We start from the raw sequence: 109,551 nt of genomic DNA on the forward strand, positions 1-109,551 counted from the left end.
GCGCGCCCGGTACGTGGTCGTCGCGGCGGGCACCTACGGCACCCAGACCCTGCTGCACACGATGAAGGACCGGGGCGAGCTGCCGGGGATCTCCGACCGGCTCGGCGATCTGACCCGGACCAACTCCGAGGGCCTGGTCGGCGCGCAGACCGACGACCGCCGCTACCGCAAACGGCACGGCGCGGGCCCCGGCACGGCGCAGCGCGCCGACTTCACCCGGGGCGTGGCGATCACCTCGTCGGTGCACCCCAACGCCGACACCCACATCGAGCCCGTGCGCTACGGCAAGGGCTCCAACGCCATGGGGTTCATGACCGTCCTCCAGGTGCCCTTCGCCAAGCACCGGGTCCGCGCCTGGATCGCCCGCACCGCGAGGCACCCGGTGCAGCTGGCCCGCTCGCTCTCCAACCGGCGCTGGTCGGAGCGGACGATCATCGGCCTCGTCATGCAGTCGCTGGACAACTCCCTGACGACCTACCGCAAGCCCGGCGGGATCGGGAAGGGCCTGCTGACCGCCCGCCAGGGCCACGGCGCCCCGAACCCGGTCCAGATCGCGGAGGCCACCCGGGCCGCAACGCTGCTTGCCGAGGAGATCAACGGCTTCCCCGGCAGCAACATCGGCGAACTGATGGGCACCCCGCTGACCGCGCACTTCCTCGGCGGCTGCCCGATCGGCGCCTCGCCCGAGGAGGGCGTGGTGGACCCCTACCACCGGCTCTACGGGCACCCGGGCATCTCGGTGGTGGACGGCTCGGCGGTCTCGGCGAACCTCGGCGTCAACCCGTCGCTGACGATCACGGCGCAGGCCGAGCGGGCGATGTCGTACTGGCCGAACAAGGGCGAGCAGGACCCGCGGCCGGAGCAGGGCGCGGGCTACGTACGCCTCGCGGCGGTGGAACCGGTCCGTCCGGCGGTTCCGAAGGAGGCCTTCGGCGCGCTGCGGCTGCCGTTCCTGGCGGTCCCGGAGATCCCGCCGAAGGTCGTGGACCAGGCCTGACGACCGGGTCGGTACCGCGCTCCCCCTCCGAGCGCGGTACCCACCGCGGTACATGAGTGACAGGTGGTCGCCACGGATGGTTGTACCGGAATCCGCTACCCCGGGCTGTGGTGTCGATCACACAGCGAAGTGTGCAACCGCGATCATGCGTCGCCGGTGGTCAACGGGTGGATGAGAAAGCGCATCTCCCTGCCGGCGGCAGCCGGCCTGGCGGCCGCCGGTGGCGCGGTGTTCCTGGCGTTCCGCCGCGGGGCCACTGGGCGCGCGTAGCGACGCAGGCACCGAAGACAGAAGAACGGCCGGCCCGGGGCGTCCCCCGGGCCGGCCGTCCTTGTGGGGTGACCGGGCTGCTGTCCCCTGCCGTCCGGTCACGCGAGGGAGCGAGGTCCCACGACGCACACCCCACGGGGAGTGCGTCTCATCGCTCCGGCGGAGCCACGCGTGGTGGTGCGGTCCCGCGCCTGGCTGGCGCGGACAACCACACCAACGAAGGGCCCCGGGGGCGGTCACGGTCCGTACGGGTGACGAACAGCCGTCACACGCGCCCCCGGCACAGCTCCAGCAGGGTCATGGCGAGGGCGGTGCCGGGCTTTCCGAGGGCGTCGCTCCAGTGCGAGAGCACCTCCATCTCGCGGGACAGGTGCACCCGCCGGCCGCCGGAGGAGATCCGCGCCTCCTGGATGACCGTCGAGACGGCCATGCGCTCCTGGATCAGGCCGATGATTCGGTCGTCGATGGCGTCGATGCGCTCGCGGGATCCGGCGATGAGCTGCTCGGGGGCGGTGGTGATCGTGGTCATGGTCTTCGTCTCCTGTCGGGTGGGGTCCGCCAGGCCCGCGGAACGCGAGAGCGCCCCGGTCCTGTCGGACCGGGGCGCTCTGGGAAGTTCAGCGGCTCAAGCGAGCATCACGAGGACCCATGGCGACCGGACCGGCCGGTGCCATAGGTAAAGAGGAAGCTCAGCTGCTTGCGCATGGCAGGAATTATTGCCGTCCGTCCCCCTCCGGGCCAAGCCGGTTCGGATGGTGAGACGAAGAGGGGTGCGGGTGCCCCGTTAGAATCGACAAAACAGCCACCTCTTCCGCCGGAAGGCCGTCCCGTGCCAGAAGCACCCTCCGCCGCCCACGACAGCGCCCCGGACACGGTTCTCGTCGTCGACTTCGGCGCCCAGTACGCCCAGCTCATCGCCCGCCGCGTCCGCGAGGCACGGGTCTACAGCGAGATCGTGCCGAGCTCGATGCCCGTCGACGAGATGCTGGCCAAGAACCCCAAGGCGATCATCCTCTCCGGCGGTCCGTCCTCCGTGTACGAGGAGGGCGCCCCGCAGCTCGACCGTTCGCTGTTCGAGGCCGGCGTCCCCGTCTTCGGCATGTGCTACGGCTTCCAGCTGATGGCGACCGCCCTCGGCGGCACGGTCGACAACACCGGGGCCCGCGAGTACGGCCGCACCGGGCTGGCCGTCTCCAAGGCCGGCTCCACCCTCTTCGAGGGCACCCCCGAGCAGCAGTCGGTGTGGATGTCCCACGGCGACGCCTGCTCCGCCGCCCCCGAGGGCTTCAGCGTCACCGCGTCGACCGACGTCGTCCCGGTCGCGGCCTTCGAGAACGACGAGAAGAAGCTGTACGGCGTGCAGTACCACCCCGAGGTGATGCACTCCACGCACGGCCAGCAGGTGCTGGAGCACTTCCTCTACCGGGGTGCGGGCCTGTCCCCGACCTGGACCACCGGCAACATCGTCGAGGAGCAGATCGCGGCCATCCGCGAGCAGGTCGGCGACAAGCGCGCCATCTGCGGCCTCTCCGGCGGCGTGGACTCCGCCGTGGCCGCGGCCCTCGTGCAGAAGGCCATCGGCTCGCAGCTGACCTGCGTGTACGTCGACCACGGTCTGATGCGCAAGGGCGAGACCGAGCAGGTCGAGAAGGACTTCGTCGCCGCCACCGGCGTGCAGCTGAAGGTCGTCGACGCACAGGAGCGCTTCCTGAACGCGCTGGCCGGCGTCTCCGACCCGGAGACCAAGCGCAAGATCATCGGCCGCGAGTTCATCCGCGTGTTCGAGCAGGCGCAGCTGGAGATCCTCCAGGAGGACGGCCCCGCGGTCGCCTTCCTCGTGCAGGGCACCCTGTACCCGGACGTCGTCGAGTCCGGCGGCGGCACCGGCACCGCGAACATCAAGTCCCACCACAACGTGGGCGGGCTCCCCGACGACATCGAGTTCGAGCTCGTCGAGCCGCTGCGCCAGCTGTTCAAGGACGAGGTCCGGATGGTCGGCCAGGAGCTGGGCCTGCCGGACGAGATCGTCCACCGCCAGCCCTTCCCCGGCCCCGGCCTCGGCATCCGCATCGTCGGCGAGGTCACCAAGGACCGCCTGGACCTGCTGCGCGAGGCCGACGCCATCGCCCGCCACGAGCTCACCGCGGCCGGCCTGGACCGCGAGATCTGGCAGTGCCCGGTCGTGCTGCTCGCGGACGTCCGCAGCGTCGGCGTGCAGGGCGACGGCCGTACCTACGGCCACCCGATCGTGCTGCGCCCCGTCTCCTCCGAGGACGCGATGACCGCGGACTGGACGCGCATGCCGTACGAGGTGCTCGCGCGGATCTCCACCCGCATCACCAACGAGGTCCCGGACGTGAACCGCGTGGTCCTGGACTGCACGAGCAAGCCCCCGGGCACCATCGAGTGGGAGTAGTCCCCACCCGCATGCGCGACGAAGCCGCCGCTCCCTCCGGAGCGGCGGCTTCGCCGTTTCTCTGGCCAGTTCGCGGGGGCGCCGGTACCTTGCGCCGCGACCCGAGCCGTCGGAGGAGGCCCCATGCCGGATCAGCCCGTACCCGTACCCGTGGAACGGCTGGGCTTCGAGATGCCCCCCGTGCACCCGGACCCGGCCGACGAGCGGGCGCACCGCAAGGAGCGGCTGGCCGGGGCCCTGCGGCTGCTGGGGAGGCTCGGGTACGAGGACGGGGTGTCCGGGCACGTCAGCGCGCGGGACCCGGAGTTCGAGGACTGCTACTGGGTCAACCCCTTCGGGCGGGCCTTCACCGGGCTGACCCCCGCCGACCTGCTGCTCGTGGACGGCGACGGGCGGGTCCTGCAGGGGGAGCGCCGGGTCAACGAGCTGGCCTTCGCGGTGCACGCCGCCGTGCACCGGGATCGGCCCGGGGTGGTGGCCGTCGTGCGCACGCAGGCCCCGTACGGCAGGGCGCTCGCCAGTCTCGGCGAGCTGCTGGCGCCGATCTCGCAGGAGGCCTGCGCCTTCTACGAGGACCACGCGCTGCTCGACGAGTTCGCCGGAGCCGAGGACGCGAGCCGGATCGGGCGCGCGCTGGGCCCGTACAAGGCGCTGATCCTGCGCAACCGGGGGCTGCTGACGGTCGGGGACTCGGTGGACGCCGCGGTCTGGTGGTTCATCGCGGCGGAGCGGGCCGCGCAGGTGCAGCTGATCGCGCGGGCGGCCGGGAAGCCGGTGCTGATCGACCACCGCAGCGCGCTCGCCACGCGCGAGCGGTTCGGGTCCGATCTGGCCGCCTGGGTGAGCTGTCAGCCCCTGCTCCACAACCGTGACACGCCGGTGGCGTCAACATCATGAACCGTTAATCACCTGCTCTGACATCGTGCGCAATCCGGAACACTGCCGCAGTGGTGCACAATTCGCTGGCATTGCACCGTAGTTCAGAGAGGCGGCACGCACGTGGCTGTCCAAGAGATGTCCCGGGGTACGCACACCGCGGCCTGCGCATGCGACGACTGCGCACGGGAAGGGCACCGCCGCGCCGTGGCGGCCTTCCTGGAGAAGCGCGACGAGTTCGCCGCCGGGCAGGGGCTTCCGGCCGCCGTGGCCCACTCCCTCGGAGCGTCCCGGCAGTGGGTCTCCGACGAGCTGACCCTGTCGGCGCGCACCGTCGCCGACCGGGGCCGGGAGGCCGGCAACTCCTGGCTGTACCTGTTCTCCCGGCGGGCCGTGCTCGCCGTGTGGATCGCCGCCGGGGTGCTGCTCCTCGTCCAGGTCGGCACCGCGCTCGGCACCGGCTGGTCCACGGCCCGCACCGCAGGGCTGCTGGCGGCCCTGGTCCTGGCCGGGCTGCTCACCGTCGGGGCCCGCGCCCAGTCGGTGCGCGGCGGGCTGCTGGCCCCGCTGGTCGGCGAGGACAACCGGCTGTCGACCTCCAAGTCGGTGCCGAGCGCCTGGGTGGTGCTGACGGCCTTCGCCGGGCTGTTGCCCGCGCTGCGGCTGGCGGCCTCGGCTCCCGGCCCGGAGCGCCAGGCCCTGTACGCGGGGCTGGCGCTGGACCGGGCGCTGCCGCTGCTGGCGGTGGTCTCGCTGACCTCGGTGGTGGCCGTGGTGGTGCGCCGCGTGGTCTCCGTACGGATCATGGGCCAGCGGTTGCAGAAGCTGCCCGCCGACCGTCCGCGCGGCGTGGACCTGCTGACGGACGACGCGGGGCGCGGCAGCTTCCCGGACGCGCAGTACGTTCTCGTCTCCACGGTGGTGCTGGGCTACGCGGCGGTGTCGCTGGCCCGCTTCCCGGACCGGCTGCCGCAGCTGCCGTGGGCCCTGGCCCTGCTGGTGGCCCTGTCGGCCGCCGTGTACCTGGCGGCCAAGTACGCGGAGGGCACCCGCCCGCTGGTGCTGTCGGTGGTGCGCAGACGGGAGCCCGGGGATCTGGACGCGGCCGTCCGCCCCGGGGACGACATCGAGATCCGGGGAGTGGGCTTCGTGCCGCCCGGGGCGCAGACGCCGGAGATGCTGGCCCGGCTGGTGGTGCGCATCGGGGCGGTGCACGTGCACGTGCCGCTGGTCCCGGTGCCGGGCGGGTTCACCAATCCCTCCGACACCGTGCTGACCGTGCCGGTGCCGGCCGAGGTGGAACCGGGGCGGATCGACATCCAGGTGGTGACCGCCGCAGGGGTGGAATCCAACCGCTGCATCATCGACGTGGCCGAGTGATCGGGGTAGACATGGGGCGTGACCCGAACTGATGTCTCGACAGACGCGTCCGCAGCCTCCCCGCTGAAGGAACGAGCGGCCGGCTACGCACTGCTGCCCCTGCGGATCTTCCTCGGCGTGACCTTCGTCTACGCGGGCCTGGACAAGCTGACCGACTCGGCGTTCCTGTCCGCCTCCGGCGCCGGCTCCATCGGGGAGCTGATGGCGGGGGTGCGCGACACCTCCGCGATCCCGGCCATGGTGGACGCGGCCCTGGAGGCCCCCGTCGGCTTCGCCGTCGCCCTGGCCATCGGGGAGATCCTCGTCGGCCTCGGGACGCTGGCCGGCCTGCTGACCCGTGTCGCGGCCGTCGGCGGAGCGCTGATCTCGCTCAGCCTGTGGCTCACCGTGTCGTGGGCGGTGAGCCCGTACTACTACGGCAACGACCTGATCTACCTGATGGCCTGGACCCCGTTGATCATCGCCGGGGCGCCCTACTGGTCCCTGGACGCGCTGATCGGGTCGCGGCGGTCGGGCCGGTCGCGCCGGTCGCGCCGCACGGCGTAGGTCACCATCCCGGTCAGCGCGGCGAGCGAGAGCCCGCCCACCGTGAGCGGGATGACCAGGAACCAGGGCACGTCGGCCTCGCCGCTGCTGTCGAGCAGGTACAGCACGCCCGCCACCAGCAGGGCCAGGCCCGCGATCAGCCGTCCCGGCTGGAACTCATGACGCCGCACGGGCCACCTCCACCTGTCCCACACCCGCGTTCAGGTGCAGCTTGATCGTCCCGCCGGCCTCGGTGCCGGCGGGGGGCGACAGGGTCGTCCGCCGGTGCTCGCCGCCGCCGCGGACCCGTACGTCCTCGCCGGTTTCCCCGGGCATCTGGATGTCGCCCAACCGGATGGTCACATCGGCCTCGGCCGTCACCTCCCGGGGCACGATCACCTTGAGCCGCCCCGCGTCCACGGAGGCCCCGACGGCCAGGGTGGTGCCCTTGGGGACGTCCAGGCGGCTCAGGTCCAAGGTGGCGAGCCCGGTCCCCGCCTCGTACACGGGCCGTACGTCGGCCACCGCGGCCGGACGCCAGTCGACCTCCCGCCAGTCCGTGCCGATCTCCCGGGGCAGTACGGCGGCGACCGCGAGCAGCCCCGAGGTCAGCAGGGCCAGCACGATCGTGCCGAAGCCGGTGCGCCCCAGCAGGGAGCTGACCGCGAGGCCCAGGCCGAAGACGGCCAGTGCGGCGGCCAGCCCGGTCTGCAGGGCCTCGCCCAGCGGGTTGCCCTCCCAGTCGGCGCCCGCCGCGGCGAACCCGGCGATCAGCGCCAGGACGAAGACCCGGCCGCCGATGCCGCCGCGCGGCCGGACCGGGGCGGCCGGCGCCTTCGCGGCCGCGGCCGGCGCGGCGCCGGGCTCCGCCGGGGCGGCCGAGTCGGCGGGGCCCCACAGGTACCCCGTGGCGCCGACCGGGCCGGTGGTCCCGTCCTTGACCAGCGGGTCCCGCCACCACGACGGGCCGCCCGGGGCGGGCGGGGCCTTCGTCTCAGGCGGGGCCTTCGTCTCCGCCGGCGCGGGGGCCTCGGCCTCCACCGGCACGGCGGTCCGCCGCCGCTGCGACCAGTACGAGGCCCCGCCCAGCGCCAGGACGACCAGCACGGAGAAGACCGCGAGCACGCCGTTGTCCAGCATCGACAGGAACAGCGCGCAGCCCACCAGCGCGGCGAACACCGCGGCGAGGGTGGCGCCCTCGACGCGGCCGGTCAGCATCTTCTTCGCCTCGCTGTCCTCCTCGCCCTCCTGGGGGAGCAGCAGCCACGCGAAGCCGTAGAAGATCAGGCCGACCCCGCCGGTGACGGCGAGGACGCCCAGCACGATCCGGAACACCACCGGGTCCAGGTCGAAGTACCGGCCCAGGCCGCCGCACACGCCCGCGAGGACCTTGTCGCGCTTGCTGCGGCGCAGGGCGGGCCGGGCGTCGGGAGGCCGGTGCGCCCCGGGCTCCGCGGCCGGGGCATCGTGTACTTCGGTCATGGGTCCATGGTGACGGGCCGCGGCGGCCCGCGGCACCGGGCCCGACCCTGGCACAACCCTGATATCCCCCGGGCTGAAGTGGGGGGCAGCCCTGATGCCCGGCCCTGCCCCCGCGTGTGACCCTTGGTGGCATGCCCGCAGCCGCCGCTCCCCGTACCCCGCTCGCACCCGACATCGACGAAGTGCCGGCGCGCAAGCTCTACCGCAGCGCCGACGGCCGGATGCTCGGCGGCGTCGCGCGGGGTCTCGCCGGGCACCTCGGGCTGCCGGTGATCTGGGTCCGGCTGGCCTTCCTCGGCCTGTTCATGTGGGGCGACGGCCTCGGCGTGCTGCTGTACGCCGCGTTCTGGGTGTTCGTACCGCTGGGCGTCGGCGGCCGCAGCGGGCACCGCTCCTACTTCGAGACCCTGCCCGACGGCACGCGCCGCCTGCGCAAACCCGACAAGGGGCAGATCACCGCGCTGATCGCGCTGTGCATCGGCGCGGGCATCTTCATCTCCCAGGTCCAGGTCGGCGGCGCCTCGGGCCGGTACGTGTGGCCGACGCTGCTGGTCGGCGCCGGTGTGGTCCTCGTATGGCGGCAGGCCGACAACGCCCGCCGGGCGCACTGGACCGAGGCCGCCGGACGGCACGGGCGGCTGCTGCAGGCGGCCCGGGCGCTCGCCGGGGTCGCCCTCGTCGGCGTCGGCCTGACGGTCTTCATCGTCGTACGCGGCTCCGCGGCCCAGCTCGGCAACGTGCTCACCGCCACCCTCGCCGTCCTCGTCGGCGTCGCGCTGCTCGCCGGACCCTGGCTGATCCGGATGACCCAGGACCTCTCCGAGGAGCGCCTGATGCGCATCCGCGCCCAGGAGCGCGCCGAGGTCGCCGCCCACGTGCACGACTCGGTGCTGCACACCCTGACCCTGATCCAGCGCAACGCCGAGGACGTCGGGGAGGTGCGCCGCCTCGCGCGGGCGCAGGAGCGGGAGCTGCGGAACTGGCTGTACAAGCCCGAGGGCACCGGCAAGGACGAGGCGGAGGAACCGGTCACCCTCGCCGAGGCCGTGAAGAAGACCGCCGCCGAGGTGGAGGACCACCACGGCGTCCCCATCGAGGTCGTGGTCGTCGGGGACTGCCCGCTCGACGAGCGCCTGGCGGCGCAGATCCAGGCCGCCCGCGAGGCGATGGTCAACGCCGCCAAGTACGGTGGCGAGGGCGGGGCGGTTCAGGTGTACGCGGAGGTGGAGGGGCAGACGGTGTTCGTGTCCGTACGGGACCGGGGACCGGGCTTCGACATCGACGCGGTACCGGACGACCGGATGGGCGTACGAGAATCGATCATCGGCCGGATGCAGCGCAACGGCGGGACCGCACGGCTGCGGTCGGCGCCCGACGGCGGCACGGAAGTCGAGCTGGAGATGGAGAGGGCGGCGAACGCAGCATGACCGAGGACAACGCGGCGACGCAGACCGGCAGGCGGGTCCGGGTGGTGCTCGTCGACGACCACCGGATGTTCCGCACCGGCGTACAGGCCGAGATCGGCGAGACCGAGCGGACCGGGGTCGAGGTCGTCGGCGAGGCCGCCGACGTGGACCAGGCCGTCACCGTCATCACCGCCACCCGGCCCGAGGTCGTCCTGCTGGACGTGCACCTGCCCGGCGGCGGCGGGGTCGAGGTGCTGCGGCGCTGCGCCCCGCTGATGGCGGCGGCCGAGCACCAGGTGCGGTTCCTGGCCCTGTCGGTGTCGGACGCGGCGGAGGACGTCATCGGGGTCATCCGGGGCGGTGCGCGCGGCTACGTCACCAAGACCATCACCGGCACCGACCTGGTCGACTCGATCTTCCGGGTGCAGGAGGGCGACGCGGTGTTCTCGCCGCGGCTGGCGGGCTTCGTGCTCGACGCCTTCGCCTCCACGGACGCGCCGCCGGTCGACGAGGACCTGGACCGGCTGACCCAGCGCGAGCGCGAGGTGCTGCGGCTCATCGCGCGCGGGTACGCGTACAAGGAGATCGCCAAGCAGCTCTTCATCTCGGTCAAGACGGTGGAGTCGCACGTCTCGGCCGTACTCAGGAAGCTCCAGCTCTCCAACCGGCACGAGCTGACCCGCTGGGCGACGGCCCGGCGGCTGGTCTAGGCCGTCCAGTGCTGTGACCGGATGTGATCCACGCCGCAGCCCGCCCGGGCAACCGGGACGGGCCGCGCCGCCCTCTACGTTGCCGTGATGAGCCTGACGGGGACCCCCCTCTTCGTGACGGTGGTCGCCCTGACCGTGATCGCCGTCGTCCTGCCGCTGGCCGTGTGGAGCAAGGTGCGCGGCCCTGCCGTCGTACGCGCCGCGACCCGCGCCCTGATGGTGGTGTTCGCCCAGGTCACCGCCATCGCGCTGGTGTTCGTCGCGGTCAACCGGGACATGAACTTCTACGCCTCCTGGGGCGACCTGCTCGGCACCGGCACGTACGTCACCGCCGCCCCCGACCTCGGGCCGGACGGGCTCGGCGGGAAGAAGGCCGAGGCCGCGCCGAAGGTGCGCCAGGAGTTCCGGCCCGTCGAAGGCCTCGGCGGCCGCGTCCAGCAGACAGAGCTCGACGGCAAGATCTCCGGGGTCAAGGGCGACGTCATGGTGTGGCTGCCGCCCCAGTACGACGACCCGGCCTACAAGGACAAGAAGTTCCCCGTGGTCGAGCTGATCCCGGGCATACCGGGGACGGGCAAGTCCTGGTTCCAGGGGCTCAAGGCGCACGAGGTCCTCGAACCGCTGATGAAGAGCGGCAAGGTGCAGCCGTTCATCCTGGTCTCGCCGCGCGCCATGCTGCTGGGCAACGCCGACACCGGCTGCGCCAACATCCCCGGCAAGGTCAACGCCGACAGCTGGTTCAGCGTCGACGTCCGCAAGATGGTCACCGACAACTTCCGGGTCTCGCCGGAGGCCCGCACCTGGGGCGTGGCCGGATACTCGGCCGGGGCGTACTGCGCCGCCAAGCTGGCGATCAACCACCCCGACCGCTACAGCGCGGCCGTCTCGCTGTCCGGCTACAACGACCCGGGCCAGGAGCCCTCCTCGCTGGTCGCCCAGGATCCGGAACTGCGCCGCACCCACAACCTGAAGCACGTGCTCCAGACCGCGCCCACCCCGCCGGCCGTCTCGCTGTGGATGTCGGGGGCCGAGCACGACGGCTACCTGTCGGGAACGGACCTCAAGGCGATCGCGAAGAGCCCGACCACCGTGCACGCCGAGAAGGTGACCGGCGGGCACAACCTCGACTCGTGGTCGAAGCAGCTGCCCCAGACATTCGACTGGCTGAGCAAGACGGTCAAGGCGCCGTAGCGCTGCGCGGCTGCGCGGCTACGCAGGGCGGGAGGCGCCCGCCCACGGCATCGAGTCGATCGGGGCCACCCGGACCGTCGACCCCGGACGCGGTGCGTGGATCATCTGGCCGTTGCCGATGTACAGGCCGACGTGGGTGACCCCGGAGTAGAAGAACACCAGGTCGCCGGGGGCCAGCTGGTCGCGGGAGACGCGCCGGCCCGCGTTGATCTGGGTGTAGGTGGTGCGGGGGAGCGAGACCCCGGCCGCGCGCCAGGCCGCCTGGGTCAGGCCCGAGCAGTCGAAGGAGCCCGGGCCCGTCGAGCCCCAGACGTACGGCTTCCCGATCGCCCCGTGCGCGAAGGACACGGCCCGTGCGGCCCGCGACCCGTCCGAGGGAGCGGGCGGCGGGGGCGCGGTCTGCGGGCGGGCCGCGGAGGCCGCGGGGGCCGCGCCGCCCGAGCGGGCCTCGTACGCGGCGCGCTGCTCGGCGGTCAGCTTGGCGAGCAGCTGCTTGGCGGTGGTCAGCTTGCCCTCGATCTCGGCCTTGTGCTCGGCGAGTTCGTCCCGCTGCGCACGGAGGTCGGCGAGCCGCCCGGCGGCCTGCTCCTTCAGCTTGCCGACCTCGTCGAGCCGGCGGCGCACGGTGCTGATGCCGACGGCGTTCCGGTCCCCGGCGCGCGAGATGAAGGAGGCCTGGGAGAGGTACTCCTGCGGGTCGGCCGCCAGGGCGAGCTGTACGGCGGTCCCCAGGGAGCCCCTGCGGTACTGGGTGGCGGCGAGTGAACCGAGCGTGCCCCGGGCGGTATTGAGCTGGTCGGTCTTGCGGGCGGTCTCGTCGCGCAGGCCCGTCAGCGCCCGCTCGGCCTCGTCGGCCTTCTGCCGGGCCCCGTTGTACCGCTCGGTCGCGGCCCCGGCCTCCTCGTAGAGCCGGTCCACCTCGGCCTCGACCTGGGCGGGCGTGGGGCGCGGATCGGCCTGGGAGGTGCCTTCGAAGGCGGTGGCGGTGGCAGCGCCCGCGAGCGCGAGGGTGGCGGCGGTCCGTACGGTGCCGCCGGAAAGCGGGCGCTGCCTGGGCTTTCGATGACTGGCCACGAGGGCCTCACGTCCTTCCTCTCTCGGTGCTTGGAGGAGGACGCTAGACCCGGAGGTAACGGGCAGATGACGGGATGATCGTAAGTGGTCTGATGCGACCGCGGTTGGCCGCCCGGGACCGTTGCGGATCAGCTCCAGAGGACGGCGATGAAGATATTTGCCACGGTCAGACCGCCCACCGCGCCGAACAGGGCCTTCTCCACGCGCTCCTCGTCGCGCTTGACGTAGACGAGGGCGAGGATCACGAAGAGGAGCGCCAGCTTCACGCCGACCTTGACGTTGTTGACGGCCGTGCCGTCCATCTCGTTGAAGCCGACCAGGAGCACGCCGGTGACGAGCATGGTGAGCGCGCCGTGCAGCATCGCGGGCACGAACCGGGCGGTGCCCGCGCTCATCGCCTTCATCTGGGTCAGGAAGCCGCCGAGCAGCGAGGCGATCCCGATGATGTGCAGGCCGACGAAGACATTGATGAGTACGTCCATGGCGTCGAGCGTACGGGCGGGCGGCCGCGGCCCGGAGGGCGGGTGCGCGGGGCTCCCGTACGGCCGGACACCGTCCGTACGGCTTTTGCGTACAGTTGGTCCATGGCCGCCGAAGAACTCCACCACCCCGACGCCTCCCGGATCGAACTCGTCGAGGTCCTGGCGGCCCTCGGCCACCCCGTCCGGCTGGAGATCGTCCGGACCCTCGCCGGCTCCGAGACGGAGGTCTTCTGCGGCGCCGTGGCCACCGGGCTCCCCCGCTCCACCGTCACCCACCACCTGCGCACGCTGCGCGAGGCCGGGGTGATCTGCCAGCGCCCCGAGGGACGCAAACTCTTCCTGACCCTGCGCCGCGAGGACCTGGAGCAGCGCTTCCCGGGACTGCTGACCCTGGCCGTCGGCGATTTTCCGGGCCCGGGACCGGCTGTCGGTCCCGCCCCCTAGACTCGGAATGCGATGAGCAGCCTCTTTGACGACAGTTTCCTGGCGGACCTCACCCCTTCCGACGAGGTCCCGCCGCCGCCCGAGGACCACGCCGCCCCGGAGCCGGGGTCGGACGACCTCTTCGGCGGCAGGTTCGACATGCCCTTCGGCAGTGGAGGGCCCGCGGACGCGTACTACCGGGACGGCGCCCCCAAGCCCGTCATCGACCCGGCGGCGCTCCTGGACGGGCTGAACGAGCAGCAGCGCGCCGCGGTGGTGCACGCGGGCTCGCCGCTGCTCATCGTCGCCGGCGCCGGCTCCGGCAAGACCCGGGTGCTGACCCACCGCATCGGACACCTGCTGTCCGCGCGGAGCGTCCACCCGGGCCAGATCCTGGCGATCACCTTCACCAACAAGGCCGCCGGCGAGATGAAGGAGCGCGTGGAGGGCCTGGTCGGCCCGCGCGCCAACGCCATGTGGGTCTCCACCTTCCACAGCGCGTGCGTCCGCATCCTGCGCCGCGAGTCGAAGCGGCTCGGCTTCACGTCCTCGTTCTCGATCTACGACGCGGCCGACTCGAAGCGCCTGATGGCGCTCGTCTGCCGCGACCTGGACCTGGACCCGAAGAAGTTCCCGCCCAAGGCCTTCAACGCCAAGGTCTCGAACCTGAAGAACGAGCTGATCGACGAGGAAGCCTTCGCCGACCAGGCGGTGGACGGGTTCGAGAAGACGCTGGCCCAGGCGTACGCCATGTACCAGGGGCGGCTGCGCGAGGCCAACGCGCTCGACTTCGACGACATCATCATGACCACGGTCCACCTGCTCCAGGCGTTCCCGGACGTCGCCGAGCACTACCGGCGCCGCTTCCGCCACGTCCTGGTCGACGAGTACCAGGACACCAACCACGCCCAGTACACGCTCGTGCGCGAGCTGGTCGGCACCGGCTATCCGGACCTGCCCCCGGCCGAGCTGTGCGTGGTGGGTGACGCCGACCAGTCGATCTACGCCTTCCGCGGCGCGACCATCCGCAACATCCTCCAGTTCGAGGAGGACTACAAGGACGCGACGACGATCCTGCTCGAGCAGAACTACCGCTCCACGCAGACGATCCTCTCCGCCGCCAACGCGGTCATCGAGCGCAACGAGAACCGCCGCGCCAAGAACCTGTGGACCGAGGCCGGTACGGGCGCGGTCATCACCGGCTACGTCGCGGACACCGAGCACGACGAGGCGCAGTTCGTCGCCGACGAGATCGACCGGCTGACGGACGCGGGCGAGGCGAAGGCCGGCGACGTCGCGATCTTCTACCGGACCAACGCGCAGTCCCGTGTGTTCGAGGAGATCTTCATCCGGGTCGGGCTGCCCTACAAGGTCGTCGGCGGCGTGCGCTTCTACGAGCGCAAGGAGGTCCGCGACGTCCTCGCGTACCTGCGCGTGCTGGCGAACCCCGAGGACAACGTCCCGCTCCGCCGCATCCTGAACGTGCCCAAGCGCGGCATCGGCGACCGCGCCGAGGCGATGATCGACGCGCTCGCGATGCGCGAGAAGATCACTTTCCCGCAGGCGCTGCGGCGCGTGGACGAGGCCTTCGGCATGGCCGCGCGGTCGACGAACGCGGTGAAGCGGTTCAACGTGCTGATGGAAGAGCTCCGCACGATCGTCGACTCGGGCGCGGGCCCCGCGGTGGTGCTGGAGGCGGTGCTGGAGCGTACGGGCTACCTGGCCGAGCTCCAGGCGTCGACCGACCCGCAGGACGAGACGCGGATCGAGAACCTCCAGGAACTGGCGGCGGTCGCCCTGGAGTTCGAGCAGGCCCGGGACGACGACAATCCGGGCACGCTGGCCGAGTTCCTGGAGCAGGTCGCCCTGGTGGCCGACTCCGACCAGATCCCGGACGAGGACACGGAGGGCACGGGCGTCATCACGCTCATGACCCTGCACACCGCCAAGGGCCTGGAGTTCCCGGTGGTCTTCCTGACCGGCATGGAGGACGGGGTCTTCCCGCACATGCGGTCGCTGGGCCAGACCAAGGAGCTGGAGGAGGAGCGGCGCCTCGCGTACGTCGGCATCACGCGTGCCCGCGAGCGGCTCTACCTGACCCGGTCCTCGATGCGCAGCGCCTGGGGAACGCCCTCGTACAACCCGCCCTCGCGGTTCCTCGAGGAGATCCCGGCGGAGTACCTGCAGTGGAAGCGCACGGGCGCGGCCCAGAAGCCCGCCGGCCCGATCCGGGGCTCCGGGGGCGGGAAGGCGTCGTTCGGCACCTCGCCGGAGGCGTTCCTGTCCTCGTCGCGCACGAAGTCGGGCCCGTCCGGGTTCGCGACGCGCCGGGCCGCCGACAAGCCGGTGGTCGCGCTGGTGGTCGGGGACCGGGTGACGCACGACCAGTTCGGACTCGGCACCGTCATGGAGGTCAAGGGAGCGGGCGCGGACGCGCAGGCCACCGTCGACTTCGGAGACGACAAGCCGAAGCGGCTGCTCCTGCGCTACGCGCCGGTGCAGAAGCTGTGATGACGGGCTGAGTCAGGACGGGTCCAGGCCGTGGCTGCGGAGCCACGCCAGGGGATCGACCGCGGAGCCGCCGCCGGGCCGTACCTCGAAGTGGAGGTGCGGTCCGGTGGAGTTGCCGGAGTTGCCCGAGTACGCGATGACATCGCCGGCCTTGACCTTGCCGCCCCGGATCTTGGTGCTGCTGAGGTGGCAGTACCAGGTCTCGGTGCCGTCGGGCGCGGTGACTATGGCCATGTTCCCGTAGGCGCTGTTGTACTGGGTGCGCACGGTGCCGTCGGTGGCGGCCATGACCGGGGTCCCGTAGCCGACCGGGAAGTCGATGCCGGTGTGCACGGACATCCACATGCCGCCGGACTGGCCGAAGTTGGCGCTGAGACCGTTCTGTGCGACGGGGATCGCGAACTTGGGGCGGGCCGCCTCCTTGGCCGCGGCCTCCTCCGCCTTCTTCTTCTTTTCCTCTTCCTGGCGCTGGCGCAGGTCGATGCGCTCCTGCGTACGGCTCGCGCGGTCCGCGAAGTCGCCCGCGTCGGCGCTGAGCGCCGCCAGTTGGGTGTCGAGCTTGGTGTTCGCCGCGACGGGCTTCACCGAGGCCGGGTCGGGCGCGGCCATCGTGGTGGTGTCCTCGGCGGGCTTCTCGGTGCCGGTGAGTCCGCCGACGGAGGCGGCCGCGACGCCCGCGACGCCCATCACGCAGGCGGAGGGCACGGCCACGGTCAGCAGGGCGGAACGCTTCGCCGGGGTGCGGCGACGGCTGCTGCCGCCGGCCTTGGCGTTGCCCTTGGCGTTCCCCTTGGCGGCGGTCCGGCGGGCGGCGCGCGGCACGGAGGGGGAGGTGACGGGCATGGCCTGGGTGGGGAGGTCGTGGACCTCGGGCACCTCGTGCGGCTCGGCCGCCTCCTCGCCGGCGAGCTGCTCGAAGACGGCGGTCTCTTCGTACGTCGCGCCGGCGGTGTCCTGGGCCGGGATGTGGACCTCGTAGGCGTAGTCCGCGACGGTCGTCGCCGCTGCCTCGTACGCGTACTCCTGTGTGTACTCCTGCTGCTGTGCAGGCTGGTACTCGTACGGGTGGGTCTGGGTCTGTGTCTCCGTGACCGTGTTCCAGGCGGTGGCGTCGTACGCCCCGGTCTCGGTGCCGTAGCCCGGCATCGCCCAGTGCCCGGTCTGCTCGGCGGAGGTGTCGTAACCGAAGGAGGAGGCGGCTTGCTGGTAGTCGCCGTAGCCGGAGTGCTCCGCGGCCGGCGTGTTCCAGGCGCTCGCATCCCACTGCCCGGTGGTGTCCGCAGGCATGGCCTGGGACGGGATCGTGGACAGGTAGGCGTCCTGTGAAGTCCACGCGGTGGTGTCGTACGCGCCCGTCTCATAGGAGCCGTATGCCGCGTAGTTGACCCCCTGGCCCTGCGTTTCATAGGAAACGTAGGTCGAGTCACCAGCGAAAGCGGTGGTGGCAAGGCCGTCATACCCGGGATCCGGGTACTGGCCCGGCGAGGGGCGGTCGTTCACCAACTTCTCTTTCGCCTCGGCATCGGGGGCCTGGGTGGCCGGGGAACTCGGGGTTCACCGGAGGAGAGCAGTGGCGTGACTGTACCCGGCGGTTACTCGCAACGACAATCTTCGGAGGGTTTCCATGTCCGGGGAACCGGGCATTCGGCCCTCTTTCGGTCGCGTAAAGACGCAGCCTTGGCCTTGAGTTCGAAATTCGTTCGACTTGGTGCCGGTTGTTGTCTATGCGACGGAGGCGGCTTCCGAGGCCTGTGCCGAGGCCGGTCCGATCCCGTCGAGGACGCGTCGGACGGCCGCGATCACGGTGGGGTGGGCGGGCAGGGCGAGGTGGCCGATCCCCGTGACCTGCACGTTCTCCACGCGTAGATCCGGATGCGCGATCCGGGCCGTCCCGACCGGGGCCATCAGGGCGTCGAACTCGCTCCAGAACGCCACGCATCGGGTGGCGCAGCCGGGCGCGGGCTCGGCCAGCTCGGCCAGCACCTCGGAGCCGGGGCGCATCTGCCGCACCAGCGGGTGCGCGTCCATGAAGGGGGCGACCCGGGTCCCGGAATGCGGGGTACCGAGCGTGACGAGGGTCCGGACGCGGGCGTCGCCGCCCAGTCGCTGGACGTAGTACCGGCCGACCAAGCCGCCCAGGCTGTGCCCGATCAGGTCCACCCGCTCCTGCCCGGTGCGCGCGCACAGCTCCTCGACGCGCCGGGCGAGATGGCGGGCCGTGACGCGCAGGTCGCGGGTGAAGGGCGAGTAGTTGTACGCCTCCACGTGCCGCAGGCCGCCCGCCCCGAGGGCGCGGCGCAGCAGGACGAAGACGGAGCGGTTGTCGGTGAACCCGTGGATGAGGAGGGCGGGCGGGCGTGTCGCCGGCGGGCCGGCGGTGACCTTCTCCTGGCACACTCCGGTGGGATACAGGAGAAGATGTCCGCCGAGCACGACCACCTCGAGCGCGCCGGCCCGCAGCGCGGCGCCGACCGCGGGTATCGACAGCGTGGGAATCGACACGGGTATGGACAGCCCCACTGACGGCCTCCCCTGAGCCTCCTTGGGACTGCGGCCGTGACGCGCCACCGTGCCGTGCGGCTGTCGGCACGGTGGCGCAATGCCGTCCCACGTGTGATTTCCCCCTCCTGGTTGACCGCGAAACGGCGGCGTGCGCGATGCTGTACTTAACGTTCGTTCACTCGGGAGGCAGTGCGATGGGTGTGACCGGTCCGATCCGTGTGGTGGTGGCCAAGCCGGGTCTCGACGGCCACGACCGCGGCGCGAAGGTGATCGCGCGTGCGCTGCGTGACGCGGGCATGGAGGTCATCTACACCGGCCTCCACCAGACCCCCGAGCAGATCGTGGACACCGCCATCCAGGAGGACGCCGACGCGATCGGCCTCTCGATCCTCTCCGGCGCCCACAACACGCTCTTCGTGCGCGTCCTGGAACTCCTCAAGGAGCGCGACGCGGAGGACATCAAGGTCTTCGGCGGCGGCATCATCCCGGAGGACGACATCGCTCCTCTCAAGGAGAAGGGCGTAGCCGCGATCTTCACCCCGGGCGCGACGACGACGTCGATCGTCGACTGGGTCCGAGCGAACGTCCGGCAGTAGCCGTCCGAGGCGAGGCTGCCAGGGGCTCCGCCAGCCGGCCGGCGCACAAGTCGGGCGGCATCAGCCGAAATCCAGCCCCGCCTGGGGGCACCTCCCAGCGGTAGCCGGGGGAGTTGGAGGCGCCGGGTCCCCCCCGGACGGAGTGCCGGGGAGGGCCTGGGGCGGAGTCCCAGGCCTTTGAGGCCCGCCCGAGAGGCGCGGCGGCGGAGCCCCGGGTTCGGGCGGAGCCCGGACGGTCAGGCCGGGGCCAGCTCCGACAGCATCGCCGCGCGCAGGCGAAGGGTGGCCACCAGCCGCTGAAAGGCCTCGGCCCAGTACGCGGCGGCGCCGCCGGACGCAGCGTCCACCGGATCCTCCGCCGCGGCGGTCAGTACCTCCAGCCGCCCGGCCTCCGCGGGATCAAGGCAGCGCTCCGCCAGCCCCATCACCCCGCTGAAGCTCCACGGATAACTGCCCGCCTCCCGCGCGCAATCCAGCGCGTCCACGACCGCCCGCCCCAGCGCCCCCGCCCACGGCACCACGCACACCCCGAGCAGCTGGAACGCCTCCGAGAGCCCGTGGGCCCGTATGAACTGCGCGACCCACTCCGCCCGTTCCCCGTCCGGCAGGGTCTCCAGGAGCTTGGCGCGCTCCGCGAGCGAGGCCGTCCCCGGGCCCGCCGCGGGCGGCGCAGACGGCGCGCCCAGCAAGGCCCGCGACCACCGGGCGTCGCGCTGGCGGACCGCCGCACGGCACCACGCCGCGTGCAGCTCCTCCCGCCAGGCCTCGCCCTCGGCCACCGGCAGCGCCACTATCTCCGCCGGACCGAGCCCGCCGAACCGCTCCGGCCAGCAGGACAGCGGGGCGGCCTCCACCAACTGGCCCAGCCACCAGGCCCGTTCCCCCCGTCCGGCGGGCGGATTCCTGACGACCCCGTCCCGCAGCATCCCCGCATCGCACTCGGCCGGCGGACTCACCCCCTCCGGGCCCACGCAGGCCAGCGCGCGCTCCGCCATCCGTCCTGCCAGTGCCGAGCCCGGCAGCGCCGACAGCAGCTCGGCGGCCGTCGCGCGGACATTGCGGCTGCGGTCGCCCAGGGCCGCCTCCAGGAAAGGCTCGTCGCCCTCCGACAGCCCCACCCGCAGCGAATCGAGGAACATCAGCCGGTCCTCGGCCCGCTCGGTGGCCCAGGTCGTCGCCAGCAGCCGCGGCGCGGACGCCGGGTCGTGTGCCCGTACGGCGCCCAGCAGCGCCACCCGCTCCGCGAACAGCCCCTCCTGCCAGAGCCGCTCCACCCCGGCCCGGTCGGTCACGTCCGGCAGCTCCCCGGCTCCTCCGGCTCCGCCCCGCAGGGCGAACCGCCAGTCCGGATTGAGCCGGGCCAGCCACAGACCCCGCGCCCCGGCCAGGGCGAGCGCCTGCGGCCGCAGGTCCGTACGGGCCCGGGCCGCGTCCAGCAGCGCCGGGACGAGCGCGGCCGGTGCGCGGTAGCCGTGCCGGCCGGCCGCGGCCAGCCACTGCGGCAGCAGCTCCGTCAGATCAGGGGCCGCACCGCGCCGCCCGCCGCTGCCCGCACCGGCCCGGCCGGCCAGCAGCTGCGCGAGCCGCTGCCGGGCCGCGGCCGGTGGTGCCGGGCGCGGGTCCCTGGGCGCCGGCTCCGGGCGCGGGCCCGCCTCGGCCGGCCGCAACCCGGCCCGGCGCCGCACGGTGTGCAGGGCCGCCGCGTCCAGCAGGGCCTGCGGCGAGCCCGCCGGGCCCCTGCCCCGGCGCCGGTCGGTGCCCAGCAGCGCCGCACCGACCAGCTCCTCCCAGTCCCCGTACCCCTCGTCGGCCTTCCCCATCGGACCCCTCCCTCGACCCTCGTTGATCGTCACTGCCTGCGCTCCGGTCCCGCCCCCTCCGCGGGACCGGAGCTGTCGATGCCCCGTTCAACTGCGTTCACTGCGCTCAACTGGCGTGGTTGTCGTTCATGCAAGCCCCCCGGCCTCTCGTCACCACACGCCGGCGCCCCCGCGCCACCGTGTCCTTCCTCTCCGCGCCGCCCCCAGTGCTGTGGCGGCGGCATACGTGTCCCCAGGCCCCTGCTGTTTCTGCTGCGATGTACTGCGTGGTCCGGCCCTGCTCAGGCCAGTGGCACCGCCTCGGGCGAGCCCGGCTGCCAGGCGGTCAGGGGCGTGAAGCCGCGGTGGCCGCACTCCCCGAACACCGTCACCGGGCCCCCGCCCGACAAGGCGGCCAGCTGCCACAGCCCCCCGCGGGAGCGGCTGCCCGCCCCGGTGACGGGCACCGGAAGGGCGGAGTTGCCCTCCGCGTCCGCCAGCTGCCAGCCGAGCTCTCCCGGTATCGGGATCACCGGACCGAGCACCACCGGCCAGGACTCCAGCCACGGGTCCTTCCGCAGCGCCGCCCCGTAGGCCTCCAGGGCCGCCCCCGTGCCCACCCCGGCCGGAACCTCCGCGCACGGCACGGCCGCCGCAGACCTCTCCCCGAGATCCGCCCGCAACCCCGCCGACCCGGGCCGGAAGCGGACTTCCGCCTCCAGCACCAGCCCCACCGGCAGTGCCAGCCCCGGCGGCCGCCCGGGCGGGCCGAAGTCCAGCACCAGGGCCGGCCGCCCGCCCCCCAGCCCGCGCAGCCATATCCGGCGGGTGGTGAGCCGGCCGTCCGGCGACACCGAGTCGTACTGCGCCAGCACCAGCCAGCGGTCCCGTACGGCCTCCCCCTCCCCGGAGGCCGGCAGTCCCACGCGGCTGCGCACCGTCGCGCCCAGCTCTTCGGGCAGTGCCGCCACGCCCAGCCAGGCCCGGTCCAGCAGGTGCAGCAGCGCCGCCTCCTCCAGCATCCGGGCGGGCCAGCCGGGGCCGCAACTGGGTATCGTGCCCAACTCCCTTACCCGCCCCGCCAGTCCGGGCGCCTGGGCGTCGACCATGCGGGCGGCCGTCTCCTCCCACGCGGCGTACCCCGACTGCTCCTGCCCGGCGAGACCGCCGCGCAGCAGGTCGGCCAGCCGCTGCTCCAGCTCGGTGACACCCGCGCCGATCCGCGCCGCCCGCCGCTCGGCCCGCCGCCGGGCCCCCTCCTCGTCCACCGGCCTGCCCGCCGCGGCGGCCGGTCGCGCGGCCTTCGCCGCACGCTCCGCCAGCCACTGCGCGGCCCACTCCGGCGCCTCTCCCGGCTCGCCCACCCCCTCCGCGGACCAGAGCAGCAGCAGGCCCAGCGCGTGCTTGCACGGGAACTTCCGGCTCGGGCAGGAGCACTTGTACGCCGGTCCCGCCAGGTCCACGACCGTGCGGTACGGCGTGCTGCCGCTGCCCTTGCACAACCCCCAAACAGAACCGGAAGCGGAACCTCCGATCTGTGACCACGGCCCCGCCCCGCCGAGTCTGCCCCCCGCCTTGCGTGAGGAATCGTCAGGAGCCAGAGCCAGTACCTGTTCCGCCGTCCAGCGGACCCCCTGCTCAGTCATGTGAACCACCGTACGGACCCCCACTGACAATCGCTCTGACCAGCAACAACGCCTCCAACAAGGGGCGTTGTCAGTGGTGTGGTGCACCGTTGGAAAAGCAGTCGGAAGCGGCTGCCGAGCATTGGAGGGGGACCATGACCACGCCCGAGAACGAACAGCGGAACCAGGCACTGCGACCGCACGCCGAAGACGCCTTCGCACACGAACTGAAAGCCCTGGCGGCCGCCGACGACCGGCCCCGCCCGGCCCGCTGGAAGCTCTCGCCGTGGGCCGTCGCCACCTACCTGCTCGGCGGCACCCTCGACGACGGCACGGTCATCACGCCCAAGTACATCGGGCCGCGCCGCATCGTCGAGGTCGCCGTCACCACCCTGGCCACCGACCGGGCCCTGCTCCTCCTCGGCGTCCCCGGTACCGCGAAGACCTGGGTATCCGAGCACCTCGCAGCAGCCGTCAGCGGAGACTCCACGCTCCTCGTCCAAGGCACCGCCGGAACCCCCGAGGAGGCCATCCGGTACGGCTGGAACTACGCCCGGCTGCTCGCCCACGGCCCCAGCCGCGAGGCCCTCGTCCCCAGCCCCGTCATGCGGGCCATGGCCGACGGCATGACCGCCCGCGTCGAGGAGCTCACCCGCATCCCCGCCGACGTCCAGGACACCCTCATCACCGTCCTGTCCGAGAAGACCCTCCCGATACCGGAACTCGGCGAAGAGGTGCAGGCCGTGGGCGGCTTCAACCTCATCGCCACCGCCAACGACCGCGACCGCGGGGTCAACGAGCTCTCCAGCGCGCTGCGCCGGCGCTTCAACACCGTCGTCCTGCCGCTGCCCGCCACCGCCGACGCCGAGGTCGACATCGTCGCCCGCCGCGTCGACCAGATGGGCCGCGCCCTCGACCTGCCGGCCGTGCCCGAGGGCCTGGAGGAGATCCGCCGGGTCGTCACCGTCTTCCGCGAGCTGCGCGGCGGAGTCACCGACGACGGCCGCACGAAGGTGAAGTCGCCCAGCGGCACCCTGTCCACCGCCGAGGCCATCTCCGTCGTCACCGGCGGCCTGGCCCTGGCCGCCCACTTCGGGGACGGCGTGCTGCGCCCCTCCGACGTGGCCGCCGGGATCCTCGGCGCCGTCGTCCGCGACCCGGCCGCCGACAAGGTCGTCTGGCAGGAGTACCTGGAGGCCGTGGTCCGCGAGCGGGACGGCTGGAAGGACTTCTACCGCGCCTGCAGGGAGGTGACGGTATGAGCCCCGTGCTGCTGGGCGTACGGCACCACGGGCCCGGCTCGGCCCGCGCCGTGCGCGCCGCACTCGACGCGGCCCGCCCGGCGGCCGTGCTGATCGAGGGGCCGCCCGAGGGGGACGCCCTGCTCGGGCTGGCCGCCGATCCCGGGATGCGGCCGCCCGTGGCGCTGCTCGCACACGCCGCGGACGATCCCGGCCGGGCCGCGTTCTGGCCGCTGGCCGGCTTCTCCCCGGAGTGGATCGCGATTCGCTGGGCGCAGGAGGCGGGCGTACCGGTGCGGTTCATGGACCTCCCGGCCGCCCACTCGCTGGCCGGGCAGGGGAAGGGGGAGGGGGAGGGCGAGGGCGAGGGCGAGGGCGAGGAGTCCGACTCCGTACGGGTGGACCCCCTCGCGGTACTGGCCGAGACCGCCGGGTACGACGACCCCGAGGGCTGGTGGGAGGACGTCGTCGAACACCGGGGCACCGGGGCCGTGCGGGACCCGCTGGCCGCGTTCGAGGCGCTCGGGGAGGCCATGGGCGCCCTGCGCGAGGCGTACGGCGACGGAGGCCACGCCCGCGACCTCGTGCGCGAGGCGTACATGCGGCAGCGGATGCGGGCCGCCCGCAGGGAGTTCGGCGACGCGTACGCCGTGGTGTGCGGGGCCTGGCACGTTCCGGCGCTGCGGGCCAAGACCACCGCTGCCGCAGACAAGGCCCTGCTCACCGCCCTGCCGAAGGTCAAGGTCGAGACCACCTGGGTGCCCTGGACCCACCGCAGGCTGGCCCGGGCCGGCGGGTACGGCGCCGGAATCACCTCGCCCGGCTGGTACGCACACCTCTTCGCGTCCCGGGACCGGCCCGTGGAGCGGTGGCTGACCAAGGTCGCCGGGCTGCTCCGCGAGGAGGACCGGCAGGTCTCCTCGGCGCACGTCATCGAGGCGGTCCGGCTCGCCGAGACGCTGGCCGCGATGCGCGGCAGGCCGCTGCCCGGGCTGGGGGAGACCCTGGAGGCGGTCCGGGCGGTGATGTGCGACGGATCCGACGTGCCGCTCGCGCTGATCGAGGACCGGCTCGTCGTCGGGGACGTGCTCGGGGAGGTTCCGGACGCGGCGCCCGTCGTACCGCTCCAGCGCGACCTCACCCGCCGGCAGCGCTCGCTGCGGCTCAAACCCGAGGCGCAGGACCGCGAGCTGGAGCTCGACCTGCGCAAGGAGACCGACGCGGCCAAGTCCCTGCTGCTGCACCGGCTGCGGCTGCTCGGCATCGACTGGGGCATACCGGCCGCCTCCCGGGGCAGCACCGGGACCTTCCGGGAGACCTGGCGGCTGCGCTGGGAGCCGGAGCTGTCGGTGCGGGTCGCGGAGGCCGGGATCTGGGGCACCACCGTCCTCGCGGCGGCCACCGCCAAGGCGGAGGCCGACGCGGCCGGGGCCGAAGAGCTGGGCGAGGTCACCGCGCTGGCCGAGCGCTGCCTGCTGGCCGGGCTGTCCGAGGCGCTGCCCGCCGTGCTGCGGGCGCTCGCGGACCGGGCCGCGCTGGACACCGATGTGGCGCGGCTCGCCAAGGCCCTGCCCGCGCTGGCCCGTTCGCTGCGGTACGGGGACGTACGCGGCACCGACGCGGAGGCCCTCGGCACGGTGGCGGCGGGGCTCGCCGAGCGGATATGCGTGGCGCTGCCGCCCGCCTGCGCCGCCGGGCTGGACGCCGACGCGGCGGCCGAGCTGCGCGGTCACGTGGACGGGGTGCACGGGGCGGTCGGGCTGCTGGCGGACGCGGACGAGGGGCTGCGCGAGCGCTGGTCCGCGGTGCTGAGGACGCTGGCCGGCCGGGACACCGTGCCCGGCCTGATCCGCGGCCGCGCGGCCCGGCTGCTGCTCGACGACGGGCGCCTCCCGGCCGGGGAGACGGCCCGGCTGATGGGGCTCGCGCTGTCTCCGGCGGCCGGCCCGGCCGACGCGGCGGGCTGGATCGAGGGGTTCGCGGGCGGCAGTTCGGGCGGTGGCACCCTGCTCGTCCACGACGACCGGCTGCTGGGCCTGATCGACAGCTGGCTGACGGGGGTCCCGGAGCGTGCGTTCACCGACGTACTGCCCCTGCTGCGGCGCACGTTCGCGACGTACGAGCCGGGCGTGAAGCGGACCCTGGGCGAGCTGGTCCGGCGCGGGCCGGGCGGTTCGGCCGCCCAGTCCCGCCCGGGCTCGGCCGCCGAGGGCTTCGCCCCCGACCTGGACCCGGATCGGGCGGACGCGGTGGTGCCGGTGGTTCGGATGCTGCTCGCCGGTCCGCCGGCCGGCGGGGCCGCCGCGGCCTGAGGGGACGCCCTTCGCCCGGTGCGGCGCCGTTGCCGGGGGCGCCGCCCCCGGCGGGGCTGGATGTCGCCGGGCGGGGCGGGACGGGATGCGGGACGGAAGGGACCGGCGGCGTAAGGCCGGTGTACACGACGAGTGGAGGGGGACGGACGTATGACCAGCAAAGGAAACCCGGCGGGGCAGTGCGCGGCCGCAGGGGATGAGCAGCCGGCCGGCGGCGGCCCGGCGGTGGCCGCGAGCACCGCCGGGGACGAGAGGCTGCGGCGGTGGCGGATGGTGCTCGGCGGAGGAGAGGCCGACGGGACCGGGCGTGCGCTGGCCGGGCGGGACGCGGCGATGGACGCCGCGCTCGGCGCGCTGTACGGCGGTGGCGGCGAGGGAGGCTCGCGCAAGGCTTCGGGCGCGCGGTCCGCCGGGCTCGGCGGGTCGGCGCCGAACGTGGCGCGCTGGCTCGGCGACATCCGTACGTACTTCCCCAGCTCGGTGGTCCAGATCATGCAGCGCGACGCCATCGAGCGGCTCGGCCTGTCCGCCCTGCTGCTGGAGCCGGAGATGCTGGAGGCCGTCGAACCCGACGTGCACCTGGTCGGCACCCTGCTCTCCCTGAACAAGGCGATGCCCGACACCACGAAGGAGACGGCCCGGGCCGTGGTCCGCAAGGTGGTCGAGCAGCTGGAGAAGCGCCTCGCGACCCGCACCCGGGCCACGCTCGCCGGCGCCCTGGACCGCTCCGCCCGGATCAGCCGCCCCCGCCACCACGACATCGACTGGAACCGCACGATCCGGGCCAATCTCAAGAACTACCTGCCCGAGTACCGCACGGTCGTCCCCGAACGGCTGATCGGCTACGGCCGGGCGGCGCAATCGGTGAAGAAGGAGGTGATCCTCTGCATCGACCAGTCGGGTTCGATGGCGGCCTCCGTCGTCTACGCCTCCGTCTTCGGCGCCGTCCTCGCCTCCATGCGCTCCATCGCCACCCGCCTCGTCGTCTTCGACACCGCCGTCGTCGACCTCACCGACCAGCTCGACGACCCGGTCGACGTCCTCTTCGGCACCCAGCTCGGCGGCGGCACCGACATCAACCGCGCGCTCGCCTACTGCCAGTCGAAGATCACCCGGCCCGCCGACACCGTCGTGGTCCTGATCAGCGATCTCTACGAGGGCGGCATACGCCACGAGATGCTCAAGCGGGTCGCCGCGATGAAGGCCTCCGGCGTCGAGTTCGTGACCCTGCTCGCGCTGTCCGACGAGGGCGCCCCGGCCTACGACCGCGAACACGCCGCCGCCCTCGCGGCCCTCGGCGCGCCCGCCTTCGCCTGCACCCCCGACCTGTTCCCGGAGGTGATGGTCGCGGCCCTGGAGAAGCGGCCCCTCCCCGTCCCCTGACGCGCCCGTACCGGCCGCCGTGTGAATCGGCCGATCGCACGAACTTCCAGCTCAACCGTGAGGCGATCTGTGACAGGTATCACCGCTCAGGTGTGATCTGCGATTTAGGGACCCACGGCCCACGGGGATAACCTGCGGGACGGACATGCCGCGTCCACGGTCACCGTGTGCGCCTTCCTTGTGACAGCGCCGTCACGTTGCCCTCCGCGGCACGCCCACGCAGATAGCAGACAACCGCGAATCACTGCGAATCTTTAAAAAAGACAAGGGACGGACGCGCGTGGACCTGTTCGAGTACCAGGCGAGGGACCTCTTCGCCAAGCACGGTGTACCGGTGCTGGCCGGTGAAGTCATCGACACGCCTGAGGCGGCTCGCGAGGCCACCGAGCGGCTGGGCGGCAAGTCGGTCGTCAAGGCGCAGGTGAAGGTCGGCGGCCGCGGCAAGGCCGGCGGCGTGAAGCTGGCCGCCACCCCGGACGAGGCTGTCGCCCGGGCGACGGACATCCTCGGCATGGACATCAAGGGCCACACGGTCCACAAGGTGATGATCGCCGAGACGGCCCCCGAGATCCTCGAGGAGTACTACGTCTCGTACCTCCTCGACCGGACCAACCGCACCTTCCTCGCCATGGCGTCGGTCGCGGGCGGCATGGACATCGAGCAGGTCGCCGAGGAGACCCCGGAGAAGCTCGCCAAGGTCCCGGTGAACGCCAACGAGGGCGTGACCATCGAGAAGGCCCGCGAGATCGTCGCCCTGGCGAAGTTCCCGGCCGAGGTCGCCGAGAAGGTCGCCGAGGTCCTCGTGACCCTGTGGGACACCTTCATCGCCGAGGACGCGCTCCTCGTCGAGGTCAACCCGCTCGCGAAGGTCGCCTCCGGCGACGTCATCGCGCTCGACGGCAAGGTCTCGCTCGACGAGAACGCCGAGTTCCGCCAGCCGGGCCACGAGGAGTTCGTGGACCACGCCGCCGCGAACCCCCTCGAGGCCGCCGCCAAGGCGAAGAACCTCAACTACGTGAAGCTCGACGGTGAGGTCGGCATCATCGGCAACGGCGCGGGTCTCGTCATGAGCACCCTCGACGTCGTCGCGTACGCCGGCGAGAACCACGGCGGCGTCAAGCCCGCCAACTTCCTGGACATCGGCGGTGGCGCCTCCGCCGCCGTCATGGCCAACGGTCTCGAGATCATCCTCGGCGACCCGGACGTCAAGTCCGTCTTCGTCAACGTCTTCGGTGGCATCACCGCGTGTGACGAGGTCGCCAACGGCATCGTCCAGGCGCTGGCCCTGCTGGAGGAGAAGGGCGAGGCGGTCACCAAGCCGCTCGTCGTCCGTCTCGACGGCAACAACGCCGAGCTGGGTCGCAAGATCCTCTCGGACGCCAACCACCCGCTGGTCCAGCGCGTGGACACCATGGACGGCGCGGCCGACAAGGCCGCCGAGCTCGCGGCTGCGAAGTAAGGGCAGAGGTCACAGACTCACATGGCTATCTTCCTCAACAAGGACAGCAAGGTCATCGTCCAGGGCATGACCGGTGCCACGGGCATGAAGCACACCAAGCTGATGCTGGCTGACGGCACCAACATCGTCGGCGGCGTGAACCCGCGCAAGGCCGGCACCACCGTCGACTTCGACGGCACCGAGGTCCCGGTCTTCGGCTCCGTCGCCGAGGCGATGGAGAAGACGGGCGCCAACGTCTCCGTCCTCTTCGTCCCGCCGGCCTTCGCCAAGGCCGCCGTCGTCGAGGCCATCGACGCCGAGATCCCGCTGGCCGTCGTCATCACCGAGGGCATCGCGGTGCACGACTCCGCCGCCTTCTGGTCGTACGCGACCGCCAAGGGCAACAAGACGCGGATCATCGGCCCGAACTGCCCGGGTCTGATCACCCCCGGCCAGTCCAACGCCGGCATCATCCCGGGCGACATCACCAAGCCCGGCCGCATCGGTCTCGTGTCCAAGTCCGGCACGCTGACCTACCAGATGATGTACGAGCTCCGTGACATCGGCTTCTCCTCGGCCGTCGGCATCGGTGGCGACCCGGTCATCGGCACCACGCACATCGACGCCCTCGAGGCGTTCGAGGCCGACCCCGACACCGACCTGATCGTCATGATCGGCGAGATCGGCGGCGACGCCGAGGAGCGTGCGGCGGACTTCATCGCGAAGAACGTCACCAAGCCGGTCGTCGGCTACGTCGCGGGCTTCACCGCCCCCGAGGGCAAGACCATGGGCCACGCGGGCGCCATCGTCTCCGGCTCTTCTGGCACCGCACAGGCCAAGAAGGAGGCCCTCGAGGCCGCCGGCGTGAAGGTCGGCAAGACGCCGACCGAGACCGCGAAGCTGGCGCGCGAGATCCTGAACGCCGCTCAGTAAGCAGCACACGTACGCGTGTACGGGCGCGGCCCGCACCCCCTCGGGGTGCGGGCCGCGCCCTTTCTCATGCCTGACCCGTCACTTCATGTCATTCGCTCTGCGGGGCGATCCGGGCCGGGCCGGCGGCCGGGTCGCCCCGCAGCTTGTCGTGGAGCAGCCTGCTGTGCTCGGTGAGCTGCTGGGGGCCGCTGAGCGGGGGCACGCCGGAGACGCTCTCGCCGGGCGCCCGCGGGGGCTCGTAGTGCGTGGGCGCGGTCGCGGCGGTGTAGGCGGTCGCCGCGGCGATCACCGCGGTCAGGCTGAGGGTCGCGCGCGTCCACATCCGGATGCGGCGCTCGCCGTAGCCCCGTACCGCTGCCGCCGGAGGCGGGTCGAGCTGCACGGCCGGCCGCAGTGCGTCGAACAGGTCGCGCAGCAGCGCGGACTGCTTCTCGGGCGGTACGTCGGCCAGTTCGGGGATCCGGTCGGCGAGGTCCTCGTGCGCGTTCAGGAGGCGGTTGCCGGTCGCGGGGGTGCTGGCCTCGGTCTCGGCGGCGGTGTCGGGGAGGTCCAGGCCGACGCCGTCGTAGAGCAGGACCGTACGGCGGTGGATGGTCGGCAGGGCGAGCATCGCGTCGAGGAGGATCCGGTCGGCGGGTTCGGCCGGGGGCTTGTCCGGGTGGCGGTGGGCGCGCCGGAACCGGTGCCAGGGGGAGAGGGCGTAGTCGTACGCGGCCGCGCGCACCCAGCCCGCCGGGTCCGGGTCGGCGGCCACGTCCGGCCACTGGTCCCAGGCCTGGCGGAACGCCCGCTCCACGGCCTCCAGGGCGAGGCCGCGGCGGCCGGTGAGGAGGTAGGTCTGCCGGGCGAGGTCGGCGGCGGTGCGGGCGTAGAGGGCGTCGAAGGCCTCGGCGGGGCCGCGGGGCGGTGCCGGTTCCTCGGCAGGGGGATCGGCGGGCTCGGGCGGCTCGGCCGGCGCGGCGGCGGCTTCGGGTTCGGGTTCGGGTTCGGGTTCGGCTTCAGTTTCGGCTTCGGGTTCGGCGTCGGGTTCGGCCGTTCGGGCGGATTCGTCCGGGGCGGCCGAACGGCCCGTGTGTCCCGCTGTGGTCGCCTCAGGGGCGGGTTCGGCCGAAGCGTCCGCGGGGGCCGCCCCGTCCGCCGCCGTATCTGACGCCTCCTCGGCTACGGCTACGGCTACGGCTCCGCCTACGGGCACGGGCACGCCTTCGGCGTCGGCCTCCAGGGCGCTCGCCGGGGCCGCGAGGCCGGCCAGGAAATCCGCGTACAGGGCGCGCTTGCGGCCGCGGGGGTGGGTGCGGCCCGATTCCCAGGAGCGGACCGTGGTCGTGGTGACGCCCACCGCCGACGCGACCTGTTCGGGCGTCAGCTGTGCGGCCTCGCGCAGTCTGCGGCGCTCTTTCGGGGCGGGCAGGCCCTCGACGCGTTGTGTCATGCCACGCTCCCCGCGACCTGGCAGCCCTGGGCGAAAAAGTACATAAACGTATATTGGGCGACACCACGGGCATTCGCCTGTTACCCGCTCATAGCGCGTGTCGTTGGCACCATGGCGGGGTGACCCAAGTGACCGAACGCGGGACCCCGTTGTCCGTGGCCCCGCGAGCCGTCGGGCGGCGCCGTTCCCCGGCGGCGGCCGCATGCGTGGTGGGCGGCGCCGTGGCGGCCGGGCTCGGGCTCGGCTTCCTCGCCGTGCTCGTCATCGTGCTGTGGATCAGCTCCCCCTATCCCGACAGCGGCCCCGGCGGGGCCCTGCACCTCGCCGCCGGCCTGTGGCTGCTCGCCCACGGGACGGAGCTCGTCCGGTACGAGACCCTCTCCGGCGTGCCCGCGCCCGTCGGCCTGACGCCCCTGCTGCTGGTCGCGCTGCCCGTGCTGCTCATGCGGCGGGCCGCGCGGCTGGGCAGCGCCTCCGAGGACGGGGAGGAAGTACTGCCGGCCAGCGCCGTCTTCTCGGCCGTGCTCTGCGGCTATCTGGCCGTCGGGGCCCTGGCGACCGTGTACGCGGCGGGCGGTCCGATGCCGGCCGATCCGATCAGCGCGGCCTGGCACGTTCCGCTGGTCGCCGTACTCGCCGCGGCGGGCGGGGTGTGGGCGGTACGGGGCCGTCCGCTCGGGCCGCCGCCGTCCTGGGTGCCGGCGGGCGTACGGAGGGCGGTCACGCGCCCTCGTTACGCGCTGGCGCTCCGGGCCGGTGCGGGCGGGGCCCTCGTCCTCCTGGGCGGTGGCGTGCTGCTCGTCGGCGGCTCGCTCGCGTGGCACGGGACCGAGGTCCAGGAGTCCTTCCTGTCGCTGACCGGGGTGTGGTCGGGCCGCTTCGCGGTGCTGCTGCTCGCGGTCGCGCTGATCCCGAACGCCATGGTCTGGGGCGCGGCCTACGCCCTCGGGCCCGGCTTCGCCCTCGGCGCCGGGGTGACCGCCACGCCGCTCGGGTTCACGGGCTCGCCCGCGCTGCCCCGGTTCCCGCTGCTTGCGGCGCTGCCGCCGGAGGGAGCCGGGACGCCGCTGACCTGGGCGGTCGCGGGGGTGCCGGTGGTGGCCGGGCTGGCGGTGGGCTGGTTCGCGGTGCGGCGGGCGCGGGAGGTGTCGTACGGGGAGACCGCGCTCACGGCTGCGCTGGGCGCGCTGGTGTGCGGGCTGGTCATGGCCGGGCTCGCGGCGGCCTCGGCAGGGCCGCTGGGGTCGCGGGCACTGGCCGACTTCGGGCCGGTGTGGTGGGCCACGGGGGCGGCGGCCTTCGCGTGGACGCTGCTGCTGGCGGTGCCGGTGGCGGTGGCGGTGCATGCGTGGCGGAACCGGCCGGCCGTGGCGATGGACGACGGCTGGCACGACAGCGGGGTACGCGAGATCCGCTGGGCGGCCCTGCGCCGAGCCGCGGGCACCCTGATCCCGGACATCACCCCACCCGTCCCCTTGCCCCAGCCCCCAGCCCCGACCCCGGCTTCGCCCCAAGCCCCGACCCCGGCCAACGTCCCGGCCCCGGCTCAGGCCCCGGCTTCGGCCCCAGACAAGGAGCCGGCTTCGGCCCCGGCTCCGGCTCGGGCCAACGCCCCGGCCCCGGCCCTGGCCCCGGACGAGAAGCCGGCTTCGGTTCCGGCCCGGGCCAACCCCAAGGCCCCAGCTTCGGCCCAGGCCCCCGCTCCGGCCAGCGCCCAGGCCCGGGCTCAGGTCCCGGCCCCGGCTCCGGCCAACGCCCCGGCCCCGGCCCTGGCCCCGGACAAGGAGCCTGCTTCGGTTCCGGCCCCGGCCAAGTCCAAGGCCTCAGCTTCGGCCCAGGCCCCCGCTCCGGCTAGCGCCCAGGCCCGGGCTCAGGTCCCGGCCCCGGCTCCGGCCAACGCCCAGGCCCCGGCTCCGGCCAAGGCCTCGGCCCCGGCTTTGGCTCCGGCCCCGGCCCTGGACAAGGAGCCGGCTTCAGTCCCGGCCAAGGGCCAGGCTCCGGCCGCGGCCAAGGCCAAGGCCCAGGCTCTGGCCAATGCCCAGGCCCTGGCTTCCGCCCAGGCCCAGGCCCAGGCTTCGGCGGCGGCTTCGGCCCACGCCCCGGTCCCGGTCCGGGCTCCGGTCCCGGCGCGGCCGCCCCGTCAGGTGACCGTCGTACCCGTGCTCAACCTGGACCTGCTCCCGGCGAAGCGGCCGCCGGCGCCGCCGGTGGAGGTGGCGGGCGCCCGCATCCTCCGCCGCCGCAAACCCCCGGCCTAGCCGGCCTAGCCGGCCTAGCCCGCACCCCAATCGCCGGCGAGGGTGTGCTTGCCCGGGCGGGCTGGATGTGCCCGGCGCGGCGGGGGGCGCCCCGCACCCCCTGCTCAATCCCCGGCAGGGCCGAAAGGGTGGTTGGTGGGGCTGGATTGTGCCCGGCGAGGTGGAGGTTGCCCGGCGGGTCCCGGCTGGGCCTGGAGGGGACTCCGCCCGGACGCCGGGCCTCACACCGGACAAGCTGAGATCGCCCCGGGGGCTGGATGCGCCCCGGCGGAGCCGAATCGGCCCGGCGGGCTCGGGGCGTGGGCGCCGCCCGGTACCTCCGTCGGCGCTGGGGCTCCGCCCCCTGCCTGCGTCGGGGCGGGACTCGCGCCTCTCGCGGCAGGCGGGCAGTGTGCCGGAGCCCGGTATCTCCGTGGGCGGTGGGGCTCCGGCCTCCTAGCCGCGTCGGCGCGGGGCTCGCGCCTCTGGCGGCAGGCGGGCAGTGCGACGGAGCCCGGTACCTCCGTGGGCGGTGGGGCTCCGGCCTCCTAGCCGCGTCGGCGTGGAGCTCGTGCCCCGCGCGGCAGGCGGGGAGTGTGCCGGAGCCCGGTACTCCCGTGGGCGGTGGGGCTCCGTCCCCCTAGCCGCGTCGGCGCGGGGCTCGCGCCTCTCGCGGCAGGCGGGGAGTGTGCCGGAGCCCGGTATCTCCGTGGGCGGTGGGGTGGGCTCCGCCCCCTGCCCGCGTCGGCGCGGGGCGCGTACCCCTCGCCGCAGGCGAGCAGTGCGACGGGCTCCGCCCCACGGCCCCCGTCGCAGGGGCGGGTGCCGGGCCCCCGGGCCCGCGGACCCCGGGGACTCGGCGGCGGAGAGCGATCGTTACCGGCGGACCTTCAGGACGTCGCCCAACACGTTGTCCGGCAGGAGCGAGTTGCACCGGAGCTCCGCCGCGTTCGTCAGGGCGTCGTCGCGGCAGACGTAGAAGTCCTTGTACGCGAGCTGCACGGCGTACGAGCTCATCGCCAGCAGGATCGCCAGCGAGGCCGTGACCAGGCCGCTCACCGCCGCCGTGCGCTGGGGGCGGGCCGCGTCGCCCAGGGCCGCCAGGCCGCCCGGGGAGCTCGGGCCGCCCTCGCCGGATTCCGCCGCCGGCTTGCCCCGCAGCGCGCTGATGCCCCAGTACAGGGCGAGCGCGCCCAGCAGCAGCCCCACCGACGGGATCCCGAAGATCCCGAAGAAGAAGCCCCACATGCCGGCCAGCAGTGCGTAGCGGGCGCGGCGCTGGATCGGGTCGGTCGGGTCCCAGCGCGTCGGCCCGCGCCCGCCGCCGCTCCCGGGGTCCTGCCGGTCGCCGCCGCCGTCTCCGCCGTCGCCGCCGCCGCGCGGCTGCCACGGCTGGTCGGGCCGGCCTTCCGGGGGAGCCGCGAAGGGGTTGTCGTCGGTGGGGGAGTCGGGCTGGCGGCGGTCCGGCATCGGGTGTGTTTCTTCCCCTGTGTCATGGACGTCAGGGCGACGTCGCGGCGGAGGCCAGGTGGGTGAGGCCTGTGTGCGGCTTGTAGGCCAGACGCTACCGCCCGCCCGTCACCCCGTCCCTCGGGGGCCGTCCGGTGTGCCGGTATCGTTGCAGGCGGTCGGTGGCTTCGTATGGTTCCCCGTATATCGGTACCCCGAAGTTTCGTATGACCACACAAAGACGAACACCGCATTCCCGTGAGAAAGGGCCTCCCATGGCCGCCTCCCGCCTGGTCGTGCTGGTCTCCGGTTCCGGCACCAACCTCCAGGCCCTGCTCGACGCCATCGACGCCCACCCCGGCGGACCCGAGGGCTTCGGCGCCGAAGTCGTCGCCGTGGGGGCCGACCGCGAGAACATCGCCGGTCTGGAGCGGGCCGAGAAGGCCGGGATCCCCACCTTCGTGTGCCCGGTCAAGGCGTACGGCAGCCGTGCGGAGTGGGACGCCGCCCTCACCGAGGCGACCGACGCCCACGCCCCGGACCTCGTCGTGTCCGCCGGTTTCATGAAGATCGTGGGCAAGGAGTTCATCGACCGCTTCGGCGGCCGGTTCATCAACACCCACCCTGCCCTCCTCCCCGCCTTCCCGGGCGCCCACGGCGTACGGGACGCGCTCGCCTACGGGGCGAAGGTCACCGGCTGCACGGTCCACTTCGTGGACTCCGGCGTGGACACCGGTCCGATCATCGCCCAGGGTGTCGTCGAGATCCGGGACGAGGACGACGAAGCCGCTCTCCATGAGCGCATCAAGGAAGTCGAGCGCCAGCTGCTCGTCGACGTCGTGGGGCGCCTGGCCCGGCACGGCTACCGCATTGAGGGACGAAAGGTAACAATCCAGTGACCGCCGTAGAGCGCGTAGAGACCGCAGACAGCAACGAACCGACCACGACCCAGCGGCCGATCCGGCGTGCGCTCGTCAGCGTCTACGACAAGACGGGACTGGAAGAGCTGGCCCGCGGGCTGCACGAGGCGGGCGTCGCGCTCGTCTCCACCGGCTCCACGGCCTCGAAGATCGCCGCGGCCGGGGTGCCCGTCACCAAGGTCGAGGAGCTCACCGGCTTCCCCGAGTGCCTCGACGGCCGCGTCAAGACCCTGCACCCGCGCGTGCACGCCGGCATCCTCGCCGACCTGCGCCTGGAGGACCACCGCAGCCAGCTGGCCGACATGGGTGTCGAGCCCTTCGACCTGGTGGTCGTCAACCTCTACCCCTTCCTCGAGACCGTCCAGTCGGGTGCGACCCCGGACGAGTGCGTGGAGCAGATCGACATCGGCGGCCCGTCGATGGTCCGCGCCGCCGCCAAGAACCACCCGTCGGTCGCCGTAGTCACCAGCCCCGAGCGCTACGCGGACGTACTCGCGGCCGCCCGGGGCGGCGGCTTCGACCTCACCGCGCGCAAGCGGCTGGCGGCCGAGGCCTTCCAGCACACCGCCGCCTACGACGTGGCCGTGGCGTCCTGGTTCACGAACGCGTACGCGCCGGAAGAGGGCGCCGTCCTGCCGGAGTTCCTCGCCGGTGCCTGGGAGCGCAAGTCGACCCTCCGCTACGGCGAGAACCCGCACCAGGCAGCCGCCCTGTACACGGACGGCCGGCCCGGCGGGCTCGCCAATGCCGAGCAGCTGCACGGCAAGGAGATGTCCTTCAACAACTACGTGGACACCGAGGCAGCCCGCCGGGCCGCCTACGACCACGAAGAGCCCTGCGTCGCGATCATCAAGCACGCCAACCCGTGCGGCATCGCGGTCGGTACGGACGTCGCCGCGGCGCACCGCAAGGCGCACGCCTGTGACCCGCTGTCGGCCTTCGGCGGTGTCATCGCCGTCAACCGCCCGGTGACCGTCGAGCTCGCCGAGCAGGTCGCGGAGATCTTCACCGAGGTCATCGCGGCCCCCGGCTACGAGGACGGCGCCGTCGAGGTCCTCGCCAAGAAGAAGAACATCCGGGTGCTCAAGGTGGACGGCACGCCGCACCAGCCGGGCGACCTCAAGCCGATCTCCGGCGGCGCACTGCTCCAGCAGTCGGACACGTTCGAGAAGGGCAGGCAGGCCGAGGGCGACGACCCGGCCCACTGGACCCTCGCCACCGGCGACGCGCTCTCCGCCGAGGAGCTCGCCGAGCTGGCCTTCGCGTGGAAGGCCTGCCGGGCCGTCAAGTCCAACGCCATCCTGCTCGCCAAGGACGGCGCCTCCGTCGGCGTGGGCATGGGCCAGGTCAACCGCGTCGACTCGGCGAAGCTCGCCGTCGAGCGGGCGGGCGCCGAGCGCGCGCAGGGCTCGTACGCCGCCTCCGACGCCTTCTTCCCGTTCCCCGACGGGCTGGAGATCCTCACGGCCGCCGGTATCAAGGCCGTGGTCCAGCCGGGCGGTTCGGTCCGTGACGAGCAGGTCGTCGAGGCCGCGGAGAAGGCCGGCGTGACGATGTACTTCACCGGCACCCGGCACTTCTTCCACTGAGTCCCGGGCACGGCCCCGTCAACGGCGAAGGCCGCGACCCACAGCGTGTGCTGCGGGTCGCGGCCTTCGCCGTATCGGTACGGGAATCAGTAGCGCGGGCGCTTGAACCAGGCGGCACCGGGGGCGGTGACCATCGCGGCGAGGATCAGGCCGCCGATGGCCAGGCTGACGACGCCGGCCGCGGGGCCGCCGCCCTCGGCGGCGCTGTTGGTGAAGTTGGCGAGGCCGCCCAGGATGGACAGCGAGCCGTAGACGATCGTCGTGATGCGCACGCCGTTGCCGCCCTTGGCGAACTTGGCGCCCAGGACGATGGCCAGCACGCCGAGGGCGAGGACGAAGACGCCGAGGGCGATCACGAAGCCGCCGACCACGTCACCGGCGGCGCCGCTCTCCGTGGTGGACAGGGCGGCGCCGCCGAGCAGCGCCAGGAGGCCGACGATGATCTGCAGGCCGCCGACCACGAAGAGCAGGACGCGGGCGGTCTTGACCAGGCCCGGCATCTGCATGGGGGCGCCCGGGTAGCCGCCGGGGCCGCCGGGGTACGCCGGGTATCCCTGGGGCGCCTGCTGCTGCGGGTAGGCGTAGCCGCCCTGCGGCGGAACGCCCTGCGGTGCCTGCTGCGGGTAGCCGTAGCCGGGCTGGCCCTGCGGGGCCTGGGGCTGCTGGCCGTACGGGTTGTTCGGGTCGCCGAAGCTCATCTTGGGGTGTTCCTCCGTGGAAGTGCGGGGACGCACGGCACGCGCGGAGGAAAGCTGTGTTCTACGGTCCGCCCCCCGGCACTGCCCGCGGCACTCTTTTCGGTCATCGTCGTCCGACCGGGCCGGACTTGTCCAGCCGGGCGCTCCGCGGACGGTGACTTGTTGTGCAAGTGCAATGAACCCAGTGAACCCGGTGAACGCCCGTGAACCCTCGAGAACCCCCGAGTACCCCCGAGTACCCCGAGAACTGTGCGGGCCCCGGAGCGCCTTGACTGGAACCGGGGGCACTCCATCCGGGAGGATGGCCACATGACCGCCCAGATTCTCGATGGCAAGGCCACCGCGGCCGCGATCAAGTCCGAACTGACCGCCCGTGTGGCGGCCCTCAAGGCCCGGGGCGTCACGCCCGGCCTCGGCACCCTGCTGGTCGGTGACGACCCGGGCAGCCGCTGGTACGTCAACGGCAAGCACAAGGACTGCGCCGAGGTCGGCATCGCCTCCATCCAGCGCGAACTGCCCGCGACGGCCTCCCAGGAGGACATCGAGGCGGTCGTACGGGAGCTCAACGCCAATCCGGAGTGCACCGGATACATCGTCCAACTCCCGCTCCCCAAGGGCATCGACACCAACCGGGTCCTGGAGCTGATGGATCCGCTGAAGGACGCCGACGGCCTGCACCCCATGTCGCTCGGCCGACTGGTGCTGAACGAGCCGGGCCCGCTGCCCTGCACCCCGTACGGGATCGTCGAACTCCTGCGCCACCACGGCGTCGGGATCAACGGCGCGCACGTCGTCGTCCTCGGACGGGGCATCACCGTCGGCCGCTCGATCGGTCTCCTGCTCACCCGCAAGTCCGAGAACGCCACCGTGACGCTCTGCCACACCGGTACCCGCGACCTCTCCCGGCTGCTGCGCCAGGCGGACATCGTCGTCGCCGCGGCCGGCGTCCCGCACCTGGTCAAGCCGGAGGACGTGAAGCCCGGCGCGGCCGTGCTCGACGTGGGCGTCAGCCGCGACGAGAACGGCAAGATCGTCGGAGACGTGCACCCCGGCGTCGCCGACGTGGCGGGCTGGATCTCCCCGAACCCGGGCGGCGTCGGCCCGATGACCCGGGCCCAGCTCCTGGTCAACGTCGTCGAGGCCGCGGAGCGGAGCACCAGTGCGGGCTGAGCGGGACGACGAGCGCGCGGTACCCGCCGCCGACGCCCGGTCCCGGCGCTTCCCGTCCGTCACCCGCGACACCGCCCGCCCCGAGGGCAGCGGCCGGGCCGTCCCCGGGGCCGTGTCCACGCCCGCCCGCCAGTGGCCGATGCTCAGCGTGCTCACCGCGACCGCGGCCGGGCTGCTGACCACGGCGATGGGGCAGCCGCGGATCGGCTGCCTGGTGATCGGCGTGGCCCTGATCACGGCCTCGGTGCTGCGGCGCGTGCTGCCCTCCGTGGGCATGCTCGCCGTGCGCTCCCGCTTCACGGACATGGTCACGTACGGGCTGCTGGGCGTGGCGATCACCCTGCTCGCGCTGGTGATGGAGCCCAAGCCGGTGCTGGAGATCCCGTTCCTGGAGTCGGCCGTCCGCTTCACCGTCCGCTGACCGCGCCGCTCCGGCGCTGCCGGAGCCGGCGCGGCGTCGCCGGGCCGAATGGGCCCCCGGGGCTCCGGCGGCGCCAGGGTCCGATAGCCTGACCGCGGATGTCTCTTCACGTCAAGATTTACTGGGAAGCGGCGTCCTCCAGCACATGGGGCGGGGACGCCCTACCGCCAGCTGTCTAACGGAGAAGGCCATGACCCGCACTCCCGTGAATGTCACCGTCACCGGCGCCGCCGGCCAGATCGGCTACGCGCTGCTCTTCCGCATCGCCTCCGGCCACCTGCTCGGCGCGGACGTGCCGGTCAAGCTCCGTCTTCTGGAGATCCCCCAGGGCATGAAGGCCGCTGAGGGCACCGCCATGGAGCTCGACGACTGCGCCTTCCCGCTGCTCAAGGGCATCGACATCTTCGACGACCCGAACCAGGGCTTCGAGGGTGCCAACGTCGCGCTGCTCGTCGGCGCCCGCCCGCGCACCAAGGGCATGGAGCGCGGCGACCTGCTCTCCGCCAACGGCGGCATCTTCAAGCCGCAGGGCAAGGCCATCAACGACCACGCCGCGGACGACATCAAGGTCCTGGTCGTGGGCAACCCGGCCAACACCAACGCGCTCATCGCGCAGGCCGCCGCCCCGGACGTACCGGCCGAGCGCTTCACCGCGATGACCCGCCTGGACCACAACCGCGCGATCTCGCAGCTGGCCGCCAGGACCGGCGCCGCCGTCTCCGACATCAAGCGCCTCACCATCTGGGGCAACCACTCGGCGACCCAGTACCCGGACATCTTCCACGCGGAGATCGCCGGCAAGAACGCCGCCGAGGTCGTCAACGACGAGCTGTGGCTCGCCGACACCTTCATCCCGACCGTCGCCAAGCGCGGCGCCGCGATCATCGAGGCCCGTGGCGCGTCCTCGGCCGCCTCGGCCGCCAACGCCGCCATCGACCACGTGCACACCTGGGTCAACGGCACCGCCGCGGGCGACTGGACCTCCATGGGCATCCCGTCGGACGGCTCCTACGGCGTCCCGGAGGGCATCATCTCCTCCTTCCCCGTCACCACCAAGGACGGCACGTACGAGATCGTCCAGGGCCTGGACATCAACGAGTTCTCCCGCGCCCGCATCGACGCCTCCGTGCAGGAGCTCGTCGAGGAGCGCGACGCGGTCCGCGAGCTCGGCCTCATCTGATCGAGGCTCCACTGCTCTGAAAGGCCCCGGCGCCCAGTGCGCCGGGGCTTTTTGGCGTGATCCGCCCTGTGCGGGCTCCGTACGGCCGCGTACGGTTTGCTCCCACACCTGAGGGGGGAACTCGGTGAGCGGTACCACTGCGGACGACGGCAGAGCGCCCGTCCACCCGTCGAAGACGGAGGCCGGACGGCTCCTGTGCGCCGGCGTCTATCTCGACACCGCCTACCGAGACCGGGTGATCGACGAGCTGTACGTCCACGAGGAGCGCTTCACCGCGCCCTCCTACGGATTCGACGCGGCCCGCGTCCTCGCCCACGCCCTGCGCGCCCGGCGCATCGAGATGGCCTGGGCGGTGGCGGTGGTGGCGGTCTGGGTCCTCGGGCTGCTGCTGCTCCAGACGTTCATCGTCTTCCTGATCGTCCCGGCGCTCCTGCTCAGCGGCGCCGGCCGGATCAAGCGGCTCCGCGACCGGACCGGCCGCGGCAGCCGCATCGTCGAGTACGTCCTGCGCGGGTACGCCGTCTGGATGCTCGGCAACGTCCTGTGGGGGGTGGTCGCCGGTTTCGCCGACGACCTGGTGAGACCGATGCGCTTCTCGGAATCCGGCTGGTTCCTCCCGTACCTCGGCGAGGTGATCGCGCGGAACCCGCTCGGCATCTTCCTTGAGTGGCCGCTGATGGGGCGGTTCTACGGGGAGGCCTACTCGTGGGTCGCCGTACTCGTCTTCCTCCTGCTCACGACCGTCGCCGGGCTCCAGCGGGGGTACCTCGCCCGGGTCCTGCGCCTGTCGCTGGACCGGGAGGGCTACGCCGCCGGGGCGGGCGACCTGGTGGTGACGGGCCGGCGCTTCGGGCGGGCCCGCGCGCGGATCCAGCGGATCCAGCACGCGCCCCTGGTCCTGTACGACGTGGGCAATCCGTTCTGCGGCGCCGGACAGGCACACCTGCCGTGGCAGCTGTCCGTCGAACTGCGGCCGCGCGGTGGCGGCGAGGCGCAGGAGCTGGACAACGCGCAGATCGTGGACCGGATCCGGCCACGGCTGGAGGCCCTGCGCGTTCCGTCGCCGCACGGCTCCCCGAAGGCGGAGGCCTCCGTGCTGGACCGGCTGCGCGAACTGGTCATCGACGAGTGCGTGTTCCTGCCGGCCGACGGGCTGCCCGACGTCGACTCCCTGGACCTGTCGGACGAGGCGTTCGCCGAGCACCGCGCCGCCGCCGTCGAGGAGGGCGGCGAGCGCCGCCGGCACTTCCTGCGCGTGCGGATCGGCGGCTGGGACGAGAACCTCGTCGTCACCGTCTTCATCCGGGTGCACACGCAGGGCGGCATGCTGATGCTGGAAGTCGCGCCGCACGTGCTGCTGCCCGTCCGGCCGGACTTCCAGCGGGCCGACGACACCGTCCAGCGGCAGCGGCGCAACACCGCCTTCGCCAAGGTGGTCTGGGCGGTCGTGAACGGTGCGGGCGCCCTCGGCCCGGCGCTGCTGGCCCTGGTGCGCGCGGCCCGCATCCCGTGGCGGATGGCCACCGCGGGGCACGGCGTGGCGATTCCGGCGGGGCCGGCCGTCTCCGTACGCGAACTCGCCTCGCAGACCGACGCCTCGCTGTTCCAGCTGATGGACCTGGACCGGTACCTGAAGACGGTCCAGGAGCGGATCGTCGGCGGGGTGGCCGTGGCCCTGCACGAGGCGGGCTGGCACACCAAGGAGTTCGCGGAGCGGGCCGTCAACGTCGCGGAGGGCGCGGTGTTCATCCAATCGGTGCACAACAGCGCCTTCGGCATCGGCGGAGTGAGCCACAACAGCGCCGTCAGCCACCAGGGCCCGGAGCCGGGCCGGGGCACGGGTGCGGGAGCGGGCAAGGGCATGGAGAAGAGGAGAAGCGGTGGCAGCGAGCGGTGGTAGCGGCGGTGGCGGTGGCGGCGGTGCGGATCAGTCCGCGGTACGGATCGGCGACATCCACGGCAGCAGCTTCAGCATCGGCGGCTCCCACAACACCAACAGCACCGTCCACCACGGTGGCGGTACGGGGGACGGCGCGCAGCCGGGCGCCGAGGAACTGCTGGAGGCCGTACGGGAGCTGCGCGCGGCCCTCGTACGCCTGCCCCGCAGCCCCGAACGGGCGGCGCTCGACGGCGAGCTGGACGAGGTGGCGGGCGAGTTGGAGGCGGGCGGAGAGGTGCAGCCGGGCCTGCCGGCCCGGCTGCGCGGGGCGCTGGAGAGATGGGCCCCGCTGGTGGACTCCGTGAGCGCGGCCACCGCCCTGGCCGCCCTGCTGACCCCACTGGGCGGCTGACGGTGGCCGAGGGGGAGGGCGGGGTCCGCTGGAACCCGCGGTCGCAGCGGTGGGAACGGGCGGCGGAGGCCGCTGCGCCGGCCCCGGCTGCACCGCCGGCCCCGGCCGACGCCCCGGTGCCGCCGACCGCACCCCCGGCTGCGACCCCGGATCCCGCCCCGCCCGCGCCCCCGGCCGGCTCCCCGTACTCGTCCCCGCCGGTGCCGCCCCCCGCGCGGCGCCGACGGATGCTGGTGGTGGTGACGGCGGTCGGCGTGGCCGTGCTGGGGGCCGCAGCCGTGGCCGGGTGGCTGTACCTGCGCGACAAGGGCCCCGACTCCGGCCCCGCGGAGGCCGAGTACACGCAGGTGCACGACACGGTGGCCGGTTTCTCGGTCCGCATCCCCCTGGGCTGGGAGGCCAGTCCCGGGGAGACCGCGTACGGGACCGTCTACCGCCCCGCCGGAGGCGACCGGAGCGCGGGGCTCCAGATCTTCCGGGCCGCCGGGGACACGACGACCGCCTGCGAGGTCCTGCGCGAGTCCACCGCGGAACTGAGCACGAACTCCGGCTACCGGGAGATCTCCAGGGAGCCCGTGGACGGTGACGGCTGCGAGCAGGTCTACGAGTACGAGGCCGCCCATGCCGTCGTCCGGCTCGTCGTCGCCTCCGACGACACCCGCTGGGTGGTCATGGTCTACGGCCCCAAGACCGGCGTCCCCCTCGTGCGCGAGCAGCTCGCGACGGCGGTCGGATCCTTCCGGACGGACTGAGCGGGCGCCGGCCCCGTACGGCGCGTCAGCTCTTGTACATGCCGGGCGTGTAGTGCCCCGGCACCATGCGCGTCGTGACGCCGATCCGGTTCCAGACGTTGATCGTCGCGATCACGGCGATCAGCTGGGCCAGTTCGCGCTCCTCGAAGTGCTTCGCGGCCTTCTCGTACACCTCGTCAGGTACGAAGCCGTCGGTCAGGACGGTCACCGCCTCGGTGAGCTCGATCGCGGCGAGCTCCTTCTCCGTGTAGAAGTGCCGCGACTCCTCCCAGGCGCCGAGCTGCACGATCCGCTCGACGCTCTCACCGGCCGCGATGGCGTCCTTGGTGTGCATGTCCAGGCAGAACGCACAGTGGTTGACCTGCGAGGCCCTGATCTTGACGAGTTCGACGAGGGCCGGGTCCAGGCCCTTCTTGGCAGCGATCTCCAGGCCCAGGACCGCCTTGTAGACCTCGGGGGCGAGCTTCGCCATGTGCATGCGGGGGGTGTGCTCGGGCGCGTTCGGTGTGTTCGTCATGTGATCCACCGTAGGAGACAGGCGGCCCGCCGCTATGGTCCATATCCATGACGGAATCCTGGGCCACTTTCGGTGCGGACCTGCACCTCGACCTCTCCGCCGGCCGCGGGCTGCGGGCCGGGCTGGCCGAGGCGCTGCGCGAGGCGGCCCGCAGCGGCCGGCTGGCGGCCGGGACCCGGCTGCCGTCCTCCCGCTCGCTCGCGGCCGACCTGGGGATCGCGCGGAACACGGTCGCGGAGGCCTACGCCGAACTCGTCGCCGAGGGCTGGCTGACGGCCCGCCAGGGTTCCGGCACCAGGGTCGCGGAACGGGCGAGGCCGCGCCGGGCGGCGGCGGCCGTCCGTGTATCCGGCGGCCCGCGTCCCCCGCGCCGCGGGCCCGCGTACAGCCTGCTGCCCGGTTCCCCGGATCTGAGCGGCTTCCCGCGGGCGGCCTGGCTGTCGGCGGCCCGGCGGGCGCTGACCGACGCGCCGAACGAGGCCTTCGGGTACGGACCCGACGGGCGCGGCCGGCCCGAGCTGCGCGAGGCGCTGACCGGGTACCTGGCGCGGGCGCGCGGGGTGTACGCGGATCCCGAGCGGATCGTGCTGTGCGCCGGCTTCGCGCACGGGCTGACCCTGCTGGCCCGGGTGCTGCGGGCGCGGCGGGTGCGGGAGATGGCGGTGGAGGGGTACGGCCTGGACATCCACCGGAACCTGCTCACGGGGGCGGGCCTGCGGACCCGGCCGCTGGGGGTGGACGGGGACGGGGCCCGCACGGGGGAGCTGACCGGCGGGGTCGGCGCCGTCCTGCTGACCCCGGCGCACCAGTTCCCGACCGGCGCCGCCCTGACCCCGGCCCGCCGGGCGGCGGCGGTCGACTGGGCCCGGACCACCGGCGGGTTGATCCTGGAGGACGACTACGACGGGGAGTTCCGCTACGACCGCCAGCCGGTGGGCGCCCTGCAGGGACTGGACCCGGACCGGGTGGTCTACCTCGGCACGGCGAGCAAGTCCCTGGCGCCGGGGCTGCGGATGGGCTGGATGGTGGTCCCGCCGGGGCTGCTGGACGGGGTCCTGGCCGCCAAGGGAGTGAGCGACCGGACCTCCAGCGCGCTGGACCAGCTCACGCTGGCGGAGTTCATCACCTCGGGGGCGTACGACCGCCACGTGCGCGGCATGCGCCTGCGCTACCGGCGCCGCCGGGACGAGCTCGTGGCGGCCGTCGGGGACCGGGTCGGCATCTCGGGGATCGCGGCGGGCCTGCACGCGGTGCTGGACCTTCCCGGGGGGACGGAGAGGTCGGTGCTGCAGTCGGCGGCTTGGCAGGATCTGGCCGTGCAGGGCCTCGCGTGGTTCCGCCACCCGGAGGCGGCCCTCCCCCCGCGCGACGCCCTGGTCGTGGGCTACGGCACCCCTTCGGACAGCGCCTGGACCCCGACCCTGGCCGCGCTCGCGGCGGCCCTGCCGTGAGCTCCGCTGCCGGCGGCGGCGCCCGGGCCGGACCAGGTCAGGCGGCGGGGGCGGGCGCAGGCTCCGGCGGTTCCCCGAAGCGGGCCAGGGCCAGGGAGCCGGTGAGGGCCACCGCGAAGCCGAGGACGGCCAGCCAGGTCAGGCCTTCGCGGGTGCGGTCGCCGAGCCAGGCCACGCCGACCACTGCCGGGCCGACCGTTTCGCCCAGTACCAGGCCGGCCGTTGCCGCCGTCACCGAGCCGCGCTGGAGGGCCGAGGTGAGGAGGAGGAACGCCGCGCCGCCGCCCAGGAGGAGGGCGTACAGGGCGGGGTTGCGCAGGTCCCACACGGAGTCGATGAGGCGGACGGCGACCTCGACGACGCCGAAGCCCGTGCCCGACGCGAAGCCGAGTACCAGCGCCCGCGGCCCGTCCGGGAGCCGGCCCGCCGCCGCGCCGACCAGCAGCACCAGCCCCGCCACCCCCAGCAGCCCCAGCTTCAGCGCGAGCGATCCGGCCCCCGAGCCCTCCTCCCCGGAGGCCAGCCCCAGCATCAGCAGTCCCGCGCACACCACCGCCACCGCGCCCCACTCCGTCCGCGACAGCCGGACCTCCAGCAGCCGGGCCGCGACCACCGCCGTCACCGCCAGGCTCGCGGCCAGGGCCGCCCCGACCGCGTAGATCGGGATGTGGCGCAGCGCGATGATCTGGAGCACGAAGCCCATCGCGTCCAGGCCCAGACCGGCGAGATACCGCCACTGCCGGAGCGCCCGCAGCAGCAGCGCCGGGTCCACCCCGGACCCCGTCCCCGGCTCCGCCGCCCGCGCCGCGACCGCTTGCAGAACGGACGCCGTACCGAAACAGGCCGCCGCACCGAGTGCGCAAATCATCCCAATGAGCACGAACTGACTCTAAGTCACGGATCTGAGGACGGCCGGATTCCATCGGCCGGGGGCCCCGCTCTAGTCTGTCGGCAGCACGCCAGGACCTAGGGGGAGCAGCAGGTATGGACACCAGCAGCACCAACAAGCGCCGTATGCGCTCCGGCGCCGTCGCACTCGGCGGCATGGGCCTGCTCGCGGCCACGCTCGTGGCCTGCGGCAGCAGCAGCGAGCCGGACAAGCGCTGTGCGTCCCGCTCCACGCTGGAACACCTGAACAACAAGGAGTGCAAGAGCGGCGGTACCGGCGCGTACTACTACGGCGGCACCGTCAAGAGCGGCAAGGTCACCGGCGGCAGCTTCGACAAGTCCGCCGTCACCCGCGGCGGCATCGGCGGCCACTCGAGCTCCGGCTCCAGCGGCGGCTGAGGAAACCGGAACCATGCAGCGGCACACCATCGAGCCCCGCCCCGACTGGCAGAAGACCGTCGAGGAACAGGGGCTGATCTACCCCCTCACCCGGTATCCCGACGACTCCCTGCGCCCCTACTGGGACGAGAGCGCGTACTACTCGTTCTCGCTCCCCGAGGTGGAGGCGCTGGAGAACGTGGTCGAGGAGCTGCACGCCATGTGCCTGGCCGCGGCCGCGCACATCGTCGAGCACGACCGGTTCGCGGACCTCGGCATCACCGACCCCAAACTGGCCGCGCTGATCGCCGAGTCCTGGCGCCGCCGTGCCGAACAGCCCTCCCTGTACGGCCGTTTCGACCTGTGCTACGACGGCAGCGGCAGCCCGGCCAAGATGCTGGAGTACAACGCCGACACCCCCACCTCCCTGGTGGAGGCGGCCAGTCCGCAGTGGTTCTGGATGGAGGAACGGTTCCCCGGCGCCGACCAGTGGAACTCCCTCCACGAGCGCCTCGTCGACGCCTGGCGCCGGCAGGCCGAGCTGCTGCCGCCCGGCCCCCTGCACTTCGCGCACTCCGAGACCGACGAGCTCGGCGAGGACCTGATGACGGTGGCCTACCTCCAGGAGACCGCCGAGCAGGCGGGCCTGGACACCCAGGCCCTGTCCGTCGAGCAGATCGGCTGGGACAGCCTGTCCGGCCGCTTCGTGGACGAGAAGCTCCGCTTCATCCGCAGCTGCTTCAAGCTCTACCCCTGGGAGTGGCTGGCCACGGACCAGTTCGGCCCCCAGGTCCTCGGCACCTACGACCACGGCGGCGGCTCCGGCACCACCTGCTGGATCGAGCCGCTGTGGAAGATGCTGCTGTCCAACAAGGCGCTGCTCGCGATCCTGTGGGAGCTCTTCCCGGAGCACCCGAACCTGCTGCCCGCCTACCTCGACGGCCCGCGCGAGCTGGCCGGGGAGGGTGGTTACGCGGCCAAGCCGCTGCTGGGCCGCGAGGGCGCCGGCGTCACCCTCCACGCACCCGGCGGCGAGCCCTTCGCGGCGCGGGACGACGAGAAGTACTGCTTCCAGGGCCTGGCCCCGCTGCCCGACTTCGACGGCAACCGGGTGGTGCTCGGCGCGTGGGTCGTCGAGGACGAGGCGGCGGGGCTCGGCATCCGCGAATCGGCGGGGCCGGTCACGGACGAGTACGCCCGCTTCCTGCCCCACGTCATTCTGTAGAACGCAGCATTCCCCGGGTCAGGAGGACAGGACCGACCGGAGCTGCTCCAGGCCCCAGTCCAGGTCCTCCTTGCTGATCACCAGCGGCGGGGCGATCCGGATCGTCGACCCGTGGGTGTCCTTCACCAGGACGCCCCGTTCCATCAGCTTCTCGGAGATCTCCCGTCCGGTCCCGCGCGACGGGTCGACGTCCACGCCCGCCCACAGCCCCCGCCCCCGTACGGCGGTCACCGCGCCCCCGCCGACCAGCAGGTTCAGCTCCCGGTGCAGGTGGTCGCCGAGCTCTGTGGCGCGCTGCTGGTACTCGCCGGTCTTCAGCATTGCGAGGACCTCCAGGGCGACGGCACAGGCCAGCGGGTTCCCGCCGAAGGTGGACCCGTGCTCGCCCGGCCGGAAGACCCCGAGCACGTCCCGGTCGGCGACCACGGCCGAGACGGGCACCACTCCGCCGCCGAGCGCCTTGCCGAGGATGTACACGTCGGGGACGACCCCCTCGTGCTCGCACGCGAAGGTCCTGCCGGTGCGGCCCAGCCCCGACTGGATCTCGTCCGCCATGAACAGGACGTTCCGCTCGCGCGTGAGCTGCCGTACGCCGCTCAGGTACCCGGCGGGCGGCACGAGCACCCCCGCCTCGCCCTGGATCGGCTCCAGCAGGACGGCCACGGTGTGCGCGGTGACCGCCGACTCCAGCGCGGTCAGGTCGCCGTACGGGACGATCTCGAAGCCGGGGGTGTACGGGCCGTAGTGGTCGCGCGCCTCGTGGTCCGTGGAGAAGGAGACGATCGTCGTCGTCCGGCCGTGGAAGTTGTTCGCCGCGACCACGATCTTGGCGTGGCCGTCCGGGACGCCCTTGACCTCGTACCCCCACTTGCGGGCGGTCTTCACGGCCGTCTCCACGGCCTCCGCGCCCGTGTTCATGGGCAGCACCATCTCCTTGCCGCACAGCGCGGCGAGTTCGGCGCAGAAGTCGGCGAAGCGGTCGTGGAAGAAGGCGCGCGAGGTGAGCGTGACGCGGTCCAGCTGCGCGTGGGCGGCGTCCAGCAGACGGCGGTTGCCGTGCCCGAAGTTGAGCGCCGAGTAGCCGGCGAGCATGTCCAGGTACCGGCGGCCCTCCACGTCGGTCATCCACGCGCCGTCCGCGGACGCGACGACGACGGGCAGCGGGTGGTAGGTGTGCGCGCTGTGCGCGTCGGCGGAGCGGATGGCATCAGCAGTTGTCGACACGGGGTCTCCGATCGTCCGTCAGGCCTGTGACGAGGGTGGCGTCACTGTCCATCCTCGCTCGCGGAAGCGACGGAGAAACCTTTCTTGCGGCGCGCCCTGCCGCGCCCGCTAAGGTGGTCGGTACGCACGGCGACTGGCGTACGGAGAACGAACTCCGGGGGAGTCGTGCGCGCTCGACCGCACACAGGGCCGCTCGCCTGGGCCTCGCGGGGTACCGATCACATCGACCCCGGAGGAGCCCGCCATGTCCGCGAGCCGCCATCCCGCCCTTTTCGCGACCGACCCCGAGCTGGCGTCGTTCGTCGCGGCGGAGGAAACCCTGCAGGCCGAGACCCTGCGCCTGATCCCCAGTGAGAACTACGTGTCCGCCGCCGTCCTCGAGGCCTCGGGCACGGTGCTGCAGAACAAGTACAGCGAGGGCTATCCGGGCCGGCGCTACTACGAGGGCCAGCAGAACATCGACCGGGTCGAGGCGCTGGCCGTCGAGCGGGCGAAGGGCCTGTTCGGGGTGGACCACGCCAACGTCCAGCCGTACTCCGGCTCGCCCGCGAACCTGGCCGTCTACCTGGCCTTCGCGAAGCCGGGCGACACGGTGATGGGCATGGCGCTGCCGATGGGCGGGCACCTCACGCACGGCTGGGGCGTCTCGGCGACGGGGTCGTGGTTCCGGGGCGTGCAGTACGGGGTCCAGCCCGGCACCGGACTGATCGACTACGACGCGGTGCGCGACCTGGCCCTTGCCGAGCGCCCGAAGATCATCTTCTGTGGCGGCACGGCGCTGCCCCGCACGATCGACTTCGCCGCCTTCGCGTCGATCGCGGAGGAGGCGGGCGCGGTCCTGGTCGCGGACGTGGCCCACATCGCGGGTCTGATCGCCGGCGGGGCGCACCCGTCCCCGGCGGGTCATGCGGACGTGATCTCGACGACCACGCACAAGACGCTGCGGGGGCCGCGGGGCGCGATGCTGATGTGCCGGGAGGAGCACGCGAAGGCCATCGACAAGGCCGTGTTCCCCGGGCTCCAGGGCGGGCCGCACAACCAGACGACCGCCGGTATCGCGGTCGCGCTGCACGAGGCGGCGCAGCCGGCCTTCGTCTCGTACGCGCACGCGGTCGTGGCCAATGCCAAGGCCCTGGCGGAGGCCCTGCTGGCGCGGGGCTTCGACCTGGTGTCGGGCGGTACGGACAACCACCTGATCCTGATGGACCTCACCTCGCGGGACGTACCGGGCAAGGTGGCGGCCAAGGCGCTGGACCGGGCGGGGATCGTGGTGAACTACAACACGGTGCCGTTCGACCCGCGCAAGCCGTTCGATCCGTCGGGGATCCGGATCGGCACGCCGTCGCTGACGTCCCGCGGGCTGGGCGCGGCCCACATGGCGCAGGTCGCCGAGTGGATCGCGCGGGCCGTCGACGCCGCGGCCAAGCCGGACGAGGCCGCGCTCGCGGCGATCCGGGCCGAGGTCGCGGACCTGATGGCCGCGCACCCGGCCCCGGGGCTCCCGCTGTCCTGACCCTGCGGCCCGCCCCGGCCCGACCGGAAAGCGGTCGCTTGGCCGGGGCGGGATCCGGACGGTGCGCTACCGGGCGGTACCGCGGCCCGGCACGGGACGGCCCGCCGCGACCCGGAAGGATCCGGCCAGCGGAGGGCCCGAGCCCGCCCCCGCACCTGAGAGAATGAAGCCATGGCTTCTGATCGTCCTCGCGCGCTCTCCGGCATCCAGCCCACCTCAGGCTCGTTCCACCTCGGGAACTACCTCGGTGCCATCCGCCAGTACGTCGCCCTCCAGGAGACGCACGACGCGTTCTACATGGTCGTCGACCTGCACGCGATCACCATGCCGCAGGATCCGAAGGATCTGCGCGCGAACACCCGCCTCTCCGCCGCGCAGCTCCTCGCCGCCGGCCTGGACCCCGAGCGCTGCACGCTCTTCATCCAGAGCCACGTGCCCGAGCACGCGCAGCTCGGCTGGGTCATGAACTGCATCACCGGCTTCGGCGAGGCCAGCCGGATGACCCAGTTCAAGGACAAGTCCGCCAAGCAGGGGGCCGGCAACGCCACCGTCGGGCTGTTCACGTACCCGATCCTCCAGGTCGCCGACATCCTGCTCTACCAGGCGAACGCCGTCCCGGTCGGCGAGGACCAGCGCCAGCACATCGAGCTGACCCGCGACCTGGCCGAGCGCTTCAACCAGCGCTTCGGCCCGACCTTCACCCTCCCCGCCGCGCACATCGTCAAGGAGGTCGCGAAGATCTACGACCTCCAGGACCCGGCGATCAAGATGTCGAAGTCCGCGTCGTCGCCCAAGGGCCTGATCAACCTCCTCGACGAGCCCAAGGTCACCGAGAAGAAGATCAAGAGCGCGGTCACCGACACCGAGGCCGAGATCCGTTTCGACACGGAGAAGAAGCCCGGCGTCAGCAACCTGCTCACGATCTACTCCACGCTCACCGGTGAGACGGTGCCCGCCCTGGAGGCCCGCTACGAGGGCAAGGGCTACGGCGCGCTGAAGACCGACCTGGCCGGTGTGATGGTCGATTTCGTCACACCCTTCAAGCAGCGCACCCAGGAATACCTGGACGACCCGGAAACGCTGGACTCCATCCTGGCCAAGGGCGCGGAGAAGGCCCGCGCGGTGGCCGCCGAGACCCTCGCGCAGGCGTACGACCGCCTCGGATTCCTGCCCGCCAAGCACTGACGCGGGCACCGGGAGGAAGAGGGCCCTGGCGAGACCGGGGGTGCTGGCCTCACACTGGCGGCAGCAGTCCATCCAGACACACGGAGGAGAGATACGTGGGGACCGTAACGCTCGGCGTTTCGATCGCGGTCCCGGAGCCGTACGGCAGCCAGCTCCAGCAGCTGCGCGCCGGCTTCGGGGACGCCGCCGCGCACGGCATCCCCACGCATGTCACCCTCGTCCCGCCGACCGAGGTGGAGGCGGACCGGCTCCCGGAGATCCGCGCCCACCTGGCCGAGGTCGCCGCCGCCTTCCGGGCCTTCCGGATGCGGCTGGAGGGGACGGGAACCTTCCGGCCCCTCTCGCCGGTCGTGTACGTCCAGGTCGTCGAGGGCGCCGAGGGCTGCACCCGCCTCCAGGGCGAGGTCCGCGACCCCCAGGGGCCGCTCAGCCGCGAGCTGGCGTTCCCGTACCACCCCCACGTCACGGTCGCCCACGGGATCTCCGAGGAGGCGATGGACCTGGCGTTCACGACCCTCGCCGAGTACGCGGCCGAGTGGGTCTGCGCGGGCTTCGCGCTCTACGAGCAGGGCTCGGACGGGGTCTGGCGCAAGCTGCGCGAGTACCCCTTCGGCACCGGTCCCACGGGTGTCCCGGCGCAGCTGGGGTCACCCGCCGATGAAGCGGCCGGGACGACCGCGCTGCCTTCCTGACGGAGCGGCCGCAGGGCCTGGTACGTGTGGAACCTGAGCCTGCGCAGGACCAGGGCGTGGAACGGGCGGTCCGTCCGGGGCACTTCGCGAAAAGTCACAGTCGACGACCGTAGTCCCAGAAACCGGCAATACCGGCCATTTCCGACAGCTCAATTACGGTGACTTCATGGACTGGCTGACGAAACTCCCGGTGATCGGCCCGCTGGCGTCCCGTCTGATGCGGACACACGCGTGGCATTCGTACGAACGTCTGGACCGCGTGCACTGGAGCCGGCTCGCCGCGGCGATCACCTTCATCAGCTTCCTGGCGCTCTTCCCGCTGATCACCGTGGCCGCCGCCGTCGGCGCCGCGCTCCTGAGCCGGGACCAGCTCGACCGGCTCCAGAAGAACCTCGCCGAACAGGTCCCCGGCATCTCCGACCAGCTCGACCTCGAGGCGCTCGTCGCGAACGCCGGCACCGTCGGCCTCGTCGCCGGCGCCCTCCTCCTCTTCACCGGCATCGGCTGGGTGGGCTCCATGCGGGACTGCCTGCGCGCCGTGTGGGAGAAGGACGACGAGGACCAGGGGAACCCCTTCGCCCGCAAGGGCAAGGACGGTCTGGTCCTGCTCGGCCTCGGCGGCGTCGGCCTGGCCTCGGCCGCCGCCTCGATCTTCGGCGCCAGCGCGGTCGGCAAGACCGCCGAGTGGCTCGGCATCCCGCGCGAGGGCGCGGGCGGCGCGCTGCTGCGCTCGGGCGCCTTCCTCGTCGGCGTCCTGGCCGCCTTCCTCATGCTGCTGTACGTACTGACCCTGCTCCCCGGCGTCGAACCGCCGCGCGGCCGCCTGATCCAGGCCGCCCTCATCGGCGCGGTGGGCTTCGAGCTCCTCAAGCTGCTGCTCAGCGGCTACATCCGCGAGGTCGCCACGAAGAGCATGTACGGGGCCTTCGGCGTGCCGATCGCCCTGCTGCTCTGGATCAACTTCACGGCGAAACTGCTGCTGTTCGTCGCGGCCTGGACGGCGACCCGCGGCGACGAAAAGGCGACCGAGCCCTCCCGCGCCTAGGCCGGTACTCCTCCGGGTGAATTCGGAGATCATCTGCGTCGGGTCTGGGTAGGCCTGCCGCGAGGTTCCGTGCACGATGCAACGGGATCGACGGAACCGATGAGATCGATCGTCCTGGCCGCACCTGGAGGGCTCATGTCCGCTTCACACCGCCTGCGCAAGCTCCTCACCACGACCGCCGCCGCCCTGCTCCTCTCCGTCGCGGGGGCCGGCCTCGCTGCCCCCGCCAGCGGCGCCACCGCCGGCACCGCCCCCAGCACGGTCCAGCAGGTACGGGCGGCGCCCGCGTTCTACGCCGGCGGGCTCTGGGTCCTCTACCAGACCAACGCCACGGTGCACGTGAACCTGACGCAGGACAGCGCCGGCAACCTCTTCGGAACCGTCTCGTCCGGTGACACCGTCGGGACCCTCGAAGCCGGCGGCGCCGTGGACGGGGAGAGGATCTACTTCACCGTCCAGTGGAACCACGGGCCGCGCGGCCGCTACACCGGGGTCCGCGGTGCGGACCACCGGCTGTCCGGCACCACCCACGACCTGAACAACCCGGCCAGCCAGGCGAACTGGTTCACCCAGCGGATGTTCTGACAGGAACGGAAGACCCCCGCACCGCGGGGGTCTTCCCCCGCCGGGCTCACACCAGGTCCTCGCCCCGGCTCCGGCGGCCGCGCGGCCAGCGCCGGTTGACCACGAACGCCCCGCCCGCCAGCACGGCCAGCGCACCGCCCGCGACACCCAGCGCCGTACCGATGCCGCTCGAGCCCGCACCGCCCGCGGACGGGTTGTTCTCGTGCGACTGGGCCGGGGAGCCGTGCGGGGAGGTGTCCGCGCTCTTCGGCGGCACCAGCTCACCCACCGGCTTGACCTTCCCGGCCGCCGCGAAACCCCAGTCGAACAGCGCGGCGGTCTCCTCGTACACCGAGTTGGCGCCGCCCGCGCCCGGGTTCATCACCGTGACCAGCAGTTTGCGCGCGCCCTTCTGCGCCGCACCGGTGAAGGTGGAGCCGGCCATCGTCGTGTTGCCGTTCTTCACCCCGGCGATGCCCTTGTACGGGGAGATGCCCCCCGCGCCCGTCATCAGCCGGTTGGTGTTCTGGATCTCGAAGTAGTCCCGCGGCTTCCCGGGCTCCTGCAGGCCGGGGAACTTGGCCTCGACCGTGCCGCAGTACTCCCGGAAGTCGTGCTTCTGCAGACCGGAGCGGGCGATCAGCGTGAGGTCGTACGCACTCGACACCTGCTCCGGGGCGTCGTACCCGTCGGGCGACACCACGTGGGTGTCCAGTGCCTGGAGCTCCTCCGCGTGCGCCTGCATGTCCTTGACGGTCTTGTCGATGCCGCCGTTCATGGCCGACAGCACGTGCACGGCGTCGTTCCCCGACCGCAGGAACACCCCGAGCCACAGGTCGTGGACGCTGTACTCGTGGTCCTCCTTGACCCCGACCAGACTGCTGCCCGGGCCCACGCCCTCCATGTCCTCGTCGGTGACCTTGTGGACCTGCTCCTTGGGCAGGCCCGGCAGCACGGTGTCCGCGAAGAGCATCTTCATGGTGGAGGCCGGGGGGAGCCGCCAGTGCGCGTTGTGCGCGGCCAGCACCTCGCCGGACTCGGCGTCCGCCACGATCCACGAGCGCCCCGTCAGGTTCGAGGGCAGGGCGGGCGCACCGGGCAGCAGGTTGACCTGGGTCCCCGGCTGGCCGAGCCGGGCCCCGCCGACCGTGGACATCGACACCGGGGGCGCGGGAGCCGCCGGGGCCTTCACGGTCTTCGGCGGCTGCGCCTTTCCGTCGGCCGGCGCGGCCGGCGGGGTCGGCGCGGCATGCGCGGGGGCCGCGAGGACCGCGGGCACCAGCAGCACGGCGGAAAGGACCGTCAGCGCGGTCTTCTTTACAGACACGCAGGTGAAAGTACCTCCCGATCGGCTGGACGGCGGCGCTGACCGGCCCATTCGGTACAACCACTGCCGGGACAGCCCACCCCGGCGCGTCCGTCCTGGGGACCGATCCGATACTGGGGCCATGAGACTCAGCCGTACCGCCTCCTGGTTCCTGCTCGCCTTCGGAGTGTGGAGCTGGTTCATCTGGGTGTCTTTCGTCCGGAACCTGTGGAAGAACGGCAGCGGGCAGGCATTCGATGCGGCGGGCGACCCCACGGCCTACTTCTGGGTGCACCTGACGCTCGCGGTGACGTCCTTTCTCCTGGGGACGGCCGTCGGGGTGATCGGGTTGCGCGGGGTCCGGGCGCTGCGGCGTGCATCACGTGAGCAGCAGGACGCAGAAGAGCAGGGCGCAGAAGAGCAGGGCGCAAAGAGGCAGGACGCAAAGGAGCAGGACGCATGAGAATCGCCGTCTTCGCGCTGGTCGCGCTCACGGTCATCGCCCTCTTGGTGCTGGTCCACCGCTGGCTGTGGATCCGCCTGGTCCGCGACACCACCGCCCCCGGCGGCCTGCCCCGCCGCGCCGGCACCACCTTGGCCATCGCCCTGCCCCTCCTCTCCGTGGCCGCGCTGACCGCGGGCCGCGCGGGTGTTCCCTTCCCGATCGAGCAGGCCGTGGCCTGGCCCGGGTTCCTCTGGCTCGCGGTACTCCTGTACCTGACCCTGACGATGCTGGTCGCGGAGCCGATCCGCGCGCTGTTGCTCCGCCGACTGGCCCACCGGGTCGCCTCCGGAGTGGCGGCACAGGCACAGGCACAGGCACCGGTACCGGCCGCTGCCACCGCTGGTGCCGGCGCCGGCGCGGGCGTTGACCCGGCCCCCGCCCCCGCCCCGGCCCCCGGTCCCGACACCGACCTGACCCGCCGTCGGTTCGTCGCGCGGGCGATCGGCGGCTCGGCCGCCGCCGTGGCCCTCGGGACCGTCGCGAACGGGGCGTACGGCGCGCACGGCGTCCTGCGCGGGCCCAGCGTCCGGCGCGTACAGGTCCCGCTGGCCAAGCTGCCGCGCGCCGCGCACGGTTTCCGGATCGCCGTCGTCAGCGACGTCCACCTCGGCCCGATCCTCGGCCGCGCCCACACCCAGCGCATCGTCGACACCGTCAACCGGACCCAGCCCGACCTCATCGCCATCGTCGGCGACCTCGTCGACGGCGACGTCCACGACCTCGGACCGGCCGCCGAGCCGCTGCGCCGGCTCACCGCCCGCCACGGCACGTACTTCGTGACCGGGAACCACGAGTACTTCTCCGGCGCCCAGCAGTGGATCGACCACGTCCGCGAGCTCGGACTGACCCCGCTGGAGAACGCCCGCCGCCCGCTCCCGTACTTCGACCTCGCAGGGGTCAACGACATCGCGGGCGAGACCGAGGGACACGGCCCCGACTTCCGGGCAGCGCTCGGCGACCGCGACCGCGCCCGTACTGCCGTACTCCTCGCCCACCAGCCCGTCGTCATCCACGACGCCGTCAAGCACGGCGTGGACCTGCAGCTCTCCGGCCACACCCACGGTGGCCAGCTGTGGCCCGGCAACTACCTCGCCGAGCTCGCCAACCCCACCGTCGCCGGCCTGGAGCGGTACGGCGACACCCAGCTCTGGGTGTCGCGCGGAGCCGGTGCCTGGGGCCCTCCGGTCCGGGTCGGCGCGCCGTCCGACATCACCGTCGTCGAACTCGCCTCATATCAGGCCTGACCGCGATCTCGGCCCGGCCCGGGACGCCTCCCGGCGGCGTCCTCGGCCACCGGCCGCAGGCCTACGCGGTCTTCGGGTCGGACGGGTCCGCCGGGTCCTGCTCCGGATCCGAGGCGCGCTTGCGGGCACCAGCCGTGGCGGTCTGCGCCATACCGGGCAGGAAGTCCGCGAACAGCTCGTGCACCTCGCGCACCAGCGGCCGCAGCACCCGGAACCGGGCCAGCACGATGCCCCGGGTCGTCAGCTGGGCGCCGCGCTCGGCGAGCCGCCGCGTCTTCTCGCTGTTCGGCGACCGGTCGAAGACCCAGTACAGGACCAGGCCCATCTGCGAGAGCCACATCAGCTCCGGCAGTACGTCGGCCAGTTCGGCCGGCACCTTGGTCTTCGCCCCCGCGAGCACCTCGCGGTGGATGTCGATCGCCGCCTGCCGCGCGTCCTCCGACTCGGGGGAGAACGGGCTGAGCGGACTTTCAGGGTCCGCCGCGTTCTTGAAGAACTGAGAGGCGAACTCGTGGTACGGGGCCGCGATGTCCATCCAGCTCGTCAGCACGCCCGCGAGCCGCTTCTGCAGATCGGTCTCGCTGTCCAGGATGGGCCGGACCGCCGCCTGGTGCGCGGCGCCGATCCGGTCGTAGAACCCCTGGACCAGGTGTTCCTTCGATTCGAAGTAGTAATAGGCGTTGCCGACCGAGACACCGGCCTCCTTCGCGATACCCCGCATCGTCGTCTTGTCGAAGCCGCGCTCCTGGAAGAGACGGAGCGCGGTCTCGAGGATGAGCGTGCGGGTCTGCTCGCTCTTGGGAGCCTTCTGATCAGTCACGGTGCACGAGCCTATCGGGGGACGGAGCACTGGTCGTCACAGGCCGGGTCCTCCGCCCCCTGCGGACCCCCCTCGGTCCGTACGGCCTGTCGCCATGCGGAGGCCGTGTACATGGCCGCCCGGGCAAAGGGCCGACCGGCGGGCGCGGCCAGCCAGTTGGCCTTCGGCCGGTGCTCGGCCAGCGCCCACAGGCACACGATGAAGGCGTCGGTCCCGGTCCACACCTGCCCGGAGTCCCCGATCACGGTGATCTCCTTCAGCGTCGACTCGTGGTCGAGCTTCGGGAACCGCCGCCGCGCCTCGAACGACGCGGCGGGGATGAGCCGTAGCGGTACCAGCCAGCGCTGTGCGAGCAGCCAGTGCCTGATGTGCACGCAGAGCGGACAGCCGGCGTCGTAGAGCACGGTCAGGTGCTGCACCGCCGACCCGGGCGCGGCCATCGGTCAGGCCCCGGCCGGAGCGGTCCACCCCTGCGGGGCGACCGGCGGGGTCTGCTGGCGCTCCATGATGCCGCGGCGGCGCATCTTGTTCAGGACCCAGACGTTGCCGAGGTGCATGACCCCGAGGACCAGCAGGACGATGCCGAGCTTGGCCGAGAGCGCCTCGAAGAGTTCGCGGGCCTTGACTATCTCCTCGCCCGAGCGGAGGTAGAGGGTCACGAAGCCGATGTTCACGAGGTAGAAGCCGACCACGAGGAGCTGGTTGACGGCGTCCGCGAGCTTCTCGTTCCCCTGGAGGACGTCGCCGATGAAGACGCGGCCGTTACGGCTGAGCGTACGGGCGACCCAGATGGTGAGCCCGATGCTGATGAACAGGTAGATGACGTACGCGACCACAGTGAGGTCCATTGCCCTCAGCCCCCTTGAACGTGTTCAACTGCTGACAGGCATGACTGTAGGCCTTTTTTTGAACAGGTTCAAGCGAATGTCGGGCGACGGCCTGCCGAAGGCGGTGCTTTCGCGCGGTCAGAGGGCGAAGAGCGCGCCGCGCCAGGTCCATCCCGCGGCGAGGACCGTGTTGCGCAGCGGATCCTTCACGTCCCGGGTGTCGAAGCGGAGCGCCTCGACCTTGTGCCGGCGGCCGTCCGGCCCCTTCTTGAACTCCCACTGCCTGTACACCGCGGTCGCCGGGCCGCGGCCGTACTGCTCACGGGAGGACTCGTGCGACGGCTCCCACCGCTCGTCGAGGGCCCGTACCTCGCGCGTCGACGGGAGCAGGCGCATACGGATCTTGAGCGTCAGGCGCAGCTCCGGGACCCGGCAGGCCGCCACCAGGTCGCACCCCTCCTTCGGGGTGCCCCGGCGTACGGCGAACGGCAGACCCGTGCCGTTGAGCGCGAGCAGCGCGTCCCGGACCTCTGGGGCGGGCCGCGGCCGGATGCCCTTGTGCGGGTGCCTGGTGCCCGTGTACCTGTCCCACAGGCGGCCCATCAGAGCTTGAAGACCACTCCGCGCCAGGTCCATCCGGCGGCGAGCACGGCCTCGCGCAGCGGGTCCTTCAGCTGCGCGGTGTCGAAGTCGAAGACCTCCGTCCTGTGCAGGCTGCCGTCCTCGCCCCGCTCGACCGACCAGCGCTTGGACACCGTCTTCACCTGGCCGCGGGACTGCTCGGCGGCGATCGCCAGCCGGGGCGTGTTCCCGGCCCAGGTGACCTCCCACTGCTCGTCGAGGGCGCGGACCTCGTGCTTCTCCGGGACCAGGCGCATCCGGACCTTGAGGGTCCGGGTCAGCTGGGTGCGGAGGAAGAAGGTGTTCCAGGCAGGTTCCAGGATCCGCCACTCGGCCAGCAGGTCGGCCTTGTCCGCGGGGGCGGCGTTGCGGACGGCGTACGCCACGTCCGGCGCGTTGAGCGCGAAGAGCGCGGCCCGTACCTCCTCGGCGGAACGGGGTGCGACTCCGCCCGCGGGGTGCTGGGTGCCGGTCAGTTTGTCGAAGAGGCCCATCGGATCAGCCTTCCCCCGTCCCGGTCTCCGGGCGGACGGTGCGCAGGAATTCCTGGAAGTCGCCCAGGACGCTGTCGTGCTGGGCCGCGGTGGCGGTCAGGACCATCTTGATCACCGCGCGCTTGTGCGGGTCCTTGGCGTCGACCACGGCCAGCTGGACATGGGACTGGACGAGATCGCGGCGCGCGCCGCCGGCGACCGCCGAGAACGTCAGCCGCTGGGTCAGGCCAGGGGAGTCCGCGGAGCCGATCTCCCGGCGGTGGACCACGGTCACGGACTCGGCGACCCCGTGCAGGTTCTGCACCGACGCGTCGGCGAGGCCCTCCAGCGTCGCCTCCTCCGCCAGGAACTCGCCCTCGATGGTGATGTTGGCCGTGAACCCGGCGTCCGGATGCGGATGCAGCGCGACGAAGGCCACGCCCGGGGCGTTGACCGCGTCCGGCGGGGCCGGGACCCAGCCATCCGGCAGGCGGAACTCGATCGGCACGGGCAGTGTCGTGGACATCTAGGACCTTCCTTCCAGGGCAAAGTACATCAGTCGAACCAGCTGACGACTTCGTCCTTGGCGCCGCCGGCGAAGTCGCCGACCGCGTCCGCCGCATCGCCCACCGCGTCGGCGGCGTCGCCCGCGGCGTTGGTGAACTTGTCCGGGTCGAAGGTGAACTCGGCGCCCACGGAGCCGCCGAACCCGAGGGCGAGGCCCGCCTTGCCGCCGATGTGGAACTTGCCGTCTTCGCCCTTGCCGAAGGTCACGTTGGCCTCCGCGCCGACGCCGGCCCAGCCCTCGGCGGTCCCGCCGGCGCCGATGCCGGCGACCTCGCCGCCCCCGGCGACGCTGGCCTTGCCGCCGGCGAACGCCTTCGCTCCGGCGTTGAGGCCCTCCGGGCCCACCCCGGCACTGACCCCGGCCTCGCCGCCGGCGAATCCCTCGACGCGTCCGTACCCGCCGACGTGCCCGTACTCGATCCGGCCCTCGTTCAAGGCGCGGATGCCCACGGACGCCTCCGCCTTGCCGACGAGGCCCTTGTTGGTGGCGCCGTAGTTCGCGGTGGCCCGGGCTCCGCCGTACCAGTCCTCGACCCCGGAGAGCTTCACGCCGCCCATGGTGGTCGAGCCTTCCGCCTTCGCGTGGAAGAGGTCGGCGTACGCCTTGACCGAGCCTTCCTTGCCGTACTTGGTCCCGCTCACCGTGAAACCGGCGTCGGGTCCGGTCACGGTGACCTTGCCCTCGCTGTCGGTCTTGGTCTCGACCGTGGACTCGTCGGGCTTCTTGACCTTCGCCAGGTCGCCCTCGGCGTAGTTGTTGAACCCGTTCAGGGTCTGGTCGGCGCCCTTGCCGAGGGCGTCCCGGTTGCTGTCGACGACGGCGCCCTCGAGGGCGACCTTGACGAGCTGGTCCGCCTCGGTGACGGCCTTCACCCGGTCGTTGATGTGCGTCTGCCACTTGGCGACCGCTTCGCGGATGATCGTCTGGCCGTCGGGGTCGTGCTGGTAGGCACTGCGCTCGGACGGGGTGAGCTTCGCGTAGTCGAAGGCGACGTGTCCCTGCTCGGAGACGGTCATGCCGGCGGCTATCGCGTCGTCGCGCGCGCTCTCGAGCTTCTTCTTGAGGTCGGTGAACTTCTCGTGGGCGTCGCGCAGCAGGCTCGCGATGGCCTTGGCCTGGCTCTGCGCGGCGGCGTACTCGTAGCGGGTCGCCGCGAAGCCGGTGTGGGCGCTTCCGGCGCTGAGGCCGGACCAGTTGTCGCCCATGGTGATCTTCTGGACGGTCTCGCCGTAGCGCGTCTCGACCTTCTTCAGCTCGCCCGCCATGGAGTCCCACTTGGCGGCGGCCGTCGTCAGCAGGCCCAGGTCCGTGGTCATGACTTCCGCATAGGTCAGCACCGCAGCCCCCTACAGACCGTTCAGCTTCGACTGCGACGCGAACTGGTTGTACAGGCCCGTGTCGTTGCGGGCGAAAAGGCCCGACGCCCCGCGCAGTGCGCTCTTCTCCGCGGCCAGGCGGCCCATCAGGGTCTTCACCTGCTGGTCCCAGGTGTCCGCCACCTTCTTCAGGCCGGAGGCGGTGTCCCAGCCCTCGAAGCCCTTCTGGGCGGTGCCGGTGGCGTCGTCCGCGTGCTCGGTGGCCTTCTTGGTGTCCGGCTCGAGTTCGGTCTCGATCGTGTTCGCCGCGGCCTTCTTCTCCGCCGGCGTGGAGGCGAAGTCGCCGGGCCCGCCGGGACCGACCGGAGCCGGCGGCCCTGGGCTCGACAGCCCTGGCTCCGGCGGCACCTGGTTCAACCGCATGCCCACCTGACCGAGATCCTCTGACATGTTCACGCCTCCCCGTCCCGAGGTCTCGATCATATGCACGGCAGATGTGAACCGGCCAAGGCGCCCTGCGGGCCGGGGCGCCTAGACCGCCTGGCGCGGCTGCACCCACAGCGCCTCGGCGAAGGCGCAGAGGTCGCCCGCCGCCGTGGCCAGGGCCGTGCCGACCGTGTACTTGCGGCCCTCCGAGCCGAGCAGCCAGGAGTACGTGACCAGGCCTTCGCCGACCGGAACCGGCCGCAGCAGCCGGGCGGTCAGCGCGGCCGTGACGGCTCCTGCCGGGCGGCCGCCGAGCAGCCTTCCGGCCGCGTTCCCCGGACAGTCCAGCGACCCCCACACCAGCTCGGGCGGCAACAGGCCCTCGGAACCCACGAGTTCGGGTGCCGGAGTCCACGCGGTGGCGACCATGTCCTCACGGCCGGGCACCAGCCCGCAGTGCTGGCCCAGTCCGGTGGCGGGCGTACGGTCGAGGCCGCAGCCGAAGCAGTCCGTCGACCCGTCCGGCGGGGCCGCCCGGTAGGCCTGGGCGGCGGCCGAGGCCGCCGCCCAGGAGGGCGCATCGGGTACGCCGGCCACGTCCGTACGCAGCTCGGCGGGTGTCGCGGCCGCCAACGGCAACTCACCCGAGGTGAGTTCGGCGCCGCCGTCGGCCGTCCCGGTGAGCAGGACCGGTGTACCGGTCGGCACCGGCCGGCGGAAGTCCACCCGTACGGTCTTCGCCGCGGCCCGCCCGGCGAGCACGCCCGCCACGTAGCCGCCGAAGGCGACTCCCGGGTATCCGCAGAGGTGGTCCGGAACCGTGATCGTCTCGAAGTCGGTCATGGCGCCACTCCATCACAGACCCCGGCCGCCGAACTCGGTGGACAGCCAAGGCGCCCCTGTCCGATAGTCCGCCGTATGACTTCTCTCGTGCGACACCTCACCTTCGACTGCTCCGACGCCTACGCCCTGGGGCAGTTCTGGGCCGGCGTCCTGGACGGCAAGGTCTCCGACGAGGATTCCCCGGGCGACCCCGAGGCCCTGGTCACGGCGCCCGGTTCGGCGCTGCTGTTCGTGACGGTGCCCGACGCCAAGACCGTGAAGAACCGGGTGCACGTGGACCTCCAGCCGCAGGACCGCACGCGCGACGAGGAGGTGGAACGCATCCTCGCCCTGGGCGCCACCGTCGTCGGCGACCACCGCAACCCCGACGGCACGGGCTGGGTGACGCTGGCCGACCCCGAGGGCAACGAGTTCTGCGTGGAACGCAGCGCGGCCGAGCGCGATAAGTAGCCGAGACCCGGGAGGACCGGACCCAGGACGGGCGCGTCCCGTCGGCGTGCACGTCACCGGATCGGGTGCAGGAACTCCAGCAGCAGGTCCGTGATCGCGGCCGGACGCTCCAGCGAGGGCAGGTGGCCCGCCCAGGGCAGTTCCAGGTGGCGGGCGCCCGGGACGAGGCCGGGGAGCTCGGCGGCGATGTCGCGGAAGTCGGGGAGGTCGTGGGCGCCGCCGACGGCCAGGGTCGGCGCGGTGACGGAGGCGAGGTCGACGGCCGGCTCGGGGAGCTCGTGGTCCCCGGCGGGGATCAGGGAGTTCCGGAAGTTCCGCAGCTGCATGTCCCGTACGAGGGCGTGCGCGGCCTCGTCGGCGTCCGGGCCGAGCCAGGTACGGGCGTTCAGCGCGGCCGCACCCGCCAGGTCGCCGGCCTCCACCAGCGCGTCCTCGGCGGCACGGAACTCCTTCACCTCGGGGCTGTCGGGCCGGTGCCCCGGGCGGCCCGCGCACAGCAGGGCCAGGCGGGTCGCCCGCTGCGGGTGCAGCGCGGCGACCGTCAGGGCGACCTGCCCGCCGTACGAGGACCCGACGAACGCGGCGCGCCCGATGCCGAGCCGGTCCATCAGGGCGACGACGTCGCCGTGGTCGCTGTACGGCTCCTCCGCGGCGGGGGAGTCCCCACAAGTCCGGAAGTCGAGACGGACCACCCGGAACCCGGCTTCGCCGAGCGGTCCGTACTGCGGGTCCCACATACGCCGGTCACAGACGGAAGAGTGCAGCAGCACCACGGCGGGTCCGTCCACGGGCCCGGACACCTCAAAGTAAACGCTCATCCCCGGATCCTCCGGCCCCGGGCCCCCAACCGCCACTGGATTTCAGGGGCTTCGGGGGACAGTGCCTCACATGCTCAGCGACCGGGCGAAGTTGATCTGGCCCATCACCCGCTGGTACGCCATCGCGTCCGTGGCCGGGATCATCGTGGAGTGGTGGCGGCCCGCGCTGGTGACCGTGATCTGGATGTAGCCGGTGGTCTTCTTCTCCTTCATCAGGAGGAACAGCAGGCCGAGCAGGCAGAACAGGAAGAAGATGACGGCCAGGATGATCGCGTGGGTGGGGATCTTCTCCTCGGTGCGGGAGAAGTCCGTCGCGTTCCACATCGCGCCCCGCAGCGGCATCGCGCCCGACGGGGTGATGATCTGGTCGCCGGCGATGCTGATGTCGCCGAGGGAGAAGCCGGCGCCGCCCGGGGCGGCGGTGGGGTAGGCGGGGGTCGGCATGCCGGCGCCCACGGTCGGCTGGTAGGCCGGGGCCGCCGCCGGGTAGGGCTGCGGATAGCCGTAACTGGCCTCGCCCGGGCCCCACTTGTAGTCGCCGCCCTGGCTGGGGTCGCTCGCGTAAGGATTCGGCTGCTGCTCGCTCATGTGGCCGATCCTTCCACAGTGACCAGCCGGGGCGCCATGAACGCTGAGTCTCCCGGGGCTACTTGCTCTCGGGCTTGCGCCGCGCCGCCGCGAAAACGGCCTCGACGTCCAGGGTGACCTTGGCCCCGATCGACTCGGGCAGGGTGACGAGCTCGCCGGGGGCGTGGACGCTGTGGACGGCGTACTCGTCCAGCTCCGGGTCGGTGAGGACGTGCAGGCGGTTGTGTTTGCGGTCGACGATCACGTAGACCGGGACCTTGGCATCCGCGTAGGCGGCGACCTTCGTGCGGAGGTCGGTCTTGTAGTTGCTGGAGGTGACCTCCAGGACCAGGCGGAACGCGACCGGGTCGTAGCAGTTGAACTTCGCCGCGTGCTCCCTGTAGTCGGCGTCGACCAGCGAGAGGTCCGGGATGGCGTAGTCCTCGGGCCCGTCTGGGAGCCAGAGGCCGATGGCCTGGAGCACCCTTGCCTCATCGCCATGCAGCCCTGCGGCGAGGAAGGGCAGCATGAGATCGGTCAGGGCCTCCGCGTGGGGGCCGTCGGCCGGTGGGGACATGAGGATCTGCCCTCCGATGATCTCGACTCGGAAGCCCGGGTTCCGTTGCATGAGCTCGTCGGCATGATCGAGCAGTGTCTTCTCGGCCTGGGGCTGGGGTTCGCCGTAGGGCTGCTCAGCATGTGCTGCGGACATCACGTGCCTCCCGTGGGCTGCTGTCGAGACCATCATCGTAGGACGGAGACCGGCTCGGCGGCCGGAAGCCGGGCCTTCATCAGAACGGGCGAAAGCCCCGCCCCCGGTGCACAAACCGGGGTGCGGGGCCCTCGTACGGCAGGTGAGCGCCGGGTCAGAAGCGGCGCGTGATCAGGGCGCGCTTCACTTCCTGGATCGCCTTCGTGACCTCGATGCCGCGCGGGCACGCGTCGGTGCAGTTGAAGGTCGTGCGGCAGCGCCACACGCCGTCCTTGTCGTTCAGGATCTCCAGCCGCTGCTCACCGGCCTCGTCGCGCGAGTCGAAGATGAAGCGGTGCGCGTTGACGATCGCCGCCGGGCCGAAGTACTGGCCGTCGTTCCAGAACACCGGGCACGAGGACGTGCACGCGGCGCACAGGATGCACTTCGTCGTGTCGTCGAAGCGCTCGCGGTCCTCGGCCGACTGCAGGCGCTCACGCGTCGGCTCGTTGCCCTTGGTGACCAGGAACGGCATGACGTCGCGGTACGCCTGGAAGAAGGGCTCCATGTCGACCACGAGGTCCTTCATCACCGTGAGGCCCTTGATGGCCTCGACGGTGATCGGCTTCTCCGGGTTGATGTCCTTGATCAGCGTCTTGCAGGCGAGCCTGTTCTTGCCGTTGATCCGCATCGCGTCGGAGCCGCAGATGCCGTGCGCGCACGAGCGGCGGAAGGTCAGCGTGCCGTCGAGGTCCCACTTGATCTTGTGGAGACCGTCGAGCACGCGCTCCTTCGGGTCGATCTCGATCTGGAAGTCCTGCCACTGCGCCTCGTCCGAGATCTCGGGGTTGTAGCGGCGGATCCGGAACGTGACCGTGATGTACGGCGAGGCCGCGGCCGCGGCCTCCATCTCGTCCGTCTTGGACAGGGTGGGGGTGGCCATCAGTACTTACGCTCCATCGGCTGGTAGCGGGTGACGACGACGGGCTTGTAGTCCAGCCGGACGGAGTCCTTGCCGTCGTCGCCGACCTCGCGGTACGCCATGGTGTGGCGCATGAAGTTGACGTCGTCGCGGTTCGGGTAGTCCTCGCGGTAGTGACCGCCGCGGGACTCCTTGCGCGCCAGCGCGGACACGGCCATGACCTCGGCCAGGTCGAGCAGGTTGCCCAGCTCGATGGCCTCCAGCAGGTCCGTGTTGAAGCGCTTGCCCTTGTCCTGGACGGACACGTTCTTGTAGCGCTCGCGCAGCTCGGCGATCTTCTCGACCGCCGTCTTGATGGTCTGCTCCGTACGGAACACCATCACGCACGCGTCCATCGTCTCCTGGAGCTCCAGGCGCAGGTCGGCGACCCGCTCGTTGCCGGTGGAGCTGCGCAGCTGCTCGACGAGGTCGATGACCTGCTGGGCCGGGTTCTCCGGCAGCTCGACGTAGTCGTTCTGCGCCGAGTACTCCGCCGCCGCGATGCCGGAGCGCTTGCCGAAGACGTTGATGTCCAGCAGCGAGTTGGTGCCCAGGCGGTTCGCGCCGTGCACCGACACGCACGCGACCTCGCCGGCCGCGTACAGGCCCGGGACGACGGTGGTGTTGTCCATGAGGACCTCACCCTCGACGTTGGTCGGGATGCCGCCCATGGCGTAGTGCGCGGTGGGCTGGATCGGGATCGGGTCCGTGTACGGCTCGATGCCCAGGTAGGTACGCGCGAACTCGGTGATGTCCGGGAGCTTCGCGTCGAGCTGCTCCGGCGGCAGGTGCGTCAGGTCCAGGTACACGTGGTCACCGGCCGGACCGCAGCCGCGGCCCTCGCGGATCTCGGTGTAGATGGAGCGCGAGACGACGTCACGGGACGCGAGGTCCTTCATGACCGGCGCGTACTTCTCCATGAAGCGCTCGCCGTCCTTGTTGCGGAGGATGCCGCCCTCACCGCGGGCGCCCTCCGTCAGCAGGATGCCCATGCGCCAGATGCCCGTCGGGTGGAACTGGAAGAACTCCATGTCCTCCAGCGGCAGGCCGCGGCGGTAGCAGGCCGCCTGGCCGTCACCCGTGAGGGTGTGCGCGTTGGAGGTCACCTTGAAGAACTTGCCGGTGCCGCCGGAGGCGTAGATGACGGCCTTGGCCTGGAACACGTGGATCTCGCCGGTGGCGAGCTCGTACGCGACCACACCGGCCGACTTCTTGACGCCGTCCTCCTCGACCAGGAGCTGGTCCAGGACGTAGAACTCGTTGAAGAACTCCACGCCCTCCTTGACGCAGTTCTGGTACAGCGTCTGGAGGATCATGTGGCCGGTGCGGTCCGCGGCGTAGCAGGACCGGCGGACCGGGGCCTCGCCGTGGTTGCGCGAGTGGCCGCCGAAGCGGCGCTGGTCGATGGTGCCGTCCGGGGTGCGGTTGAACGGCAGGCCCATCTTCTCCAGGTCGAGGACGGCGTCGATGGCCTCCTTCGCCAGGATCTCGGCGGCGTCCTGGTCGACCAGGTAGTCACCGCCCTTGACCGTGTCGAAGGTGTGCCACTCCCAGTTGTCCTCTTCCACGTTGGCCAGCGCGGCGGCCATGCCGCCCTGCGCGGCGCCCGTGTGGGAGCGGGTGGGGTAGAGCTTCGTCAGCACGGCCGTGCGGCTGCGCTTCGTCGCCTCGATGGCGGCGCGCATGCCCGCGCCACCGGCGCCGACGATGACGGTGTCGTACTTGTGGATCTTCATGAGTCGATTCGCCTCAGCCCGTGCCTAGCGGATGTTCGGGTCGAAGGTGAAGATCACCAGCGTGCCCAGAAGGATGGTGAACACCGTGGCGGTGTAGAGCAGGCCCTTCAGCCACAGCCGCGTGTTGGCGCGCTCCGCGTAGTCGTTGATGACGGTACGCAGGCCGTTGGCGCCGTGCAGCATGGCCAGCCACAGCATCAGCAGGTCCCAGACCTGCCAGAACGGGGAAGCCCACCGGCCGGCCACGAAGGCGAAGCCGATCTTGGAGACGCCGCCGTCGAGCACCAGCTGGATCAGCAGGTGGCCGATGACGAGGACGACGAGCACGATGCCCGAGAGGCGCATGAAGAGCCACGCGACCATCTCGAAGTTGCCACGGGTCGAGCGCGGGGTCTTGCCCGTGCGCTTGCGCGGGGCCTCGATGTACGGCGCCGGGTTGTCGACGTCGTAGAGGCTCACGCCCTCGACGTCGCCGATGACCTTGGCGGAAGAAGTGTCAGAAGACATGCGTGTCACTTCCCGAACAGTTCAAGGTAGGCGTGGCTGAGAAGGGGGTAGATGGCCCCGATCATCAGCGCGATCCAGATGCCCACGACGTACCAGAGCATGTGCTTCTGGTAGCGGGGGCCCTTGGACCAGAAGTCCACTGCGATGACACGCAGACCGTTGAGCGCGTGGAACAGGATTGCGGCGACGAGGCCGTACTCCAGCAGCGCGACGATCGGCGTCTTGTAGGTAGCCACGACATCGTCGTACGCCTCGGGGGAGACGCGGACGAGTGCGGTGTCGAGGACGTGTACGAACAGGAAGAAGAAAATGAGGACGCCGGTGACTCGATGAGCCACCCAGGACCACATTCCTTCCCGGCCGCGGTACAACGTTCCAGCCGGCACGGAAAACCCTCCGGAAGCGGGGCGGGGGCCAGCCGGCTTCTTTGTCGGTCGGGCCCGGCCGGGTACGGTCCTCCGGCCCCGGACATCGTAGCGACGCTTTGTCGGTTCCTTCGCGCGGGGGCCATCGGTGTGATCAAACAGGCTCGGACGGACTATCCGACAGGGGCGAATAGCCCCATTTCAGCCCCAGTCGGACCATCGGCAGACGTCAGCCAATGTGTCAGGTCGCACAGCCGGGCCTGCGCGAGGCGGCGCAGCTCGTCGGCGGAGATGGAGCGCTCCTCGTCCACGTCGTGCCCCATCCGTCTGCGGATCGCGCCCAGCAGCTGGTCGGCCTGCTCCTCCGGCGTACGCCCTTCGAGGCAGATCACGAAGGCGTGGCCGAACTTGCGTTCGTACTCCGCGTGGCCCGCGTCGAGGGCCAGTACGGCGGAGTACGGGGCCCCGTGCTCCAGTTCCGCCGAGCACTCGGCGGCCAGCGCCTCGGCCAGATCCGCCTGCGAGAGGTCGTACGAAGCCTCGTCCGCGGCGGCGAGCAAGGACTCGGAATCGGGGTACGGGCGGTGTGTGGCGACCCGGTGGGCCCAGCGCCTGCTGCCGCAGCACTGCATCAGGACCGCCTCGGCGACCTGTGGGGACAGCGTGTTGAACCGCGCCAGCCCGGAGCCGTGCGAGGGTTCGGAGCTTCCGCGGGCCTGTGCCGGAAGGTGGCTGGACAGCGGGGCTCCTCGGGGCGTGGCGCGGGTGTCCTGTCACGCTAGCGACGCGGGGCGGGGTGTGTCGTACGCATTCGGGGAATTCACCCGGAAGTGAGCCGAAAGGATGACGGGAGCATCATGGATACGCACCGAAGAGGGGCCGGGAGTCGGAGACTGTCCGCGACGGGGAGGGCGGCCGAGGCCGCCACCCCCCACAGGAGAGGCCCCGGCCACCATCCGTCACGGGCTCGTGCGACAAGCCCGTATCCCTGTCAGCGCCCTGAGTGCGTTTTGTGTCACACCTCGCTCCGCGCAGGAATGGTTGCTCGTTGTACAACTCGTGGACGAAGGTGCGGGAAAGCCGTAACGTGCTGATTTGCGCCAGACGTACAGGACAGTGAACGGGTTGGGGACTTTGCTGGGGGACGACGCGGAGCTGACCGCCGCGGTGCTCGCGGCACAGGACGGCGAAGAGAACGCGTTCCGTGCTGTGTACCGCGCCGTGCACCCACGCCTGCTCGGATACGTACGCACGCTCGTCGGTGACGGCGACGCGGAGGACGTGACCTCGGAGGCCTGGCTGCAGATCGCCCGCGACCTCGGGTCCTTCACCGGCGACGCCGACCGCTTCCGCGGCTGGGCCGCACGCATCGCGCGCAACCGGGCCCTCGACCACATCCGCATGCGCGGCCGCCGCCCCGCCATCGGCGGCGACGACACGGAGCTCACCAGCTGGGCCGCCGACTGCGACACCGCGGGCGCCGCGATGGAGGCCCTGTCCACCGGCAGCACCATGGCGCTCATCGCGCAGCTGCCGCAGGACCAGGCCGAGGCCGTCGTCCTGCGCGTCGTGGTCGGCCTGGACGCCAAGAGCGCGGCCGAGACCCTCGGCAAGCGTCCCGGCGCCGTACGGACCGCCGCGCACCGCGGTCTGAAGAAGCTGGCCGAGCTGCTCGGCCCGGAGGCCGCGGAGGGCGGCTTCGAGCCGGAGTCGGACCTCGACGGGGATGCGGGTGCGCGCGTCGGCCATAATGCCGGTGGCCAGGCACGGGGCGGCAGGGGCGGGAGGGATCTCGACGCCGTACCCGCGCAGCGCGGCCACGGCGGGGGACTCGTAGAACAAACCGGTGTGACGCATTCACGTTGGCGGACGCAGAAGGACATGTGATGGCCGACGAGCACGACAGGTGGCTGGACAGTGCCGCCGCGGACAGACTGCTGCGCGGCGAACCGGTGGAACCCGTGGGACCGGCCGCCGATCCGCGGGCCCGGCGCGAAGCCGCCCGGCTGCGGGCCGCCCTCGACAGCCTCGCTCCGGCCGCTCCGGCCGCCGGCGAACTGCCCGGCGAGGCCGCGGCCATGGCCGCCTTCCGCGCGGCGCACGGCGCGAGCGCGCCCTCGTCCTCCGCGCCTTCTTTCAGCGCGCCCCCGTCCTCCGCACCCGCGCTCTCGTCCGCCGCGCTCTCGCCCTCCGCGACGGCGGCCCGCTCCGGCGAACCGCTGGTCGCCCTCGGCCACGCCGCCGGCCTGCGCGTGCCCGCACCCCGGCGCGCCCGGGCGGTGCGGTTCGGCCTCGCGGCGGCCCTGGCGAGCGTCGCGGTCGGCGGACTCGCCGCGGCGGCGGGCGCCGGGCTGCTGGACCAGTCCCGGCGCGACACCGCGGGTCCCGGACCCGCGATGTCCGTCAGCGCCGACGGGGACCCGGCTCCCGGCGACGGCGGCGGCTCGACGCTCGCCCCGCAACTGCGTCCCACCTCCCGGCCGGACGGCACCGGTCCGACGGCCTCCGCGGGCACCTCCCTGCCGCCCGGCGCGGACGGGTACCCGGTTCCAGGCGGCGGCCTCCTCGGCGGGACCTCGTCCGGCGGCTCCGCCACCGGCGGCGCGGGCACGGCCACCAAGGACGGCGACACCAAGGACGGCACGTTCCGGGTGGACGGCACCCCGGACGGCTCCGGCGACGGGAGCACCACCCCGGACCGCGACCGCGACCGGGAGAACCAGCGCCGGGCCGTGGACCTGTGCCAGGACTACCGGGCCGGGCACCTCAACGACGACCGGCGCGAGCGGCTGTCCCGCCTGGCCAAGGGCCTGGCGCGCATCCCGTACTACTGCGAGGCGCTGCTGGACGGCGTCGTCCACGACGACGGACGCCTGAACAGCCCGAGTGCGCCGGCGGACAGCGGTACGAGTGGCGGGATCTTCAGGACTCCGAGCACGGTTCCGGGCCCGGTCTCGTCCCGCCTGTAACACTTTTCGAATCTGCGGCGCAGTACATAGCGAGCCGACTGGTCATCGGCCGCGCATGAGCCGGGGTTCCCCCCGTACCCCTGGGCTCTGCGCAACCGGCGCGGGCGGGGCACGTTCCCCCGGCCCTGCCCGCGCCTCTAACCTTCAGACCGTTCCGCCCGTGCCGCTCCGGGCTCACCAGTAGACGACGACCTTGTCGCCGACGTTCACCTGGCCGAAGACCGCCGACAGCTTGCCCTTGTCCCGGACGTTCACACAGCCGTGCGAGGCGCCGGCGTAGCCGCGGGCCGCGAAGTCGGCCGAGTAGTGCACCGCCTGGCCGCCGCTGAAGAACATCGAGTACGGCATGGCCGTGTGGTAGAGCGTGGACGTCCAGTCCTTCTCCTTGCGGTCCACCTTGAAGACGCCCTCGCGGGTCGGGGTGTTCTCCGAGCCGAAGCGCACGTCCATCGTGGAGATGATCTTGCCGTCGATCATCCAGGCGAGGGTGCGGCTCTCCTTGCTGATGCACATGACCCGGCCCTCCATGCAGCGCGGGTCGGGCGCGTCCGCCTCGTTGACCGTCGGCGGGTTCAGCTCGTCGGCGGTGGGCTTCTTCGTGGTGCTCTGGATCTTCTTCCAGGTGGCCTCGTCGACCGAACCGGTGGGGTTCAGCCCGTGCTTCGACTGGAAGGACTTCACGGCCGCGGTGGTCTTCGTCCCGTAGAAGCCGGTCGGCGCGACCGACATGAGCTTGAGCTGCTTCAGGCGGGCCTGGAGCTCGCGCACCTGGTCGCTGTCATCGCCGTTGGCCATGATCTGCTTCACCGTAGGCGAAGGAGAGGCGGACGGGGACGCCGAGGCGGAGGCCGACGGGGACGGCGAGGCCGGCTTGTTGTCGGTGGACGGGGAGGATTCGGGGGAGGCGCCCGCCGTGGGCGAAGCGGAGGTCGGTGAAGGGGAGCCCGCAGACTCCGACTTCTCCGGCCCGCAGGCGGTCGCGGCGAGCGCGACGGCGGTGGCCACCCCGAGCGTGCGGAATATGACTCTCTGGCGGTGCATTAGCAGTCCCCCGGTTTCTACGTCGTGTATCTAGGTGATGCTTCGCGCGCGTGGAGAGTTGCACTGGGTTCCGGGATGTTGCGCCATTGTGACCAGCAGCCGTCCACAGCCTTACGAAGCGGGACGGTTCTACCAGTCCCGGCCCCGGTTGCTCTATGGAGGACTTCGTCACATGGCACGCACCGAGAGCGGCATTCCGATCGAACCCGTCTACGGCCCCCGCGACCTGACGGGGTGGATTCCGCGCATCGCGCTGGGGGAGCCGGGGGATTTCCCCTACACCAGGGGGATTTATCCGACCATGTACACCGGTCGGCCGTGGACCATGCGGCAGTACGCCGGCTTCGGCACGGCCGCCGAGTCCAACGCCCGGTACCGGCAGCTCATCGAGGGCGGCGGGACCGGGCTGTCCGTCGCCTTCGACCTGCCGACCCAGATGGGCCACGACTCCGACGCACCCCTCGCGCACGGCGAGGTCGGCAAGGTCGGGGTGGCCGTGGACTCCCTCGACGACATGCGGACGCTGTTCGACGGGATCCCCCTGGACCGGGTCTCCACCTCCATGACGATCAACGCGCCCGCCGCGCTGCTCCTGCTGCTCTACCAGCTGGTCGCGGAGGAACAGGGCATCTCGGGCGCGCAGCTGACGGGCACGGTCCAGAACGACGTGCTGAAGGAGTACATCGCCCGCGGGACGTACATCTTCCCGCCCGGGCCCTCGCTGCGGCTCACGGCCGACACCTTCCGCTACTGCCGGGCCGAGATCCCCAAGTGGAACACCATCTCCATCTCCGGCTACCACATGGCCGAAGCGGGGGCCTCGCCCGCGCAGGAGGTGGCCTTCACCCTCGCCGACGGCATCGCGTACGTCCGTACGGCGCTCGAGGCGGGGATGGCGGTCGACGAGTTCGCTCCCCGGCTCTCCTTCTTCTTCGTCGCCCGCACCACCCTGCTCGAGGAGGTCGCGAAGTTCCGCGCGGCCCGGCGGATCTGGGCCCGGGTCATGCGCGAGGAGTTCGGCGCGCGGGACCCGAAGTCGCTGATGCTGCGCTTCCACACCCAGACGGCAGGGGTCCAGCTGACGGCACAGCAGCCGGAGCTGAATCTCGTACGGGTGGCCGTGCAGGCGCTGGCCGCCGTGCTGGGCGGCACGCAGTCGCTGCACACCAACTCCTTCGACGAGGCGATCGCGCTGCCCACGGAGAAGTCGGCCCGCCTCGCCCTGCGCACCCAGCAGGTCCTCGCGTACGAGACGGACGTGCCGCACACCGTGGACCCGTTCGCCGGGTCGTACGCGGTGGAGCGGATGACCGACGACCTGGAGGCGGCCGTGCTCGAGCTGATGGGGCAGGTCGAGGCCCGGGGCGGGGCGGTGGCCGCGATCGAGGCCGGGTTCCAGAAGGCGGAGATCGAGCGGAACGCCTACCGCATCGCGCGGGAGACCGACGGCGGGGAGCGGGTGGTGGTCGGGGTCAACCGCTTCGCGCTGGAGGAGGAGGAGCGGTACGAGCCGCTGCGCGTGGACCCGCAGATCGAGGCGCGGCAGTGCGCGGCGCTGGCGCGGCTGCGGGCGGAGCGGGACGGGGAGGCGGTGCGGTCCGCGCTGGCGCGGCTGCGGGAGGCGGCCGCGGGGACGGGGACGAACGTGCTGTACCCGATGAAGGAGGCGCTGCGGGCGCGGGCCACGGTGGGGGAGGTCTGCGGGGCGCTGCGGGAGGTGTGGGGGACGTACGAGCCGGTCGGTTCCACGTGGTGAAATCCAGGTCCTGACAGGTGTGTCCTTGTGGGACACTCCTGCCCATGCTGGGTGTGACAGATCTTCCTACCTATCTCGCCGGCCTGGTGCTGATCGTTCTGCTGCCGGGGCCCAACTCGCTGTACGTGCTGTCCGTCGCCGCCCGGCGCGGGGTGAAGGAGGGCTACAAGGCCGCCTGCGGGGTGTTCACCGGGGACACCGTGCTGATGGTGCTGACCGCGGCGGGCGCGGGGGCGCTGCTGGAGGCGAGCCCGCTGCTGTTCACCGTGGTGAAGTTCCTCGGCGCCGGGTACCTGGCGTGGCTGGCCGTGGGGATGATGCGGGCCGCCTGGGGGATGTGGCGCGACCGCAAGGCGCGGCAGGAGGAGCTGCTCACCGGTGCGGAGCCGGCCGGCGGGATGGAGCGGCCGTACCGGCGGGCGCTGGTGGTGAGCCTGTTCAACCCGAAGGCGATCCTGTTCCTGCTGTCCTTCTTCGTGCAGTTCGTGGACCCCGGCTACGCCTACCCCGCCCTGTCGTTCCTGCTGCTGGGCACGCTGTCCCAGCTGGCGAGCTTCCTGTACCTGTCGACGCTGATCTTCACCGGGACCCGGCTGTCCGCCGCGTTCCGCCGCCGCAAGCGGCTGTCGGCCGGGGCCACCTCGGCGGCGGGCGTGCTGTTCCTGGGGTTCGCGGCGAAGCTGGCGGTCGGCTGAGTCCCCTCAGCCGAGGACGCGGCGCAGCCGCCGGGCCATGCGCCGCACCGCCCGGCTGCGGGGCAGGAACGACAGCTGGGCGGGGATGCCGCCCGGCAGGCCCAGCGCCGTCAGCCGGCGGCGGGTGAAGTACCGCCAGGTGCGGTCGGTCAGGTGCCTCGACAGGTAGGCCTCGGCCGCGGCCCGGCGCGCGGCGAGGATCTGCGGCTGCATGGTGAATCCGACCGCCGTCAGCAGCCCGGCCGGTTCGGCCCGGACCCGCTCGGGCGTCGGGGGGGTCCAGGTGCGCACCGCCTCCGCGTCCGCCAGGTCGGGGAGCAGGGCGTCCACCAGGGCGAGCGGCACGCGGTTGCTGTTGGGATACGGGGTCAGGCGGGCCAGTATGGCGTCCGTGCCGGTCCGCGCCACCGGGAGGCCGTACAGCGTGGCGGCGGTCAGCAGGCCGGTGGAGAAGCAGCCGACGACCAGCGCCGGGCGCAGCCGCTGGTAGAGGGTCTCGGCCAGGAACGGCGTGCCGATCACGGTCATGCGGGCGCCGAGCCGCTCGGCCTCCTCCTCCGCGCGCCGGGAGTAGGCGGCCGGGGCGCTGGGGTGTGGTTTGAAGACCAGCTCGGTGTGGCCGAGGGCGTGCGCGCCGCGGACCATCGAGACGTGGAGCTCCTCCTCCTGGTCCGGGGTCATGAGGTCGAGCGCCGAGAGGTACTGGCCGAGCAGGAGGGCGGGGGAGTCGCCGACGCCGTCCAGGGCGGTGTCCTGCGAGGGCAGTTCCGCCAGCACCTTCAGGAACGCCTCCGACGGCACCAGTTCGACCCGCACGCCGAACTCGGTCAGGAGCAGCGGCTCCAGTCCGGGTACGAGGTCCAGGTGCAGGACGCGCCGCACGCGCATCCCGAGCTGCGGGTCGAGGCGGATGCGGGTGGGGCCGTAGCTCATCAGCCCGTCGGCGTACACGTCGACGGCCGCGCCCGGGAAGACCCGGCACAGGGCCTGGGCGGGCGGCACCTGGAGGGACTCCACGATCAGTTCGACGCGGTCCTCGCCCAGGTCCCACAGGGCGCGCAGCTGCCGCTCCCACAGCGGGACGTCCTCGGCGCGGGGGGTCCAGGTGCTCGGGTGCTGCGGCTCGATGACGCGGTTCCAGTCGAGGACCTCGTCGAAGCGGGGGCGCAGGGCCTCGAAGCCCGGCATGTCCGCGACCCCGGGGCTGACCTCGGCGGTGACGGCGTGGTTGCTGGTCAGCAGGATGCGGCGGCCGGAGGGCGGGAAGACGCCCGCGTCGATGCCTGCGGCGAGGGTGGCGGCTCCGTAGAGGGTGGAGGCCAGGAAGATCTGGGTGGGCATCAGGCGTTCGCCCCCGAGGCGGTGGTACGGCGGCGGCCGCGCACGCGGCGCAGCAGCGTGGAGCGCTCCGCGTCCATCGAGTCCAGGACCCGGTCCAGCACGTCCTGGGGCATGCGGCCGAGCGCGGCCGTGCTCATGGAACGGAGTTTTCTGGACACGTCCGGTTCGAACCTCTCGATGGATCCGAAATGATGCGCGATAATCGCGCAATATGTTCGGACGGCTTTCGGGAGCAGGAGGTCCGATTCTACGTCCGCCGCGGTATCCGAGAGCACTTGATCAAATGCGCGAATGAAATCGAGCTGCCGTTCGTCACCGGTTTGGGTCAATGACGTGGCCACCCCGCGCCGGTAGAAGATTCCGGGCATTCCGACCGCGGCGAAGGATTCCGCCTCCCGGTGCAGCCGCCAGATCCACGGCCGGTCCTCCGCCGTCCGCAGACCGTCGGTGAAGTGCAGCAGCCCGCGGTCCAGCAGCCGCCGGTGGTACATCCCGGCCCAGGCGTACGGATAGTCCACCGAGGTGGCCCGGTCGGCGGGCAGGATCGCGGTGCGCGGATCGGCGACGACCGACTGCGGGCCGTACGGGACCCGCTGCACGCTGCGCGTCCTGCCGGTGCACTTCACATGGTCGGTGCGGACGAAATCGCAGTTCAGGGCCTCTATGGCGGCCAGGGTCCGGGCGAGGTGGCCGGGCGCCAGCCAGTCGTCCCCGTCCAGGAAGGCGAGGTACTCGCCGTTCGCCGCGTCCAGACCGGTGTTGCGGGCGGTGGCCAGGCCGCCGTTGCGCTCGTGTCTGAGGTGCACCGCCCCCGGCAGCTCGCGCGCCGCCCGCTCCAGCAGGCCGGGCGTCCCGTCCGTCGAGCAGTCGTCGACGAGCAGGAACTCGAAATCGTCCCGGGCGTTGAGTTCGAGACTCTTCAGGGCGTCTGGTGCATATGTCTGCACGTTGTAGAACGGCACGACAACAGAGAGCTTGGGCACCCGTGAGACATTAGGACGCCGTCCGGCATTCACTGTGACCCCGATGCGGATTCCACGTGAACGGCGCGCGGCGGACGCGTTAACCCGCGCGCTTTCGCGTTCCGTAGACGCGTTGTTAACCCGCTGTTGTGCGCTCGTTGGGCCGATCACCGAATTTGCGGAATAGCTTCTGCCGCGTGCCAGAACGCAAACGCGTCGCCGTTATCGCCGATTCCGACACGCGATGGAAATGGGGCGCACTCACCGCCCGCCGTCTCGTGCCCGACCACCAGCTCGCCGGATTCCTGTTGCGCGGACGTGCCACACCCACGGCGCGCCAGCTCGGCGAGGTGGGGGTCCAGGGTGACCGGCCGACCGAGGTGACCTGTGCCGAGTTCCTCGCCGAGATCGGGCGGGAGGGCTACGACGTCGTCGTCCTCGCCCTCGTCGGCGGGGCCGTCCAGGCCGTCCTGCACGGGGCCCGCGCCCTGTGGCCCGAGCCGTCGAGCCGCCCCGTCCTCGTCACCGGGTACGTGGGCGTCGTATACGAGAAGCTCGCCGACGGGCTGCTGCTGCGGCACGGCGCCGACCTCGTCCTGGCCAACTCCCGGCACGACGCGGAGCGGTTCCGCGCCGTGTACGAGGGAGTCGGCGCGGACGCCGGCGCGGTCACCGAGACCGCACTGCCCTTCCTCGGCGGGGCGCCGTACGAGCCGGCCGGATCGCGGACGCACACGGTCGTCTTCGCCGTCCAGCCCTCCGTGCCCGACAGCCGCGCAGACCGCGCGTACCTGCTGGAGCGGGCGGCCGGGCACGCGCGGCTGCACCCCGAGCGCGAGGTGCTGATCAAACTGCGCAGCCGCCCCGGGGAACACACCACCCACCTGGAGGAGCAGCCCTACCAGCGGCTCGCCGCCAAGCTCCCCGGCGGCCTCCCGCCCAACTGCCGGCTGGTGTACGGGAACATGGGCGAGGTCCTGGACGGCACCGACCTGCTGGTCACCGTCTCCTCCACCGCCGCCCTGGAGTCCCTGCACCGCTCCATCCCGACGGCCGTGCTCACCGACCTCGGCATCCGCGAGGCCCTCGGCAACCACCACTTCCTGGGCTCCGGCTGCCTCGCCTCCTGGGACCAGCTCGACGCGGGGATGCTGCCGAAGGCGGACCAGGCCTGGCTGGCGGCCCAGGGAGTCACCGGCGACGGGGACGCCTACGCGGCGGCCCGGGCGAAGGTCGCCGCACTGGTGGACCGGGACGGGCTGCCGGCCGTCGCCCCCTACTACACGCTCACCACCGCCCCCCGGTACCTGCCCGGGATCCTCGCCCGCCAGCACCTCGCGCCCGACGGCACCCCGCTGCCCGGCGCGGTGCGCGAGAGCGCGGGCCAGTCCCGGCTGCGCCGCAGGCTCCGCGCCCACCTGCGCGACGCCGCCCGCGGGGCCTACCGGCACGGAGTGCAGCGCGTGGCCCCCGTGATCCGCCGGATGGGCGAGCTGTGAGCCCCCGCGTCCTGGCCGTCATCCCGGCGCGCGGCGGCTCCAAGGGCGTCCCCGGCAAGAACCTCGCCGAGGTCGCCGGCACCCCGCTCGTCGCCCGCGCCGTCCGGGCCTGCCTCGCCGCGCCGACCGTCACCGACGTGGTGGTCTCCACCGACTCCGCGGGGATCGCCGACGCCGCCCGCGCCGCGGGCGCCGGCGTGATCTCCCGCCCCGGCGCGATCTCCGGCGACACCGCGAGCAGCGAGGCCGCCCTCCTGCACGCCCTCACCGCCTTCGAGGAACTCCACTCCGCCTCCGTGGACGTGGTCCTCCTCGTCCAGTGCACCAGCCCGTTCCTGGCCGCCTCCGACGTCGAGTCCGTGGCCGCGGCCGTCGCCTCCGGCGCCGCCGACTCGGCCCTGACCGTGGCCCCCTTCCACGGGTTCCTCTGGCGGGAGGACCCCGACGGCTTCGGCACCGGGGTCAACCACGAGACGACGTACCGCCCCCGGCGCCAGGACCGTCCCCAGGACCTGCTGGAGACCGGCGCCGCCTACGCCATGGACGCCGCCGGCTTCCGCAGCGCCCGCCACCGCTTCTTCGGACGCACGCTCCCCGTCGCCACCGACCCCGCACGGGTCCTGGAGATCGACGACCCGCACGACCTGGAGCGGGCCCGCCTGCTCGCCCCGCTGCTCGACGTACGACCCGACCCGCAGCTCACACCCCACGCAGCACCCGCCACACCCGCACTCGTACCCCCGCACCGAAGGACGTCACCTGTCATGACCGCCTCCCCCAACAGCCGCCTGCGTACCTTCGGATCGCGCACCGCGGGCCCCGGCCAGCCGGTGTACGTCGTCGGTGAGATCGGCATCAACCACAACGGCGACCTCGGCAACGCCTTCGCCCTGATCGACGCCGCCGCCGAAGCCGGCTGCGACGCCGTGAAGTTCCAGAAGCGCACCCCCGAGATCTGCACCCCGCGCGACCAGTGGGACATCGAGCGCGACACCCCCTGGGGCCGGATGACCTACATCGACTACCGCCACAAGGTGGAGTTCGGCGAGGACGAGTACCGTGCCATCGACGAGCACTGCTCCACCCGCGGCATCGACTGGTTCGCCTCCCCGTGGGACACCGAGGCCGTCGCCTTCCTGGAGAAGTTCGACCTCCCCGCCCACAAGGTGGCCTCCGCCTCGCTGACCGACGACGAGCTGCTGCGCGCCCTGCGCGCCACCGGCCGCACCGTCGTCCTGTCCACCGGCATGTCCACCCCCAAGCAGATCCGCCACGCGGTGGAGGTGCTCGGCAGCGACAACATCCTGCTCTGCCACGCCACTTCGACGTACCCGGCCAAGGCCGAGGAGCTCAACCTGCGGGTCATCAACACCCTCCAGGACGAGTACCCCAACGTCCCGATCGGCTACTCCGGCCACGAGACGGGCCTGCAGACCACCCTGGCCGCCGTCGCCCTCGGCGCCGCCTTCGTCGAGCGCCACATCACCCTCGACCGCGCGATGTGGGGCTCCGACCAGGCCGCCTCCGTCGAGCCCGGCGGCCTCGCCCGCCTGGTCCGCGACATCCGCACCATCGAGACCGCCCTCGGTGACGGCGTCAAGCGGGTCTACGACTCCGAGCTCGGCCCCATGAAGAAGCTCCGCCGCGTGCAGGGCGAGCTCGCCGCCGTCTGATCCCGCTCCGGGCCCCGGTCCGCCGCGTACGAGATCCGTCCCCTGCCGAGGAGTACGTGATGCCCGCTTCAGCTCTCACCCTCGCGTTCGTCGAGAGCCCGGTCCAGCTCCTGAACGTGCTGGAGTGGGCGTACTCCAGCGGCGGGTCCGGCGAGTCCGCCCCGCTGCTCGACGGCATGCCGAGCCAGCCGCCGCGCGGTACGGGCGGCCCGGGCGGTACGCCGGCGCCGCGGATGCGGATCGTCGTCCTGCCGCCCACCGACCCGATGTCCCGCGGCCAGCTGCGCCGGATGGCGGCGCTCGCCCGCGACGAGGGCCACGAGGTCCGCTGGCAGGAGGCCCGCGGGGGCCGCCTCGCACCGCTGAAGGCGCTCGCCGCCCTGGCGGGCGACGTGCGCGCGGCGCACACGGTCGTCGTCGGCGACCCCTTCTCCCGCTACGTGCAGCTGCTGCTCACCCTGGTACGGGCCGAGCAGCTCGTGGTGGTCGACGACGGCACCGCCACCATGGAGTTCATCGCCCAGACCGCCCGCGGCGAGCGCCTGGTCCGCTGGCACCGCGTGGGCGGCGGCGGCCCGGCCGGGCGGGTGCGCGAACTGGCGTACGCACCCGTCTCGGCGACCGCCCGGCGCCGCTTCACGCCCGCCGACGGCAGCGGCCGGCGCGTCGAGGTGTTCAGCTCGATGCCCGTGACCGCCCACGGCGCGATGACGCTCCGGGTCAACGACTTCGCCTGGACCCGGGCCCGCTTCGGCCCGCCGCGCCTGACCAAGGGCACCGACCTGGTCGGCACCTCGCTCGTCGAGACGGGCGTGGTGGACCCGGCCTGCTACCTGGACGCGGTGCGCACCCTGACCCGCGTGCACCGCGCCACCCGCTACTTCGCGCACCGCCGGGAGTCCCCGGAGAAGCTGCGCGCGCTGAGCGAGGCGACGGGGCTGGAGATCGTACGTCCGGACCTGCCGCTGGAGCTGATCGCGCGGCGCGGTCCGGTCGGCCGGACGATCGTCAGCTTTCCGTCCACCGTCGTCCACACCCTGCCGTACGCGCTGACCGGCACCGGCGTGACCGTCGCCGTATGCGATATCGACCCCGACTGGCTCACCGGGTCCGCGTCGCCGCGCGCCCGCGGCTTCCTCGCCGGGGTCACCGACAGCGCCCGTGACGTACGCAGACTCCCCGCTCAGGCGGCTCCCGCGGCCGGATGAGCGGGCGAGTGTACCCCCGGGTGCATCCGGTCATGCGTCCAGAGGCCGGGTTTCTTTCCCCTAACGGCATGAACTTTTCGTGATCCTCAGCCAGTTGGGCCATTGGTGCGCCTACCCTTCAACAGGTGAACCAGTTGATGTCCCGCGAGTCCCAGACCGCCCAGCCCGCCGTGTCCGAGCGGCCCGAGCTGCCCGGCAAACTTCCGGATCACCTGAGTGCCGAACTGATCGCCTTCCGCCGGGACTTGCACATGTACCCGGAGCTCGGACACCAGGAATTCCGCACCACGGCGGCGATCAAGGCCCGGCTCGAGAAAGCCGGCCTGCGCCCACGGGTGCTGAAGTCCGGAACCGGCCTGGTCTGTGACGTGGGGGCCTGGGACGGCATGCGGCCGATGCTGGCCCTGCGCGCGGACATCGACGCCCTGCCCATTCCGGATGCCAAGACGCACGTCTCGTACCGCTCGACCTTCCCGGACCGCGCCCACGCCTGCGGCCACGACGTGCACACCGCGATCGTCCTCGGCGCCGGACTGGTCCTCGCCGAGCTCGACCGCCAGGGCCTGCTGCCCCGCCCCGTGCGCCTGCTGTTCCAGCCCGCCGAGGAGGTGCTCCCGGGCGGGGCGACCGAGGCCATCGAGTCCGGGGTGCTGGACGGGGTGGGCAAGATGATCGCCGTGCACTGCGACCCGCGGGTCGACGCCGGGCGGATCGGGCTGCGGCCCGGCCCCATCACCTCCGCGTGCGACCGGCTGGAGGTCACCCTCTCCGGCTCCGGCGGGCACACCGCGCGCCCGCACCTGACCACCGACCTGGTGACGGCCGCCGCACGGGTGGCCGTGGACGTCCCGGCGCTGCTGACCCGCCGGATGGACGCGCGTTCGGGCATGTCGGTCACCTGGGGCCGGATCGAGGCCGGGCACGCCTGCAACGTCATCCCGATGCACGCCGAGCTGTCCGGGACCGTCCGGTGCCTGGACCTGAACGCCTGGCACGAGGCGCCGGACATGATCCACGCGGCGATCGACGAGGTCGCGACGATGCACGGGGCCAAGTTCGAGATCAACCACGTCCGCGGGGTGCCCCCGGTGGTCAACGATCCCGTGATCACCGAGCTGCTGCGCGAGGCGATGACGGTCCGCTGCGGCGCCGGGGCGGTCGAGGACACCGAGCAGAGCCTGGGCGGCGAGGACTTCTCCTGGTACCTCGAGCACGTCCCGGGCGCCATGGCCCGCCTGGGGGTCCGCCGGCCGGGCGACACCTCCAAGCACGACCTGCACCGGGGCGACTTCGACGTGGACGAGTCCGCGATCGCCGTCGGCGTCGAGTTCTTCACGGCCGCCGCCCTGCTGGACGGGCGGCGCGCGGGGGCCGTCAGGTAGCCGCCGACGGCGCGCAGCCGAAAAATCTCGGTACAGCATGCGCGCGTCTCGTGGCGGACGTGTCCAGCCCTTGGTACACAAGGGCTGGGCACCTGAGCAGTTACCAATCGGTCACTGTCCGGTTCGCGACGATCCGATAACGACTCATGAACGGGCCTTTAACTGACATCTACGCGCGTTACGATCGCGGCGAAACCAGCGCCGGTCGTGGCGCTTCGGTCAGGTTTTGAAGGAGCCTCCCCTTGCGCCGGATCACCAGGATCGCCACCGTGGGCCTCGCGTCCGCTGCGCTGGCCCTCTCGGCCACCGCCTGTGGCGGTAAGAAGTCGTCGGACACCGGATCTTCGGACTCGAAGGAAGCCACCGCCGCCATCGCGTACGACATCGGCGGCCGCGGCGACCAGTCGTTCAACGACGCCGCGTACGCCGGCCTGCAGAAGGCCGAGTCGGAGCTGAAGGTCAAGGGCGCCGAGGCGGAGCCCACGGACGGCGAGGGCGAGGCCGACAAGGTCCAGCGCCTCACCGAGCTGGCCCGCAAGGGCAACAACCCGGTCATCGGCGTCGGTTTCGCGTACGCCCCGGCCATCAAGAAGGTCGCGCCGAAGTTCCCGAACACCACGTTCGGCATCATCGACGACACCTCGGTGACCGGCCCGAACATCGCCAACCTCGTCTTCAACGAGGAGCAGGGCTCCTACCTGGCCGGCGTCGCCGCCGCCAAGGTCTCCAAGACCGGCACGGTCGGCTTCATCGGCGGTGTCGAGGTTCCGCTGATCAAGAAGTTCGAGGCGGGCTTCGCCCAGGGCGTCAAGGACACCAACCCGAACGCCAAGGTGCTGTCCCAGTACCTGACCCAGCCGCCGAACTTCGACGGTTTCGCCAAGCCCGACCTCGGCAAGGCCGCCGCGCAGGGTCAGCTCGACGCGGGCGCCGACGTGGTCTACGCCGCGGCCGGTCTGGCCGGCTCCGGTGCCATCGAGGCCGCCTCGGCCAAGGGCAAGTGGGCCATCGGCGTCGACTCCGACCAGTACAACCAGGCCGGTCTGTCGAAGTACAAGGACGCCATCCTGACCTCGGTCACCAAGGACGTCTCGGACTCCGTCTTCGACCTGATCAAGTCGGTCAAGGACGGCAAGCCGACCACCGGTGAGATCCGCTACGGCCTGGACAAGGACGGCGTCGGCCTGGCCGACTCCAACCCGAAGTACAAGGAGATGGCCGACGTCATCGCCGCGGTGGAGAAGGCCAAGGCCGACATCATCGCCAAGAAGATCACCGTCAAGACCACGCCGTAAGGCAGTCTCTGACATGTAGTTCTGGTCTCCGGGGTCCGGGAAGCGGTCTCTATCGCTCCCGGGCCCCGAACCACGTTCTTTGAGCAGCAATCCGTGTGCTTGTGGCCACTTGGCCTCAAGTTTTCACTTCCGACAGTGCTACGCGCGTAGAAGCATCGTGGACGCGATACTTTCACTCCCCGCCCTGTCCCCCTGCCTCCCGCTCCTTCCGCGCCAAGGAGAGTGCGTCATCAACGCGTCCAGCCCGCCCCACGCCGTAGAACTGCACGGCATCACCAAGCGCTTCCCCGGCGTCGTCGCCAACAAGGACATCGCGATCACCGTCCGCAAGGGCACGGTCCATGCCTTGATCGGCGAGAACGGCGCCGGCAAGTCGACCCTGATGAAGATCCTCTACGGCATGCAGAAGCCGGACGAGGGCACCATCGCCATCGACGGGGAGCAGGTCTCCTTCCACAGCCCCGGCGACGCCATCGCCCGCGGCATCGGCATGGTGCACCAGCACTTCATGCTCGCCGACAACCTCACCGTCCTGGAGAACGTGGTCCTCGGCGGCGAGAAGCTGTACGGCATCGGTGCCAAGGCCCGTAAGAAGATCAAGGAGATCTCGGACGCGTACGGCCTCGGGGTGCGTCCCGACGCCCTGGTCGAGGACCTGGGTGTCGCGGACCGCCAGCGCGTGGAGATCCTCAAGGTCCTCTACCGCGGCGCCAAGATCCTCATCCTCGACGAGCCGACCGCCGTGCTCGTGCCGCAGGAGGTGGATGCGCTCTTCGGCAACCTGCGCGAGCTCAAGGCCGAGGGCCTGACCGTCATCTTCATCTCGCACAAGCTGGGCGAGGTGCTGAAGGTCGCCGACGACATCACGGTGATCCGGCGCGGCACCACGGTCGGCACCGCCGACCCGAAGACGGCCACCACCAAGCAGCTCGCCGAGCTGATGGTCGGCTCCGAACTCCCCTCGCCGGAGACCCGCGAGTCCACGGTGACCACCACGCCGATGCTCCGGGTCGAGGACCTGCGGCTGGCCGCGGTGGACCCGGACGGCATCGTCCGCGAGGTGCTCGCCGGCATCAACTTCACCATCCACAAGGGTGAGGTGCTCGGCATCGCCGGCGTCGAGGGCAACGGCCAGACGGAGCTCATCGAGGCCCTCATGGGCATGAGCATCCCGGACGGCGGAACGATCACGCTGGACGGCACCGACATCTCCACGGCCGCGACGCGCAAGCGCCGCGAGGGCGGCATCGGCTACATCCCCGAGGACCGCCACCGGCACGGCCTGCTGCTGGAGTCCCCGCTGTGGGAGAACCGCATCCTCGGCCACGTCACCGAGGCGCCCAACTCCAAGCGCGGCATCCTCGACCCGAAGGCGGCCCGCAAGGACACCGAGCGGATCGTGCGCGAGTACGACGTCCGCACGCCCGGCATCGAGGTCACCGCGGCCTCGCTCTCCGGCGGCAACCAGCAGAAGCTGATCGTCGGCCGCGAGATGAGCCACAACCCGAAGTTCCTCATCGCCGCCCACCCCACCCGCGGTGTGGACGTCGGTGCGCAGGCGCAGATCTGGGACGCGATCCGCGAGGCCCGGCGCGAGGGCCTGGCCGTCCTGCTCATCTCCGCGGACCTGGACGAGCTCATCGGCCTGTCCGACACCCTGCGGGTGATCTACCGCGGCCGCCTGGTCGCGGACGCCGACCCCGCGACCGTCACCCCGGAGGAGCTCGGCACCGCCATGACGGGCGCCGCCTCCGGGCACCTGGAAGCAACCGACAACCACTCCGCCGCCGGTACCGAGCCCGGTACCGATGCACCGGAGGACGAGGCCCGATGAAGAAATTCGACAAGGACCGGCTGCTCCTCGGCTTGGCCGGGCCCGTGCTCGCCCTGGTCAGCGCCTTCCTGCTGACCGTGATCGTGCTGGCGGCGACGGGCATCGACCCGATCGAGCCGCTGCGCCTCATGGTGGAGAACGCCGCCTACGAGGACGTCCAGGTCCTCATCGTGAACCAGGCCGGTACGTACTACCTGGCGGCCCTGGCCGTGGCCATCGGCTTCAGGATGAACCTGTTCAACATCGGCGTCGACGGCCAGTACCGCCTCGCGGCGATGCTCTCCGCCGTGGTCGGTGCGGCCGTGACCCTGCCGGGCCCGCTGCACCTGCTGCTGATCATCCTCGTGGCGATGCTCGTCGGTGCCTTCTGGTCCGGCATCGCCGGTGTGCTGAAGGCCAAGCGCGGCGTGAGCGAGGTCGTCTCCACGATCATGCTGAACGCCATCGCGACCAGCCTGATCGCCTGGCTGATGCTGCCGAAGAACCTCGGCGTCCAGCTGGAGGGCTCCAACGACCTGACGACCGGCGACATCGCCGAGTCGGGCTGGTTCCCGGCCGTGTCCCTCGGCGACGGGCTGGAGATCTACGGCTTCACCTTCGTGGCCTTCGCCCTCGGCATCGTCTACTGGTTCGCGCTCAACCGGACCCGCTTCGGCTTCGACCTGCGCGCCACCGGTGCCAGTGAGTCCGCCGCCCAGGCCTCCGGCGTCGACGCCAAGAAGATGATCATCACCTCGATGCTCATCTCCGGCGCGGTCGCGGGTCTCGCCGGCATGCCGCAGCTGCTGGGCGAGACGCACACCTACAACCTGGCCTTCCCGGTCGGTGTGGGCTTCACCGGCATCACCATCGCGCTGCTCGGCCGCAACAGCCCGGTCGGCATCCTCTTCGCCGCGTTCCTGATGGCCTTCATCGACAAGGCCTCGGCCTCGCTCGACCAGGCCGGGTACGCGAAGGAGATCGGCACGATCATGAAGGGCCTGATCGTGATCGCGGTCGTCGTCTCGTACGAACTCGTCCGCCGCTACGGCATCCGGCGCCAGCAGCAGAAGGTCGGCGAGGAGCTCGCCGCCGGGCACGCCATCAAGACCGACAAGGAGGTCGCGGCGTGAGCACCAGCACTGTCTCCGCGACGGCTGCCGCCCCGAAGAAGTCGGCCGGCCGCAAGAAGCTCACTCTTCCCTGGATCATGCTGATCATCGCGGGCGGCCTCGCGCTGGTCTCGCTGGTCCGCCTGATCAGCGGCGCCAACGACCTGACCTCGGTCGGCCAGGTCTCCGGCGCGCTCTCCCTCGCCGTCCCGATCGGCCTCGCCGGCCTCGGCGGCCTGTGGGCCGAGCGCGCGGGCGTCGTCAACATCGGCCTCGAGGGCATGATGATCCTCGGCACCTGGTTCGGTGCCTGGGCCGGCTACCAGTGGGGCCCGTGGACCGGTGTGCTCGTCGGCATCGCCGGCGGCGCCGTCGGCGGCCTGCTGCACGCGATCATCACGGTCACGTTCAACGTCAACCACATCGTCTCCGGTGTGGCCATCAACATCCTGGCGCTGGGCTTCACCCAGTACCTGTCGAACTTCACCTTCGCCGAGGCGCCGGGCGGCTCCTCCAAGCAGTCGCCGCAGGTCGAGCCGATCTACAAGATCACCGTGCCGGGGCTGTCCGACTGGATGGCCGACCTCCAGGGGAAGCACTGGTTCTTCGTCTCGGACCTCGCCGGCGTCATCGGCGGCCTGGTCACCGAGCTCTCGCTGCTGACCGTCGTCGCCCTGCTGCTGATCCCGGGCACCTGGTGGGTCCTGTGGCGGACCACCTTCGGCCTGCGGCTGCGCTCCTGCGGTGAGAACCCCATCGCGGCGGAGTCCCTCGGCGTCAACGTCTACAAGTACAAGTACATCGCCGTGATCGTCTCGGGCGCCCTGGCGGGCCTCGGCGGCGTGTACCTGTCCGAGGTCGCCAGCCCCATCTACCAGGAGGGCCAGACCGGCGGCCGCGGCTACATCGGCCTCGCCGCGATGATCTTCGGTAACTGGATGCCGGGCGGCATGGCGCTGGGCGCGGGCCTGTTCGGCTTCATTGACAGCCTGAAGCTGCGCGGTGGCGCCACCAACGTCCACGCGATGCTGCTGCTGATCGCCATCCTGCTGGTGCTCGTCTGCGCCTGGCAGCTGTACAAGAAGAAGTACCTCCAGGCCGGCATCTCCGCGGCCTGCGCGGCGCTGCTCTTCCTCTGGTACGCGCTCACCGACTCGGTGCCCAGCCAGTTCGTGGACGCCGCCCCGTACGTGACCACCCTGCTGGTGCTCGCGCTGTCGGCGCAGCGGCTGCGCATGCCGAAGGCGGACGGCATGCCGTACCGCAAGGGCCAGGGCAAGTGACGGGCGCGTCCACCGTCGACTGGGAGGCCCTGCGCGAGGCCGCCCGGGACGCCATGTCCCGGGCCTACGCTCCGTACTCGGGCTTCCCGGTCGGTGTCGCCGCGCTGGTCGAGGACGGCAGGACCGTCACCGGCTGCAACGTCGAGAACGCGAGCTACGGGCTCAGCCTGTGCGCCGAGTGCGGCCTGGTGTCCTCCCTCCAGGCCACGGGCGGCGGCCGGCTGACGCACTTCACCTGCGTCGACGGCCGGGGCGAGATCCTCGTCCCGTGCGGGCGCTGCCGACAGCTGCTCTTCGAATTCGGCGGAGCGGAACTGCTGGTGGAAACCCCGAAGGGGGTCCTCCCGCTGGCGGAGATGCTGCCGCAGGCCTTCGGGCCCGACCACTTGAGATAGCCGTGCCGACGGCCCTCCGCCTGCCGGGCGGAGGGCCGCCGTACTTCCGCAAACCCCTCTCTCTATGCGCGTAGAAGGAAGCACCACATGGACGTCATCTCCGTCATCCGGACCAAGCGGGACCGCGGTGAGCTGAGCCCCGAGCAGATCGACTGGGTCATCGACGCGTACACCCGCGGTGTCGTGGCCGACGAGCAGATGTCGGCGCTGGCGATGGCCATCCTGCTCAACGGGATGAACCGGGCCGAGATCGCCCGCTGGACCGCCGCGATGATCGCCTCCGGCGAGCGCATGAACTTCGACTCCCTCTCCCGCCCCACCGCCGACAAGCACTCCACCGGCGGCGTCGGCGACAAAATCACGCTGCCGCTGGCCCCGCTCGTCGCAGCGTGCGGCGCGGCCGTGCCGCAGCTGTCCGGCCGCGGGCTCGGCCACACCGGCGGCACCCTGGACAAGCTGGAGTCCATCCCCGGCTGGCGCGCCCTGCTGTCCAACGAGGAGATGCTGCACGTCCTGGACACCACCGGCGCCGTCATCTGCGCGGCGGGCGACGGCCTGGCCCCGGCGGACAAGAAGCTCTACGCGCTGCGCGACGTGACGGGCACGGTCGAGGCCATCCCGCTGATCGCCTCCTCGATCATGTCGAAGAAGATCGCCGAGGGCACGGGCTCCCTGGTCCTCGACGTCAAGGTCGGCAGCGGCGCCTTCATGAAGAACATCGAGGACGCGCGCGAGCTGGCGCGGACCATGGTGGGCCTGGGCACCGACTCGGGCGTCAAGACGGTCGCCCTGCTCACCGACATGTCCACCCCGCTCGGCCTGACCGCCGGAAACGCGCTGGAGGTCCGCGAGTCGGTGGAGGTCCTGGCGGGCGGCGGCCCGGCGGACGTGGTCGAGCTGACCATCGCCCTGGCCAAGGAGATGCTGGACGCGGCGGGCATCAAGGACGCCGACCCGGCGAAGGCCCTGGCCGACGGCTCCGCGATGGACCACTGGCGCCGGATGATCGCGGCCCAGGGCGGCGACCCGGACGCGGCCCTGCCCGTGGCCCGCGAGCAGCACGTGGTCACCGCCTCGGCCTCGGGAGTCCTGACCCGCCTCGACGCGTACGCGGTGGGCGTCGGCGCCTGGCGCCTGGGCGCGGGCCGCGCCCGCAAGGAGGACCCGGTGCAGGCCGGCGCGGGCATCGAGCTCCACGCGAAGCCGGGCGACACGGTGACCGCGGGCCAGCCGCTGATGACCCTGCACACGGACACCCCGGAGAAGTTCGAGTACGCCCTGGCCTCCCTGGAGGGCTCGTACGACGTCGCCCCGGCGGGCACGGCCTTCACGGCTCCGCCGATCGTCCTGGACCGCATCGCCTGATCCAGGACCCTGGTCCCGTCGGCGCGGCTCCCCGTCCGGAGCCGCGCCGGCGCCTTTTCACGGGCCGGCAGGGCCTGCCTCCCGCGCCCGGCCGATGAGTTCCGGGCGGCGGTGGAGTCATCCCCTTGTGGAGACCACCCGACTCGTGCTGCCCGGACCCTGCCCGACCGAACAACACGCGGCGGGGCTGTGCGCCCGCCTGTCCCGGCTGTACGAGGACGGGGCCGCGAGGGTGGAGTGCGATGCCGGGGCCGTCACCGCGCCCGGGCTGGCCGCCGTGGAGGTCCTGGCGCGGCTGCGCCTGACCGCCCGCGGGTACGGCCGGGGCTTCGCCGTCACCGGCGCCGGCCCCGCGCTACGCGCCCTCCTGGACCTCGTCGGCCTCGCCGAGCTGCTCGGGGAGGCCGAAGAGGGGGAACCAGCGCGCGGTGTCCAGGAAGGCGTTGAGCCCGACGATCTTGCCGTCTGAGATCTCCAGGACCTGCAGCGCCCACGGCGTGTGGCCCTTCCCGGAGGCGGCCGGCCGGTACTGGCCGAAGGCCGGCATCCCGTTCGCCGTCGTCGGGATCAGGCGCGAACCCTTGCAGCCGATGCCCTGGTTCAGGTGCCAGGCCGCGATGTCCCCGTGGCCCCGCAGCCACAGGTCGAACGGCGGCATCGACAGCACCGCGTCTTCGTGCAGCAGCGCGGTGAGCCGCGAGATGTCGTACGCCTCGAAGGCGGACAGGTACTGCTCCAGCAGCTTCGCCTGGTCCGCGTCCAGAGGGTCCGCGGGGTCGGTGTCGCGGATCCCGTGCGAGGCCAGGGTGGCCCGCGCCCGCTGCAGCGCGCTGTTCACCGAGGCCACCGTGGTCTCCAGCAGCGTCGCGACCTCGTCGGCCTTCCAGGCCAGCACCTCGCGCAGGATCAGCACCGCCCGCTGCTTCGCCGGCAGGTGCTGCAGGGCCGCGACGAACGCCAGCCGTACCGACTCCTTCGCCAGGGCCGTCTCCGCCGGGTCGGCGGTCTGCGGCAGCACCCGCCCGTCGGGGACCGGCTCCAGCCACGTCACCTCGGGCCGCTCATTGAGCAGGGCGGAGGCCTGGTGCTGCGGAGCCGTCAAGTCCATCGGCCGGGCCCGCTTGTTCCCCGCGTTCAGCAGGTCCAGGCAGACGTTGGTCGCGATCCGGTACAGCCACGACCGCACCGAGGAACGGCCCTCGAACTTCTCGAAGCTGCGCCAGGCGCGGATGTACGTGTCCTGCACCGCGTCCTCGGCGTCGAAGGACGAGCCGAGCATCCGGTAGCAGTACCCCGTCAGCTCGACCCGGTAGCGGTCCAGCGCGGTGTCCAGGTCCGTAGGTGTCGTCACGAGGTCGCTCATGGCTGTCGTCGCCCCCAGGTAGGTCCACTCCTTCGGAACCTACCGGAGGGGTCTGACAACGGCAGCCGGAACGGCCGTCAGCCACGGATCAGGTGCCCGGCTTGCGGCCGTAGACGTAGACGTCCTCGCCCTTGCCCAGCAGGTTCCAGTACGCCTTGGCGTCGGCGGACCGCATGTTCACGCAGCCGCCCGAGCCGGGCGGGTTCCACATGCTCTTGGCCGTCGAGTGGAAGGCGATGCCGCCGTCGAAGAACTGCGCGTACGGCATCGAGACGTCGTAGAGCGTCGACCAGTGGTCGATGCTGCGGTAGTAGATCTTCTTCAGGCCGGTCCGGGTCTCCGTGCCGTCCTTGCCCGTGCGGACCGGGACGGGACCGTACTTCAGGGTGGCGCCGTCCTGGATCCAGCTGAGCTGCCGCGTCAGGTCGACGCAGGCGATCCGCCCCCGGTCCACCGGGCAGTTGCCGGCCCGGTTCGGGGTGCTGCCGGCCGCCCGCTGGGCCAGCATCGTGCTCATCGTCTGCCAGGTCAGCGGCCCCGCGTACCCCTGCGTCGGGGTGATCCCGTGACGGGCCTGGAACGACCTGGTCGCCGTGCAGTCGGCCGCCGACTGCCGTCCGTCCACCGGTCGGCCCAGGAACTGCTCGACCTGCCTCTGGTGCGGCCCGGTTGCGAGGTTGCAGGAGGCGGCCTGCGCCGGCCCGCCCCCCGCGACCGCCCACGGCAGCGCCAGCGCCACCGCCCCGCCGAACACCACCGCCGCGCGCCGCACCGCGCGCATGCGCGTCGTCCCAGTCCGCATCGTCCGCCTCCCCATGAACCCTCCCCATTGCGCCCCACATCTGCTCTCCGTGTTGAATGCCCGGAAAACCGATGCGAGTTGCCTGCGGGGGAGACGTATTTTCCGGATTCCGGACGGTTCCCTCAGCGCGCGGCCGCGGCCGAAGCCGGCATGCGCCGCTGCGCGCGGGCCGCGTGGGACCCGTACAGCGTGATCGAGACGACGCCGAGCACGGCCAGCAGCGCGATGCCCACCGTGGCCGCCCACCCCGCCGAGTGGTAGGCGAGGGCGCCCAGGGTGCCGCCCGCGCTGGAGCCCAGGTAGTACGCGGACTGGTAGAGCGCGGAGGCCTGCGCCCGGCCCGTCCGCGCCGTCCGGCTCACGGCGGCGGAGGCGACCGCGTGCCCGGCGAAGAAGCCCGCCGTGATCAGGACCAGCCCGAGCAGGATCGCGGCCAGGGACTCGGACAGCGACAGCAGCAGCCCCAGCGCGGTGGTGGTCACGGCCAGGTACAGCGCGCCGCGCCGCCCCATCCGGGCCACGAGCTGCCCGGCCGCCGCGGAGGAGGCCGTACCCACCAGGTAGATGAGGAAGACCGACCCGACCACGCCCTGCCCGAGCGAGAACGGCTCGCCCACCAGCCGGTAGCCGATGACCGTGTACACGGCGCCGAAGACGGTCATGAACAGCGCGCCGATCCCGTACAGCCGCAGCAGCAGCGGATCGCGCAGGTGACCGGCGACGGTACGCCCCACCGCACGCGGGTTCAGCGACGCCGGGCGGAAGAACCGCGCCCGGGGCAGCAGCACCAGGAAGGCCGCCGCGAAGGCCAGCGACATCAGCCCGACGGTCAGCAGGCCCGCCCGCCAGCCGCCGAGCTGCGCTCCCCAGCCGGTGACGAGGCGGCCGCTCATGCCGCCGATGGAGTTGCCCGCCACGAACAGCCCGATCGCCCCGACCAGGGCCTTCGGCCGGACCTCCTCCGCCAGGTACGCCATCGCGGAGGCCGGGATCCCGGCGATCGCCGCGCCCTGGACGGCCCGCAGGGCCACCAGCCACTCCAGGTTCGGCGCGAAGGGCACCAGCAGGCCGATGCCCACGGCCACGACCATCGACCACGTCATCATCCGGGTGCGCCCGAACCGCTCGGACAGCGCGCTGAGGGGCAGCACGAACAGGGCGAGCGCGCCGGTGGCCGCGGACACCGTCCAACTGGCCTGACCCGCCGTCACCCCGAACCCGTCGGAGATCGCGGGCAGCAGCGCCTGGGTGGAGTAGAGGAGGGCGAAGGTGGCGAGTCCGGCGGCGAAGAGCGCGAGGCTCATCCGGCGGTAGCCGGGGCGGCCGGGGGAGCGGGGTTCGGGCTGCGGAAACGACGGGGTGGAGGCACCCGTGGTGACGGGTGCCCCGGTATGAACGGGAGGCATACGTCGAAGGTAGGCCGGTGTTTTTGATGCGTCCAATGCACAGAATCGAGATAATCGATCCACTCACGCATCAGCACAGCTCAGGGCGGCGCACGTCGATGAACCGTTACGAAGAAGACATGGCCGTGACACGTCTGCTGGCCCCGCGCCTGGCGTACTTCGCGGCCGTCGCCCGGCACGAGCACGTCACCCGCGCCGCCCACGAACTGGGCGTTCCCCAGTCGACGTTGTCGCGGGCCATGGTCCGCCTCGAACAGGACCTCGGCGTCTCGCTGTTCGCCCGCAAGGGCCGCACCGTCGCCCTCACCACCGCGGGCCGGACCTTCCTGGCGTCCGCCGAACAGGCTCTGGACGGCATCGCCCGCGCCGCCGAATCCGTCCAGCAGGACGCCGACCCGGCCTTCGGCAAGGTCGCGTTCGGCTTCCTGCACACCCTGGGCCCCGAGACCGTACCCGGCCTCATCCGCGCCTTCCGCGCCGACCACCCGCGCGTGCGCTTCTCGCTCGTGCAGAACTACGGCGAGGCCATGCTGGAGCGGCTGCGCGCCGGCGAGCTCGACCTCTGCCTCACCTCACCGCTGCCCGACGCCCCCGACCTGGTCGCCCGCCGCCTCGACGAACAGCGTCTGCGCCTGGTCGTACCCGACGACCACCGCCTCGCCGGCCGCAAGCGCATCCGCCTCGCCGAGGCCGCCGAGGAAACGTTCGTCACCCTGGAGTCCGGCTACGGCCTGCGCCGCATCACCGACGACCTGTGCGCCGAGGCCGGCTTCACCCCCCGCGTCGCCTTCGAGGGCGAGGAGGCCGAGACCCTGCGCGGCCTGGTCGCCGCCGGCCTCGGCGTGGCCCTGCTGCCGCCGCCCGCCGTGGCCCGCCCGGGCGTCGTCGAGCTGACGGTGACCGCTCCGCGCGCCGTCCGCGAGATCGGCCTCGCCTGGCTCGACGGCCACCCCGACACCCCGCCGGTGGCGGAGTTCAAGCGCTTCCTGCTGTCCCGCCGGGGAGCCCTGATCCCCGAGCTCTAGCCGGCGCGGTCGGCATCGCAGGCGGCCCCAGCAAGTACCCGGCCTGGAAGCGGGACTTCGCCCCGACGGCCCGCATGATCTCCGCGATGTGCCGCTGGCACGTCCGCTCGGACATGCCCAGCCTGCGCGCGATCACCTTGTCCTCCAGCCCCTCCGACAGCAACCGCACGATGGTCTGCCGCAGCTCGTCCGAGATCGACCGGGCCGCCTCCGGGCTCACCGTCGTCGGGAACGGCTCCGCTCCCAGCCAGGACCGCTCGAAGGCCGCCGTCATGAAGTGCACGACGTTCGGCTCGCGCACCACCAGCGCCGCCCCGCTGCGGTCCGGCACCGCCATCAGGCCCGTGTGGCCGTCGAAGACCAGCATCCGCATCAGCCCGTCGCCCAGCGTCCGCACCTGCGCGCCCAGCGCCGTCACCCGCTCGACGTACGCCGCCGTGGGCCGCGAGTACCGCGCCGTGTGCTGGTAGATGGTCCGCATCCGGACCCCGCGCGACAGCAGCGACTCGTCGCGCCCGATGGACTCCTCCAGCGTCTCCAGCGGCCGTCCCCCGCCCGGCTGCGAGGTCAGCAGCTCCCGCTCGCACGCCGCGACGAGCTCCGCGATCAGCCCCCGTACCGCGCCGAGGTCCGTCACCAGCTCCAGGCGCCCCGAACCGCTCAGGTCCCGGTGCGCGGTCCCCGCCTCGTACGCCGGCACCAGAGCCTCCAGCCGCCCCCGCAGCCGGTCCATCTCGTCGTGGGTCTCCCGTACGAGCAGGGCCAGCGGGGCCAGCGCACGCGCCGCCGCCGCCCGGGGCGCGACGGCGCTCCACCGGTCGGGCCCGCCGCCGGGCGCCCGCTGCAGCAGGTGTGCGGCGGCCAGTTCGGTGATCGCGGCGGCCGCGCGCACGCCCAGGGCCCCGGTGGCCTCGGACACGTCAAAGGCGTGCCGCTCGACGGCGTACGCGTAGAGGCGCCGGGCCGCGGGGCTCAGTTCTTCGGCTTGATCGGCTGGCATATGCCTATTCGTCCCGGCCTGTATCTGTTCGTAAACCCCTCGTATTCCCGCAAGGCGGCAAGACGACCCCTGTCAGGCGGCTATCGGCATATGCCGAAGCGGGCACAGTGGCTGCACGGCGTGAGGGGGGAGCGCGGTATGCGGCAGGGACGCGGTCACGAGTGGGCCCGAGAAGGGCGCGAGCCCGTGGCCGTCCTGCTGAGCCCGCGACCCGCCGTGGTGGCGGCCGCCCGCCGTGCGGGCGCCCGCACCGTGGTGGTCGCGCCGGGTCCATCGGTGCCATCCGACCGTGAGGGGGCGGAGCGGCGGGTACGGACGGACTGGCGCGACCACCGGCACCTCGTCGGGGCCGTCGGCCGGATCGAGGCGGTGCGCCACGGCCGCGCCGCCGTCTTCGGTTTCGACGCCGCCGGAGCCCTCGCCGCCGCCCGCGCCAACGAGGAACTGGGCCTGCCCGGCACCCCCACCGCGGCCGTCACCGCCCTCATGGACAAAGCCGCGCTGCGGGCCCGCTCCAACACGCTGCACCCCGGCCGGCCCGTCTCCTTCGCGCGCTGCGGACGCGCCGAGACGCTCCCGTTCGTCGCCACCCTCATCGGCTACCCCTGCGTCATCAAGCCCCGGGCGGGCGCCGACGGCGAAGGGGTCCGGCTCGTCCACGACGAAGCCGGGGCGCGGGCCGCCGCCCAGGGCTACCCCGAGGTCACCGACCTCCTCGTCGAGGAGTACCTCGAAGGCCCGGAGCTCACCGTCGCGGCCCTCTCCCGCGAGGGCCGCCACCGCGTCCTGGGCTGGTCCCGCCGGCTCACCGGACCCCGCCTCACCGCCACCGGCCACGACCTGCCCGTCTCCCTGGATCCGCCGACCGCGCAGGCCGTACGGGCCTTCGTACGCGCGGTCCTCGACCTCGCCGGACACCATGACGGCCCCTCCCACACGGAGGTCATCCTCACCGCGCACGGGCCCCGCCTCGTCGAGGCGCACGCCCGCCCGGGCAGCGAGGAGTTCAGCCGCCTGCTGCGGGCCGCCCACGGCACCGACGTGCTCGGCCTCGCGCTCGCCGCCGGGCTGGGCCTGCCCGCCCTGGGGGCACCCCCAGCGGTAGCTGGGGGAGTGCGCAGCCCGCGCGCCGCGTACGCCGGGCTGCGGTACGTGGACTTCCCGCCCGGCCTCGGCCCGGGCGGGGTCCGGCAGGGGGTCACGGCGGCGCGGGCCGTGCCGGGGGTGGTCCGGGTCCAGCTGGAGATCCCGGTGGGCGCGACGGTCCTCCGCGCCCCGACGGGCGGCCTGCACCACGCGTACGTCCTGGCCACCGCCCCGACGGCGGGCGCGCTGGCCCGCACCCTGGACCGGGCCGCCGGTCTGATGCGGCCCCTGGACCGCGACCGGCGGATCCGTCAGCCGGAGGGCTTCGCGTAGTCGGCGAAGCCGGTCCAGTCCAGCGTCACGCAGGGCTCGTCGCCCAGGACCCAGGCGTTGTGCCCGGGAGGCACCCGCATGTAGTCGCCGGGGCCGAACTCGGCGCTCTCCCCGTCGTCCATGACGACCTTGATGCGGCCGCTCACCACGTACCCGGTGTGATCGGCCCGGCAGCTGTCCGTCCCGGCCAGCGGCTTGACGTGCTCCGACCACTTCCAGCCCGGCTCGAAGGTGGAGCGCCCGACACCGGTGCCGCTCGTCTCCAGCAGGTCCAGCCGGCCCTTGCCGTCGGCAAACGGCCGCGTCTCGTCGGGCTGGTCGAAGCTCCTGGACACCATTCCGGCCATGATCCATCGCCTCCGGGAGGGAATAACGCCCCGAGTCCACTCCTCACGTTACGCGCGACGGCCGCGCCTCACCGCCGGAGCGCGCGCCCGAACCCCGAGGCCAGCGGCATCCGCAGGCCCAGCGGCGGGGGAGCGGCCAGGGCGTCGGTCACCGGCCGCGAGTACCGTCCCGAGCACACCGCGCCGAGGACGAAGTCCACGGCCAGCGCGACGACTTCCGGCTGGTGCTCGCGCAGCCCGTGCCCGTCCGAGTGGACCTCGAACCGGCACGTGGAACGATTCGCCTTCTTGGCCCGGGCCGCCAGCTGAAACGATGCCTCCGGGTCGCTGCGCGCGTCGTTCGTGCCGTGCACGATCAGCACCTGCCGGCCCGACAGCTGCTTCACCGGTTCGGGCGAGTCGGTCACGGCCGCCGCCTCTTCCAGGCAAGGGGCCAGCGACACGACCGAGTTGACGGCGTCGTGGCCGGCCGCCCGCAGCGCGGCCAAGCCGCCCTCGCCGTACCCGGCCAGGCATACGGGCACGTCTCCGTAGCGCCGTACCGCCTCGTCCGCCGCCCACCCCGCCTGCTCCTCGCGGGAGGCGTCCCCGCCGTGGATGACGGTGTGCGCGACCAGCCCCTCCGTCCCGCCCGCCCGGGCCAGCGCCCGCCCGAGCGGGCGCAGCGGACCGGGGGAGAATCTGGAGGCTCCGGGAAGCAGGAGCACCACACCACTGACCGTCGACCCCAAGCCGTTCGCGCCGGCTGCCCGCCCCAGGCGGGCCCCGCGCGCCGGCGGCGCATGCTGTGCCATGGCGGAACAGTCTCAGACCCCGAGGTGTACGACATCCGTCTCTGCGGTCTCTGTTACATATCGGCGCTCGCGGCCGTCGCCCGCTCTACGCGCGTAGGAGCTAGAGTGCCCAGATGACGAGCGAGACCCCCAACCTGCCGACCCCGGATCAGATCCGCCGCTCCCCGAAGGTGCTCCTGCACGATCACCTCGACGGTGGACTGCGTCCCGGGACCATCATCGAGCTGGCCCGCGAGGCCGGCTACGAGAACCTTCCCGAGACCGACGCCGACAAGCTCGGCATCTGGTTCCGGGAAGCCGCCGACTCCGGCTCCCTCCCGCGCTACCTGGAGACCTTCGCGCACACCTGCGCGGTCATGCAGACGAAGGAGGCCCTCTTCCGGGTCGCCGCCGAGTGCGCCGAGGACCTGGCCGAGGACGGCGTCGTGTACGCCGAGATCCGCTACGCGCCCGAGCAACACCTGGAAGCCGGCCTGACACTCGAAGAGGTCGTCGAGGCCGTCAACGACGGCTTCCGCGAGGGCGAGCGGCGCGCGAAGGCCAACGGCCACCGCATCCGCATCGGCGCCCTGCTGACCGCGATGCGCCACGCGGCCCGCGCGCTGGAGATCGCGGAGCTGGCCAACCGCTACCGCGACAACGGCGTGGTCGGCTTCGACATCGCCGGCGCCGAGGCCGGGTTCCCCCCCACCCGCCACCTCGACGCCTTCGAGTACCTCAAGCGCGAGAACAACCACTTCACGATCCACGCGGGCGAGGCCTTCGGCCTGCCGTCGATCTGGCAGGCCCTGCAGTGGTGCGGCGCCGACCGCCTCGGTCACGGCGTGAAGATCATCGACGACATCGAGGTCGCCGAGGACGGCTCGGTGACGCTGGGCCGCCTGGCCTCGTACGTCCGGGACAAGCGCATCCCCCTGGAGATGTGCCCGACCTCGAACCTGCAGACGGCCGCGGCCGCCTCGTACGCCGAGCACCCGATCGGTCTGCTGCGCAAGCTGCACTTCAGGCTCACGGTCAACACCGACAACCGCCTGATGAGCGGCACCAGCATGAGCCGCGAGTTCGAGCACCTCGTGGACACCTTCGGCTACACGCTGGACGACATGCAGTGGTTCACCGTCAATGCGATGAAGTCCGCGTTCATTCCTTTCGATGAACGACTGGCCATGATCAATGAGGTCATCAAGCCCGGTTATGCGGAGCTGAAGTCGGAGTGGCTGTTCCAGCAGACCGCTTCCACCAGCGGTTCCGTCTCGGCTTAGGCCACGGCATGACGTACTGAAAGGGTCCGGGAGGAGCAATTCCCGGACCCTTTCTCATATTTACGGATGTTTGCGGGCGGGGGTTTGAAGTGACTAGTTTGCGGAGCCGCTCAATTCCCCGTCGCAAGGACACGTTTTCATGAAGCAGTCAGCTGCCAAGATCCTCGGTACCGCCGCTCTCGGTGCCGCCTTCGCCGCCGTCGCCGCCGGTACCGCCTCGGCCGTTCCGGCCGTCGGTCTCGCCGACACGCTGGGCACGGCCACCGGTGCGCTCCAGGGTGTCACCAGCCCGCAGCAGATGAACTCGGAGGAGGGCGGCCAGCCGAGCGACCCCACCGCCGCGGTCACCGGCCTGCTGGGCCCGGTCACCGGAGCCCTCAACGGCTGACGCTGTTGCGATGCGAACACGCCCGCGGCGGTCGCACATCCCTGCTACGGGGTGTGTGTGCCGCCGTGCGGTGTGTCACGATCGCCACCAACTGCCACTGAAATCCGCGTGGGGGCACCTCCCAGCGGTAGCTGGGGGAGAGGTCCTTGATCATGCGCATGAAGGTACGAGCGACCGTGGTCGCGCTGGTCCCCGCCCTGCTGCTCGCGGCGGTCGGATGCGGCGGTGGGAACAGTCCCGACGGCACCCCGCCGGGCAAGGGCCCGGACCCCAAGGGCTCCGCGAGCCAGGCCTCCGGAGCGCCCGGCGCCCCCGCCGAGACCGCCCCCGGCGGATCCGCCGCGCCCAAGACCGGCGGCAGCAAGGCGGAGCGGTCCGCGCTGGAACAGGGCGACCTGCCCGGCTACGCGATCTCGGCGCAGGGCAAGAACCCCAACGCGCCGGACGGCCAGCCGCAAGCCGACAAGAAGTCCTGTCAGCCGCTCGCCGACATCATGGGCGACAAGCCGGACCCGGCCGCGCGCGAGACCGTCAACCGGGGCGTCGGCTCCCAGAAGCAGGTCGGACTCGCCGTCTCCGCCTCCGTCAGCTCCTACGCCGTGAGCGATGCCAAGGCGCTGATCGCCCGCCTCAAGGCCGCCGTGCCCGCGTGCGGGACGGGCTTCACCGCCACGGTCGAGAAGCAGAGCGGAAGCTACCGCGACGTGCGGGCCGCCGCATACCGCACGAGCGGCGACGAGAGCGTCAGCTGGACCACGACCGCGGCCGCCCAGGGCGTCTCGGCCCAGGTCCACCTGGTCGTCGTGCGCGAGGGCGACACCATCGTGCGGCTGATGGCCCTCAACGTGGCCGCGGCCGGGCAGAAGACGCAGGTGCCGCAGGAGGTCGCCGACAAGCAGCTGGAAAAGGTCCGGCGGGCCGGCTGACCGGGCGGGCCTACCAGGCGGTGGAGGCGGACTTCTCGTTCGGCAGGAGCAGCCACAGCGCCAGGTAGATCAGGAACTGCGGGCCGGGCAGCAGGCACGAGACGACGAATATGACGCGCATCGTATTGGCGGACATTCCGAAACGCCGGGCCAGTCCGGCGCAGACGCCGCCGATCCAACGACCGTCACGGGGGCGGACAAGGGCGCTCATGGGGTTCTCCTTCATCGGGATCGCTCTCTTGCGATGCCTCAATACTCGCGGGGAACCGCCGAAAGAACCTCGGTCCACGGACCGAGCCCGACCCTGGTAATTCTCGGGGTGGGCCCCTGATAAGCGGTACGTGAGCGCCGCAGCCGGGCGCGCAGCGCCGGTACGACGGCCGCGTGCGCGAGCACCACGCCGACGGTGTTCAGCAGGACCGAGTCCACGTCGACCACCTGGCCCGGCACGGCGGTCTGGAGCATCTCGATGCACACCGAGACCAGTGCGCCCGCGGCCGCGGTCCGGGCCAGCGAGGACCACGCGGACAGCGCCGACGGCGCGAGCCGTCCGCTGACCAGCGGCAGCAGCACCCCCAGCGGGGCCAGCAGCGCCAGCCCCTCGCCGATCCGGCGGGCGGCCTCCAGCGGCCCGTAGGCGAGGTCGGCCCGGATCCCCTCCAGCGGGGCCAGATTCGCGGCCGCGGCCCAGGGCACGTCCAGTGGTCGAAGCGTCAGCCAGCCGACGACCAGGAGGTGGGCGGCCAGCAGGGCCAGGCCCAGGAGCCGGAACCGGGGATGAATGGCGGTGGCGGCGCTGCCGCCGGCCTCATGACGCTGCACACCTGCGAGGACGCACCGGCCGGTAGCGGCGGTTCCGCCACGGAAGGGGTGTGGCGGGGAGCACGTACGAGGACGCGTGCGGCGGTGGGGTCAGCCCGTGGCGAGGAGCACGATCAACAGCAGGGCGCCGGCCGCGGCGGGCGCGATGATCTCGTACGACCACTGCACGCGCACGCTGCCCTGGGCGCCGGCCCGCGAGGCGCCGCGCTCGGCCAGCTCCCGCAGTTCGTCCACGACCTTGTCGGCGCCGGCCCGCTGCGGCCCGGCCGGTGCGGCCGGCTGCTCGGCCCCGGCGGAGGACATGCCCCGGCCGGTGAGCCCGCCGCGGCGGCTCAGCCGGCCACGGCTCGCCTTCTTCCGCTCCCGCAGTGAGACGGGGACGGACCAGAGCTGGTACTTCGAGCCCTCGGCCAGCACCTCCGCCGAGTACCCGGCACGCACCGCGTCCACGGCGGCCCAGGGCAGCTCGACGATCCGGAAGGGGTTCCGTACGCGCATCCGGTCGTCATTGGCGAAGACGGCGGGGCGGATCGTGAAGGCCACGATCAGCGGCACCACGCACAGCGCCAGCGCCAGGGCGACCCACGGGGTGTTCCCGGAGCCGCGCACCACCGCGTCCCCGCACAGCCACGCGGTCAGTGCGAGCAGCAGCACCCCGGTGACCACGGCCGAGGAGGAGCGGTAGACCCGGTCGTCGTACACCGGCTCGTCGGCCGGTGGCTGCTGGCTGCTCATGCGGTCGATTCTGCCCCACGCCGTCTCGGCCCACGAGATCGGCGTACGGAAACGGGGTCGCCGGGCCGGCGGCCGCCGGCGGTCCCGCCGCCGCAGGTGGGGGCGCGCAGCTCCGGACGCGCGGTGCCGGCGCCGCGGAGGTGTCGATTCCGCACCGGAAGCGGTCGAATCCGGGGGAGGGGGTGACAGGTCGCTACGCGCGTAGATATGCTCATGTGGTGACCATGCCCACCACCCTCACCGCATTCGCTGACGTGACGACGTCCGACAGTGCGCTGCGCCGCTTCCTGCACGGGCTGCCCGGCGTCGACGCAGTCGGACTGGAGGCCCGCGCGGCCGCCCTCGGCACCCGCTCGATCAAGACGACGGCCAAGGCGTACGCCATCGATCTGGCCATCTCGATGATCGACCTGACGACGCTGGAAGGCGCGGACACCCCGGGCAAGGTCCGGGCGCTCTCCGCCAAGGCCGTCAACCCCGATCCGACCGACCGTACGACGCCCATGACCGCCGCGGTCTGCGTGTACCCCGACATGGTGGCCACCGCGAAGGCCGCCCTGAACGGCGCCGACGTCAAGGTGGCCTCCGTCGCGACCGCCTTCCCGGCCGGCCGCGCCGCGCTGCCCGTCAAGCTCGCCGACACCCGTGACGCCGTCGCCGCCGGCGCCGACGAGATCGACATGGTCATCGACCGTGGCGCCTTCCTCGCCGGCCGCTACCTCGACACGTACGAGCTGATCAAGGCCGTCAAGGAGGCCTGCGTCCGCCCCGACGGCACCGCGGCCCGCCTCAAGGTCATCTTCGAGACCGGCGAGCTGTCGACGTACGACAACATCCGCCGCGCCTCCTGGATCGGCATGCTCGCGGGCGCCGACTTCATCAAGACGTCGACGGGCAAGGTGGGTGTCAACGCCACCCCCGCCAACACGCTGCTCATGCTCGAAGCCGTCCGCGACTTCAAGGCGCAGACTGGAATCCAGATCGGCGTGAAGCCGGCCGGCGGCATCCGGACCACCAAGGACGCGATCAAGTTCCTGGTCCTGGTCAACGAGACCGCGGGTGAGGACTGGCTGACCAACCACTGGTTCCGCTTCGGCGCCTCCAGCCTGCTCAACGACCTGTTGATGCAGCGCCAGAAGCTGAGCACCGGCCGTTACTCCGGTCCCGACTACGTGACGGTGGACTGATCACCATGGCATCTGTATTCGAATACGCACCGGCTCCCGAGTCCCGCTCGGTCGTCGACATCGCCCCCTCCTACGGGCTCTTCATCGACGGCGAGTTCACCGACGCCGCCGACGGCAAGGTCTTCAAGACCGTCTCGCCGAGCAGCGAGGAGGTGCTGGCCGAGGTCGCGCAGGCGGGTGCCGCCGACGTGGACCGCGCCGTCCGGGCCGCCCGCAAGGCCTTCGAGAAGTGGTCCGCGCTGCCCGGCTCCGAGCGCGCCAAGTACCTCTTCCGCATCGCCCGGATCATCCAGGAGCGCAGCCGCGAGCTCGCCGTCCTGGAGACCCTGGACAACGGCAAGCCGATCAAGGAGACCCGCGACGCGGACCTCCCGCTGGTCGCCGCGCACTTCTTCTACTACGCGGGCTGGGCCGACAAGCTCGACCACGCGGGCTACGGCCCGAACCCGCGCCCGCTGGGCGTGGCCGGTCAGGTCATCCCGTGGAACTTCCCGCTCCTGATGCTCGCGTGGAAGATCGCCCCGGCGCTCGCCACCGGCAACACGGTCGTCCTGAAGCCCGCCGAGACCACTCCGCTGTCGGCGCTGTTCTTCGCGGACATCTGCCGCCAGGCCGGCCTGCCCAAGGGCGTCGTCAACATCCTGACCGGGTACGGCGACGCGGGCGCGGCCCTCGTCGAGCACCCCGACGTCAACAAGGTCGCCTTCACCGGCTCGACCGCGGTGGGCAAGAAGATCGCCCGCCACGTCGCCGGCACCGACAAGAAGGTCACCCTGGAGCTGGGCGGCAAGGGCGCCAACATCGTCTTCGACGACGCCCCCATCGACCAGGCCGTCGAGGGCATCGTCACCGGCATCTTCTTCAACCAGGGCCAGGTCTGCTGCGCCGGATCCCGCCTCCTCGTCCAGGAGTCGATCCACGACGAGCTGCTGGACAGCCTGAAGCGACGGCTGTCGACCCTCCGCCTGGGCGACCCGCTCGACAAGAACACCGACATCGGCGCGATCAACTCCGCCGAGCAGCTCGCCCGGATCACCGCGCTCGCGGAGACCGGCGAGGCCGAGGGCGCCGAACGCTGGTCCCCGGCGTGCGAGCTGCCGTCCGCCGGCTACTGGTTCGCCCCGACGCTCTTCACGAACGTCACCCAGGCGCACACCGTCGCCCGCGACGAGATCTTCGGCCCGGTGCTGTCGGTGCTGACCTTCCGCACCCCGGACGAGGCCGTCGCCAAGGCCAACAACAGCCAGTACGGCCTGTCCGCCGGCATCTGGACGGAGAAGGGCTCGCGCATCCTGGCGGTCGCGAACAAGCTCCGCGCCGGCGTGGTCTGGGCCAACACGTTCAACAAGTTCGACCCGACCTCGCCCTTCGGCGGCTACAAGGAGTCGGGCTTCGGCCGCGAGGGCGGCCGCCACGGCCTGGAGGGCTACCTCGATGTCTGAGTCGTCGACCCGTCTGAACGTCTTCAAGACCTACAAGCTGTACGTCGGGGGCAAGTTCCCCCGCTCCGAGAGCGGCCGGGTGTACGAGGTGACCGACTCCAAGGGCAACTGGCTGGCCAACGCACCCCTGTCCTCCCGCAAGGACGCGCGTGACGCGGTCGTCGCGGCCCGCAAGGCCTTCGGCGGCTGGTCGGGCGCCACCGCCTACAACCGCGGGCAGATCCTCTACCGCATCGCGGAGATGCTCGAGGGCCGCCGCGACCAGTTCGTCCGCGAGGTCGGCGAAGCGGAGGGCCTGTCCAAGTCGAAGGCCGGCGCCGTCGTGGACGCGGCCATCGACCGCTGGGTCTGGTACGCGGGCTGGACCGACAAGATCGGCCAGATCGTCGGCGGGGCGAACCCCGTCGCGGGCCCGTTCTTCAACCTCTCCACCCCCGAGCCGACCGGCGTCGTCACGGTCCTCGCCCCGCAGGACTCGTCCTTCCTGGGCCTGGTCTCGGTGATCGCCCCGGTGATCGCCACCGGCAACACCGTCGTCGTGATCGCCTCGGAGAAGTCCCCGCTGCCCGCCCTGTCCCTGGGCGAGGTACTGGCGACCTCCGACCTGCCCGGCGGCGTGGTCAACATCCTGTCCGGCAAGGCCGGCGAGATGGGCCCGCACCTGGCGTCGCACCAGGACGTCAACGCGATCGACCTGGCGGGCGCCGACACCGCGCTGGCCAAGGAGCTGGAGATCGCGGCGGCGGACAACCTCAAGCGCGTTCTCCGTCCACAGCCTGTGGACGACTGGACCGCGGACCCGGGCACGCACCGCATGACGGCGTTCCTGGAGACCAAGACGGTCTGGCACCCGACGGGTTCGCTGGGCTCGGGCGGGTCCTCGTACTAAGAAGGCCCCCGCGAACCGGAAGACCCCCGGGAAGGCCCCGGCAGCGTCCCGCGCTGCCGGGGCCTTCCCGTACCCGCATGCGGGCCGGGCCCCTAGCCGGGCAGGACCGGCCCGAGCAGCGAGCCGACGGCCGCGGTGGGCAGCTCGCCCACGGAGGGCCCCTGCGTCAGGACCCCCGTGACCATGCCGGTGCCGACGGCCGGGAAGTCCGCGACCTTGGTGGCGATGCCGTTGTCCAGCGGGTCCACGCCGGTGTGGGCCAACGGGTTCACCTTGAGGTTCGCGATCGGGTCGGTGACCCCGGCCAGCGCCGCCGGGACATCGAGCTCGCCTGCCTGGGCGCCGCCCGCCGCCATCGCGAGCGCGGCGCCCGCCATCGAGAGGGTGAGTCCTGCGGAGCGCAGCGCGGAGCTGTGCGGAGCTGCGTGACGTGCCATGGGTTCCCGCCTGTGGTCGTAGTCGCGTGCACACGCAGCGTAGTTGACGTGTGATCCTGGATACCAACCGGCCACCGGAGGGATCCCCTACAGGGGTTAATGCTTCAGACTGGTGTCCCGTGAGCTGTTCTTCTCCCCTGCCGACGCGCGTCGTGCTGCTGACCGGGCCCTCGGGGTCCGGCAAGTCCTCGCTGGCGGCCCGTTCGGGTCTGCCCGTGCTGCGCCTGGACGACTTCTACAAGGAGGGGGGCGACCCGACCCTTCCGCTGGTGGAGGGGAGCTCGGACATCGACTGGGACTCCCCGCTCTCCTGGGACGCGGACACCGCTGTCGCGGCGATCGAGGAGCTGTGCGCGGCGGGCCGTACCGACGTCCCCGTCTACGACATCGCGACGTCCTCCCGGACCGGGACGGAGGCGCTGGACATCTCCCGGACGCCGCTGTTCATCGCGGAGGGCATCTTCGCGGCCGACATCGTCGCCCGGTGCCAGGAGCTGGGGCTGCTCGCCGACGCGATCTGCCTGCGGGGCCGGCCCTCGACGACGTTCCGGCGGCGGCTCGTGCGGGATGTGCGCGAGGGGCGCAAGTCGGTGCTGTTCCTGCTGCGCAGGGGGTACCGGCTGATGCGGGCCGAGCGGGGCATCGTGGCCCGGCACACCGCGCTCGGTGCGCACGCCTGCGGCCGCGACGAGGCCCTCGGCCGCCTGGCCGCCGCCGCGGCGGGCCGCCACCGCACGGCGACCCCGGCCTAGGCCCGACACCGCTGAACCCGCGGACGCGAAAGGGCGGGATCAGTCGGACCCCCGGCCGACTGATCCCGCCCTTTCCCCCCGCATGGCCACCGCCCCACCCCCGTAGGACGGCCCCCCGGCCGTTGGTCTGTCAGGCGACGAGTTCCCCGAAGGACTCCGCCTCGTCGGCGCCGAAGCTCAGCGCCTCGTCCTCCCGCAGGCGCCGCAGCGAGCGCCAGATGCTCGACTTCACCGTGCCGACGCTGATCCCGAGGATCTCCGCGATCTCCGGGTCCGTGCGGCCCTCGTAGTACCGCAGCACCAGCATCGTGCGCTGCGGCTCCGGGATCCGGGCCAGCGCCTGCCACAGCACCGCGCGCAGCTCCGTACCGCGCATCGCGTCGGTGTCCGAGGCCGTCTCCGGCAGTTCCTCCGTCGGGTACTCGTTCAGCTTCCGCCGGCGCCACGCACTGATGTGCAGGTTCGTCATCGTGCGGCGCAGGTACCCGCCCACGGCCGCCTTGTCGGTGATCCGGTCCCAGGCGCGGTACGTGGAGAACAGCGCGCTCTGCAGCAGGTCCTCGGCCTCGTGGCGGTCGCCGGTGAGGTGGAAGGCCGTCGCGTACAGGGCGGCCCGGCGCTCCTGGACGTACGCCGTGAACTCCGCCTCGGACGCGGAGGACGGGGTGCGCTGTGCGGGAACCGCCTGGTACTGCTTCGCGTCAATGGCTACGACGTGTGCCGGCCGGGGCCGGGATACCGCGACGCCACGGACACCCGCCCGGCGGTTCACATCGTGCAGCCGCGTGACAACCGCGCTGGTGGTGGTGCTGTGCAGCGTGTTCATCTCGCGCCCCCCGTCGTGGAGTCTGCTTCGGTCCGTTGCTGTGCTTCGGTTGTTGGTAGAAGCCTGCCCGGCCGACTTAACCGGGGTGTCCGCCGACTGTCACAGCCCTGTCACAGCGACCTCCGGCAGGGCCCCGCCGGATCCGGTGCCCCCGCCGGTCGAACTCCCGACTGCCGATGGGACAGAATGAGCCCGTGCCTTTCCTGTTGCTGATCGAGGACGACGACGCCATCCGCACGGCCCTCGAACTCTCCCTGTCTCGCCAGGGCCACCGTGTGGCCACCGCGGCGACGGGCGAGGACGGCCTGAAACTGCTGCGCGAGCAGCGGCCGGATCTGATCGTGCTGGACGTGATGCTGCCCGGGATCGACGGCTTCGAGGTGTGCCGGCGGATCCGCCGCACCGACCAGCTGCCGATCATCCTGCTCACCGCGCGCAATGACGACATCGACGTCGTCGTCGGCCTGGAGTCCGGGGCCGACGACTACGTGGTCAAGCCCGTC

108 protein-coding genes, 1 pseudogene and 1 riboswitch (2 of these 110 cut by a window edge) are annotated in these 109,551 nt (G+C 72.2%); of the genes and pseudogenes, 62 read left to right on the plus strand and 47 right to left on the minus strand.

The genetic code is table 11. The features are described 5' to 3' along the window. Positions 1 to 997: the 3' portion of a GMC oxidoreductase gene (locus ACIPUC_RS27125; RefSeq protein ID WP_446592783.1), read on the plus strand. Its footprint begins 818 nt before the window's first position; 997 of the gene's 1,815 nt are visible here — the last part of the coding sequence; its start codon lies off the left edge, out of view; it ends in the stop codon at positions 995 to 997. A 535-nt stretch (positions 998 to 1,532) separates the two neighbouring features. On the opposite strand, the gene ACIPUC_RS27130 is transcribed toward ACIPUC_RS27125, so the two are convergent. Next, positions 1,533 to 1,796 carry a chorismate mutase gene (locus ACIPUC_RS27130; protein WP_446592784.1) on the minus strand — a complete coding sequence of 88 codons (264 nt, stop codon included), beginning with the start codon at positions 1,794 to 1,796 and terminating at the stop codon, positions 1,533 to 1,535. Between the two features lie 300 nt (positions 1,797 to 2,096). Here ACIPUC_RS27130 and guaA point away from each other — a divergent pair, with 300 nt between their 5' ends. The 4 genes from guaA to ACIPUC_RS27150 all read left to right on the plus strand — a co-directional run bounded on the left by guaA (position 2,097) and on the right by ACIPUC_RS27150 (position 6,485). Next, positions 2,097 to 3,683 carry a glutamine-hydrolyzing GMP synthase gene (guaA, locus tag ACIPUC_RS27135; RefSeq protein WP_446592785.1) on the plus strand — a complete coding sequence of 529 codons (1,587 nt, stop codon included), beginning with the start codon at positions 2,097 to 2,099 and terminating at the stop codon, positions 3,681 to 3,683. A 123-nt stretch (positions 3,684 to 3,806) separates the two neighbouring features. Beyond that, entirely contained in the window at positions 3,807 to 4,580 is a 774-nt protein-coding gene (locus ACIPUC_RS27140; RefSeq protein WP_446592786.1) for a class II aldolase/adducin family protein, read from the plus strand. 102 nt (positions 4,581 to 4,682) lie between these two features. After that, positions 4,683 to 5,939 (plus strand): hypothetical protein, encoded by a 1,257-nt coding sequence (locus tag ACIPUC_RS27145; protein WP_446592787.1) that lies wholly within the window; start codon positions 4,683 to 4,685, stop codon positions 5,937 to 5,939. A gap of 18 nt (positions 5,940 to 5,957) precedes the next feature. Beyond that, on the plus strand, positions 5,958 to 6,485 hold the full coding sequence (locus tag ACIPUC_RS27150; protein ID WP_446592788.1) for a DoxX family protein: 528 nt from the start codon (positions 5,958 to 5,960) through the stop codon (positions 6,483 to 6,485). Here the strand turns inward: ACIPUC_RS27150 and ACIPUC_RS27155 are convergent. Together ACIPUC_RS27155 and ACIPUC_RS27160 are read right to left on the minus strand one after the other, a co-directional pair. Next, positions 6,413 to 6,655 (minus strand): hypothetical protein, encoded by a 243-nt coding sequence (locus tag ACIPUC_RS27155; protein WP_446592789.1) that lies wholly within the window; start codon positions 6,653 to 6,655, stop codon positions 6,413 to 6,415. The genes ACIPUC_RS27150 and ACIPUC_RS27155 overlap by 73 nt on opposite strands. After that, positions 6,642 to 7,946, minus strand: coding sequence for a PspC domain-containing protein (locus ACIPUC_RS27160; RefSeq protein WP_446592790.1), 1,305 nt, complete (start codon positions 7,944 to 7,946; stop codon positions 6,642 to 6,644). Before ACIPUC_RS27160 ends, ACIPUC_RS27155 begins: the two co-directional genes overlap by 14 nt. Before the next feature lie 131 nt (positions 7,947 to 8,077). On the opposite strand from ACIPUC_RS27160, the gene ACIPUC_RS27165 reads away from it, so the two are divergent. The 3 genes from ACIPUC_RS27165 (at position 8,078) to ACIPUC_RS27175 (ending at position 11,253) form a co-directional block, all read left to right on the plus strand. Then, positions 8,078 to 9,373 carry an ATP-binding protein gene (locus ACIPUC_RS27165; protein WP_446592791.1) on the plus strand — a complete coding sequence of 432 codons (1,296 nt, stop codon included), beginning with the start codon at positions 8,078 to 8,080 and terminating at the stop codon, positions 9,371 to 9,373. Next, positions 9,370 to 10,062: a LuxR C-terminal-related transcriptional regulator gene (locus tag ACIPUC_RS27170; protein WP_446592792.1), complete on the plus strand. Its 693-nt coding sequence runs from the start codon at positions 9,370 to 9,372 to the stop codon at positions 10,060 to 10,062. The genes ACIPUC_RS27165 and ACIPUC_RS27170 overlap by 4 nt, the downstream gene beginning before the upstream one ends. An 87-nt stretch (positions 10,063 to 10,149) precedes the next feature. Further along, positions 10,150 to 11,253, plus strand: a complete 1,104-nt coding sequence (locus ACIPUC_RS27175) for an alpha/beta hydrolase (RefSeq protein WP_446592793.1) — start codon at positions 10,150 to 10,152, stop codon at positions 11,251 to 11,253. Between the two features lie 18 nt (positions 11,254 to 11,271). Here the strand turns inward: ACIPUC_RS27175 and ACIPUC_RS27180 are convergent, their stop codons facing one another. Beyond that, complete coding sequence (locus ACIPUC_RS27180; protein ID WP_446592794.1) at positions 11,272 to 12,327, minus strand: NlpC/P60 family protein; 1,056 nt, start codon at positions 12,325 to 12,327, stop codon at positions 11,272 to 11,274. Between the two features lie 128 nt (positions 12,328 to 12,455). Then, positions 12,456 to 12,809, minus strand: coding sequence for a hypothetical protein (locus tag ACIPUC_RS27185; protein ID WP_446592795.1), 354 nt, complete (start codon positions 12,807 to 12,809; stop codon positions 12,456 to 12,458). A gap of 102 nt (positions 12,810 to 12,911) precedes the next feature. On the opposite strand from ACIPUC_RS27185, the gene ACIPUC_RS27190 reads away from it, so the two are divergent. Then, positions 12,912 to 13,253: an ArsR/SmtB family transcription factor gene (locus ACIPUC_RS27190; RefSeq protein WP_446592796.1), complete on the plus strand. Its 342-nt coding sequence runs from the start codon at positions 12,912 to 12,914 to the stop codon at positions 13,251 to 13,253. 12 nt (positions 13,254 to 13,265) lie between these two features. Beyond that, on the plus strand, positions 13,266 to 15,743 hold the full coding sequence (pcrA, locus tag ACIPUC_RS27195; protein ID WP_446592797.1) for a DNA helicase PcrA: 2,478 nt from the start codon (positions 13,266 to 13,268) through the stop codon (positions 15,741 to 15,743). A gap of 12 nt (positions 15,744 to 15,755) precedes the next feature. Here pcrA and ACIPUC_RS27200 read toward each other — a convergent pair whose 3' ends face one another. Beyond that, the gene (locus ACIPUC_RS27200) at positions 15,756 to 17,243 is read right to left on the minus strand and encodes a M23 family metallopeptidase (RefSeq protein WP_446592798.1); all 1,488 of its coding nucleotides are present in this window, start codon (positions 17,241 to 17,243) and stop codon (positions 15,756 to 15,758) included. Positions 17,244 to 17,465: 222 nt separating this feature from the next. Next, positions 17,466 to 18,251, minus strand: coding sequence for an esterase/lipase family protein (locus ACIPUC_RS27205; RefSeq protein WP_446593051.1), 786 nt, complete (start codon positions 18,249 to 18,251; stop codon positions 17,466 to 17,468). Positions 18,252 to 18,439: 188 nt separating this feature from the next. Between ACIPUC_RS27205 and ACIPUC_RS27210 the strand changes: the two genes are divergently transcribed. Next, positions 18,440 to 18,841 carry a cobalamin B12-binding domain-containing protein gene (locus tag ACIPUC_RS27210; RefSeq protein WP_446592799.1) on the plus strand — a complete coding sequence of 134 codons (402 nt, stop codon included), beginning with the start codon at positions 18,440 to 18,442 and terminating at the stop codon, positions 18,839 to 18,841. Positions 18,842 to 19,077: 236 nt separating this feature from the next. Here ACIPUC_RS27210 and ACIPUC_RS27215 read toward each other — a convergent pair whose 3' ends face one another. Both ACIPUC_RS27215 and ACIPUC_RS27220 read right to left on the minus strand, forming a co-directional pair. Then, positions 19,078 to 20,661, minus strand: a complete 1,584-nt coding sequence (locus tag ACIPUC_RS27215) for a DUF5691 domain-containing protein (RefSeq protein WP_446592800.1) — start codon at positions 20,659 to 20,661, stop codon at positions 19,078 to 19,080. A 281-nt stretch (positions 20,662 to 20,942) separates the two neighbouring features. Continuing rightward, on the minus strand, positions 20,943 to 22,286 hold the full coding sequence (locus tag ACIPUC_RS27220) for an SWIM zinc finger family protein (RefSeq protein ID WP_446592801.1): 1,344 nt from the start codon (positions 22,284 to 22,286) through the stop codon (positions 20,943 to 20,945). A 134-nt stretch (positions 22,287 to 22,420) separates the two neighbouring features. Between ACIPUC_RS27220 and ACIPUC_RS27225 the strand changes: the two genes are divergently transcribed. From ACIPUC_RS27225 to sucD, 5 genes are all read left to right on the plus strand, one after another. Further along, the gene (locus ACIPUC_RS27225; protein ID WP_446592803.1) at positions 22,421 to 23,527 is read left to right on the plus strand and encodes an ATP-binding protein; all 1,107 of its coding nucleotides are present in this window, start codon (positions 22,421 to 22,423) and stop codon (positions 23,525 to 23,527) included. Further along, positions 23,524 to 25,818, plus strand: coding sequence for a DUF5682 family protein (locus ACIPUC_RS27230; RefSeq protein ID WP_446592804.1), 2,295 nt, complete (start codon positions 23,524 to 23,526; stop codon positions 25,816 to 25,818). Before ACIPUC_RS27225 ends, ACIPUC_RS27230 begins: the two co-directional genes overlap by 4 nt. A gap of 270 nt (positions 25,819 to 26,088) precedes the next feature. Beyond that, entirely contained in the window at positions 26,089 to 27,201 is a 1,113-nt protein-coding gene (locus ACIPUC_RS27235) for a VWA domain-containing protein (protein ID WP_446593053.1), read from the plus strand. 280 nt (positions 27,202 to 27,481) lie between these two features. Then, the gene (gene sucC / locus ACIPUC_RS27240) at positions 27,482 to 28,660 is read left to right on the plus strand and encodes an ADP-forming succinate--CoA ligase subunit beta (protein ID WP_446592805.1); all 1,179 of its coding nucleotides are present in this window, start codon (positions 27,482 to 27,484) and stop codon (positions 28,658 to 28,660) included. A gap of 21 nt (positions 28,661 to 28,681) precedes the next feature. After that, positions 28,682 to 29,572: a succinate--CoA ligase subunit alpha gene (sucD, locus tag ACIPUC_RS27245; RefSeq protein WP_215016991.1), complete on the plus strand. Its 891-nt coding sequence runs from the start codon at positions 28,682 to 28,684 to the stop codon at positions 29,570 to 29,572. 88 nt (positions 29,573 to 29,660) lie between these two features. On the opposite strand, the gene ACIPUC_RS27250 is transcribed toward sucD, so the two are convergent. After that, the gene (locus ACIPUC_RS27250; protein WP_446592806.1) at positions 29,661 to 31,004 is read right to left on the minus strand and encodes a helix-turn-helix domain-containing protein; all 1,344 of its coding nucleotides are present in this window, start codon (positions 31,002 to 31,004) and stop codon (positions 29,661 to 29,663) included. A gap of 119 nt (positions 31,005 to 31,123) precedes the next feature. Here ACIPUC_RS27250 and ACIPUC_RS27255 point away from each other — a divergent pair, with 119 nt between their 5' ends. Then, positions 31,124 to 33,262: a cell division protein PerM gene (locus ACIPUC_RS27255; RefSeq protein ID WP_446592807.1), complete on the plus strand. Its 2,139-nt coding sequence runs from the start codon at positions 31,124 to 31,126 to the stop codon at positions 33,260 to 33,262. A gap of 855 nt (positions 33,263 to 34,117) precedes the next feature. On the opposite strand, the gene ACIPUC_RS27260 is transcribed toward ACIPUC_RS27255, so the two are convergent. Then, on the minus strand, positions 34,118 to 34,711 hold the full coding sequence (locus ACIPUC_RS27260; protein ID WP_446592808.1) for a hypothetical protein: 594 nt from the start codon (positions 34,709 to 34,711) through the stop codon (positions 34,118 to 34,120). Between the two features lie 254 nt (positions 34,712 to 34,965). On the opposite strand from ACIPUC_RS27260, the gene purN reads away from it, so the two are divergent. Next, positions 34,966 to 35,589, plus strand: a complete 624-nt coding sequence (purN, locus tag ACIPUC_RS27265) for a phosphoribosylglycinamide formyltransferase (RefSeq protein WP_446592809.1) — start codon at positions 34,966 to 34,968, stop codon at positions 35,587 to 35,589. Beyond that, positions 35,586 to 37,199: a bifunctional phosphoribosylaminoimidazolecarboxamide formyltransferase/IMP cyclohydrolase gene (gene purH / locus ACIPUC_RS27270; protein WP_446592811.1), complete on the plus strand. Its 1,614-nt coding sequence runs from the start codon at positions 35,586 to 35,588 to the stop codon at positions 37,197 to 37,199. Before purN ends, purH begins: the two co-directional genes overlap by 4 nt. Before the next feature lie 86 nt (positions 37,200 to 37,285). Here the strand turns inward: purH and ACIPUC_RS27275 are convergent, their stop codons facing one another. Further along, positions 37,286 to 37,897: a hypothetical protein gene (locus ACIPUC_RS27275; protein ID WP_446592812.1), complete on the minus strand. Its 612-nt coding sequence runs from the start codon at positions 37,895 to 37,897 to the stop codon at positions 37,286 to 37,288. 309 nt (positions 37,898 to 38,206) lie between these two features. Between ACIPUC_RS27275 and ACIPUC_RS27280 the strand changes: the two genes are divergently transcribed. From ACIPUC_RS27280 to ACIPUC_RS27305, 6 genes are all read left to right on the plus strand, one after another. Then, positions 38,207 to 39,067: a bifunctional methylenetetrahydrofolate dehydrogenase/methenyltetrahydrofolate cyclohydrolase gene (locus tag ACIPUC_RS27280; RefSeq protein ID WP_446592813.1), complete on the plus strand. Its 861-nt coding sequence runs from the start codon at positions 38,207 to 38,209 to the stop codon at positions 39,065 to 39,067. Further along, complete coding sequence (locus ACIPUC_RS27285; RefSeq protein ID WP_446592814.1) at positions 39,057 to 39,488, plus strand: DUF3017 domain-containing protein; 432 nt, start codon at positions 39,057 to 39,059, stop codon at positions 39,486 to 39,488. Before ACIPUC_RS27280 ends, ACIPUC_RS27285 begins: the two co-directional genes overlap by 11 nt. 190 nt (positions 39,489 to 39,678) lie before the next feature. Next, positions 39,679 to 40,668, plus strand: coding sequence for a malate dehydrogenase (locus ACIPUC_RS27290; RefSeq protein WP_446592816.1), 990 nt, complete (start codon positions 39,679 to 39,681; stop codon positions 40,666 to 40,668). Between the two features lie 124 nt (positions 40,669 to 40,792). After that, positions 40,793 to 42,568, plus strand: coding sequence for a hypothetical protein (locus ACIPUC_RS27295; protein WP_446592817.1), 1,776 nt, complete (start codon positions 40,793 to 40,795; stop codon positions 42,566 to 42,568). Beyond that, positions 42,549 to 42,959, plus strand: coding sequence for a hypothetical protein (locus ACIPUC_RS27300; protein WP_446592819.1), 411 nt, complete (start codon positions 42,549 to 42,551; stop codon positions 42,957 to 42,959). The genes ACIPUC_RS27295 and ACIPUC_RS27300 overlap by 20 nt, the downstream gene beginning before the upstream one ends. 2 nt (positions 42,960 to 42,961) lie before the next feature. Beyond that, on the plus strand, positions 42,962 to 43,711 hold the full coding sequence (locus tag ACIPUC_RS27305; RefSeq protein ID WP_446592821.1) for a hypothetical protein: 750 nt from the start codon (positions 42,962 to 42,964) through the stop codon (positions 43,709 to 43,711). A gap of 25 nt (positions 43,712 to 43,736) precedes the next feature. Here ACIPUC_RS27305 and ACIPUC_RS27310 read toward each other — a convergent pair whose 3' ends face one another. Then, positions 43,737 to 44,228 (minus strand): carboxymuconolactone decarboxylase family protein, encoded by a 492-nt coding sequence (locus tag ACIPUC_RS27310; RefSeq protein ID WP_446592822.1) that lies wholly within the window; start codon positions 44,226 to 44,228, stop codon positions 43,737 to 43,739. A 47-nt stretch (positions 44,229 to 44,275) separates the two neighbouring features. Here ACIPUC_RS27310 and pdxR point away from each other — a divergent pair, with 47 nt between their 5' ends. Continuing rightward, positions 44,276 to 45,679, plus strand: a complete 1,404-nt coding sequence (pdxR, locus tag ACIPUC_RS27315) for a MocR-like pyridoxine biosynthesis transcription factor PdxR (protein ID WP_446592824.1) — start codon at positions 44,276 to 44,278, stop codon at positions 45,677 to 45,679. A gap of 37 nt (positions 45,680 to 45,716) precedes the next feature. Here the strand turns inward: pdxR and ACIPUC_RS27320 are convergent, their stop codons facing one another. Continuing rightward, positions 45,717 to 46,547, minus strand: coding sequence for a hypothetical protein (locus ACIPUC_RS27320; RefSeq protein WP_446593054.1), 831 nt, complete (start codon positions 46,545 to 46,547; stop codon positions 45,717 to 45,719). A gap of 116 nt (positions 46,548 to 46,663) precedes the next feature. Between ACIPUC_RS27320 and ACIPUC_RS27325 the strand changes: the two genes are divergently transcribed. Beyond that, entirely contained in the window at positions 46,664 to 46,966 is a 303-nt protein-coding gene (locus ACIPUC_RS27325; protein ID WP_446592826.1) for a hypothetical protein, read from the plus strand. Between the two features lie 13 nt (positions 46,967 to 46,979). Then, the gene (locus ACIPUC_RS27330; RefSeq protein WP_446592828.1) at positions 46,980 to 48,170 is read left to right on the plus strand and encodes a glutathionylspermidine synthase family protein; all 1,191 of its coding nucleotides are present in this window, start codon (positions 46,980 to 46,982) and stop codon (positions 48,168 to 48,170) included. An 18-nt stretch (positions 48,171 to 48,188) separates the two neighbouring features. On the opposite strand, the gene rocD is transcribed toward ACIPUC_RS27330, so the two are convergent. Then, positions 48,189 to 49,394 carry an ornithine--oxo-acid transaminase gene (gene rocD / locus ACIPUC_RS27335; RefSeq protein WP_446592830.1) on the minus strand — a complete coding sequence of 402 codons (1,206 nt, stop codon included), beginning with the start codon at positions 49,392 to 49,394 and terminating at the stop codon, positions 48,189 to 48,191. A 119-nt stretch (positions 49,395 to 49,513) separates the two neighbouring features. Then, a riboswitch (ZMP/ZTP riboswitch) is annotated at positions 49,514 to 49,604 on the plus strand. Between the two features lie 34 nt (positions 49,605 to 49,638). On the opposite strand from rocD, the gene ACIPUC_RS27340 reads away from it, so the two are divergent. From ACIPUC_RS27340 to ACIPUC_RS27360, 5 genes are all read left to right on the plus strand, one after another. Further along, positions 49,639 to 50,907 carry a serine hydroxymethyltransferase gene (locus ACIPUC_RS27340; protein WP_446592832.1) on the plus strand — a complete coding sequence of 423 codons (1,269 nt, stop codon included), beginning with the start codon at positions 49,639 to 49,641 and terminating at the stop codon, positions 50,905 to 50,907. Between the two features lie 171 nt (positions 50,908 to 51,078). After that, positions 51,079 to 52,092 (plus strand): tryptophan--tRNA ligase, encoded by a 1,014-nt coding sequence (trpS, locus tag ACIPUC_RS27345; RefSeq protein WP_446592833.1) that lies wholly within the window; start codon positions 51,079 to 51,081, stop codon positions 52,090 to 52,092. 95 nt (positions 52,093 to 52,187) lie between these two features. Further along, complete coding sequence (locus ACIPUC_RS27350) at positions 52,188 to 52,784, plus strand: 2'-5' RNA ligase family protein (protein ID WP_446592834.1); 597 nt, start codon at positions 52,188 to 52,190, stop codon at positions 52,782 to 52,784. A 166-nt stretch (positions 52,785 to 52,950) separates the two neighbouring features. Continuing rightward, positions 52,951 to 53,829 carry a YihY/virulence factor BrkB family protein gene (locus tag ACIPUC_RS27355; protein WP_446592836.1) on the plus strand — a complete coding sequence of 293 codons (879 nt, stop codon included), beginning with the start codon at positions 52,951 to 52,953 and terminating at the stop codon, positions 53,827 to 53,829. Between the two features lie 135 nt (positions 53,830 to 53,964). After that, complete coding sequence (locus tag ACIPUC_RS27360) at positions 53,965 to 54,414, plus strand: hypothetical protein (protein ID WP_446592837.1); 450 nt, start codon at positions 53,965 to 53,967, stop codon at positions 54,412 to 54,414. A 46-nt stretch (positions 54,415 to 54,460) separates the two neighbouring features. Here the strand turns inward: ACIPUC_RS27360 and ACIPUC_RS27365 are convergent, their stop codons facing one another. Further along, positions 54,461 to 55,771 carry a D-alanyl-D-alanine carboxypeptidase family protein gene (locus ACIPUC_RS27365; RefSeq protein WP_446592838.1) on the minus strand — a complete coding sequence of 437 codons (1,311 nt, stop codon included), beginning with the start codon at positions 55,769 to 55,771 and terminating at the stop codon, positions 54,461 to 54,463. A 70-nt stretch (positions 55,772 to 55,841) separates the two neighbouring features. Here ACIPUC_RS27365 and ACIPUC_RS27370 point away from each other — a divergent pair, with 70 nt between their 5' ends. Continuing rightward, positions 55,842 to 56,162 (plus strand): SCO4848 family membrane protein, encoded by a 321-nt coding sequence (locus tag ACIPUC_RS27370; RefSeq protein WP_446592839.1) that lies wholly within the window; start codon positions 55,842 to 55,844, stop codon positions 56,160 to 56,162. Beyond that, positions 56,159 to 57,448, plus strand: a complete 1,290-nt coding sequence (locus ACIPUC_RS27375; RefSeq protein WP_446592840.1) for a metallophosphoesterase — start codon at positions 56,159 to 56,161, stop codon at positions 57,446 to 57,448. Before ACIPUC_RS27370 ends, ACIPUC_RS27375 begins: the two co-directional genes overlap by 4 nt. A 61-nt stretch (positions 57,449 to 57,509) precedes the next feature. On the opposite strand, the gene ACIPUC_RS27380 is transcribed toward ACIPUC_RS27375, so the two are convergent. The 9 genes from ACIPUC_RS27380 to ACIPUC_RS27420 all read right to left on the minus strand — a co-directional run bounded on the left by ACIPUC_RS27380 (position 57,510) and on the right by ACIPUC_RS27420 (position 63,342). Further along, on the minus strand, positions 57,510 to 58,268 hold the full coding sequence (locus ACIPUC_RS27380) for a TetR family transcriptional regulator (protein ID WP_446592842.1): 759 nt from the start codon (positions 58,266 to 58,268) through the stop codon (positions 57,510 to 57,512). Positions 58,269 to 58,279: 11 nt separating this feature from the next. After that, entirely contained in the window at positions 58,280 to 58,708 is a 429-nt protein-coding gene (locus tag ACIPUC_RS27385) for a thiol-disulfide oxidoreductase DCC family protein (RefSeq protein ID WP_446592843.1), read from the minus strand. 3 nt (positions 58,709 to 58,711) lie between these two features. Continuing rightward, the gene (locus ACIPUC_RS27390; protein ID WP_446592844.1) at positions 58,712 to 59,116 is read right to left on the minus strand and encodes a hypothetical protein; all 405 of its coding nucleotides are present in this window, start codon (positions 59,114 to 59,116) and stop codon (positions 58,712 to 58,714) included. Positions 59,117 to 59,233: 117 nt separating this feature from the next. After that, on the minus strand, positions 59,234 to 59,698 hold the full coding sequence (locus tag ACIPUC_RS27395) for a hypothetical protein (RefSeq protein WP_446592845.1): 465 nt from the start codon (positions 59,696 to 59,698) through the stop codon (positions 59,234 to 59,236). Then, on the minus strand, positions 59,698 to 60,210 hold the full coding sequence (locus tag ACIPUC_RS27400) for a hypothetical protein (RefSeq protein WP_446592846.1): 513 nt from the start codon (positions 60,208 to 60,210) through the stop codon (positions 59,698 to 59,700). Before ACIPUC_RS27400 ends, ACIPUC_RS27395 begins: the two co-directional genes overlap by 1 nt. A 4-nt stretch (positions 60,211 to 60,214) precedes the next feature. Then, positions 60,215 to 60,715: a hypothetical protein gene (locus ACIPUC_RS27405; RefSeq protein ID WP_446592847.1), complete on the minus strand. Its 501-nt coding sequence runs from the start codon at positions 60,713 to 60,715 to the stop codon at positions 60,215 to 60,217. Between the two features lie 29 nt (positions 60,716 to 60,744). Beyond that, positions 60,745 to 62,073: a hypothetical protein gene (locus ACIPUC_RS27410; RefSeq protein WP_446592848.1), complete on the minus strand. Its 1,329-nt coding sequence runs from the start codon at positions 62,071 to 62,073 to the stop codon at positions 60,745 to 60,747. Between the two features lie 30 nt (positions 62,074 to 62,103). Further along, positions 62,104 to 62,523: a hypothetical protein gene (locus ACIPUC_RS27415; protein WP_446592849.1), complete on the minus strand. Its 420-nt coding sequence runs from the start codon at positions 62,521 to 62,523 to the stop codon at positions 62,104 to 62,106. A gap of 81 nt (positions 62,524 to 62,604) precedes the next feature. Beyond that, positions 62,605 to 63,342, minus strand: a complete 738-nt coding sequence (locus tag ACIPUC_RS27420; protein WP_446592850.1) for a hypothetical protein — start codon at positions 63,340 to 63,342, stop codon at positions 62,605 to 62,607. Positions 63,343 to 63,417: 75 nt separating this feature from the next. Between ACIPUC_RS27420 and ACIPUC_RS27425 the strand changes: the two genes are divergently transcribed. Then, a complete protein-coding gene (locus tag ACIPUC_RS27425) occupies positions 63,418 to 63,792 on the plus strand; it encodes a VOC family protein (RefSeq protein WP_446592851.1) in 375 nt (124 codons plus the stop codon). A gap of 53 nt (positions 63,793 to 63,845) precedes the next feature. Here the strand turns inward: ACIPUC_RS27425 and ACIPUC_RS27430 are convergent, their stop codons facing one another. From ACIPUC_RS27430 to ACIPUC_RS27465, 8 genes are all read right to left on the minus strand, one after another. Further along, the gene (locus tag ACIPUC_RS27430; protein WP_446592852.1) at positions 63,846 to 64,610 is read right to left on the minus strand and encodes an alpha/beta fold hydrolase; all 765 of its coding nucleotides are present in this window, start codon (positions 64,608 to 64,610) and stop codon (positions 63,846 to 63,848) included. A gap of 66 nt (positions 64,611 to 64,676) precedes the next feature. Then, on the minus strand, positions 64,677 to 65,198 hold the full coding sequence (locus tag ACIPUC_RS27435; RefSeq protein ID WP_446592853.1) for a hypothetical protein: 522 nt from the start codon (positions 65,196 to 65,198) through the stop codon (positions 64,677 to 64,679). A 58-nt stretch (positions 65,199 to 65,256) separates the two neighbouring features. Continuing rightward, complete coding sequence (locus tag ACIPUC_RS27440) at positions 65,257 to 65,889, minus strand: Uma2 family endonuclease (RefSeq protein WP_446592854.1); 633 nt, start codon at positions 65,887 to 65,889, stop codon at positions 65,257 to 65,259. A 154-nt stretch (positions 65,890 to 66,043) separates the two neighbouring features. After that, positions 66,044 to 66,811 (minus strand): succinate dehydrogenase iron-sulfur subunit, encoded by a 768-nt coding sequence (locus ACIPUC_RS27445; protein WP_362308156.1) that lies wholly within the window; start codon positions 66,809 to 66,811, stop codon positions 66,044 to 66,046. Further along, on the minus strand, positions 66,811 to 68,565 hold the full coding sequence (sdhA, locus tag ACIPUC_RS27450) for a succinate dehydrogenase flavoprotein subunit (RefSeq protein ID WP_446592856.1): 1,755 nt from the start codon (positions 68,563 to 68,565) through the stop codon (positions 66,811 to 66,813). Before sdhA ends, ACIPUC_RS27445 begins: the two co-directional genes overlap by 1 nt. Before the next feature lie 24 nt (positions 68,566 to 68,589). Continuing rightward, complete coding sequence (locus tag ACIPUC_RS27455) at positions 68,590 to 69,072, minus strand: succinate dehydrogenase hydrophobic membrane anchor subunit (RefSeq protein ID WP_030663932.1); 483 nt, start codon at positions 69,070 to 69,072, stop codon at positions 68,590 to 68,592. Between the two features lie 5 nt (positions 69,073 to 69,077). Next, positions 69,078 to 69,458 (minus strand): succinate dehydrogenase, cytochrome b556 subunit, encoded by a 381-nt coding sequence (gene sdhC, locus ACIPUC_RS27460; protein ID WP_446592859.1) that lies wholly within the window; start codon positions 69,456 to 69,458, stop codon positions 69,078 to 69,080. A gap of 152 nt (positions 69,459 to 69,610) precedes the next feature. Then, positions 69,611 to 70,177 (minus strand): 2-oxo-4-hydroxy-4-carboxy-5-ureidoimidazoline decarboxylase, encoded by a 567-nt coding sequence (locus tag ACIPUC_RS27465; protein WP_446593055.1) that lies wholly within the window; start codon positions 70,175 to 70,177, stop codon positions 69,611 to 69,613. A gap of 394 nt (positions 70,178 to 70,571) precedes the next feature. Between ACIPUC_RS27465 and ACIPUC_RS27470 the strand changes: the two genes are divergently transcribed. Together ACIPUC_RS27470 and ACIPUC_RS27475 are read left to right on the plus strand one after the other, a co-directional pair. Beyond that, positions 70,572 to 71,324: an RNA polymerase sigma factor gene (locus ACIPUC_RS27470; protein ID WP_446593057.1), complete on the plus strand. Its 753-nt coding sequence runs from the start codon at positions 70,572 to 70,574 to the stop codon at positions 71,322 to 71,324. Beyond that, complete coding sequence (locus ACIPUC_RS27475) at positions 71,324 to 72,406, plus strand: hypothetical protein (RefSeq protein ID WP_446592861.1); 1,083 nt, start codon at positions 71,324 to 71,326, stop codon at positions 72,404 to 72,406. The genes ACIPUC_RS27470 and ACIPUC_RS27475 overlap by 1 nt, the downstream gene beginning before the upstream one ends. A 174-nt stretch (positions 72,407 to 72,580) precedes the next feature. Here ACIPUC_RS27475 and ACIPUC_RS27480 read toward each other — a convergent pair whose 3' ends face one another. Beyond that, positions 72,581 to 73,447, minus strand: coding sequence for a L,D-transpeptidase family protein (locus ACIPUC_RS27480; protein WP_446592863.1), 867 nt, complete (start codon positions 73,445 to 73,447; stop codon positions 72,581 to 72,583). A gap of 172 nt (positions 73,448 to 73,619) precedes the next feature. On the opposite strand from ACIPUC_RS27480, the gene ACIPUC_RS27485 reads away from it, so the two are divergent. Then, a complete protein-coding gene (locus ACIPUC_RS27485) occupies positions 73,620 to 75,203 on the plus strand; it encodes an acyl-CoA mutase large subunit family protein (RefSeq protein WP_446592864.1) in 1,584 nt (527 codons plus the stop codon). A gap of 44 nt (positions 75,204 to 75,247) precedes the next feature. After that, the gene (gene leuE / locus ACIPUC_RS27490; protein WP_446592866.1) at positions 75,248 to 75,898 is read left to right on the plus strand and encodes a leucine efflux protein LeuE; all 651 of its coding nucleotides are present in this window, start codon (positions 75,248 to 75,250) and stop codon (positions 75,896 to 75,898) included. Between the two features lie 6 nt (positions 75,899 to 75,904). Here the strand turns inward: leuE and ACIPUC_RS27495 are convergent, their stop codons facing one another. Next, a complete protein-coding gene (locus ACIPUC_RS27495; protein ID WP_446592868.1) occupies positions 75,905 to 77,239 on the minus strand; it encodes a polysialyltransferase family glycosyltransferase in 1,335 nt (444 codons plus the stop codon). Continuing rightward, complete coding sequence (locus ACIPUC_RS27500) at positions 77,239 to 78,222, minus strand: glycosyltransferase family 2 protein (protein WP_446592870.1); 984 nt, start codon at positions 78,220 to 78,222, stop codon at positions 77,239 to 77,241. The genes ACIPUC_RS27495 and ACIPUC_RS27500 overlap by 1 nt, the downstream gene beginning before the upstream one ends. A 176-nt stretch (positions 78,223 to 78,398) precedes the next feature. Here ACIPUC_RS27500 and ACIPUC_RS27505 point away from each other — a divergent pair, with 176 nt between their 5' ends. From ACIPUC_RS27505 to ACIPUC_RS27560, 12 genes and pseudogenes are all read left to right on the plus strand, one after another. Then, positions 78,399 to 79,700, plus strand: a complete 1,302-nt coding sequence (locus ACIPUC_RS27505) for a DUF6716 putative glycosyltransferase (protein WP_446592872.1) — start codon at positions 78,399 to 78,401, stop codon at positions 79,698 to 79,700. After that, positions 79,697 to 80,074: pseudogene (locus tag ACIPUC_RS27510) on the plus strand (acylneuraminate cytidylyltransferase family protein); the annotation flags it as partial. The gene ACIPUC_RS27505 and the pseudogene ACIPUC_RS27510, both read left to right, overlap by 4 nt. A 390-nt stretch (positions 80,075 to 80,464) precedes the next feature. Then, positions 80,465 to 81,373 carry an N-acetylneuraminate synthase family protein gene (locus tag ACIPUC_RS27515; protein ID WP_446593059.1) on the plus strand — a complete coding sequence of 303 codons (909 nt, stop codon included), beginning with the start codon at positions 80,465 to 80,467 and terminating at the stop codon, positions 81,371 to 81,373. Between the two features lie 59 nt (positions 81,374 to 81,432). After that, positions 81,433 to 82,581, plus strand: a complete 1,149-nt coding sequence (locus ACIPUC_RS27520) for a hypothetical protein (RefSeq protein WP_446592874.1) — start codon at positions 81,433 to 81,435, stop codon at positions 82,579 to 82,581. A gap of 137 nt (positions 82,582 to 82,718) precedes the next feature. Next, complete coding sequence (locus ACIPUC_RS27525; RefSeq protein WP_446593060.1) at positions 82,719 to 83,963, plus strand: amidohydrolase; 1,245 nt, start codon at positions 82,719 to 82,721, stop codon at positions 83,961 to 83,963. Between the two features lie 242 nt (positions 83,964 to 84,205). Further along, the gene (locus ACIPUC_RS27530) at positions 84,206 to 85,258 is read left to right on the plus strand and encodes a BMP family lipoprotein (protein ID WP_446592876.1); all 1,053 of its coding nucleotides are present in this window, start codon (positions 84,206 to 84,208) and stop codon (positions 85,256 to 85,258) included. 157 nt (positions 85,259 to 85,415) lie between these two features. Continuing rightward, complete coding sequence (locus ACIPUC_RS27535; RefSeq protein WP_446592878.1) at positions 85,416 to 87,092, plus strand: ABC transporter ATP-binding protein; 1,677 nt, start codon at positions 85,416 to 85,418, stop codon at positions 87,090 to 87,092. Next, a complete protein-coding gene (locus tag ACIPUC_RS27540; protein WP_446592880.1) occupies positions 87,089 to 88,204 on the plus strand; it encodes an ABC transporter permease in 1,116 nt (371 codons plus the stop codon). Before ACIPUC_RS27535 ends, ACIPUC_RS27540 begins: the two co-directional genes overlap by 4 nt. Next, positions 88,201 to 89,466 carry an ABC transporter permease gene (locus ACIPUC_RS27545; RefSeq protein WP_446592882.1) on the plus strand — a complete coding sequence of 422 codons (1,266 nt, stop codon included), beginning with the start codon at positions 88,201 to 88,203 and terminating at the stop codon, positions 89,464 to 89,466. Before ACIPUC_RS27540 ends, ACIPUC_RS27545 begins: the two co-directional genes overlap by 4 nt. Beyond that, a complete protein-coding gene (locus tag ACIPUC_RS27550; RefSeq protein WP_446592884.1) occupies positions 89,463 to 89,861 on the plus strand; it encodes a cytidine deaminase in 399 nt (132 codons plus the stop codon). Before ACIPUC_RS27545 ends, ACIPUC_RS27550 begins: the two co-directional genes overlap by 4 nt. A gap of 87 nt (positions 89,862 to 89,948) precedes the next feature. Next, positions 89,949 to 91,226, plus strand: coding sequence for a thymidine phosphorylase (locus tag ACIPUC_RS27555; RefSeq protein WP_446592886.1), 1,278 nt, complete (start codon positions 89,949 to 89,951; stop codon positions 91,224 to 91,226). A 127-nt stretch (positions 91,227 to 91,353) separates the two neighbouring features. Then, positions 91,354 to 91,695 (plus strand): STAS domain-containing protein, encoded by a 342-nt coding sequence (locus tag ACIPUC_RS27560; RefSeq protein WP_446592888.1) that lies wholly within the window; start codon positions 91,354 to 91,356, stop codon positions 91,693 to 91,695. On the opposite strand, the gene ACIPUC_RS27565 is transcribed toward ACIPUC_RS27560, so the two are convergent. From ACIPUC_RS27565 to ACIPUC_RS27575, 3 genes are all read right to left on the minus strand, one after another. Further along, entirely contained in the window at positions 91,582 to 92,589 is a 1,008-nt protein-coding gene (locus tag ACIPUC_RS27565) for a sigma-70 family RNA polymerase sigma factor (protein ID WP_446592890.1), read from the minus strand. The two genes, ACIPUC_RS27560 and ACIPUC_RS27565, sit on opposite strands and share 114 nt — an antisense overlap. An 88-nt stretch (positions 92,590 to 92,677) precedes the next feature. Next, a complete protein-coding gene (locus ACIPUC_RS27570; RefSeq protein ID WP_446593061.1) occupies positions 92,678 to 93,370 on the minus strand; it encodes a L,D-transpeptidase family protein in 693 nt (230 codons plus the stop codon). A gap of 143 nt (positions 93,371 to 93,513) precedes the next feature. After that, a complete protein-coding gene (locus ACIPUC_RS27575) occupies positions 93,514 to 94,797 on the minus strand; it encodes an MFS transporter (protein ID WP_446592892.1) in 1,284 nt (427 codons plus the stop codon). A gap of 98 nt (positions 94,798 to 94,895) precedes the next feature. Here ACIPUC_RS27575 and ACIPUC_RS27580 point away from each other — a divergent pair, with 98 nt between their 5' ends. Beyond that, a complete protein-coding gene (locus ACIPUC_RS27580) occupies positions 94,896 to 95,822 on the plus strand; it encodes a LysR family transcriptional regulator (protein WP_446592894.1) in 927 nt (308 codons plus the stop codon). Here the strand turns inward: ACIPUC_RS27580 and ACIPUC_RS27585 are convergent. After that, the gene (locus ACIPUC_RS27585) at positions 95,773 to 96,822 is read right to left on the minus strand and encodes a LuxR C-terminal-related transcriptional regulator (protein ID WP_446592896.1); all 1,050 of its coding nucleotides are present in this window, start codon (positions 96,820 to 96,822) and stop codon (positions 95,773 to 95,775) included. The two genes, ACIPUC_RS27580 and ACIPUC_RS27585, sit on opposite strands and share 50 nt — an antisense overlap. Positions 96,823 to 96,960: 138 nt before the next feature. On the opposite strand from ACIPUC_RS27585, the gene ACIPUC_RS27590 reads away from it, so the two are divergent. Further along, positions 96,961 to 98,241: an ATP-grasp domain-containing protein gene (locus tag ACIPUC_RS27590; RefSeq protein ID WP_446592898.1), complete on the plus strand. Its 1,281-nt coding sequence runs from the start codon at positions 96,961 to 96,963 to the stop codon at positions 98,239 to 98,241. On the opposite strand, the gene ACIPUC_RS27595 is transcribed toward ACIPUC_RS27590, so the two are convergent. Together ACIPUC_RS27595 and ACIPUC_RS27600 are read right to left on the minus strand one after the other, a co-directional pair. Next, entirely contained in the window at positions 98,220 to 98,588 is a 369-nt protein-coding gene (locus ACIPUC_RS27595; protein ID WP_446592900.1) for a cupin domain-containing protein, read from the minus strand. The genes ACIPUC_RS27590 and ACIPUC_RS27595 overlap by 22 nt on opposite strands. A gap of 68 nt (positions 98,589 to 98,656) precedes the next feature. Beyond that, complete coding sequence (locus tag ACIPUC_RS27600) at positions 98,657 to 99,382, minus strand: alpha/beta hydrolase (protein WP_446592902.1); 726 nt, start codon at positions 99,380 to 99,382, stop codon at positions 98,657 to 98,659. 113 nt (positions 99,383 to 99,495) lie between these two features. Between ACIPUC_RS27600 and ACIPUC_RS27605 the strand changes: the two genes are divergently transcribed. The 3 genes from ACIPUC_RS27605 (at position 99,496) to ACIPUC_RS27615 (ending at position 101,958) form a co-directional block, all read left to right on the plus strand. Then, on the plus strand, positions 99,496 to 100,644 hold the full coding sequence (locus ACIPUC_RS27605; protein ID WP_446592904.1) for an adenosine deaminase: 1,149 nt from the start codon (positions 99,496 to 99,498) through the stop codon (positions 100,642 to 100,644). Positions 100,645 to 100,783: 139 nt separating this feature from the next. Next, entirely contained in the window at positions 100,784 to 101,032 is a 249-nt protein-coding gene (locus ACIPUC_RS27610; protein WP_446592906.1) for a hypothetical protein, read from the plus strand. Positions 101,033 to 101,190: 158 nt separating this feature from the next. Next, positions 101,191 to 101,958: a hypothetical protein gene (locus tag ACIPUC_RS27615; RefSeq protein WP_446592908.1), complete on the plus strand. Its 768-nt coding sequence runs from the start codon at positions 101,191 to 101,193 to the stop codon at positions 101,956 to 101,958. Positions 101,959 to 101,968: 10 nt separating this feature from the next. Here ACIPUC_RS27615 and ACIPUC_RS27620 read toward each other — a convergent pair whose 3' ends face one another. The 3 genes from ACIPUC_RS27620 to ACIPUC_RS27630 form a co-directional block, all read right to left on the minus strand. Continuing rightward, on the minus strand, positions 101,969 to 102,169 hold the full coding sequence (locus ACIPUC_RS27620) for a PspC domain-containing protein (RefSeq protein ID WP_446592910.1): 201 nt from the start codon (positions 102,167 to 102,169) through the stop codon (positions 101,969 to 101,971). Positions 102,170 to 102,207: 38 nt separating this feature from the next. Continuing rightward, positions 102,208 to 102,780, minus strand: a complete 573-nt coding sequence (locus ACIPUC_RS27625) for a VanZ family protein (protein ID WP_446592912.1) — start codon at positions 102,778 to 102,780, stop codon at positions 102,208 to 102,210. Positions 102,781 to 102,870: 90 nt separating this feature from the next. Beyond that, positions 102,871 to 103,515, minus strand: a complete 645-nt coding sequence (locus ACIPUC_RS27630) for a PH domain-containing protein (RefSeq protein WP_446592913.1) — start codon at positions 103,513 to 103,515, stop codon at positions 102,871 to 102,873. 224 nt (positions 103,516 to 103,739) lie between these two features. Between ACIPUC_RS27630 and deoC the strand changes: the two genes are divergently transcribed. Genes deoC through ACIPUC_RS27645 form a run of 3 tightly spaced genes read left to right on the plus strand, consistent with a single transcriptional unit; the run spans position 103,740 to position 107,033 of the window. Further along, positions 103,740 to 104,702 (plus strand): deoxyribose-phosphate aldolase, encoded by a 963-nt coding sequence (gene deoC, locus ACIPUC_RS27635; protein ID WP_446593062.1) that lies wholly within the window; start codon positions 103,740 to 103,742, stop codon positions 104,700 to 104,702. Between the two features lie 5 nt (positions 104,703 to 104,707). Then, entirely contained in the window at positions 104,708 to 106,144 is a 1,437-nt protein-coding gene (locus ACIPUC_RS27640) for an aldehyde dehydrogenase family protein (protein ID WP_446592915.1), read from the plus strand. Next, the gene (locus ACIPUC_RS27645) at positions 106,137 to 107,033 is read left to right on the plus strand and encodes an aldehyde dehydrogenase family protein (protein WP_446592917.1); all 897 of its coding nucleotides are present in this window, start codon (positions 106,137 to 106,139) and stop codon (positions 107,031 to 107,033) included. The genes ACIPUC_RS27640 and ACIPUC_RS27645 overlap by 8 nt, the downstream gene beginning before the upstream one ends. Before the next feature lie 92 nt (positions 107,034 to 107,125). Here the strand turns inward: ACIPUC_RS27645 and ACIPUC_RS27650 are convergent, their stop codons facing one another. Further along, positions 107,126 to 107,470, minus strand: coding sequence for a hypothetical protein (locus ACIPUC_RS27650; protein WP_446592919.1), 345 nt, complete (start codon positions 107,468 to 107,470; stop codon positions 107,126 to 107,128). A 53-nt stretch (positions 107,471 to 107,523) separates the two neighbouring features. Here ACIPUC_RS27650 and ACIPUC_RS27655 point away from each other — a divergent pair, with 53 nt between their 5' ends. Beyond that, positions 107,524 to 108,222, plus strand: a complete 699-nt coding sequence (locus ACIPUC_RS27655) for a uridine kinase family protein (protein ID WP_446593064.1) — start codon at positions 107,524 to 107,526, stop codon at positions 108,220 to 108,222. 130 nt (positions 108,223 to 108,352) lie between these two features. Here ACIPUC_RS27655 and ACIPUC_RS27660 read toward each other — a convergent pair whose 3' ends face one another. Next, positions 108,353 to 109,048, minus strand: a complete 696-nt coding sequence (locus ACIPUC_RS27660; protein WP_446592921.1) for a SigE family RNA polymerase sigma factor — start codon at positions 109,046 to 109,048, stop codon at positions 108,353 to 108,355. A 194-nt stretch (positions 109,049 to 109,242) separates the two neighbouring features. Here ACIPUC_RS27660 and afsQ1 point away from each other — a divergent pair, with 194 nt between their 5' ends. After that, a protein-coding gene (gene afsQ1, locus ACIPUC_RS27665) for a two-component system response regulator AfsQ1 (RefSeq protein WP_446592922.1) crosses the window boundary here: on the plus strand, positions 109,243 to 109,551 show its 5' portion. 369 nt of this gene lie beyond the right edge of the window; the window shows 309 of its 678 coding nt (coding positions 1-309); its start codon is at positions 109,243 to 109,245; its stop codon lies off the right edge, out of view.

The sequence above is a fragment of the Streptomyces sp. LARHCF249 genome, from assembly GCF_052871255.1.

What these genes read in the sequence shown, in the direction of transcription:
- ACIPUC_RS27425 (WP_446592851.1), top strand. Translation starts at nt 63,418, where the DNA reads ATGACTTCTCTCGTGCGACACCTCACCTTCGACTGCTCCGACGCCTAC.
- deoC (WP_446593062.1), top strand. Translation starts at nt 103,740, where the DNA reads ATGCCCACCACCCTCACCGCATTCGCTGACGTGACGACGTCCGACAGT.
- ACIPUC_RS27515 (WP_446593059.1), top strand. Translation starts at nt 80,465, where the DNA reads ATGACCGCCTCCCCCAACAGCCGCCTGCGTACCTTCGGATCGCGCACC.
- ACIPUC_RS27230 (WP_446592804.1), top strand. Translation starts at nt 23,524, where the DNA reads ATGAGCCCCGTGCTGCTGGGCGTACGGCACCACGGGCCCGGCTCGGCC.
- ACIPUC_RS27160 (WP_446592790.1), bottom strand. Translation starts at nt 7,946, where the DNA reads ATGACCGAAGTACACGATGCCCCGGCCGCGGAGCCCGGGGCGCACCGG.
- ACIPUC_RS27225 (WP_446592803.1), top strand. Translation starts at nt 22,421, where the DNA reads ATGACCACGCCCGAGAACGAACAGCGGAACCAGGCACTGCGACCGCAC.
- ACIPUC_RS27365 (WP_446592838.1), bottom strand. Translation starts at nt 55,771, where the DNA reads ATGGGCCGGTCAGCGCCGCCGTCCAGCCGATCGGGAGGTACTTTCACC.
- ACIPUC_RS27410 (WP_446592848.1), bottom strand. Translation starts at nt 62,073, where the DNA reads ATGACCACGGACCTGGGCCTGCTGACGACGGCCGCCGCCAAGTGGGAC.
- ACIPUC_RS27495 (WP_446592868.1), bottom strand. Translation starts at nt 77,239, where the DNA reads ATGCCCACCCAGATCTTCCTGGCCTCCACCCTCTACGGAGCCGCCACC.
- ACIPUC_RS27310 (WP_446592822.1), bottom strand. Translation starts at nt 44,228, where the DNA reads ATGACGAACACACCGAACGCGCCCGAGCACACCCCCCGCATGCACATG.
- ACIPUC_RS27190 (WP_446592796.1), top strand. Translation starts at nt 12,912, where the DNA reads ATGGCCGCCGAAGAACTCCACCACCCCGACGCCTCCCGGATCGAACTC.
- ACIPUC_RS27370 (WP_446592839.1), top strand. Translation starts at nt 55,842, where the DNA reads ATGAGACTCAGCCGTACCGCCTCCTGGTTCCTGCTCGCCTTCGGAGTG.
- ACIPUC_RS27645 (WP_446592917.1), top strand. Translation starts at nt 106,137, where the DNA reads ATGTCTGAGTCGTCGACCCGTCTGAACGTCTTCAAGACCTACAAGCTG.
- ACIPUC_RS27475 (WP_446592861.1), top strand. Translation starts at nt 71,324, where the DNA reads ATGGCCGACGAGCACGACAGGTGGCTGGACAGTGCCGCCGCGGACAGA.
- ACIPUC_RS27325 (WP_446592826.1), top strand. Translation starts at nt 46,664, where the DNA reads ATGGACACCAGCAGCACCAACAAGCGCCGTATGCGCTCCGGCGCCGTC.
- ACIPUC_RS27440 (WP_446592854.1), bottom strand. Translation starts at nt 65,889, where the DNA reads ATGTCCGCAGCACATGCTGAGCAGCCCTACGGCGAACCCCAGCCCCAG.
- ACIPUC_RS27525 (WP_446593060.1), top strand. Translation starts at nt 82,719, where the DNA reads ATGTCCCGCGAGTCCCAGACCGCCCAGCCCGCCGTGTCCGAGCGGCCC.
- ACIPUC_RS27605 (WP_446592904.1), top strand. Translation starts at nt 99,496, where the DNA reads ATGACGAGCGAGACCCCCAACCTGCCGACCCCGGATCAGATCCGCCGC.
- ACIPUC_RS27445 (WP_362308156.1), bottom strand. Translation starts at nt 66,811, where the DNA reads ATGGCCACCCCCACCCTGTCCAAGACGGACGAGATGGAGGCCGCGGCC.
- ACIPUC_RS27405 (WP_446592847.1), bottom strand. Translation starts at nt 60,715, where the DNA reads ATGTCCACGACACTGCCCGTGCCGATCGAGTTCCGCCTGCCGGATGGC.
- ACIPUC_RS27165 (WP_446592791.1), top strand. Translation starts at nt 8,078, where the DNA reads ATGCCCGCAGCCGCCGCTCCCCGTACCCCGCTCGCACCCGACATCGAC.
- ACIPUC_RS27590 (WP_446592898.1), top strand. Translation starts at nt 96,961, where the DNA reads ATGCGGCAGGGACGCGGTCACGAGTGGGCCCGAGAAGGGCGCGAGCCC.
- ACIPUC_RS27210 (WP_446592799.1), top strand. Translation starts at nt 18,440, where the DNA reads ATGGGTGTGACCGGTCCGATCCGTGTGGTGGTGGCCAAGCCGGGTCTC.
- leuE (WP_446592866.1), top strand. Translation starts at nt 75,248, where the DNA reads ATGCTGGGTGTGACAGATCTTCCTACCTATCTCGCCGGCCTGGTGCTG.
- ACIPUC_RS27340 (WP_446592832.1), top strand. Translation starts at nt 49,639, where the DNA reads ATGTCCGCGAGCCGCCATCCCGCCCTTTTCGCGACCGACCCCGAGCTG.
- ACIPUC_RS27275 (WP_446592812.1), bottom strand. Translation starts at nt 37,897, where the DNA reads ATGAGCTTCGGCGACCCGAACAACCCGTACGGCCAGCAGCCCCAGGCC.
- ACIPUC_RS27385 (WP_446592843.1), bottom strand. Translation starts at nt 58,708, where the DNA reads ATGGCCGCGCCCGGGTCGGCGGTGCAGCACCTGACCGTGCTCTACGAC.
- ACIPUC_RS27390 (WP_446592844.1), bottom strand. Translation starts at nt 59,116, where the DNA reads ATGGACCTCACTGTGGTCGCGTACGTCATCTACCTGTTCATCAGCATC.
- ACIPUC_RS27355 (WP_446592836.1), top strand. Translation starts at nt 52,951, where the DNA reads ATGGACTGGCTGACGAAACTCCCGGTGATCGGCCCGCTGGCGTCCCGT.
- ACIPUC_RS27420 (WP_446592850.1), bottom strand. Translation starts at nt 63,342, where the DNA reads ATGACCGACTTCGAGACGATCACGGTTCCGGACCACCTCTGCGGATAC.
- ACIPUC_RS27595 (WP_446592900.1), bottom strand. Translation starts at nt 98,588, where the DNA reads ATGGCCGGAATGGTGTCCAGGAGCTTCGACCAGCCCGACGAGACGCGG.
- ACIPUC_RS27580 (WP_446592894.1), top strand. Translation starts at nt 94,896, where the DNA reads ATGAACCGTTACGAAGAAGACATGGCCGTGACACGTCTGCTGGCCCCG.
- ACIPUC_RS27620 (WP_446592910.1), bottom strand. Translation starts at nt 102,169, where the DNA reads ATGAGCGCCCTTGTCCGCCCCCGTGACGGTCGTTGGATCGGCGGCGTC.
- ACIPUC_RS27290 (WP_446592816.1), top strand. Translation starts at nt 39,679, where the DNA reads ATGACCCGCACTCCCGTGAATGTCACCGTCACCGGCGCCGCCGGCCAG.
- ACIPUC_RS27480 (WP_446592863.1), bottom strand. Translation starts at nt 73,447, where the DNA reads ATGCACCGCCAGAGAGTCATATTCCGCACGCTCGGGGTGGCCACCGCC.
- ACIPUC_RS27235 (WP_446593053.1), top strand. Translation starts at nt 26,089, where the DNA reads ATGGTGCTCGGCGGAGGAGAGGCCGACGGGACCGGGCGTGCGCTGGCC.
- ACIPUC_RS27360 (WP_446592837.1), top strand. Translation starts at nt 53,965, where the DNA reads ATGTCCGCTTCACACCGCCTGCGCAAGCTCCTCACCACGACCGCCGCC.
- ACIPUC_RS27130 (WP_446592784.1), bottom strand. Translation starts at nt 1,796, where the DNA reads ATGACCACGATCACCACCGCCCCCGAGCAGCTCATCGCCGGATCCCGC.
- ACIPUC_RS27435 (WP_446592853.1), bottom strand. Translation starts at nt 65,198, where the DNA reads ATGAGCGAGCAGCAGCCGAATCCTTACGCGAGCGACCCCAGCCAGGGC.
- ACIPUC_RS27650 (WP_446592919.1), bottom strand. Translation starts at nt 107,470, where the DNA reads ATGGCACGTCACGCAGCTCCGCACAGCTCCGCGCTGCGCTCCGCAGGA.
- ACIPUC_RS27400 (WP_446592846.1), bottom strand. Translation starts at nt 60,210, where the DNA reads ATGGGCCTCTTCGACAAACTGACCGGCACCCAGCACCCCGCGGGCGGA.
- ACIPUC_RS27630 (WP_446592913.1), bottom strand. Translation starts at nt 103,515, where the DNA reads ATGAGCAGCCAGCAGCCACCGGCCGACGAGCCGGTGTACGACGACCGG.
- ACIPUC_RS27175 (WP_446592793.1), top strand. Translation starts at nt 10,150, where the DNA reads ATGAGCCTGACGGGGACCCCCCTCTTCGTGACGGTGGTCGCCCTGACC.
- ACIPUC_RS27565 (WP_446592890.1), bottom strand. Translation starts at nt 92,589, where the DNA reads ATGAGCGACCTCGTGACGACACCTACGGACCTGGACACCGCGCTGGAC.
- ACIPUC_RS27415 (WP_446592849.1), bottom strand. Translation starts at nt 62,523, where the DNA reads ATGTCAGAGGATCTCGGTCAGGTGGGCATGCGGTTGAACCAGGTGCCG.
- ACIPUC_RS27610 (WP_446592906.1), top strand. Translation starts at nt 100,784, where the DNA reads ATGAAGCAGTCAGCTGCCAAGATCCTCGGTACCGCCGCTCTCGGTGCC.
- ACIPUC_RS27485 (WP_446592864.1), top strand. Translation starts at nt 73,620, where the DNA reads ATGGCACGCACCGAGAGCGGCATTCCGATCGAACCCGTCTACGGCCCC.
- ACIPUC_RS27170 (WP_446592792.1), top strand. Translation starts at nt 9,370, where the DNA reads ATGACCGAGGACAACGCGGCGACGCAGACCGGCAGGCGGGTCCGGGTG.
- ACIPUC_RS27455 (WP_030663932.1), bottom strand. Translation starts at nt 69,072, where the DNA reads ATGTCTTCTGACACTTCTTCCGCCAAGGTCATCGGCGACGTCGAGGGC.
- purN (WP_446592809.1), top strand. Translation starts at nt 34,966, where the DNA reads ATGGCCGCCTCCCGCCTGGTCGTGCTGGTCTCCGGTTCCGGCACCAAC.
- pdxR (WP_446592824.1), top strand. Translation starts at nt 44,276, where the DNA reads ATGACGGAATCCTGGGCCACTTTCGGTGCGGACCTGCACCTCGACCTC.
- ACIPUC_RS27600 (WP_446592902.1), bottom strand. Translation starts at nt 99,382, where the DNA reads ATGGCACAGCATGCGCCGCCGGCGCGCGGGGCCCGCCTGGGGCGGGCA.
- ACIPUC_RS27320 (WP_446593054.1), bottom strand. Translation starts at nt 46,547, where the DNA reads ATGATTTGCGCACTCGGTGCGGCGGCCTGTTTCGGTACGGCGTCCGTT.
- sdhA (WP_446592856.1), bottom strand. Translation starts at nt 68,565, where the DNA reads ATGAAGATCCACAAGTACGACACCGTCATCGTCGGCGCCGGTGGCGCG.
- ACIPUC_RS27660 (WP_446592921.1), bottom strand. Translation starts at nt 109,048, where the DNA reads ATGAACACGCTGCACAGCACCACCACCAGCGCGGTTGTCACGCGGCTG.
- ACIPUC_RS27570 (WP_446593061.1), bottom strand. Translation starts at nt 93,370, where the DNA reads ATGCGCGCGGTGCGGCGCGCGGCGGTGGTGTTCGGCGGGGCGGTGGCG.
- ACIPUC_RS27140 (WP_446592786.1), top strand. Translation starts at nt 3,807, where the DNA reads ATGCCGGATCAGCCCGTACCCGTACCCGTGGAACGGCTGGGCTTCGAG.
- ACIPUC_RS27575 (WP_446592892.1), bottom strand. Translation starts at nt 94,797, where the DNA reads ATGCCTCCCGTTCATACCGGGGCACCCGTCACCACGGGTGCCTCCACC.
- ACIPUC_RS27520 (WP_446592874.1), top strand. Translation starts at nt 81,433, where the DNA reads ATGCCCGCTTCAGCTCTCACCCTCGCGTTCGTCGAGAGCCCGGTCCAG.
- ACIPUC_RS27280 (WP_446592813.1), top strand. Translation starts at nt 38,207, where the DNA reads ATGACCGCCCAGATTCTCGATGGCAAGGCCACCGCGGCCGCGATCAAG.
- ACIPUC_RS27220 (WP_446592801.1), bottom strand. Translation starts at nt 22,286, where the DNA reads ATGACTGAGCAGGGGGTCCGCTGGACGGCGGAACAGGTACTGGCTCTG.
- ACIPUC_RS27215 (WP_446592800.1), bottom strand. Translation starts at nt 20,661, where the DNA reads ATGGGGAAGGCCGACGAGGGGTACGGGGACTGGGAGGAGCTGGTCGGT.
- pcrA (WP_446592797.1), top strand. Translation starts at nt 13,266, where the DNA reads ATGAGCAGCCTCTTTGACGACAGTTTCCTGGCGGACCTCACCCCTTCC.
- ACIPUC_RS27555 (WP_446592886.1), top strand. Translation starts at nt 89,949, where the DNA reads ATGGACGTCATCTCCGTCATCCGGACCAAGCGGGACCGCGGTGAGCTG.
- ACIPUC_RS27185 (WP_446592795.1), bottom strand. Translation starts at nt 12,809, where the DNA reads ATGGACGTACTCATCAATGTCTTCGTCGGCCTGCACATCATCGGGATC.
- ACIPUC_RS27330 (WP_446592828.1), top strand. Translation starts at nt 46,980, where the DNA reads ATGCAGCGGCACACCATCGAGCCCCGCCCCGACTGGCAGAAGACCGTC.
- ACIPUC_RS27585 (WP_446592896.1), bottom strand. Translation starts at nt 96,822, where the DNA reads ATGCCAGCCGATCAAGCCGAAGAACTGAGCCCCGCGGCCCGGCGCCTC.
- sucD (WP_215016991.1), top strand. Translation starts at nt 28,682, where the DNA reads ATGGCTATCTTCCTCAACAAGGACAGCAAGGTCATCGTCCAGGGCATG.
- ACIPUC_RS27375 (WP_446592840.1), top strand. Translation starts at nt 56,159, where the DNA reads ATGAGAATCGCCGTCTTCGCGCTGGTCGCGCTCACGGTCATCGCCCTC.
- ACIPUC_RS27640 (WP_446592915.1), top strand. Translation starts at nt 104,708, where the DNA reads ATGGCATCTGTATTCGAATACGCACCGGCTCCCGAGTCCCGCTCGGTC.
- ACIPUC_RS27615 (WP_446592908.1), top strand. Translation starts at nt 101,191, where the DNA reads ATGAAGGTACGAGCGACCGTGGTCGCGCTGGTCCCCGCCCTGCTGCTC.
- trpS (WP_446592833.1), top strand. Translation starts at nt 51,079, where the DNA reads ATGGCTTCTGATCGTCCTCGCGCGCTCTCCGGCATCCAGCCCACCTCA.
- ACIPUC_RS27540 (WP_446592880.1), top strand. Translation starts at nt 87,089, where the DNA reads ATGAAGAAATTCGACAAGGACCGGCTGCTCCTCGGCTTGGCCGGGCCC.
- ACIPUC_RS27430 (WP_446592852.1), bottom strand. Translation starts at nt 64,610, where the DNA reads ATGAGCGTTTACTTTGAGGTGTCCGGGCCCGTGGACGGACCCGCCGTG.
- ACIPUC_RS27250 (WP_446592806.1), bottom strand. Translation starts at nt 31,004, where the DNA reads ATGACACAACGCGTCGAGGGCCTGCCCGCCCCGAAAGAGCGCCGCAGA.
- ACIPUC_RS27260 (WP_446592808.1), bottom strand. Translation starts at nt 34,711, where the DNA reads ATGCCGGACCGCCGCCAGCCCGACTCCCCCACCGACGACAACCCCTTC.
- ACIPUC_RS27395 (WP_446592845.1), bottom strand. Translation starts at nt 59,698, where the DNA reads ATGGGCCGCCTGTGGGACAGGTACACGGGCACCAGGCACCCGCACAAG.